General features: G+C 58.5%; 89 protein-coding genes and 9 pseudogenes (2 of these 98 only partly in view). 40 read left to right on the top strand and 58 right to left on the bottom strand.

All coding sequences use genetic code 11. The features are described 5' to 3' along the window. The 3 genes in view from sctR to XH92_RS35070 are tightly spaced (each overlapping or abutting the next) and all read right to left on the bottom strand, a layout consistent with a single transcriptional unit that may run on beyond the window. On the bottom strand, positions 1 to 512 hold the 5' portion of the coding sequence (sctR, locus tag XH92_RS35060) for a type III secretion system export apparatus subunit SctR (protein WP_194456201.1). The gene continues 151 nt to the left of window position 1, outside the view; 512 of the gene's 663 nt are visible here — the first part of the coding sequence; its start codon is at positions 510 to 512; its stop codon lies off the left edge, out of view. Continuing rightward, on the bottom strand, positions 509 to 1,495 hold the full coding sequence (gene sctQ, locus XH92_RS35065) for a type III secretion system cytoplasmic ring protein SctQ (protein WP_194456202.1): 987 nt from the start codon (positions 1,493 to 1,495) through the stop codon (positions 509 to 511). Before sctQ ends, sctR begins: the two co-directional genes overlap by 4 nt. Beyond that, entirely contained in the window at positions 1,492 to 2,148 is a 657-nt protein-coding gene (locus XH92_RS35070; RefSeq protein ID WP_194456203.1) for a hypothetical protein, read from the bottom strand. Before XH92_RS35070 ends, sctQ begins: the two co-directional genes overlap by 4 nt. 1,374 nt (positions 2,149 to 3,522) lie before the next feature. On the opposite strand from XH92_RS35070, the gene XH92_RS35075 reads away from it, so the two are divergent. Beyond that, entirely contained in the window at positions 3,523 to 5,550 is a 2,028-nt protein-coding gene (locus tag XH92_RS35075) for a secretin N-terminal domain-containing protein (protein WP_194456204.1), read from the top strand. A gap of 44 nt (positions 5,551 to 5,594) precedes the next feature. Here XH92_RS35075 and XH92_RS35080 read toward each other — a convergent pair whose 3' ends face one another. From XH92_RS35080 to XH92_RS35140, 13 genes are all read right to left on the bottom strand, one after another. Next, complete coding sequence (locus tag XH92_RS35080; protein WP_194456205.1) at positions 5,595 to 5,819, bottom strand: hypothetical protein; 225 nt, start codon at positions 5,817 to 5,819, stop codon at positions 5,595 to 5,597. Between the two features lie 198 nt (positions 5,820 to 6,017). Further along, positions 6,018 to 6,956 (bottom strand): LysR substrate-binding domain-containing protein, encoded by a 939-nt coding sequence (locus XH92_RS35085; RefSeq protein ID WP_194456206.1) that lies wholly within the window; start codon positions 6,954 to 6,956, stop codon positions 6,018 to 6,020. Between the two features lie 110 nt (positions 6,957 to 7,066). After that, positions 7,067 to 7,285, bottom strand: a complete 219-nt coding sequence (locus XH92_RS35090) for an EscF/YscF/HrpA family type III secretion system needle major subunit (RefSeq protein WP_194456207.1) — start codon at positions 7,283 to 7,285, stop codon at positions 7,067 to 7,069. A gap of 1 nt (position 7,286) precedes the next feature. Next, positions 7,287 to 7,553: an EscE/YscE/SsaE family type III secretion system needle protein co-chaperone gene (locus XH92_RS35095; protein ID WP_194456208.1), complete on the bottom strand. Its 267-nt coding sequence runs from the start codon at positions 7,551 to 7,553 to the stop codon at positions 7,287 to 7,289. Next, positions 7,540 to 8,910: an FHA domain-containing protein gene (locus XH92_RS35100; RefSeq protein ID WP_194456209.1), complete on the bottom strand. Its 1,371-nt coding sequence runs from the start codon at positions 8,908 to 8,910 to the stop codon at positions 7,540 to 7,542. Before XH92_RS35100 ends, XH92_RS35095 begins: the two co-directional genes overlap by 14 nt. 5 nt (positions 8,911 to 8,915) lie before the next feature. Beyond that, positions 8,916 to 11,015: a type III secretion system export apparatus subunit SctV gene (sctV, locus tag XH92_RS35105; RefSeq protein WP_194456210.1), complete on the bottom strand. Its 2,100-nt coding sequence runs from the start codon at positions 11,013 to 11,015 to the stop codon at positions 8,916 to 8,918. A 434-nt stretch (positions 11,016 to 11,449) separates the two neighbouring features. Then, a complete protein-coding gene (locus XH92_RS35110) occupies positions 11,450 to 11,947 on the bottom strand; it encodes a YscO family type III secretion system apparatus protein (protein ID WP_194456211.1) in 498 nt (165 codons plus the stop codon). Continuing rightward, a complete protein-coding gene (gene sctN / locus XH92_RS35115; RefSeq protein ID WP_305825859.1) occupies positions 11,935 to 13,311 on the bottom strand; it encodes a type III secretion system ATPase SctN in 1,377 nt (458 codons plus the stop codon). Before sctN ends, XH92_RS35110 begins: the two co-directional genes overlap by 13 nt. Continuing rightward, on the bottom strand, positions 13,308 to 13,931 hold the full coding sequence (locus XH92_RS35120; RefSeq protein ID WP_194456212.1) for a FliH/SctL family protein: 624 nt from the start codon (positions 13,929 to 13,931) through the stop codon (positions 13,308 to 13,310). Before XH92_RS35120 ends, sctN begins: the two co-directional genes overlap by 4 nt. After that, entirely contained in the window at positions 13,910 to 14,605 is a 696-nt protein-coding gene (locus XH92_RS35125) for a hypothetical protein (protein ID WP_194456213.1), read from the bottom strand. The genes XH92_RS35120 and XH92_RS35125 overlap by 22 nt, the downstream gene beginning before the upstream one ends. A gap of 25 nt (positions 14,606 to 14,630) precedes the next feature. Next, a complete protein-coding gene (gene sctJ / locus XH92_RS35130) occupies positions 14,631 to 15,416 on the bottom strand; it encodes a type III secretion system inner membrane ring lipoprotein SctJ (RefSeq protein WP_194456214.1) in 786 nt (261 codons plus the stop codon). Then, on the bottom strand, positions 15,413 to 15,844 hold the full coding sequence (gene sctI / locus XH92_RS35135; protein WP_194456215.1) for a type III secretion system inner rod subunit SctI: 432 nt from the start codon (positions 15,842 to 15,844) through the stop codon (positions 15,413 to 15,415). Before sctI ends, sctJ begins: the two co-directional genes overlap by 4 nt. Next, on the bottom strand, positions 15,810 to 16,088 hold the full coding sequence (locus tag XH92_RS35140; RefSeq protein ID WP_194456216.1) for a hypothetical protein: 279 nt from the start codon (positions 16,086 to 16,088) through the stop codon (positions 15,810 to 15,812). The genes sctI and XH92_RS35140 overlap by 35 nt, the downstream gene beginning before the upstream one ends. Before the next feature lie 2,039 nt (positions 16,089 to 18,127). Here XH92_RS35140 and XH92_RS44010 point away from each other — a divergent pair. Next, a pseudogene (locus XH92_RS44010) lies at positions 18,128 to 18,244 on the top strand (hypothetical protein); the annotation flags it as partial. Positions 18,245 to 18,717: 473 nt separating this feature from the next. Continuing rightward, entirely contained in the window at positions 18,718 to 20,145 is a 1,428-nt protein-coding gene (locus XH92_RS35150) for an NEL-type E3 ubiquitin ligase domain-containing protein (RefSeq protein ID WP_246787876.1), read from the top strand. Between the two features lie 455 nt (positions 20,146 to 20,600). Here XH92_RS35150 and XH92_RS44015 read toward each other — a convergent pair. Next, a pseudogene (locus XH92_RS44015) lies at positions 20,601 to 20,726 on the bottom strand (IS6 family transposase); the annotation flags it as partial. A gap of 1,166 nt (positions 20,727 to 21,892) precedes the next feature. Here XH92_RS44015 and XH92_RS35155 point away from each other — a divergent pair. Both XH92_RS35155 and XH92_RS35160 read left to right on the top strand, forming a co-directional pair. Then, the gene (locus XH92_RS35155; RefSeq protein ID WP_194456217.1) at positions 21,893 to 22,420 is read left to right on the top strand and encodes a GNAT family N-acetyltransferase; all 528 of its coding nucleotides are present in this window, start codon (positions 21,893 to 21,895) and stop codon (positions 22,418 to 22,420) included. 1,863 nt (positions 22,421 to 24,283) lie between these two features. Beyond that, positions 24,284 to 24,646: pseudogene (locus XH92_RS35160) on the top strand (XRE family transcriptional regulator). 382 nt (positions 24,647 to 25,028) lie between these two features. Here the strand turns inward: XH92_RS35160 and XH92_RS35165 are convergent. The 15 genes and pseudogenes from XH92_RS35165 to XH92_RS35230 all read right to left on the bottom strand — a co-directional run bounded on the left by XH92_RS35165 (position 25,029) and on the right by XH92_RS35230 (position 40,100). Continuing rightward, a complete protein-coding gene (locus XH92_RS35165) occupies positions 25,029 to 25,193 on the bottom strand; it encodes a TetR/AcrR family transcriptional regulator C-terminal domain-containing protein (RefSeq protein WP_194456218.1) in 165 nt (54 codons plus the stop codon). Positions 25,194 to 25,702: 509 nt separating this feature from the next. Further along, a pseudogene (locus tag XH92_RS44020) lies at positions 25,703 to 25,828 on the bottom strand (helix-turn-helix domain-containing protein); the annotation flags it as partial. Between the two features lie 26 nt (positions 25,829 to 25,854). Then, complete coding sequence (nifA, locus tag XH92_RS35170) at positions 25,855 to 27,531, bottom strand: nif-specific transcriptional activator NifA (RefSeq protein WP_371817857.1); 1,677 nt, start codon at positions 27,529 to 27,531, stop codon at positions 25,855 to 25,857. Positions 27,532 to 27,712: 181 nt separating this feature from the next. Next, the gene (locus tag XH92_RS35175; protein ID WP_194456219.1) at positions 27,713 to 28,549 is read right to left on the bottom strand and encodes an SDR family NAD(P)-dependent oxidoreductase; all 837 of its coding nucleotides are present in this window, start codon (positions 28,547 to 28,549) and stop codon (positions 27,713 to 27,715) included. A 601-nt stretch (positions 28,550 to 29,150) separates the two neighbouring features. Then, positions 29,151 to 29,357 carry a hypothetical protein gene (locus XH92_RS35180; protein WP_194456220.1) on the bottom strand — a complete coding sequence of 69 codons (207 nt, stop codon included), beginning with the start codon at positions 29,355 to 29,357 and terminating at the stop codon, positions 29,151 to 29,153. Next, a complete protein-coding gene (locus XH92_RS35185; RefSeq protein WP_305825860.1) occupies positions 29,357 to 30,466 on the bottom strand; it encodes a nodulation protein NodZ in 1,110 nt (369 codons plus the stop codon). The genes XH92_RS35180 and XH92_RS35185 overlap by 1 nt, the downstream gene beginning before the upstream one ends. Before the next feature lie 168 nt (positions 30,467 to 30,634). Further along, entirely contained in the window at positions 30,635 to 32,662 is a 2,028-nt protein-coding gene (locus tag XH92_RS35190; RefSeq protein WP_194456222.1) for a carbamoyltransferase, read from the bottom strand. A 275-nt stretch (positions 32,663 to 32,937) separates the two neighbouring features. Further along, complete coding sequence (locus XH92_RS35195; protein ID WP_194456223.1) at positions 32,938 to 33,729, bottom strand: ABC transporter permease; 792 nt, start codon at positions 33,727 to 33,729, stop codon at positions 32,938 to 32,940. A 3-nt stretch (positions 33,730 to 33,732) separates the two neighbouring features. After that, complete coding sequence (gene nodI, locus XH92_RS35200) at positions 33,733 to 34,650, bottom strand: nodulation factor ABC transporter ATP-binding protein NodI (protein ID WP_194456224.1); 918 nt, start codon at positions 34,648 to 34,650, stop codon at positions 33,733 to 33,735. Position 34,651: 1 nt separating this feature from the next. Continuing rightward, on the bottom strand, positions 34,652 to 36,361 hold the full coding sequence (gene nodU, locus XH92_RS35205) for a nodulation protein NodU (protein ID WP_194456225.1): 1,710 nt from the start codon (positions 36,359 to 36,361) through the stop codon (positions 34,652 to 34,654). Between the two features lie 14 nt (positions 36,362 to 36,375). Then, positions 36,376 to 37,005, bottom strand: a complete 630-nt coding sequence (gene nodS / locus XH92_RS35210) for a nodulation methyltransferase NodS (protein WP_194456226.1) — start codon at positions 37,003 to 37,005, stop codon at positions 36,376 to 36,378. A gap of 12 nt (positions 37,006 to 37,017) precedes the next feature. Beyond that, the gene (nodC, locus tag XH92_RS35215; protein WP_194456227.1) at positions 37,018 to 38,391 is read right to left on the bottom strand and encodes a chitooligosaccharide synthase NodC; all 1,374 of its coding nucleotides are present in this window, start codon (positions 38,389 to 38,391) and stop codon (positions 37,018 to 37,020) included. Positions 38,392 to 38,407: 16 nt separating this feature from the next. Then, a complete protein-coding gene (gene nodB / locus XH92_RS35220) occupies positions 38,408 to 39,067 on the bottom strand; it encodes a chitooligosaccharide deacetylase NodB (protein ID WP_194456228.1) in 660 nt (219 codons plus the stop codon). Continuing rightward, positions 39,064 to 39,696, bottom strand: coding sequence for a NodA family N-acyltransferase (locus XH92_RS35225; protein WP_194456229.1), 633 nt, complete (start codon positions 39,694 to 39,696; stop codon positions 39,064 to 39,066). The genes nodB and XH92_RS35225 overlap by 4 nt, the downstream gene beginning before the upstream one ends. A 41-nt stretch (positions 39,697 to 39,737) precedes the next feature. Then, positions 39,738 to 40,100, bottom strand: coding sequence for a hypothetical protein (locus XH92_RS35230; RefSeq protein ID WP_194456230.1), 363 nt, complete (start codon positions 40,098 to 40,100; stop codon positions 39,738 to 39,740). Positions 40,101 to 40,546: 446 nt separating this feature from the next. Between XH92_RS35230 and nodD1 the strand changes: the two genes are divergently transcribed. The 10 genes and pseudogenes from nodD1 to XH92_RS35285 all read left to right on the top strand — a co-directional run bounded on the left by nodD1 (position 40,547) and on the right by XH92_RS35285 (position 52,843). Beyond that, positions 40,547 to 41,491: a transcriptional regulator NodD1 gene (gene nodD1 / locus XH92_RS35235; RefSeq protein ID WP_194456231.1), complete on the top strand. Its 945-nt coding sequence runs from the start codon at positions 40,547 to 40,549 to the stop codon at positions 41,489 to 41,491. A gap of 627 nt (positions 41,492 to 42,118) precedes the next feature. Beyond that, complete coding sequence (nodD2, locus tag XH92_RS35240) at positions 42,119 to 43,114, top strand: transcriptional regulator NodD2 (RefSeq protein ID WP_194456232.1); 996 nt, start codon at positions 42,119 to 42,121, stop codon at positions 43,112 to 43,114. A gap of 962 nt (positions 43,115 to 44,076) precedes the next feature. After that, on the top strand, positions 44,077 to 44,286 hold the full coding sequence (locus XH92_RS35245) for a hypothetical protein (protein WP_194456233.1): 210 nt from the start codon (positions 44,077 to 44,079) through the stop codon (positions 44,284 to 44,286). A gap of 122 nt (positions 44,287 to 44,408) precedes the next feature. Continuing rightward, positions 44,409 to 45,122, top strand: a complete 714-nt coding sequence (locus XH92_RS35250) for a MerR family transcriptional regulator (RefSeq protein WP_194461568.1) — start codon at positions 44,409 to 44,411, stop codon at positions 45,120 to 45,122. A 347-nt stretch (positions 45,123 to 45,469) separates the two neighbouring features. Next, positions 45,470 to 46,477, top strand: a complete 1,008-nt coding sequence (locus XH92_RS35255; protein ID WP_246787877.1) for a branched-chain amino acid ABC transporter substrate-binding protein — start codon at positions 45,470 to 45,472, stop codon at positions 46,475 to 46,477. A gap of 919 nt (positions 46,478 to 47,396) precedes the next feature. Further along, a pseudogene (locus XH92_RS35265) lies at positions 47,397 to 47,654 on the top strand (transposase); the annotation flags it as partial. Positions 47,655 to 47,822: 168 nt separating this feature from the next. Next, entirely contained in the window at positions 47,823 to 48,848 is a 1,026-nt protein-coding gene (locus XH92_RS35270) for an LLM class flavin-dependent oxidoreductase (protein WP_194456235.1), read from the top strand. Positions 48,849 to 49,794: 946 nt separating this feature from the next. After that, a complete protein-coding gene (locus tag XH92_RS35275) occupies positions 49,795 to 50,169 on the top strand; it encodes a NolY (protein WP_194456236.1) in 375 nt (124 codons plus the stop codon). A 1,067-nt stretch (positions 50,170 to 51,236) separates the two neighbouring features. Next, on the top strand, positions 51,237 to 51,542 hold the full coding sequence (locus XH92_RS35280; protein ID WP_246787879.1) for a hypothetical protein: 306 nt from the start codon (positions 51,237 to 51,239) through the stop codon (positions 51,540 to 51,542). 578 nt (positions 51,543 to 52,120) lie between these two features. Continuing rightward, a complete protein-coding gene (locus tag XH92_RS35285) occupies positions 52,121 to 52,843 on the top strand; it encodes an outer membrane protein (RefSeq protein ID WP_194461569.1) in 723 nt (240 codons plus the stop codon). A 272-nt stretch (positions 52,844 to 53,115) separates the two neighbouring features. On the opposite strand, the gene XH92_RS35290 is transcribed toward XH92_RS35285, so the two are convergent. The 3 genes from XH92_RS35290 to XH92_RS35300 form a co-directional block, all read right to left on the bottom strand. Continuing rightward, complete coding sequence (locus XH92_RS35290) at positions 53,116 to 53,841, bottom strand: LuxR family transcriptional regulator (protein ID WP_194461570.1); 726 nt, start codon at positions 53,839 to 53,841, stop codon at positions 53,116 to 53,118. A 461-nt stretch (positions 53,842 to 54,302) separates the two neighbouring features. Beyond that, positions 54,303 to 54,542, bottom strand: a complete 240-nt coding sequence (locus XH92_RS43320) for a hypothetical protein (protein ID WP_246787881.1) — start codon at positions 54,540 to 54,542, stop codon at positions 54,303 to 54,305. 274 nt (positions 54,543 to 54,816) lie between these two features. After that, positions 54,817 to 55,080, bottom strand: coding sequence for a hypothetical protein (locus XH92_RS35300; RefSeq protein WP_194456237.1), 264 nt, complete (start codon positions 55,078 to 55,080; stop codon positions 54,817 to 54,819). A 344-nt stretch (positions 55,081 to 55,424) separates the two neighbouring features. Here XH92_RS35300 and XH92_RS35305 point away from each other — a divergent pair, with 344 nt between their 5' ends. Together XH92_RS35305 and hemN are read left to right on the top strand one after the other, a co-directional pair. Then, a complete protein-coding gene (locus XH92_RS35305) occupies positions 55,425 to 56,141 on the top strand; it encodes a sulfite exporter TauE/SafE family protein (RefSeq protein WP_194456238.1) in 717 nt (238 codons plus the stop codon). 805 nt (positions 56,142 to 56,946) lie between these two features. After that, positions 56,947 to 58,281 carry an oxygen-independent coproporphyrinogen III oxidase gene (hemN, locus tag XH92_RS35310; protein ID WP_194456239.1) on the top strand — a complete coding sequence of 445 codons (1,335 nt, stop codon included), beginning with the start codon at positions 56,947 to 56,949 and terminating at the stop codon, positions 58,279 to 58,281. A gap of 240 nt (positions 58,282 to 58,521) precedes the next feature. Here the strand turns inward: hemN and XH92_RS35315 are convergent, their stop codons facing one another. Then, on the bottom strand, positions 58,522 to 59,043 hold the full coding sequence (locus XH92_RS35315; RefSeq protein ID WP_246787882.1) for a hypothetical protein: 522 nt from the start codon (positions 59,041 to 59,043) through the stop codon (positions 58,522 to 58,524). Positions 59,044 to 60,428: 1,385 nt separating this feature from the next. Here XH92_RS35315 and XH92_RS35320 point away from each other — a divergent pair. After that, a complete protein-coding gene (locus XH92_RS35320; RefSeq protein WP_246787884.1) occupies positions 60,429 to 61,772 on the top strand; it encodes a carbohydrate porin in 1,344 nt (447 codons plus the stop codon). 161 nt (positions 61,773 to 61,933) lie between these two features. Here the strand turns inward: XH92_RS35320 and nolL are convergent. The 4 genes and pseudogenes from nolL to XH92_RS35340 form a co-directional block, all read right to left on the bottom strand. Continuing rightward, a pseudogene (nolL, locus tag XH92_RS35325) lies at positions 61,934 to 63,048 on the bottom strand (nodulation factor fucose acetyltransferase NolL). Positions 63,049 to 64,171: 1,123 nt separating this feature from the next. Then, the gene (locus tag XH92_RS35330) at positions 64,172 to 66,451 is read right to left on the bottom strand and encodes a hypothetical protein (protein WP_194456241.1); all 2,280 of its coding nucleotides are present in this window, start codon (positions 66,449 to 66,451) and stop codon (positions 64,172 to 64,174) included. A gap of 209 nt (positions 66,452 to 66,660) precedes the next feature. Continuing rightward, positions 66,661 to 67,653 (bottom strand): pectinesterase family protein, encoded by a 993-nt coding sequence (locus XH92_RS35335; protein WP_194456242.1) that lies wholly within the window; start codon positions 67,651 to 67,653, stop codon positions 66,661 to 66,663. A gap of 267 nt (positions 67,654 to 67,920) precedes the next feature. Next, positions 67,921 to 69,219: a glycoside hydrolase family 28 protein gene (locus tag XH92_RS35340; protein ID WP_194456243.1), complete on the bottom strand. Its 1,299-nt coding sequence runs from the start codon at positions 69,217 to 69,219 to the stop codon at positions 67,921 to 67,923. A 517-nt stretch (positions 69,220 to 69,736) separates the two neighbouring features. Between XH92_RS35340 and XH92_RS35345 the strand changes: the two genes are divergently transcribed. After that, positions 69,737 to 70,660: an NAD(P)-binding domain-containing protein gene (locus XH92_RS35345; RefSeq protein WP_194456244.1), complete on the top strand. Its 924-nt coding sequence runs from the start codon at positions 69,737 to 69,739 to the stop codon at positions 70,658 to 70,660. 538 nt (positions 70,661 to 71,198) lie between these two features. Here XH92_RS35345 and XH92_RS35350 read toward each other — a convergent pair. Next, positions 71,199 to 71,978, bottom strand: coding sequence for a hypothetical protein (locus tag XH92_RS35350; RefSeq protein ID WP_246787886.1), 780 nt, complete (start codon positions 71,976 to 71,978; stop codon positions 71,199 to 71,201). 1,144 nt (positions 71,979 to 73,122) lie between these two features. On the opposite strand from XH92_RS35350, the gene XH92_RS35355 reads away from it, so the two are divergent. Beyond that, positions 73,123 to 73,347 (top strand): hypothetical protein, encoded by a 225-nt coding sequence (locus XH92_RS35355; RefSeq protein ID WP_194456245.1) that lies wholly within the window; start codon positions 73,123 to 73,125, stop codon positions 73,345 to 73,347. Between the two features lie 147 nt (positions 73,348 to 73,494). Here XH92_RS35355 and XH92_RS35360 read toward each other — a convergent pair. The 5 genes and pseudogenes from XH92_RS35360 to XH92_RS35380 all read right to left on the bottom strand — a co-directional run bounded on the left by XH92_RS35360 (position 73,495) and on the right by XH92_RS35380 (position 77,495). Continuing rightward, a pseudogene (locus XH92_RS35360) lies at positions 73,495 to 75,067 on the bottom strand (IS66 family transposase). A gap of 52 nt (positions 75,068 to 75,119) precedes the next feature. Then, complete coding sequence (tnpB, locus tag XH92_RS35365) at positions 75,120 to 75,473, bottom strand: IS66 family insertion sequence element accessory protein TnpB (RefSeq protein WP_194456246.1); 354 nt, start codon at positions 75,471 to 75,473, stop codon at positions 75,120 to 75,122. Beyond that, positions 75,454 to 75,927 carry a transposase gene (locus tag XH92_RS35370; RefSeq protein WP_194461573.1) on the bottom strand — a complete coding sequence of 158 codons (474 nt, stop codon included), beginning with the start codon at positions 75,925 to 75,927 and terminating at the stop codon, positions 75,454 to 75,456. Before XH92_RS35370 ends, tnpB (XH92_RS35365) begins: the two co-directional genes overlap by 20 nt. A 244-nt stretch (positions 75,928 to 76,171) precedes the next feature. After that, entirely contained in the window at positions 76,172 to 76,420 is a 249-nt protein-coding gene (locus XH92_RS35375) for a hypothetical protein (protein WP_194456247.1), read from the bottom strand. Between the two features lie 166 nt (positions 76,421 to 76,586). Continuing rightward, entirely contained in the window at positions 76,587 to 77,495 is a 909-nt protein-coding gene (locus XH92_RS35380; RefSeq protein ID WP_194456248.1) for a hypothetical protein, read from the bottom strand. A gap of 1,166 nt (positions 77,496 to 78,661) precedes the next feature. Here XH92_RS35380 and XH92_RS43775 point away from each other — a divergent pair. The 9 genes from XH92_RS43775 to XH92_RS35425 all read left to right on the top strand — a co-directional run bounded on the left by XH92_RS43775 (position 78,662) and on the right by XH92_RS35425 (position 87,568). Beyond that, positions 78,662 to 79,150 (top strand): calcium-binding protein, encoded by a 489-nt coding sequence (locus XH92_RS43775; protein WP_194456249.1) that lies wholly within the window; start codon positions 78,662 to 78,664, stop codon positions 79,148 to 79,150. A gap of 1,479 nt (positions 79,151 to 80,629) precedes the next feature. Then, entirely contained in the window at positions 80,630 to 81,406 is a 777-nt protein-coding gene (locus tag XH92_RS35390) for a glycosyl hydrolase (protein ID WP_246788610.1), read from the top strand. 1,045 nt (positions 81,407 to 82,451) lie between these two features. Beyond that, a complete protein-coding gene (locus tag XH92_RS35395) occupies positions 82,452 to 83,465 on the top strand; it encodes a hypothetical protein (protein ID WP_194456251.1) in 1,014 nt (337 codons plus the stop codon). Between the two features lie 201 nt (positions 83,466 to 83,666). After that, a complete protein-coding gene (locus XH92_RS35400) occupies positions 83,667 to 83,915 on the top strand; it encodes a hypothetical protein (RefSeq protein ID WP_194456252.1) in 249 nt (82 codons plus the stop codon). 245 nt (positions 83,916 to 84,160) lie between these two features. Continuing rightward, on the top strand, positions 84,161 to 84,583 hold the full coding sequence (locus tag XH92_RS35405) for a transposase (protein WP_194456253.1): 423 nt from the start codon (positions 84,161 to 84,163) through the stop codon (positions 84,581 to 84,583). Further along, complete coding sequence (gene tnpB / locus XH92_RS35410; RefSeq protein ID WP_194456254.1) at positions 84,577 to 84,930, top strand: IS66 family insertion sequence element accessory protein TnpB; 354 nt, start codon at positions 84,577 to 84,579, stop codon at positions 84,928 to 84,930. Before XH92_RS35405 ends, tnpB (XH92_RS35410) begins: the two co-directional genes overlap by 7 nt. Before the next feature lie 51 nt (positions 84,931 to 84,981). Further along, complete coding sequence (locus XH92_RS35415) at positions 84,982 to 86,547, top strand: IS66 family transposase (protein ID WP_194456255.1); 1,566 nt, start codon at positions 84,982 to 84,984, stop codon at positions 86,545 to 86,547. Beyond that, positions 86,544 to 87,146 carry a plasmid pRiA4b ORF-3 family protein gene (locus XH92_RS35420; RefSeq protein WP_194456256.1) on the top strand — a complete coding sequence of 201 codons (603 nt, stop codon included), beginning with the start codon at positions 86,544 to 86,546 and terminating at the stop codon, positions 87,144 to 87,146. The genes XH92_RS35415 and XH92_RS35420 overlap by 4 nt, the downstream gene beginning before the upstream one ends. Positions 87,147 to 87,358: 212 nt before the next feature. Beyond that, positions 87,359 to 87,568, top strand: a complete 210-nt coding sequence (locus XH92_RS35425; protein ID WP_240536968.1) for a hypothetical protein — start codon at positions 87,359 to 87,361, stop codon at positions 87,566 to 87,568. Positions 87,569 to 87,820: 252 nt separating this feature from the next. Here XH92_RS35425 and XH92_RS35430 read toward each other — a convergent pair whose 3' ends face one another. Both XH92_RS35430 and XH92_RS44025 read right to left on the bottom strand, forming a co-directional pair. Beyond that, entirely contained in the window at positions 87,821 to 88,030 is a 210-nt protein-coding gene (locus tag XH92_RS35430; RefSeq protein WP_194456257.1) for a hypothetical protein, read from the bottom strand. A 74-nt stretch (positions 88,031 to 88,104) separates the two neighbouring features. Then, positions 88,105 to 88,518: a zinc ribbon domain-containing protein gene (locus XH92_RS44025; protein ID WP_080586180.1), complete on the bottom strand. Its 414-nt coding sequence runs from the start codon at positions 88,516 to 88,518 to the stop codon at positions 88,105 to 88,107. 291 nt (positions 88,519 to 88,809) lie between these two features. Between XH92_RS44025 and XH92_RS35440 the strand changes: the two genes are divergently transcribed. Both XH92_RS35440 and XH92_RS35445 read left to right on the top strand, forming a co-directional pair. Next, positions 88,810 to 89,919 (top strand): Fic family protein, encoded by a 1,110-nt coding sequence (locus XH92_RS35440; RefSeq protein WP_038379309.1) that lies wholly within the window; start codon positions 88,810 to 88,812, stop codon positions 89,917 to 89,919. A gap of 169 nt (positions 89,920 to 90,088) precedes the next feature. Further along, positions 90,089 to 90,352 (top strand): hypothetical protein, encoded by a 264-nt coding sequence (locus XH92_RS35445; protein ID WP_194456258.1) that lies wholly within the window; start codon positions 90,089 to 90,091, stop codon positions 90,350 to 90,352. Between the two features lie 878 nt (positions 90,353 to 91,230). On the opposite strand, the gene XH92_RS35450 is transcribed toward XH92_RS35445, so the two are convergent. Beyond that, entirely contained in the window at positions 91,231 to 92,508 is a 1,278-nt protein-coding gene (locus tag XH92_RS35450) for a type II toxin-antitoxin system HipA family toxin (RefSeq protein ID WP_194456259.1), read from the bottom strand. Then, positions 92,483 to 92,803 (bottom strand): helix-turn-helix domain-containing protein, encoded by a 321-nt coding sequence (locus XH92_RS35455; RefSeq protein WP_016840789.1) that lies wholly within the window; start codon positions 92,801 to 92,803, stop codon positions 92,483 to 92,485. The genes XH92_RS35450 and XH92_RS35455 overlap by 26 nt, the downstream gene beginning before the upstream one ends. A 349-nt stretch (positions 92,804 to 93,152) precedes the next feature. Here XH92_RS35455 and XH92_RS35460 point away from each other — a divergent pair, with 349 nt between their 5' ends. From XH92_RS35460 to XH92_RS35470, 3 genes and pseudogenes are all read left to right on the top strand, one after another. After that, positions 93,153 to 93,701 carry a hypothetical protein gene (locus XH92_RS35460; protein WP_194456260.1) on the top strand — a complete coding sequence of 183 codons (549 nt, stop codon included), beginning with the start codon at positions 93,153 to 93,155 and terminating at the stop codon, positions 93,699 to 93,701. A 54-nt stretch (positions 93,702 to 93,755) separates the two neighbouring features. Then, positions 93,756 to 94,595 (top strand): type IV toxin-antitoxin system AbiEi family antitoxin domain-containing protein, encoded by an 840-nt coding sequence (locus XH92_RS35465; RefSeq protein WP_194456261.1) that lies wholly within the window; start codon positions 93,756 to 93,758, stop codon positions 94,593 to 94,595. Further along, positions 94,585 to 95,495 (top strand): annotated as a pseudogene (locus XH92_RS35470) (nucleotidyl transferase AbiEii/AbiGii toxin family protein). The gene XH92_RS35465 and the pseudogene XH92_RS35470 overlap by 11 nt, the downstream one beginning before the upstream one ends. A 27-nt stretch (positions 95,496 to 95,522) precedes the next feature. On the opposite strand, the gene XH92_RS35475 reads toward XH92_RS35470, so the two are convergent. Together XH92_RS35475 and XH92_RS35480 are read right to left on the bottom strand one after the other, a co-directional pair. After that, a complete protein-coding gene (locus XH92_RS35475) occupies positions 95,523 to 96,584 on the bottom strand; it encodes an HNH endonuclease family protein (RefSeq protein ID WP_210345502.1) in 1,062 nt (353 codons plus the stop codon). Positions 96,585 to 96,741: 157 nt separating this feature from the next. After that, on the bottom strand, positions 96,742 to 99,210 hold the full coding sequence (locus tag XH92_RS35480) for an NEL-type E3 ubiquitin ligase domain-containing protein (protein WP_246787888.1): 2,469 nt from the start codon (positions 99,208 to 99,210) through the stop codon (positions 96,742 to 96,744). Between the two features lie 692 nt (positions 99,211 to 99,902). Between XH92_RS35480 and XH92_RS35485 the strand changes: the two genes are divergently transcribed. The 3 genes and pseudogenes from XH92_RS35485 to XH92_RS43710 all read left to right on the top strand — a co-directional run bounded on the left by XH92_RS35485 (position 99,903) and on the right by XH92_RS43710 (position 101,598). Beyond that, complete coding sequence (locus XH92_RS35485; RefSeq protein ID WP_194456262.1) at positions 99,903 to 100,724, top strand: type IV toxin-antitoxin system AbiEi family antitoxin; 822 nt, start codon at positions 99,903 to 99,905, stop codon at positions 100,722 to 100,724. Positions 100,725 to 100,732: 8 nt separating this feature from the next. Then, a pseudogene (locus tag XH92_RS43705) lies at positions 100,733 to 101,080 on the top strand (nucleotidyl transferase AbiEii/AbiGii toxin family protein); the annotation flags it as partial. A gap of 134 nt (positions 101,081 to 101,214) precedes the next feature. Further along, a complete protein-coding gene (locus XH92_RS43710) occupies positions 101,215 to 101,598 on the top strand; it encodes a nucleotidyl transferase AbiEii/AbiGii toxin family protein (protein ID WP_256437679.1) in 384 nt (127 codons plus the stop codon). Between the two features lie 460 nt (positions 101,599 to 102,058). On the opposite strand, the gene XH92_RS35495 is transcribed toward XH92_RS43710, so the two are convergent. The 3 genes from XH92_RS35495 to XH92_RS35505 form a co-directional block, all read right to left on the bottom strand. Beyond that, on the bottom strand, positions 102,059 to 102,472 hold the full coding sequence (locus XH92_RS35495) for a hypothetical protein (protein ID WP_194456263.1): 414 nt from the start codon (positions 102,470 to 102,472) through the stop codon (positions 102,059 to 102,061). 652 nt (positions 102,473 to 103,124) lie between these two features. Continuing rightward, on the bottom strand, positions 103,125 to 103,295 hold the full coding sequence (locus XH92_RS35500; protein ID WP_210345503.1) for a cold-shock protein: 171 nt from the start codon (positions 103,293 to 103,295) through the stop codon (positions 103,125 to 103,127). A gap of 214 nt (positions 103,296 to 103,509) precedes the next feature. After that, a complete protein-coding gene (locus XH92_RS35505; RefSeq protein WP_194456264.1) occupies positions 103,510 to 105,135 on the bottom strand; it encodes an acyltransferase family protein in 1,626 nt (541 codons plus the stop codon). Between the two features lie 827 nt (positions 105,136 to 105,962). On the opposite strand from XH92_RS35505, the gene XH92_RS35510 reads away from it, so the two are divergent. From XH92_RS35510 to XH92_RS35520, 3 genes are all read left to right on the top strand, one after another. Then, positions 105,963 to 108,203: a tetratricopeptide repeat protein gene (locus XH92_RS35510; RefSeq protein ID WP_194456265.1), complete on the top strand. Its 2,241-nt coding sequence runs from the start codon at positions 105,963 to 105,965 to the stop codon at positions 108,201 to 108,203. 239 nt (positions 108,204 to 108,442) lie between these two features. After that, positions 108,443 to 109,621: an MFS transporter gene (locus XH92_RS35515; protein WP_194456266.1), complete on the top strand. Its 1,179-nt coding sequence runs from the start codon at positions 108,443 to 108,445 to the stop codon at positions 109,619 to 109,621. A gap of 16 nt (positions 109,622 to 109,637) precedes the next feature. Continuing rightward, complete coding sequence (locus XH92_RS35520; protein ID WP_194456267.1) at positions 109,638 to 110,006, top strand: DUF3088 domain-containing protein; 369 nt, start codon at positions 109,638 to 109,640, stop codon at positions 110,004 to 110,006. A 31-nt stretch (positions 110,007 to 110,037) separates the two neighbouring features. Here the strand turns inward: XH92_RS35520 and XH92_RS35525 are convergent, their stop codons facing one another. From XH92_RS35525 to XH92_RS35535, 3 genes are all read right to left on the bottom strand, one after another. Further along, on the bottom strand, positions 110,038 to 110,982 hold the full coding sequence (locus tag XH92_RS35525) for a LysR substrate-binding domain-containing protein (protein ID WP_194456268.1): 945 nt from the start codon (positions 110,980 to 110,982) through the stop codon (positions 110,038 to 110,040). A gap of 619 nt (positions 110,983 to 111,601) precedes the next feature. Then, positions 111,602 to 113,638, bottom strand: a complete 2,037-nt coding sequence (locus XH92_RS35530; protein WP_194456269.1) for a prolyl oligopeptidase family protein — start codon at positions 113,636 to 113,638, stop codon at positions 111,602 to 111,604. 716 nt (positions 113,639 to 114,354) lie between these two features. Continuing rightward, positions 114,355 to 115,343, bottom strand: partial view of a trehalose-6-phosphate synthase gene (locus XH92_RS35535; RefSeq protein WP_194456270.1) — the 3' portion only. It continues 829 nt past the right edge of the window; the window shows 989 of its 1,818 coding nt (coding positions 830-1,818); its start codon lies off the right edge, out of view; its stop codon occupies positions 114,355 to 114,357.

Below are 115,343 nucleotides of genomic sequence, written 5' to 3' on the forward strand. Positions count from 1 at the left end.
ACGAGATCGATAACGATGAAGGGGAGGAACAGCAAGCATCCGACCTTGAATGCCTCTTCCAGTTCGGACGTGATGAAGGCCGGGATCAAGATCAAAAATGCATTGTCGACCACGTCAGCCGCGTCTTCCTTGCTCCACGACTTGTGCGTGGCATTGACGAAGAAATGACGTGTTGTCGTGGACGTGTTTTTGATGAGGAAGTCACGAACCGGCTCGGCACCTATGGCTATGGTGTCGACCAATTCTCCGAACGTTTGGTACGCGATTGGCCTATCACGCACAGCCTGATACGCGCTCTTCGCCACTGGCTGCATGATGTAGGCCGAAAGTAAGATAGCGATCGCGTTCAAGGCCATGTTCGGTGGGATATTCTGAACGCCGAGTGCGTTGCGCAGCAGCCCAAAGACAACGACAAGCTTTACGTAGGACGTTACCGTAATCGCAACGAAGGGGAGGACCGCGATGGATCCCATCAGGACGACAAGCGTCGCCGGATCGGGAAACTTATTCATCGCTCAGCCCGGGGCAAGCGCAGATCCAGCAGGCGCACCCCGGTCTGCTCAGCAATGCGCACCAGCTCACCCGTCGCGACGACTTGGCCATTGACGCGCAGAGAAACGTTAGTGGTTGCATCAAAGCCAAGATCGATGACCTGGCCCACCGCGAGTTCACGAAGCTGTCCGAGCGGCATGGTCAAACGTCCGACATCCACATCGACGGTCAGATTAAGGCTGTCGAGGCTTTCAGGCGGGAGGAACTCCGGCTTATCCATCAAACGATCCACTACTGATTGGACAGAGAGGCGGCAATCCCGGATCGAAGCACGAAACCAGGGATTGTTAGAGAGGTGCGCGACCACGCTCATCGCGCCATCCCTGCCCACCGATTGGTTGTCGAGCATGATGACGTCACCTTGCGCAAGTCGCTGTAGTTCCGCCAGGGCAAGAGTGATGGGAGCAATGCGAACATCCAGAAGAAGCGGAAGCTCATCGAGCGCTGCGGCGAGGACCGGCAGGTCGGAGCAACAGTCGGCGACCCACTGCAGCCCCTCATCATCGAGTTCCACCGAGCCGACCGGATCGTTCGGTTGCTCCAGCCGAACGATCTTGAACGCGTGGGGTCGCGGGGCCGCAACGTCGGAGCAGGACCAGGTCGGCCGCTGACCGCACCATTGCTCCACTTCGATCGCCAGATCCTGCAGAACGATATCGAACAATATCTCGCCCAGGCCGTGGCCCGGAGGCAATGTGGTGATCTCCGGCCATCGTTCGACGGCCAGCTGCGGAAGGAGCATTGCCCCCAATGCGAGGCGGATTTTGTGGCCTTGCACATTCATTACCACGGTGTAACTTGGCACCGGGATGTGCCGATGCGTTGAATCGGCCATGACTGCCTGCACCTCGATGCCGGCGAGACTGAAAGCAAGCGGAAGACGACTCGCAATTCGCGATATTGCGACAACATCGCGTCCCTCATAGCGGGGAAGATCGATCATGAGCGCTTCTCAGCGCTGTAGTGGAATGTCGTCTCCGAACCGGAAGAGTGCCAATGACAGCCCTCTTCCAGCCAGCCTCGGCCAACGACCGCAATCATGACGCGCATGCCGAGCCGATCAGACAAGTGGCGCGCAAACGCTTGGCCTCGCAATTGCAAGATGGACCTAAGGTGGTCGGAGACGATGGAGAGAGATAGCGTATCGTCGCGGCATCTGACGAACACACATGCGCTTCCAAACACGACGCGATTCAACGTGATGTACGCCGTCGCGCCCCCCCTGCGGTCCGGACATATCAAAACGCGCTCAACGATCGCCTCCGCCAGCTCAGCGAGCTCTGTGGAACGTGAAGGCTCTCCGTCCACTCCCGGATCCTGTGCATAATCCAGCATGACGGGTTCGTGCGAGACGACGGGCACGCAGGAGGGCACAACGCTCCCCATCGCCACCGGATCATGCTGATCGTTGCCGAGCTTCGTGCAGCCGGAACCATCCGCAGGCGACTCGCGGTCATCCAGAGCGGCCCCTTCGAGTCGTCGCCGAAAGCGCTCGTAATCCGCACCAGGCACAGGCTTCCGGGCCGCGAGCACGCGCGGGGGCGGGCGGTCACATGGCGCGATTGCCGACATCGAAGCGCTGTCACGAACCTTCATCAAGGCAGCTCCATCGCAGCTTCTCCAGATGTCAAACGCGCAGCGCTGAAATGTCATGCAGACAGCTCATTTCGCGCATTGCAGCACTGCGGCTCATCGCTCCAGCCACCAATCACGACCTTGTACTCCGGAGACAAGAGGAAGGTACGCGCCGCTCAGCACAAGGCACTTCCTTCCACCCCTTTGATCTGCTTAGGGCCGCTCAGAAGCAAATACATTTTCGATATCGGTCCAGCTGATCGCGCTATGGCGCAGCCCAACGATCGGGCCAGGCCCGATCCATATGGTTGTTGAACGGCCGCCTGATCTCCTTCATGAACGAGGGCGGATTCTCAAGGACTTGGCGCCGCTTTATATTCCCGTCAGCTTGGTCAGCCCAACCCGGGAAAAGCGCCTAGTCGATCCCGCAAGGCCTGTCGATCTGCGCCGATGTTGTTAAGGTGCAGCTGCTCTGGCTGCTGACCTTCCGCCAAACGTCTAACCAGCGTCCGCGTCGCGTCGAGCACGAAGACGCCACAATCATAGCGGTTCTGCTGCCGGGCCATGTCAGCTATGCTGCGAGGACAGCTACGCCGCCGCTAAGCAGATCGATGATTTCTGACATGATGCCTCATCATCTGAAGCGCGGCACGATCTTACGTACGTCAAATTCCGGCGCATCAAGGGAGTGTGTCGCGAGAGCAGCCCGCTTGTACTAGTCATGTGGGAGCGGCCGACGGCACTTGGGTGGTCATGGCTTGACGAGATCGATGATCATCGCGCTCGTTCAGCCGACGACGGCATACAACGCGCCGTTTTGGAGCCAATGGCAGCGGAGTTTGACTGCCTGGCAAGGGTTGGTCCGGTTTGCGTCCGCGATCTCGCCTCACCCGTAACAGCCGAGATTGGCAACAACTCATCGAAACGTGCCGCGTGGTGAATACCGCTCCTGCTTATCCAGGCGACACATCAATGTGTGGTCAAAGCGCGGAGCACTCGCAGCTCCATCACTTCCCGTTATGGCCCCATATCGATGAATTAATTTGCAGCTTGGCGGGTCTCCGGTACTGACACTCGGAAGAATCATCAAGCTGCTATTTGTCTTATCCTCGGGAAAGTTTCGCCGCTGAGCGCCAGGCCCAATACCGCTCGCGCTGCCAAAGCTCCAGAGGATGGCTTTGCGCCGGCACATGGAAACATTGAATGAATGCACATCTTCCACAAGTGTGCCCCCCTTCGCGCTCCACGGTACTCACGTTTCTTTGTCTACTCCTCACCGGATGCGCAGACTCGACGGCTGAGCGCAGCGTTCTACTGAACCCGCCGAGCGGCATTCGGAAGGTGTCCGAACCTACATACTCGGAGAGCGCATCGCTCGCGGGGGGCTTTGAAGTGTTGACCCAGCCATCCGCCCCGCCTGCCGAAACCTCGGAGCGTCGGCTACCGGTCACCACCAACAGCACGCGCGTCAGTCTGGACTACGTCAATGCTGATATTCGGCGGGTCGTGAATGACGTCGTCGGCAACATCTTGGCCATGCCCGTTGTGATCGATTCAGGCGTAGAGGGAAAGATAACGCTCCGGACTTCCGGCAAGGTTCCGGCGAGTGATGTTCCGCGGCTTCTGGACGAAGTGCTGGGAAAGTCTGGTTACGGACTGGCGGCAGGTGACCGGGGAGTCAGGGTGGCGCGCCTGGCTGATCTCGCCGACGGAGGGCGCGGCGATGTTAAGGTAATTCCCGTTCGTTATGTCGACCCAGTCGAGGTCATCAAGGTCATCCGACCAAACGTCGAGGAAAACGTTCATTTGGCGCCCGCCCCCGGACAACGAGGCATTGCGATCAGCGGCCCGCCCGGTGGCGTCAGTTCCGCGCGTGAACTCATAGCCTTGTTGGACATCGATAGCATGCTCCACAAGTCCTTTGCACTGTATACCCTGGCTCAGGCAAGTCCCGCCGCAGTCGAGAAAGACCTCAATTTTCTATTCAATCAGAATGCTCAGGGTCCGACGCGAGTCCGGTTTGCATCACTGGAGCGGTTGAACGGCATTCTTGTAGTTGCCGACGACCCTGCGGCACTCCAGCACGCGCGTGAGACAATCGAGAAGCTGGACAGAACGTCGAAGGCAGCAGCAAACGTTCAAGTGCGGCCCCTGAAGTACCGAAGGGCGACGGAAGTGGCTCAGGTGCTGGCGCAAATCCTCGGCGCTGACCCGAGCGTTGCAGCAGCGCCCGCACAGTCCGATGGAGAGTCCGACAAGGTGCGGGTGGCAAGCCTGGCCAGTCGATCAGACCTTCTTCCGAACCGGTCCAGCCCGCCGAACGCAGACTCCGCCTCGAACACGCAGACGGTGCAAGCAAAGCACGAAGCGGTGGTGGTCCCGGCCAGTCTCGGTTTATCGGCGCCGGTGCGGATCCAGGCGGATCGCAGCCAGAACGCGCTTGTTATTCTGGCGGCACCGCACGATGCCAAGATCATCGATGCCGCGATCCGTCGTCTTGACGTCAAGCCTCGTCAGGTTCTCATCCAGGCAATTGTCGCGGAGGTCCGGCTAAACGACGGCCTGGGGTACGGGGTGGACTATCTTTTGTCCTCTCGTGGCCTGGGTGCCGTTCCAAAAGGTGGCTTGTCCTATGTGTTTCCCGGGACAAGTGCCAACGTTGTGCTGCATGCGCTGAGCGAGGTGGCGGACGTCAAGGTTGTATCCGCGCCACGCATTCTCGCGGTCGACAATCAGCCGGCGACGATTCAGGTCGGCGAGCAGGTCCCAATCTTGTCCCGATCATCCCAATCCCCGGCAAGCGAGAACTCGCCGATCATCAGCAACGTCGAACTGCGTGACACAGGAGTAATTTTGGCTGTTACGCCGAGAATAGGCGCCGGCGGTAGTGTCACACTCGACACCTTTCAGGAGGTTAGTACCGCCAACAAGAACAAGCTCACCAGCATCCAGTCTCCTGTGATTTCGCTACGCCGCCTGCAGAGCACCGTATCCACACGAAACGGGGATACGATAGCGATTGGTGGGTTGATGCAGGATAGTACCTCTCGGGCCGATTCTGGGCTGCCTTTGCTGATGAACATTCCGCTTCTGGGAGCGGCATTCCGGCGTACTGAACAAACCAAAGAGCGAACTGAGCTCCTGGTGTTACTCAATCCTATGGTGCTTCAAGGTGACGCAGAGGCACGAGCCCTAACCGACGAGTTGCGGGCGAAGTTCGAATCGCTGGCGCCCGAGCTCGGCCGCCAGCTCACGCCCGGACCGCGACGAGAGGCTGCCTCACCAAAGCGCGAACAAGCTGCGAGGGTTCGGCGAGAGCTGGCAATCCCGGCCGTCACCGGCTCAATTTCGGTACCCAGAACCTTTCCTGAGCCCCTGGTATCTCCCCTGCTCGATGGCAATATGCGAGGCGCACTCGATTGATAGTTGGCGCGAAGCGAGTCCCCCGATCGGAACGCTGTGCTTGATCAGAGTACGTATCCAGTGACGACTGGAAGGCTGCTGTCGATCGGCGCAAGACCGTCATCGGCGTAGCCGGTCAGACAGTCCCATCGATTGCCGGCACCGGCGATGACTCGCCGCTCGGCTCCGGGCAGCAGGTCGGATGGCTGCTCGTCGGGCTTTTCCTTGAACGCGGGCCGCCGCAGGCGAGCTACACTGTCGTCGCAATCGCAACTTGTATCGACGAACATTTCGCCCCTCGGCGATCGGGCGCCAGTGAAACCTCAGTCCAACCAGCAAGATCCCAGGTTGCAGCTAGGCTTCGACTATTTGCTGGCCGGATCGTGGGGCGATCGCCGTTCGGCAACACGCTGGCGTTTGAAAGTCTCAGAGTTAGTCGATGATGGACGAATTCCACTTCGGGCCGGGGTTCACACTGGTTGTACCCTCTATTGCAATGAGCCTTCGTTCTCTTTGCTGTCCTTTCGAAGCGCAAGGTCCACATGGGTTGCCAGGAGGTCAGCTACCGCCTGTGCGGCGAACGGCAGCGGAGTATTGCCGGAAGAGATCAGGCATGCCGTCACATGGATCGGCGGATCTATCGTGATCAGCCTCAGACGGCCATGTCCCGGTATATCAGAGAAGACGACCCTCGGAACGATCACATTGCCGATGCCTGCATTGACCAGGGAGAGCGCACTGGCGAACGTGTCGACTTCCGCGATGCAATTGGGAGTCAAGCCGACCCCTTGGAACGCGCGGTCCAGCGCGCTGCGAACTGTGTTGGGCCGTGTCGGCAGCACAAGAGGAAGGTGAGCCAGCCGCTCGAGCGAAATGGTATGCGTGACGTCTTCGGCAAACAGAGGTCCAACCAGCGATAGTGGCTGATGAAAAAGCGGCTGCCGGGATAGACCCTGGATAGGCTCATCTTCCAAAAGGAAGCAGAGATCGAGCGCACGGGATGCAATAAGCGATCTCATGCGCAGAATGTCACCTGCAACCAGACGGAGATGCACTTTCGGCAGAATTACCCGGCAGGCTTCCAAAAAGTCGTAAGCCCAGCACACCGCAAATCCCGATGACATACCAAGCCTCACCAGCCCTTCCGGTTCTCCCGCCACCGACCGGACGACGCGGCCCAGCTGCTCCACCTGCCCAATGATCGATGCCGCCTCACGATAGAAGATTTCGCCTGCGGCAGTTGGACGAATGCCGCGTTGACTGCGCTGGAGCAGTTCGACGCCAAGCTCAGCTTCAAGGGCGGTCATCTGCTGGCTGAGGGCAGGCTGCGCCACGTGTAGCATGCCTGCCGCCCCCGTAAAGCTACCAGCATCCACGATGCCCAGGAAATAACGGAGATGACGAAGTTGCAGGAAGTTAGGTGACATCAGTCGCGTTCGATTTCGCTCGGTCGATTCAAGCTTGATCAGGATATCCGGACTCGCCTATCAGCCCGGATATCGTGCCGGCACCGAACGACCAAACCTACCGATGAAGATCAGGCAATATTCCGGATGATACCATTGAGTGCGTCGTGAACCGCCTTGATGATGGTGGAGTTCAAGTTCAACAGCGTCGTGTGCTTGCTCATTGAGAGCTGAAACCGGAGCTGATCCATTGTGTCGTCCGGGTTCATGGTTGCGATACGTTCTCTCACATTGCGTTCCGATTGGGCAACGGATTGCCCAATCGAGCCGGTTATGCTGCCGAAATCCATTTCACCTCTCCTTACTCAACGGACCATTTTCGCGGTGATGCCCCATCCATGTAGCATCAACGACTTCTGTCGCGCAATCTATTGCCTCGAGCAGCGCCTGCAGTGCTCCGAACTGCCGCGTCGTGACGCCGCTATCGATGTCACGTTTCAGAGACCGCCTCCAGTTCTGGAGGTCTTCATTGATGGCAGCTCTGCTGGAGCCATCAACGTCATTTAGCAGCTTCTTTTCCAGCTCAAGCACGATGGAATCCTCTTCACCGTTGATCATCCTCGGTTAACCACTCAGGGGCGCCTCGATAGAGCATGCGAAGGTTCGATTCTCCGACACGCACGATAAGTCCGTCGTGGTCGATGGCAGCAATCTTGCCGATGTGATCGATGCTGTCGCCCACTTTCAACTGCGCTCCGCTCTCAACCACAACGAAAGGTGCGCGGCCCAGGTGCACCCCTCGCACCGCGGGCAATACCATCAGCTCGCACCTCGACTCGAGTCGGATATAGGGCCTGAATCTTTCCTCGAACCGAGCGGCAACGTCCTTCCACTCATCGTATGTCGCCGAGGCCAGCGCTCCGGATACGGATACGACAGCGGGCCTTACGGTGATGCGGATGGACCGGCGGAGTTCTGCCGACGCCGCCCCCAGCAAAAAAGCGCGTGCGCGATCTGGTGTTGCCACTTCATCATTGGTCTTGTAGATGCCCGGGATGTCCTGCTGCAGACGACGAAGGGCCGCGTCTACTTTGGCATCGCTCCGACCGTACCCTATCACTGTGAGTTCGCCAGCACCTTCTACGCGAACGTGACCGTCGATATCAAACGCGTGTAAGATCGTAGCTGCGAGATCGATGAGCCTTGCGTCAGATAATTTGGCAGTGGCCGGTCGCTTTGCTGCAAGCTCAGCCGCACGCCTGGGGTCTTGCCAGCCAGACTGGCTCTTGTTGTTATTCTCTCCGGGCTCCAGGTCGATCGCCAGCTTGCCGGCAGTCGACGGTGTATTGACGTCGGGTGCAATATCCAGCCCACGAAGATCAGCCGTCTGGGTCTCGATCGGTTGAATCCCCGGAGCGGCAGAAAACGCCCGGGAGTGGAGCCGGTCCATCGCTGCCCAAGCGCCACCTACTATCACAAGGAGGCCACAAACCACTGCCCCAAGCCGCAATCGCCACGATATCCAACCCACCGCGAGACGTGTTCGCCGGCTGCCCACACCCAATGACTCTGTCGCATCTGAAGCGGCCCTTCTCGCATCCACCCCCTGGCGCTCGAGCACGGAGTCCCCCTCAGGAAGGCCGAGCCCGGCAGGGCTGAGGCTAAAGATTGTGCGGCCAACACGAACCTGGGTAAACGGATCAATGATAGTCGGATTGTTGGTAGTGCACTCCCTACCGTTGATCAGCACGCCCGGTGCGAACGCAGTGATCTGGATTTTCCCCGACTCGTTAACGACACGAATATGCGACCCGACGAGTTCCGGATCGCCGAAGGTAAGGTCATCCGTATCATGGCTACCGATGAGCCACGTTCCCTCGCCCAGCCAAGTCTCCGCGCCCAGGTTCGGCCCGGACAGGACGCGCAAAGTGAGCTTGGCCTGTTCACCGGTCAGAACATTCTTTTCCGTTGGCATGTACATCACTGCAGCGCAATTCGCGCCAAGGGCTGGACGGAGATGTCGGGAGTAAGCTCCTGATAGGAGAGCACCGGGAGCTCGTACAAATCGGCCTCGACAAGCTTGCGGACGTATCGACGGATATCGATCGAGGTGAGTAGCACGGGCTTGTATGGCAGCGATTCAAGGATGCCGGCGGCATCTTTTATCCTGCCAACGATCTGTTGCGTGGTCTGCGGATCGAGAGCGAGATAGCTCCCCGCAGACGTCTGTCGAATTGACTTGCGCACAGTATCTTCCACCTCCGCCGTCAAAATGTAGGCCGGCAACAGATTCGTACCGGCACAATGTTGAAAGCAGATCTGCCTCTTGAGCGCACCACGCACATACTCGGTCAGCAGGACTGTATCCTTCTCATTTTGTCCCCATTGGACCAATGTGTTGAGGATAGCGCGCATGTTTCGCAGGGAAACCTGCTCCGAAACGAGCCGCTTCAGCACCTCCGCAATTTTTTGCAGAGGGACCAGGCGCAACGCCTCCTTCACGAGTTCCGGAAAGGATCCCTCCGCCTGTTTCAAAAGCGCTTTCGTTTCCTGGATACCGATGAACTCATCGGCGTGCCGACGTACGATTAGACCAACATGGCAGGAGAGAATCTGGGCTGATTCCAGATACGGGATGCCTGCCGCTCCCAGCGACTCGAGATGTGCGACATCAACCCAGACGGTCTCGATCTGAGGCAGAAATGACGGCTCTTCCGCGACACATGGAATGTCCACCATTTCGAGGCCCTCGGGAGTATCACGCGCCAGGACGTGTTGAGGTCGCAATCGTCCCGATCCGTATGGAACTTCATTTAGCCTGATAATATATTCGCCCTTGTGACAATCCTGGTTTATTCGGACATTGATCGCTGGAACCGGAACGCCAAGATCGAGCATCAGCGCCTGCCGCGTGGCCACCAACGCTTTATCAAGCACGTCCGGCTGGATCATCGTGTCGACGATATCCCGGTCAACGTCGATCATCAGGGGCACAGTAAGCATGATGCCATTGCCGCCTGCCTTGTTTGCCTCAGAGGCCTCAGTCGGACTCGTCGACAGCGCGCCCCCACTGAGTGGATGGCCGTGCGAGTCAGTGCGCAATAGCTGGCCACGACGCTGCAGCAGCCAGCCAGCCCCACCCACCGCTGCTGCCAAAACCATAAAAATCAATGTCGGGAAGCCGGGCACAAGGGAGAACAGGACGAGCATGAATGCGCCAACCATGAGTGCACGTGGTTGCGCACTCAGTTCATCGCCGATTGCATTGCCGAGGTCTGTGCTGTTGTCTTCGGAGCTTACTCTCGTGACGATAAATCCTGCCGTGATCGAGGTGAACAACGCCGGAATCTGACCGACGAGACCATCGCCAATGGTCAAGGTCGTATAGACTTCAAGCGCCTCCGAGAGTCCCATTCCCTTTTGGAGTGAACCAATCGCGATCCCGCCAATGATGTTCACGATAATGCTGATCAGGCCTGCGATCGCGTCCCCTTTGAGGAACTTCATGGCGCCGTCCATGGCACCGTACAACTGACTTTCGCGCTCGATGGCAACACGGCGCCTGTGTGCCTCTCGCATATCGATGCTGCCGGCCCGCAAGTCGCCATCGACGCTCATCTGCTTTCCCGGCATGGAATCCAGAGAAAAACGTGCAGCGACTTCAGCAACGCGCTCTGATCCTTTGGTGATGACGACAAATTGTACAATTGTCATGATCAAGAAGGTAACGGCGCCTACGACGAGATTACCGGCTACGACAAAGTTACCGAAGGTCTTGATGATCTGGCCAGCTTCCGCATGAAGCAGGATGGTGCGAGTTGCCGCAATACCGAGCGCCAGACGAAACAGCGTTGCCAGCAAAAGCACCGATGGAAATGAGACGAATGCGAGTGGCGACCTGATGTAGACCGCCACCATCAGCAGAAGGGCTGCAATTCCCAGATTGACCGCTTGCAGCACATCCATAAGCACTGACGGAAGCGGAATAATCATCATGAAAACGATCGTGATCAGCAACGTCACCAGAACAATGTCGTTACGGCCGGTCGCGATGGTCAGCAGTTTGTCGAGTGGCTTCATCTGATCAACTTAGCGCGAGTTGCCCCGTGAAATGCCAGTCCATAGCCAGAGGCGCAACACGCTGCTGACGATGGCTCGCTCCGGCCCCGGGGCAGACTGCCGGCCCGCCTTCAAACCCAGAGTAGCAAATTTGAACCCTCCGCGCCGATTAGCCGCGTTCAAAGCCAACTCGCCCGGATCGCAACAGTGACTCTGATGTTTTTTCGATCGTCTGTCGGAAACCCGCAGTCTTTGGCCTAGATGACAGGTACACGCGATCGTGCCAGCGGGACGGTCGGTCGAGCGTATCGCCATCAGCCTACCCGCACGATCTGCATCGACGTAAACCGCAGGATCCGATGCACCATGGATGAGATCGACCTACTAGACCCGCCATATCCAACGCCTTATCGACGCTCGCCTGATCTCCTCCCCTAGCCTTCGCATCCCTGCAATTATTCGAACTCCAAGGCCGCCCCTGCTCGCGGCGTGTCCACGGCGGCCCTGTTATCGCAAACCTGCTCCGGCCTTCCCATCGCGGCATCGCGCAACGCGCGCGCCAGATGATCGCACTTGTCGAATTGCTTGCCTGTTTGACGCATGATGTTGCATGCCTCGTCGCGAGCCTGCCGGGCAAGATCGGCTGCCGCGACCGCCTTCTCAATGTCCTTTTCGAGCAGCTGGTCGTGATCATGCAGAGAGGTCATCTTTGCCTTCAGACCGACAAGAGCGCCGAGAGTGACGGTTTCTCCGATGACGGAATCATAAAGGGCAGCCTCAAGCCGAACTCGCTTTTGCCGCCAGGCGCGGTGATTTTTGGCGGCGGTCTCGACAGCAGTGGCAGCGTCCTCCAGGGCCAGCTGCCGCGCCCGGAGAATATCTTGTTGGCGATGATGCCGCAATTTGCGCAGCTCCAGGAGACGGGGCACGGCGTCCGAGATCATCCCACGCATGTTTCAAGCTCCTGGAGCGTGGCCTCGAAGTCCATCTGCTCGCTTGTCGATTGGCGCAGGAAACTCTGTATTTCGTCCCTTCTGGCGATCGCCTCATCCGCAAGTGCGTCGGTACCGTTCTTGTATTCACCCACACGAATCAAGAGTTCGACCTCCTGGTATTTCGCCATCAACTCCCGCAGTCTCCGTGCCGCGCTTTCATGCTGCGGAGCCACGATCATGCTCATGACGCGGCTGACGCTCGCAAGAATGTCGATGGCAGGATAGTGGTTCGACATAGCCAGGGCACGCGAGAGGACAATGTGGCCATCAAGGATCGAGCGCGTTTCGTCGGCGATGGGTTCAGTCATGTCATCTCCCTCGACAAGCACGGTATAGAAGGCCGTGATCGACCCGCGCGCATTGTTGCCCGCACGTTCCAACAGTTGCGGCAGTGTCGCGAACACGGATGGCGGGAAACCATGCCGGGTCGGTGGCTCACCCGCTGCGAGGCCGATCTCCCTGTGTGCTCGCGCAAAACGCGTTAGCGAATCCATGAGAAGCAGCACGCGTTTGCCTTGATCGCGAAACCATTCAGCTATTGCCGTGGCCACATAGGCCGCCTTGGCGCGCTCCATGGCGGGTCGGTCGGACGTCGCGACAACGAAAACCGCTTTGGTTCGTGATTGCGAGCCGAGCTGCGTGATGAACTCTTGCACCTCCCGTCCGCGCTCGCCGATAAGTGCTATCACCGCGACGTCAACGTCAGCGCCCCGTATGAGCATCGACAGCAGTGTACTTTTGCCGGCTCCTGCAGCGGCAAAGATACCGACGCGTTGCCCTTCCCCGCACGTCAGCAGGGCATCGATCGCCCGTATACCGACCGGAAGAACCTGATCTATGCTACGCCGGATTAGCGGATCTGGTGCGCTGCCATGAACCGGCACGTGGAATTCTGCGATCATGGGCCCATGAGTGGTTGCATCCAGCGGGCGGCCAAGGCCGTCAAGCACCCGACCTAGCAAGTTCCAGCCCGCCGGCACCAGCAGGGCCTTGCTCGTCGGAATCACCTCCGTGAGGGTAGAAAGTCCCCGCATGTCCCCGAGCGGCGTCAGAACGGCAACATCGCGCTGAACACCGACGACCTCAGCGGTCAGTTCACGGTCATTCTTGGGATCGTGGAGTTCGCACAAATCCCCGATACGCACGCCAGGAGCCGTCGCACGGATGATTGTTCCAACGACTTGAAGGACGCGACCACGGACATTCATCGTCGGCGTTTGCTCAACCGCCCTGTTCGCGAGCCGGAAGAACCGATCGATGCTTTCATGCGAACAACCTACGGGATCTACCGCCGTCGACGGCTCGGCTGTCTCCGAGATCACTTCGACGCCTCCAGGCTTTTGCGAAGGCCGCTTTCGATCAATGTCAGCTGGCTTTCGATCGTCGCGTCGACCAGTCCGGCATCGGTCTCGAGAATACACCCGGCATCATTGATCCGCGGATCAGAAATCACTTCGACGACTGCGCGTGACGTGACCGCCGGGACTATCTCGTCGACCCGCCCGCGAACCGTCTCGACCAGCGACGGTGCCACTCGCAGCCGAACGACAGGGCTATGGCCCGCGACGCGCAGGCTTCGCAGTGCGATCTGCACCGCGGTCTCGTCTGGCGCCGTCGTGTCGATGATCCGGCGGGCGATCTGCAGGCCGAGGTCCACGATCCTTTCCTTGTTTTGCTCCATGACCCGCAGCGACTCTACGGCGATTGCGGCCAAGCGCTGTTGAATTGTCACTTGCGCTTCCTTGAGCCCGGCTTCTCTGGCGGCCGCTTCAATCCTGCTTGCGGACATGCGCGCTTCCTCAACAAGCGCCTCTGCATCGCGCTGCGCCTGGGTCAGCAGTTGCTCGGCGTGCAGGAGTGCCTGCGCGCTTGCCGCCGGCAAGATTTGCCCTGGTCCGAGAACACTGATCGTCTCGGACGTCAATCGAACCAGTGCGACCATGGAGCCATCCTTTTGCGGACCAACCGCCGCATCGCATGAAAGGCGTCCTCTCCAGCACTGTCGTTGCGACAGGCATTAGCCGCCACCGTCCAGATCGACGCAGGGCTGCGTAATCTCAGTCGTACCTGCAGTGCATGCGGGATGCAGCCCATTGCGAGGCCGAACATCGCAGCTGCGCAGTGGAGCAGTTCAGCAGGCCCGGTCGGCAGCTTGGAAGCGCCGATAGCCGACATCAGTCCGGCGGTCGGTCGTGGCAGCAGCGCGGCATCGAAAGCGAACGCGAAGGCGCCTTCTCCGAGGACGGAACGCGCTGCAACGACATCGGCGTTGCGAAGTTGCCCGACAAGACTGGGCGCCCCGGTCCACGCCGCGGCAAGGCACATGAGGCGCACGGCGTCCGATACCGGCAAAAATGCGAGCCGGGTCCGCGGCGCCTGGCCAGCGGAGATGATGGCCGACGCCCCCCTATCTTGATCGCGAAGCAGCCGACTTCCAAGTCTCATTCGGATGAACGAATCTGTCCGTGCAGGCTGCCGCGGCAGCCATTCGGGCCAATCCTTGACTATAGCGTCATCGAAGTCGGCCGCGGGATCGGCGATGCAGCGCATCATCGCCCCCGCCCACGGCCTGTGAAGCCAGTTGTCCGAAATTGCCGCCGATTCTGTCGCGATCATCGCGGGATTGCTCGCTTGCATCGATCTATGGCGCCGCAGGATTTGTTGTGTGGCTCACACGTTTTCGCCACACGAGAAAGGCAAGAGCTGCATTGCAGATTAGCGATATCACCAGCCCAGCCACGAGTCCGACCAGGAGATAGAGCCGAGCGCTGGCCTCGGCGGCGACGGGAGGCGCCTCAAGTGGCGGCAAGTCGCTATCGCTTTGACTTGCCTCGACGAGCGTAACCGAGACGCCGTCGTACGATACGCCCTTCAAGCTATTTGCGACCAACTCCTTGATCTTCGGTACGATCTGATCAACGGCAGTACCAGCCTTATAGCGGACCAATACAGCAGCAGTTGAGGGAGCAGGTGGGACGCGATCGTCGATCGTATTTTCGGGCAGGACGGCATGGACGCGGGCACTGAACACGCCATCGATCCTGGAGAGCGTCTCCGACAATTCCTGCGTCGTGCCATGGATAAATCGCACACGCTCCTCCGTTGGCGATGACAACATCCCCTCTTTCCTGAAGAGGGTGCCCAAGTCGGCAAGCCGATCGCGAGGCAATCCGGCGCCATCCAGTATACTCATGGCACGCGGCACGTCTTTCGTCGAAACAATCAGGGAGGCTGCCCCGTTATGCTCGGCCACCCGCTCGGCATCAATGCCGTGCCGCATCAGCAACGCGAGCATCTCGTTGGCGTCATGCGCCGGAAGATTGCGATAAAGCTCGATCTTTGCTCCGCACCCCGCCAACGCGAACGTCGCCAAAAGTATCAACGCACGCTTCCACACCAACGTCACGCTCACATAACGGTTGTTCACTGGCTCTTCAGGAGAGTATCAAGGCTTTGCACGGCCTTCCCAACCACTTTCGACGCGATATCGTATTGCAGCGTCAGGGCTGACAGGGTGGATTGCGCGTTCAGCCACTCAATCGAACTGAACTCCCCGGAAGCATAGCTTTCCGCGACCCCGGCCGCGACGTTCGCAGCGTCGCCGAAAGAGGCGCTCAGCTTGTCCATTCCACTGAGGATATCGTCAGTCACCCGGACGCGACCAATCGGCCCCTCGTCGGTCGGGGCAAGACTAGCGCCCCCTGCAAGATCATTATTCGGTGATGACAGCAGCGGGCGATCGAGCGCCGCGCGAAAGGCCTCAACCGAGTCACTCGGCGCCCTTGATGCCGCCGGCCTCCCGCTGGCCGGCGACACGGCCTCAAGTAGCGCCACGATTCCATTCACACCGCTCATTGACTGAACCTCCTGTACGCACCTTCGCTGCACCACCTAACGCCGCAAAAAGCCCATCGAGCGCCTGATCGTCGCGAGGAAGACGCCGAAGCACAGCGTCCCGCTCGCTTAAGCGTCCAACAACCCCAAGCGCCAGCGCCTGAAATGCCATTCCATAGGGATCACTCGCGCGGGCAAGAGGATCGAGGCGCTCCAGCGCCGCCTCAACGTCGTTTGCCGCCAAGTCGACGAGCACGCGAGCCATGACGGCCTCCCGACCGCCCGGGGCGATAACATCGATTCCCTTGGCAATCCGCCGCGCTCGCTCCACGTCGCTTTTAACACAAGCCAGAAACGCAACCTCGGTCAGGCACCGCAGGAGGCGACGCCGACTTTCCGGGGTGGCAAACGAGACCAAATCAGACATAACGACGAATAGTCCTTATACCGCTTTGAACCCGCCTGGTCCGCCAGAATGCAATGAGACCCTCACCGGAGGGTTGTCTTGCTGCGGGCTGCGCCTCACTTCTGATACCGCTGAGCCCGTCATAAGCATTCGGATGAAGCTTTGCTTTCCAGCATGCCGTCGCCCACGACTAACTATTTGAGCAGTTCTAGTCCGCGGCACGATCGAGGGGAAATACCGTTCGCAGATGGAAGCATAGTGAATGCATATGGACGGCAACTCCGGACCAACGGAAGACCGCGCACGATAAGGAGTAAGGCGATGGATACGGCAGACAACGCCGACGCGGCGACCATTTGCTCGCAGAGGTCGCAACAGAGCGTCTCGTCATAGACGGATATCAAGAGGAGCAGTCAGTTTCCAACTAACAAACCGGTTCAAGGGACCGTCAGATAAAGGACTGAACCAGTTGGGGGCTAGGCGACGGGCCGCGACGCTCTTATGGTCGCCATCGCTTCCTACCCCAAGTGATCAGCTATCTCGTTTGGTGGCACTGACGTGAGCTATGAAGCTGTGCGCCGGAGGAGACGGAGGTTCGGCGGGGCGTTCTTGGCTCAGATCCGCCAACGCGCTCCCGCTGGTGGCGAGAATGGCATCCAGATCTACAAATTGGGCCCTCTCGATGCGAATCTACATTCACGTGAGATTCAAGCCATTCTTTGAGTTGCGCCCTTGGTCAACGACCTTTTCAGATGCAGCCCTCAAGCGGTTCCGGCGGAGTCTAGCGGATCGAGCGAGCGCCGACTAACAGGACACGCGCTCTGGACGACATTGGCACGTTCGCAGTTCTGATTCATGCAGTCGTGGCTGGCGCAATCTTGCGTTCGCTCGATGCACACCGTCTGTTCATCCAAGATCGAGGCGAGGAATGACCTTGAACTGTAGCCTTGCTTGCAAGCTTGAAGATTGCGAATTTCTTGCGTACGGCTCGCGAACAAACAGAGAACCGACGTTCGGCCTAACCGAGTTCAAAGCGATCGAGATGCCCCGGGGTGCAGGTTCAGACGACACGACTCACGGATATTCTGGGATCTAGATATTAGGCATCGATGCTGGATCCCGTTCCTGCTATTGCAGAAAGACTTTAATGTCGTTCTGCTTGCCTGATGCCCCCAAGTGTGGCCGTGGAGAGCACCCATGGATACTGATGTTGATCTGGGGTCGGGTCGCGCTCGGCAGCGCGTTATGCCAATGCATTCCGCGCATGAGACGTCCGTTGATTACTGTGTTGGCAGTTCGGCGGGACAAATGCTCCCATTCTTGCGGATACGGCATGTACTGTGATGCACCGAAGATCGATGTCCCGAGGCTTTCCTCAAAGGATGGTGGATGGCTTTCCACTGGCGAATAGGCTGGTCACGGCGAGAATTCGCCATATTCCAGCTATCGGCGGTAGGCTGACCTGCTTGATCCCCTTCATGCCAAAACGGCGTCGGCAGATCTCGCACCCTGCTCGAATCCCACGACCCCGGGTCGACAAATTGTGTTGAGGGCCCGGGTCGATCCGCCACAACCGTCCTTGCCCACTGCTCAGACGTATTTGAAGTTGCTCCCGATCGGCGACAAGGTCGTCGGGGGAAGCACGTCCGGCGATTGGCGCGCGCTAGCCTTGAAATGGCGGATAACCTGACGCTCGTCAGCTTATCGACAGCTGAGCTTTTTAGCGTACGCTTTCGTTGACGGCCGCATTGTTTGACGGAGGCGAGCGCTGCAGGTCCTACGGGTCATCCTAGGAGAAGTGCTATGACGATTTCGCGGGCAAAGGTGACAGATCGGTCGAGCGGCGGCGTCGGTGGTCGCGAGATGAGAGGGAACGGCTAGTTGCAGCATCGCTCGAGCCCGGAGCACTGTTTCTGGTTCGCATGGCCGGCCTTCATGTGAGCCAGCTGTTCAGGTGGCGCAAAGAGCTTGAGCCGCCTAATCGGCTGAGACCAACATGTCATGGAGTTCAATGAATACAGAACGGGCCCAGCCTCGCGCTGGCTTACCTTCCGAATCCGAAAGCACCGAGCCAACCTCTGGGGCCGCCGGGCAATCCCCTTCATGCCTGACGCAGTGGGCGTCAGCCCTGACGCGGTGGGCAACAGGAGCGGCCGCCGCCGACCTCGTCTCGTCGCAGGACCGCGTCCTGGCGACCTGGGCAGCGGAAGAGGGGCAGGGCGAAGACGAGAATCGGCAAGAGGGCGTCAACCGGACGAGGGCATGGCGGGACGAAGCTGATGTCGGAGACGAGCTGAATTTGTCGTCATTGTCCCTGACCGCCTTGCCAGCCTCACTCTTGCCCAGGCTCCGGACCCTCAATGTCATCGGTAACCAGTTGAGTAGCCTGCCGGCCCGGCTTCCGGGCGGACTCCGGGACCTCTACGCCTCTGACAACCGGCTGACCAGTCTGCCCGCCCTTCCGGGCAGGCTGCGGCACCTCCACCTCATGGCCAACGAGCTGGCCAGCCTGCCGGCAGAGCTGCCATCCAGGCTCCGCAGCTTGACTGTCGATAGCAACCAGCTCACCGATCTGCCCGCCCTTCCGGCAACGGTCGAGGAGTTCTCCGCCAGCAATAACCAGCTGACCAGCCTGCCCGATCTTCCGGCTAGGCTCCGCCGCCTGGATGTCAGCGAAAATCAGCTGACCAGCCTGCCTGATCTTCCAGCCAGACTGCGCTACCTGGACGCAAGCGACAATCAGCTGACAAGCCTGCCCGATATTCCGGCCAGACTTGGATACCTGAACGTCAGCGAAAATCAGCTGACCAATCTGCCCGAGACACTCCCGGTCGGCCTTGAAATGCTCGGCGCCAGTAACAATCAGCTGACCGGCCTGCCGGAGAGCCTGCTGACGCAACTCGGCAGCGCGTCCAGCATCGACCTGCGGTCTAATCCGATACCGGCCCCGGTGCTGGCCGATTTGGCGTCAGCCACGCGTGGCGCGGATTATGCCGGCCCGCAGGTCTTGCTGTCGATGCCGCTACAACCGGTGGAACATCAGCCGCGGCACCTGCACGAGGTTGTCGCGGACTGGCTCGCGGACGAGCCCGGCGCAATGGCCGCCTGGCAGGGCTTCGCCGCAGAGCCGGGTGCGCAGGACTTCGCACTCTTTCTCGAAAGGCTCGCGGGCACCGTGAACTATGGTCATCAGGCGTTCCGCGACCAGGTGGCCGAGAATCTGCTACAGGCCGCGATGAGGCCGCGGCTGCGCGAGCAGTATTTCGAGCTGGCCAATGGAGCGACTGCGTCCTGCGAGGACCGCATCACTTTGACTTGGAACGGTATGCAGACCGCACGCCTGAACTCGGATGTCAAGGATGGGCTTTATGACAATCAGCTCGACCAACTGCTCCAACACGGCCGTGTCATGTTTCGTTTGGGGGCGCTTGACGATATCGCACGCGAGACGGTCAGCTCGCTCCGTCGTGCCGACCCGGAGGCCAATGTCGACGAGATCGAGGTCTATCTTGCCTATCAGACCCAGCTACGGGACCGGCTGGAACTGCGCCACATCGCCCCTGATATGCGCTTCTTGAATCTCTCTGACGTCACGGCGAACGACGTTGCCAGGGCTGAGACGTCGGTGCGGGAACAGGAAGCGGCGGGTTTCGCGGATTTTCTGGCAACGCGCTGGGAGCCTTGGGATACGGTGGTGAGGCGGATCGCCCCCGATGATCATGCCGCGATGCGGGACCGGCTTGCCGATGCGATGGAAGATGAGTTTCCGACGCGCCTGAACGAACGACTCGCGGAGCCTGGCCTGACGGATGATGTCGATGCCCGGCGGGTGGTCGGAGCCCAGATCCTCAACGAAATCGCCCGCGAGATCAAAGGCGAGTTGATGCATAAGGTTCTCCGGGAGCACGGCCTTTAGCCCTGATCGATGCGATAGCCGCTCCATACAGTCTCGTTTGGTCGTTACGGGACGAGCGATTGTTCAGGTTGAATGGATGCGGGCAGTTGCCGTCTGATGACCACCTCCGGCCACTTCAGCGTGTTGTTCGCTCGCCGGCCGTACCTAGCAAACCCGCAATTCTAAACTTGTAAGCGATACCAGAGTTCAAGGTCATTGCTCGCCTGGATTTCGGCGAACAGATCATGTTCGTCGGTGCAAGGCTGTGTCAGGTCACGACTGGCATAACCGGGGTTGAACTTGATCACGCGCAGGACAGCGCGGCCAATGCCGCTTCATGATTCGCTCATGTCGTAACCGATGTCGCTGCCTCGAGCGGAGTGCGCCGGCAGATCGGGAGCGGAGAACGTCTTGCTGAATCTCCGTTCCTATCGGCGCAAGATCCATAGCTCACTCAACGCCCAGCGCCGCCGGCATTCGTCGAGAACGCGCAAGCTTAAGGGAAACCGGAAATACAACCAAACGCTATATCCGATCATTTCCAGTAGGAAGTAATGGCGACGATAAACTAGGGCGCTCGCCGCAGGGCTACAGGGCCGCAAGGCCGCCACTGCTGACCATCCGATAGGGCCTCGCGCGGCTCGCCTTCAGAATGTTGACGATCCAAAGTCACTTCAGCGCTCGCGGCTCGGCACCATGCCCGAAGGGAGGCTGATGACGTAAGCGTGACGGAAGAGATCGGAACCAATTTCGCCCCAACCCGAGCGCGAGCAGCTACGCAGCGGCTTCGTCAGCTTTTCGAAAGCTTGCTCGGGTAGAACGTCTGCTCAGGTGATCTTGGACGTGAGGCTAGGTGGACCCGCACAATTCTGATCCATCCAATGTAACAGGTTGGTCGCAGGTTCAGCATGCCACCTCGGAAGAGCAGCAAGAGGGCCGGCGAGCCAATAGGCGTTTGAGCCGTCCTTGGCGACGGCGCTCCCAGCCAGTACCGGTACCTGTCCTCATCAGTCTGAAGAGGGCCGACCCTGAATTGATGACGCGACCAGTAATGCTGCGGCTCGGAATCTTAAAAAGGGGCACATTAGAGCAGTACCACCGAACTTCGCCGATTGCTCGATGTTCTCCGCTTTCGACGTCAAGCGTTTGATCTGCGCAAATCAGCAATCCTATCGCTCACGTCAACGAATTCTACTAATCGAAGGATGAAGGCGCCGTTGAGCAATCTTCGCGTTTGCTGCGAGCCAGCTGCTCGCATTGCGATTCCGCCCAGCCCCCCTCAGAGGATGAGGAGAGTTTCATTGAAATGATGACTCGTGCCGATGGGCGCAGCGAGGCCGCCCTTGACCAGTATCACCCTGCTCTTCGCAGATTCTCCGAGGCACTTATCCTCGAGAGCCAGACGATATCTGGACTGGACCACGACTCGCGGGTCAAGTCCGCTCGGAGGCTGTTCCCGCGCGACAAGAATCTCATCTCCGCGTTAAATTTGTTTCGTGCTGCGGAGCTCTGCGCTAAATTTGGTTCGTAACACGGAGCCTACCTTCCGGTCCGGGCGCTTCGAGCGGGCAGCTGAGCATTGCAGCCTTCGGAGTAGTCTTCTATAGTCATTTGCCAGCTTCGGTTGGGTTGGGCGACACGGAACGTGACCACTTATGGCATTCAAGAGCATGTCGCTCTGATGGAAACTCGCTATTTCCGTGGCGTTGGCAATTGACCCGTCGTCCGAGCTAGCCGGGGGCGATTGGCTCGCTCCGTCCGAAATCAGATGACGGACGATATTCAGGTACGGCGCATTGGCGCCGACGAAGTGGATAAGCGTTTGGAGCGTCTCGCCGACATCCTCATTGACTGCGTCGCCCACGGCGACTCGGTCAGCTTTCTGCCACCGCTAACTCGACGACGTGCGCTGGTGTACTGGCGTAGCGTCGCGGACGCGGTCATTTGCAATGGATGCGTGTTACTAGCTGCGGAAGATGGCGCAGGTCAGATCGTTGGCACAACCCAGATGGTACCTGCCGCGTCTGAGAACCAATTGCATAGCGCTCGAGTCGACAAAGTCCTGGTTGAAAGAAGTGCACGCCGTCGCGGCGTCGGGCGCCGGATGCTCTCGGCCGTCAGCGAGTTAGCACGAAAAGAGGGAAAGACGTTGCTGACGCTTAGCACTGCCACAGGTTCTGCTGCCGAGCGTCTTTACGCCAGCGAGGGATGGCAGCGGGTGGGCATCATCCCCGGGTGCGTGCTCGCCCCTGACGGAACATATCGCTCGGCGACCTTCTTCTACAAGCATCTCTGATACTGCAAAACTGGCTTCACGCTTGCTATCACAGACAAGATCTGTCCGGTCCCGTCCTGATAAATCATCATCGTCGGGGGCATCACTGACATTACCGCTATATTTTATGACTTTGTGAACAACGACGACGACTTGGGCTCTCGAGATAAGAAATCAAACGGATCAGACGGTGGATCACTCAGCCGCCGCACGGCCTGTCATCACAATGGCGAGCCGACTATCGGCAAAGTAACGTCGATTTGCCGCTCTGGTTCTCAATCAACGTCCATAGCGCAGGGGTCGCGGAGCTTGAAGCAATCCCGACCATTGCGCTTGACATACTCACCCAGCTCCTAACGATTTCGTCTTGAGTCCTCAAGATAGTGGGCATGTCGCCGCAATCTCAATATGGCGGGCGCCGGCGATTAGCGAATCGTGAACGAGCTCCACGAAGCGGTCGGATTGTTTTTCTGCTCGGGCAGCCGTTGGATGAAGTGTGCGAGCCAAGCGAACGACGGCCATAAACTTTCGTATCGTTACGTGCCTCCTTGAGGCACCCAATTTTTACCAAGGTTCAATTGAGCCCCTGATCACGATGCTCTTAGCTGCATGTGCGGCCGGCCACAGCGACATCTCATTCGTCTTCGCCGGCTTCGTCAACTGATAGCGCATCAGGAGGCCACAAATTCTATTTTTGGTCGGAATGGCAGCCTATGCCGAGACGTGGATAGAGATACTGATGGAACCATTCGAGCTTGCGTGGTGCGAGTTCGAATACCAACGGGCTCTCAGATGCCTCGAAGCGAGGGAGAACAGGGCGGACGACGTCTGGTCCCGGAGCGTGGAGATTCAACCGTTCTGACCGGCCATGCGGAAGAACTCGTGGGCCAAACACTCTATGACAGCGCACGGCCACGCACGCCACGAGCGGCGACACAGCGATCGAAAGCTCGCTAAGAATTAAAGAATTCGTCCCAATCAGAAGACCATCACCAAGCAGCGTAAGGGCGGCGTCGTGCGCGATGCACCGATGGGCTGCAAGACCGTCCGCGCGAGGAAAAGGCAATCGTCGTTGCCTTTCGCAAAAAGCACCTTGTGAGCCACAACTTTATCGAGAATTGGACGCCCTTCCTGCGATGAACACAGTACGCAATGAAGACCAGTCTGGTTTCTTACCTGAGCGTGTCGTCTCGGTCCGATCGGAGCGCTTCATGCAAAAGATCCCGCGATCTCGCTTTGACGCTCTACGTTGCCGGAACGGCGGATCGACGTTCCGGGATCCGCTGAGGGATACTATGCGTCCGATGTGCGGTGTACGATCGTGTGATCGCCTTACCAACTAGCGAGATTGAAATCTTGATTGATGCAATGAGCCGCGTGTGCACGCTTAAATCCTGCATTTGGTCGCCGTCTTCGTCGGGTTTCGACGCCTCCGAGGTGCGTGGAACGGTACCTGCCTGGCGATATCGTCAACTACGAAGGCAATCTGATCGTCGCTTGTCGCTACGCAAGCGTGCCCTCCAGCATCTTGGTCAGCGCGGTTTCGTACGGCCCTCGAACTTCTCAGGCTCGAAAAGCCCTGTCCTATCGAATGCCTCGACTTCGATCATCTGCCTTACGAACAGGCTACCCTGATCATCTCGCAATGAACACTAACCACGGTTGTACGGAGGACGGCCCCCTTGACGTGTTGTAGCTCCGGTAGAGATACAGGAATAAAGCTGCGTCGGTGGTAAGCATGCTGACAATTGAACTCGCGCTAGTTGCGGTTCGGTCGATATTCTGCCAAGCGTACTGTCGGAATGACGGATCCATGACCTAGAAGGCAGGGACTCTCGATCGTAAGAACGGCTCGCCAGAATGAATAGGTAAGCAGCAAAGAAGATCAAGAAGCGCAGTGCCGGCAAACCCCCGACATTGAGTTGGGCAAGCGGATTCGCCTGCGGCATGTGGAGCAGACGATTTCGCAGGCCGAACTCGGCGATAAGCTCGGCGTCAGCTTCCAGCAGGTCCAGAAGTAACAGAAGGGCGTCAACCGTGTCGGCGCTGCCCGTCTTAGCAGGTCGCCACGTCCCCGTCACATTCTTCTACGACGATGACAACAATGCGCGCGAGGTTGAGAGCCTCCTGTTCCTGGACACCGCCTTCAGCCTGCGGCTGTTGCGCGCCTACAGCAAGGTCGAGGATCAGACCGTCCAGCGTCTGTTGGTGTCGTTGATGGAATCGATCGCCGCCGACGAGGATTGACCGGCACTCGACGTCAGATCGCGGCACATGGACGCGATCTCGTCTCAGGACCCACTCGCGCGGCGAGAACGGTCGATTGGCTTGTACACGCCTCACTTTCAGCCGGTAATCTCAGGGCTACTCTCCTCGATCACCGGCACCGCGTCCCCGATGTCGATACGCATCTGGTTGACGGATCGAGCGACAATCTGATCTCCGAGCTCGCCAACTCCGCCATTGACATCTCCCTCATGGTGAGGGGCGCCGCCTTGCGGCCGGTCTCCGGACGAAGCCTTGCCTCGCCGAACAAGCCATGAGGTCGAGCACGCGCACCACGTGCGGTCGTTCCCGCCGCTAACGGCCGTCTCGAACCCACGCACGAAAGGCGAAGCCGCGCGACTTGCTATGGAGTGGCGTCGTTGCGGCAGGCCGCCAGGAAAAACGGCACGTTCTCCGCCACGTGCGTGCGGGTGTGCGCTCGCACTGCCTTTGGATCTTCGCCGAACACCGCCCGCATCAACAGCGGCGCGATTACGAGTTCGAGGAAGTACTGGGCCGTCTTGGTCACGCGCTCCGAGGTGGAGGCGGCGGAGGCTATGCCGTGCTTCGAGCCTAACGTCCTTTAGGACGCCGGCCGCGCGATGCGTGCCGCGTTTGCGCATCATACGCCGACTTTGGCCAGATCGGGAAAGCGGCGCTTCGGTGATTGCCATACGGAAGCAATTTGTCTTCTGGGAAAGAGAAGGTGGCTTAGACGCCATGATCTAGCGACGAACTGGCGGGAAGAGCGGTGAACTTGATCGATGTCGGAGCTGTTGGCTGCCGTTGGTCGGCGACGCGACGGCGTCGGTCAGGGGCGGCACAAGTTTTCAACCCCGTAGCGCGCCGACGGGTTCACCACCGCGCCGCTCAGTCCAGTTCTCGCTGCGCTCCAAGCGAACTCGCCCGGCTACGGCGGCAGACGGCCGGCTCCTTGCACGCGTGGTCAATCCGCCGCCGAGGGGGGCCGCCCTTTTTCAGATTTTGGTGGGATTGGATGCGCCTCCGAAACCCATTGTCCTCTCATGGTCCGCGCGTTCAGAACCGCTTGATCTCGATTCCGTACTTCCTCAGCGCGTAGCCAATCTGGCGCGGCGTTAGTCCGAGCAAGCGCGCGGCTTTTGCCTGTACCCAACCAGATTTTTCCATGGCCGCAATGACCCGCTCGCGATCGGCGATCTTCGCGCCACTTACGAGGACTGTGCCGGGGGGGGGGGGGCCAGTGAGGCCAGTTCGCTGCCGACAAGTGGGAACGGCGCGGTCGCTTCTGACAGCGAAGTGATCGGCTTGGCGGGCACTGGGACGAGCGGTGCCGATTGGACTGTCGCCTCCTCCGACGTACTTTTCCACAGCATCGCGGAAAGGCACTGGCCGTGGCAGCATGCAAAATCATTTCTCTCGATCGATGGCCCAGCCGCCAGGGTCGCTGTGCGCTCGATGCAGTTTTCGAGCTCGCGGACATTGCCCGGAAAGCCGCAGTTCATCAGCACATCGATCGCGCTCGCCTCCAAGGTCAGCATACGGCCGTTCACGCCGTTGAAATTCCTCAAGAACTCGCGGGCAAGCAGCGGAATATCGCTGCGTCTTTCGCGCAGCGGCGGCAGCAGCAGGGGAACAACGCTGATGCGATAGTAGAGGTCTGCGCGAAACTCGCTTCTTGCCACAGCTTCTTCAAGATTCTTGTTGGTCGCGGCTATGACTCGAACATCGACCTTTATGGTCTGGTTGCTGCCGACCCGCTCGAACTCCTGCTCCTGCAAGACTCGCAGCAACTTCGCCTGGAACGGGGCCGAAATCTCGCCGATCTCGTCGAGGAACAGCGTGCCTTTGTCAGCAAGCTCGAAGCGCCCCTTGCGCGAGCTGAAAGCGCCAGTGAAGGCACCTTTCTCATGACCGAACAATTCGGACTCCAGCACTGTCTCAGGCAGTGCCGCGCAATTCAGCTTAATGAAGGGCCGCTTGGCGCGGGACGATGATTCGTGAATAGCCTTGGCTACAAGTTCCTTTCCGGTACCGGATTCGCCGCGCAGCAGAACCGTGCTGTTCGATTTGGCCACGACCGCGATCTTTTCGAGCAACCCGCGCAGCGCCGGGCTGTCGCCAATGATCCCATGAACAGGTAGCTTCTTACGCTCTCGTACAGGCTGCCTAAACTCGAATAATTGCTTTTGCAGACGGTCCTTCTCCGCCATCAGCCGCTCGCGATCGCAGGCGAACAAGCGATGAAGCCTCACTGTCTGTCCCACCAGGTTGGCGATCATGGTGAGCAGCCGCGCATCATAATCGAGCCGGAGACTCGACCTTTCGTCACGGACACGGTCGAGCGTCAGTGTACCGACGACTTTCGGATCGATGCGGATCGGAACTCCGATGAACGACACCGGGATATTATCCGAGGCACCGAGCACTTCAAGGTCAGCTGCACTGAACGCCGGCTCTGTTGCCACGTTCTCGGCGACAAGAGGCCTGTCGGTCGCAACGATCTGGTCGATTGCCTTCCGTGGCAGGCGCATCCGGAAGCGGTCGTCGCTGCCTTCGCTCCAGCCAGCGCCCACGGTAATGTCCGGCATCCCCTCATCGTCGAACAGTGAGACGATACCGTGTCGCATCTGCACAAACGATTGCAGAAGGTCCACGACGTTGGCCAGCGTGACCTCAAGCCGGCAGGGAGCGGTGAGTATTTTCGATATTTCGAAGATTCCGGTCAGCGCGCTCTCGCGCAGCGGCTCGCCCGAGAGCTCGCGCTCCGTCTCTGGATGAGAGGTAGGTATCTCGCGTGCGGAAGCGATATGCAGCATGAGGCGGTCTCCGTTATTTTGATCATCCTCCCTAGTACCTTGTTCGGATTTGCGAGCTTCGTTTTGCATGTCATGCTCGATCTAGCGTCACGAGTTAACGAGATGACATAGAAGGGTAACACCTTTTCATGGCACGACGGTAACCTTACAGTGGCTTGATTTAATTTTTTTCGGGATAGATGCGCGACGTCAGCGTAGAACACGAGCTCCAGCGCTGACGCTCAGGCTAGCTGTTTGCCAGGCTTGCTCATCACAGATGTTGCCCACCATTGATCGGCACCTCGGCCCCCGTAACATAGCTTGCGGCATCCGAGCATAGGAAAAAGATGACCTTGGCCACTTCGTCGGGTGTTCCCACTCTGCGCAACGGGATGTTTGGCACGAGACGCGCTTCCGTGTCGGGCGACAACATGTCCGTCCTGATCTCGCCGGGCGCGATCGCGTTCACGCGAACGCCATGCGGCGCATAATCGTGGGCCATTTCGCGTGTGAGACTCGCAAGCGCAGCCTTCGACGTCGCATAGGCGCTGCCGGCAAACGGGTGCACCCGCGAACCAGCGATCGACGTCACGTTGACAATCGATCCTGACGCGGCCCTTAGCTCCTCAAATAAACCCTTCGCCAGCAGGATCGGGGCCACGAGATTCAGATGGAACACTCTCATCCAGATTTCGGTTGACGTCGTCAACGACGTCAGCCGGTCGCCATCGGACGTCTTCGGCGAGACGCCGGCATTGTTCACTAGTGCGTGCAAGGGTGCGCCCGCCAAGCGTTCCTTAACCTGCGCGATCAAGCGTGGCAGCATTTGATAATCGCTAAGGTCGACCTGGACATGATCCTCGCGCCCGGAGTCCCACGGGCACCGCTCGCCATCGAACGGCTGGCGCGCGCAAGAAATGATGCGCCAACCGGCCTCCGAAAACAGCTTGGCAGTGGCATGCCCAATTCCGCGCGATGCCCCAGTGAGCAACATCGCCTTCTGCTCTCCCTGGTGGAGGCGGGCTTTATCGGCGCGAAAGGGACAGCCCAAATGTGTCTCGGGCAGCGGACCTGCGACCAGATCGTCATTTGGCAGATCGAGACCCACGCCCGCCTCCTCTCCTGTAGCGCCGCTGGCGAACGCGTAGCAGGATTTGGGCCACTACGATGCACGCAAAGACGCTCCGGTTTTGCGTCCTAATGTCGCGCACGCCAAAGGCTTGGCGGATTCGCGACATGGTGCGTGTGCTTTGCGACATCGACGGTGCATCATCCACACAATGCCTGGAGCACTCTCGGTCACTGCTAGGACCAGACACCAAGCTGCGCTCTCGTGATCGAGATCCGAAGGAGCGAGGGATAAAGAACGCTCCTCGTCGAGGCAACGATCGGTCAGGACGGTGGAGACACCCAGTAGCCGTGTCGATATGAAACGAAACCTGACGCTCCAACTCCATACGTTAGGTTTTCTCGCAACTGATACCGAGCTCATCGCTGCGCTGATTGGTTGCTCGATCACGAGCTGGGACACTGAATGTCCAACTCAATACTCGAGCCCGAAGGGTCAGTCTGCGCGAGCGAGTGGCGGCCGCTACAACGGAACTCACCGGCTCAACGTAACCTCCTTCGACAACTTAACCCGCGATTGGCCATCGAGAAGCTTCACTTGCGGGTCCTCGCGAGGCCGGCCGAGGACGATATCCACCTCCTTAGCGCGGTGGCAGTCCGCTAATGCCGCTCTTGTCAAGATCGAGCTTCAGCGGACGGCATTCGGCCACCGCATCTTGCTTTTCTCCAGGGCAAGGGCACGTTGGAGAGTCGGTTTGGGCAATCAATTGCCGCCCCGAAACATAGTGGTAGTACTGCTCGATGCAAAAAGTGGCCATCAGATCGATGAGGCGGGTCACGACCTTCATCAAGCCACCAGCTCTTGTGAGGCTTCTTCAATCAAGATCAATCGGCTCGGATCGTTTAAATCGAATTCTATAACGCGTGGCGCAAAGAGGCGCGCGTAGCGCGTGAAAGCGCTGGTCGGAGGGAAACGGATCACGGTGTCGCATCGTGCAAGGAGATACATCTCGATGAGAGCGGAAAAGCCGCCCTCGGCTCCGAGCGCCGCGCTGTGCAAAGGTCCGGCCTGGGGCGCCTGGAAGCGCTTTGGAATCGTGAAAACATCGGGAAAAATCGCTGACACCTTCTCAAGGACGAGCGCGCTGTCCGTGCACAGGAAAGCCCTGATAGGTTTTTCATGCGATAACGCCTCGGCCTTGTCGATCGCATTACAGACCTGTCGCAAGGCGCGCTCGGGATCAGCCCAGTAGGGCGCATGCCCCATAATATCCTCGCCGTTGCCGTGCCGAACATGAATGCCGATCACGCTGTACGGCTCAAAGTGCTCACGGAAGATGGCGTCAATCCGCCCCTGCACTTCGGGTCGCGGCTTGATGCTCCGAAAAATCTCTCGTTCAGCCTCCTCATCGCAGCGCCACATCAGGCAGGCATCACACACAACCGTATTTGCATCGCTATCCTGCTTGCTTTGGAACAGTTGATCCAGTTCATCGCGTTCTTGAAAAATCTGCTCGTCTGGCCGATAGGTGCAATCAAGAGTTGGCCTATTCCACCATTGCGGGAAGAAAGGTCCCGGAAATGAGCGCTGATTGATCTGGTCGTCGCAGATCACCCGTACGCCGGCAATCTCTTGAACCGGCTCGAAGAAGACCGGAAAGGCGTTGGTGAATGGTTGATCGAGATAACAGGACCCCCGCCAATCGATGACCAGCTTCCGTCCGGTCCGCTGCGCAAAACGCCACGCTGCAGCCAGCGACCACAGGCAGTCGCCCAAGCCCGTACGTCGTCGGGAAACAACGAACCGATCATTTTTCCAACCGCCAGGCATTTGCATTGCTTCCTTCCCGACTCCTGGTTGAACAAGAGACGTCATTGGAGACACCCCACATATGGTCCTGGCCGATGTTATGGTCGGCGCTTGTGCTGCTCGCGCGTTGCGTCGGTAGAACTTCATAGCAGCGCTATCCTCGTAGCGGGTTCCCTCAACGCTTGCCTCTTCTCTTCTATTAGAGCTGTTGCGCCGATATACCCGATTTCAACCGGATGCCTATTGTGCCCTATTCCACTCGACCTAGCCTCCTGTACATGGAGGCGCAGCCTTGGCCATATACATGATCGCCGGTTATGCTTCGCCTAGCGCTTTAATGTGGACGCAAGCGGCGCGTGGCGGATGCAGCCGAACGCCCCGCTGTTCCCACAAGAGCCGCAGTTCCTTGACGAGATCTTCGCGCCGGGGCTGGTCCAGCATAGTTGTGTCGAGAAGCCAGCCGAGCGAGGCCTCCCCCTCGATCCGCACCAGCAGGTCGAAGAGCTCATGCGAGATACGCATGCTCTCGGGCCCCGAATGTCCGATACGGATCTCGCAAACCGTTTCCTGCCGATCTTCCGCTGTGTAGGCGCGAATACGATGAAGGGATGCATACGGAGGCAATGAAACGCCCAGTGTACACCAATCGCGCAGTGTTGCCGGCCGCTTCTTGACGAGGAATGACCCAACTACAAGTCCGTCCAGGTCGGTCGTCAAGAAGGTGACGATGGCGTCTGAAACGGAATCGACGATCGGCTCGGCATTGTTGTTAAAGGACGTGTTTAGAAGAACCGGGATGCCGGTTCGCTTCTTGAATGCATTAATGACATCCCAATAGGCAGGATTTGTGTTGCGCGAGACCGTTTGCAGCCGAGCAGTTCCATCAACGTGCGTGACCGCACCGAGCACGCCATGGTGGGCCGCACGCACACGAACCACGAAGTTCATGAAGGGAAACTCCCGCTTGCCGCCTGGGAGCTCAAAGAACTCGCTTGCATCCTCCTCCAGCACTGACGGCGCAAACGGACGATAGCCCTCGCGCTTTTTGACCATCGCGTTTATCCGGTTCTTGTTTTCCGCCGGCCGCGGGTCGGCGAGAATGCTGCGGTTGCCAAGCGCACGCGGCCCGAACTCAGAACGGCCCTGAACCCAGCCGATGACAGCGCCATTTGCCATCCAGTCCGCTGCACTGGCTGCGATGTCATCACTACGTTGAAAATCGAGGTGGCCGGACCATGCAATGAGCTCGCGTTCTATGGCATGCTCGGTCCCGAGATCGGGTCCCCAATAGACGTCCGACAATCGCTCGCGCGGCGCGGGCCGACCCAGCTCGTTTGACATCATCAATGCAGCGCCGAGTGCGCAACCGGCGTCGTGCGCCGCGGGCTGGACGAAGATGTCGTCGAAAAGCCCCGAATAGAGCAGCTTACCGTTCATCGTGCAATTGTGGGCTACGCCTCCCGCCAGGCACAAGCGCTTCATGCCCGTCGCTTCGCGATGATGCCGCAGGATATGAAAGATGATCCGCTCCAGCGCTTCCTGCAGCGAAGCGCTGATGTCTCGATGCTGCTGCGTGAATGCCATCCCCTTTCGCCGGACCTGGATACTGCGGATCAAGGCCGGGCCGATTCGATCCAGATGTACCCGATAACCACCATTGTCCAACAATTCGTAGAGCTGCGCGAAGAGCTCGCGATAGGGAGCAGGGTCACCATAGGGGGCAAGCCCCATCACTTTGTACTCGTCGAACAACCCGTAGCCGAGATAACGGATCGTCTCGAGATAGAACAGCCCCAGAGAGTTATGTTCTGGAAAGCTTACGAGTTGCGAAATTTCGGTGCCAGACCCCACCGCCAGCAGACCTGAGAGAAAGTCCCCGCCGCCGTCGACCGCAAAGATCAGGCTTTGCTCAAATCCAGACATGGCAAATGCGCTCGCGGCATGCGCTTCATGGTGATTTACGAAGGACACGCGCGACGCATCGACGTCGGTGCCGAATTCCCTTGCCAACAAGTGGCGTAGCAACAGTTTGGCGTCCAACGGCACTGGCTGAGAAACAAACAGCCGCTCCAGCATGGTATTGCAGTAGGCTTCAGTCGCGTAGAACGCGATGCGGTCGATCTCGCCTAGCTCAACTCCTGCAGTCGAAAGGCAGTATCGGATCGAGTTGCTTGGGAACTTGTTGGAGTGCTTGACTCGATTGAGGCGCTCCTCTTCGACAGCAGCAAGCACACGGCCATCCCGCACGAGCACCGCAGCGCCATCGTGCAGAAATGTATTGGGCAGCTCGGGCGAGTTCTGATAGATTCTGTCCAGACCGCCACTCACTCCGAGACACAACATTCCGCTCTCCATTTAATCATGACAGGAAGGCCAATCGCCCTCCCAACTAAATCGTCTGTACCGTCACGCTCCTCGGCCACGCGGGCCAGGCAGAACAACCAATGCTCTTGCGAAGTCCGCCCCGGCGCCGAGCCGGCTCCGCCTGTTTAGGTGCTCGGCGTTCCCGCACCGTTCGACCGATCCGGCGGCGTACGCCCGGCTTGTTATAAAGCCATTGCGACTGCTCCTGTCGCAGCTCACGCTGCCTCAACCAAGACAGAGCATTGCGAACTCCGTCAACGCAGCAGACGGCGCCGAAACAATGCCGTCGACACAAAGAAAGGTAATACCGCGTACATGCAGAGCGCACCGACGTGGAAGGCAGCGCCGGCGCTGGCCGGGCGCTCCAGCATCACCGGACGAATGAGATCGACCGAATGCGCCAACGGCAACAAGCCGGCGACCTGCTGAAAAGAGCTCGGCAGTTGGCTCATCGGAAAGACTGCGCCACACAGAAACACCATCGGTGTCAGGATTAGCGTCTGGTAAAACACGAAGTAGTCGTAACTTGGAGCAAGAGATATGACGACCATCGCCAGACTTGCGAAGACAAGGCCGGTCAAGGCCACCATCGGCATCGCATACAAAATGGACGCCCAGGATGCATAACCCAGCGTCGCAGCGACAATTCCGATTGCGGTTCCGGCCAGAACGGACTTACTGGCCGCCCACACCAATTCGCCCAGAACGACGTCGCCAAGCGTGAGTTGTGTGGACAGGATTGCTTCCCAGGTACGCTTGGCATCCATCCGAGCAAAGGTTGCATACATGGTTTCAAAGGTCGCGGACGTCATGGCGCTGGTCGCGACCATGCCAGCCGCCAGAAACGCGATGTACGAAGTCCCGTCAACGCGGCCCACGATTAGCCCAAGACCAAAGCCAAGGCCGAACAGGTTGGTTATGGGATCTGCGAGGTTGCCGAGAACAGATGCGAGTGCGACTTTCCTCCATGCCAGAAAGTTTCGACGCCATACCGCGATCCAGTTGTACGCGTTAGCCGGCATCAACGCCGCATAACTTTCACCCATCGCTCATTTCTCCATCTCGCGCCCGGTCAGCCGCAAGAACACGTCCTCGAGATTCGGCGGCCGCTGCAGAATGCGAAGGCCCGCTCGGCCGCGCAGCTGCACACGTACCTGCTCCGGATAGGGCGCAAAGCAAAACAGCGTCTCTCCACTCACTTCGATGTGCCGAGCATAAGGCCTGAGTGGTTCAACGAACTCATGTGGATCACAGCCATAGATCTCGACCACGTCGCATCCGATATGCTCGGCGATCAAGGCGTCCGGCTTTCCTTCGGCGATCTTGCGTCCACTCTCGAGCACGCAAAGCCGATCACATAGGCGTTCGGCTTCTTCCATGAAGTGCGTGGTGAGCAGGATTGTCTTGCCACGCGCAAGCAGAACGCGCAAACGTTCCCAGATCAGGTGGCGCGCGTGCGGATCCAGGCCGGTCGTGGGCTCGTCCATCACGAGAAGATGCGGATCATTGATCAGGGCACGCGCCAGTGTCAGCCGACGCTTCATGCCGCCCGACAGAAGCGCGACGCGCACGTCCGCCTTGCTTTCGAGCCGCGCAAACGCGAGCAACGAGGGTACGATCGTCTCGATCTTGCGAGCACTCATGCCGAAGTAGCGGCCAAATACCAGCAGGTTCTCGCGTACGGTGAATTCGAGCTCGAGATTATCGAACTGCGGCACAACGCCAATCCGCACACGTGCCACACGAGCGCGTGACGGCACAGGCTCATTGAGGACTGTAATCTTGCCCGCGTCCGGCGAGATCATCCCGAGCAGCATGCGGGCGATCGTACTCTTGCCGGCCCCATTCGGCCCGAGCAGGCCGAAGCATTCTCCGCGCGCGACCGAGAACGAAAGCTCATCGACGATGATCTTATCGCCAAATGACTTTCTTACGCCGGCAAGGTCGATTGCGGTGGACATGTTCATCTTAGGCCGACAGAAGCCGTTCAGCGGACGTTGGCTTGCTTACGACCGTTTTGGTCCAGAGCAGACCGTCGCACCACACATGCTCTACGCGCCCCCATTCGCAGGCGGCGGCCGCGTCCGGGAAGAATCCTCGTCCGTGGAGGTTGGCACTCGTGTTGCAAAGCAACGGAATGCCCGTGAGCTGTTCGAACTCGACGAGCAGCTCGGCGATTTTGTGGGGAGAGTTGCGGGCGACTGTCTGCAACCGCGCAGAGCCGTCCAGATGGACGATAGCAGGGACCTTGTCGCGCCACTCCGCCCGGGTCTGGTGATCGAACAGCATATAGGGATCTGGCGTCCCGGGGCTGAAGATCTCCGGCGCCCGATCCTCCAGGCAAATCGGCGCCACCGGCCGGAAATGCTCGCGGCGCTTGATGTCGTTGAGATGATCCTTCATTGCCGGCGAGGTCGCCGCTGCGAGAATGCTTCTGCCACCCAACGCCCGCGGCCCAAGCTCGGCGCGTCCCGAAAGGAAGATTACGGGCGTGTTGTCGGCGAGAATGGCCGCAAGCTCACGGAGAGTGCATGGCGCAGCCTCCCATTCTGACGGACTTTCGCTGGCCTGCAGCGCCGGACCACTGTAGACTGACCATTCCAGCGGCCCGAACCCCTTTTGTGCCGCCATCGCGCTGCAAGCAGCGCCAATTGCCGAGCCGCTGTCATTTGGAAACGGCGGCACCCAGACATCATCGAACAATCCCGTCGCGCGAAGCGCACTGTTCCACTTGATATTGAGCCCGCACCCCCCGGCTACGCATAGGTTTCTCGCGCCCGGCAGCGACGAGTGCCGCAGCAGAACCATCGCGATTTCCCGGACAAGAAGACGCTCCAGGAATACATGAAACGACGCCAGTACGTCTTCGGCTCGCTTGGCAGTCAGGCGCAGCGCGCTCGCCTCGAAGAACTCGTGCACAGCGGCAAGCGAGGCTTCCGCATTGTTGATGTCCGCGCGGTAGCGACGGGCCTGCTCCGTATCCGCAGCGAAGCGCTTTTCGTAAAGCTCCTGAAACACTGCCACGATGGTTTCGTCGACAGAGCCAAGGGCGATATAAGCCATCAGCTTGCCGGCGATGCCCAAGTCCCAATTAGTGCGATTCGGCTGCCTGTAAGGCCCGAAATGAAGGCCCGCGGCAGCATAGGCATGACCGATCATTGGAAACAGACTGGCAATGAGTCGCGCGCCTCGAGGTTCGACATAGTAGAGACGTGGAAAGATGCAGCCATCCCATACCAGACAGAACGCGGGTTTTCCGGCGCTGGCAAACGGGCTGGTGCTGTATGCCGAGGCGACGTGGCCCGTGACGTGCGGGTAACTCTTATAGGGAAACACCTTGCCGCCGAGGATCAGGCCATAGCCATCGACCGAATCCAGAAGGCCCTCGGCATGGCGCTCGACATATGGCGCCCCCTTCAACGCGATCGGAACCGCACCACTGAGAACCTGGAACTGCGACTCGATCTCTCCATCCCAGCCGTCGATGACGAACTGATCAATATCTCGTGGATCCAGGCCATGCTCAGCCAATGCGAGCACGACTGCATCGAGGTTATCGACGGATTGATACCGTGGATTGTTGCCGCGCTTCTCTTGCTCGGTGCAAAAGACAAGCTGCCCGTCCTCGACGACAGCGATTGCCCCGTCATGTGTTAACTTGATGCCACAGATGCGCATATGACCCCCTGGCCCTAATGACCGTAATTTGAATGTTCTGACGAGTTAGTCGGCTTCCGGAACAGCACGAGCAAACAGTCTTCGTTGACCGACTCTGTATGGCAATGAAGACGCTCGATCTCGGATAGGCTTTCATTGAGGAGAGAAATCACTGTTTCAGCACCGGCAGCATGCCCCCAGCGTCGACATGGGGCATCACGCGCAGATCCGAACACCAGAGCGCCGTTTGGTGCAAGCATACCCACCAGGTTGAGGATGGCTGCGTGCATCTCGGAGATGTCCTTGAGGTAGTAAAGAACCTCGGCCACGACGATCAGATCAAACTGCTCGGCGCTCGAGAACCGCTGAATGTCGCAAGTTACCCACGCGATATTTGACCAGCTTCTGGTCCGCTGGCGAGCACGCTCGATCGCCTGCGGCATGACATCGACCACAGTGACCCTTTGGCAGTGCGGCGCCAGCATTTCGGTGAATGCGCCGGCTGCACATCCGACTTCAAGGGCATGCACAATGTCACCGTTGCAACACGACAGCCGGAGCATCTGCGCGTATCGCTCCTGCTCGAACGAGTTGCTGTCAAGCCGCCATGGATCATCGACAGCCAATTCTCGCTCCAATAGCTGATAGTTGTTGTCCGATGTCACGGGTCATTCAACCTATTTGTAGGCGCTCGATCGATCGCGACCGCAAACACTCTCGGTCGCCGCTACGCTCGATGCACGGTGCGAATGGCCAGGCTTTCGAATTGCAGCAGAGCTCACACCATTTATCGCGGCGCTTATTCCGGCGGCCGTGCGCGGGATGGCAGCCTGATTTTCTCCATCGCTTGACACCACTACTTTACGCGACAGCCAATCGCTATTGCTCAATGTACAAAGCGCGTAGGCTTTCAACGGCAGCAAGAGAAAGATATTGACTGGTGTGTGACACGAGAAGCCGAGAAACCGCATATCGCGAGCACGGAACGATGCCACACTGCACCGAACCATCGTCATGGCCGCAATCGTCAGCACCGTCCACCAGGCCACCGACCCGTCGATGACGAACTGTGCGAGCGCAGCCAGCGATGACAAGGCGAGGAGCAAGGGGCTGAGATTTTGTCCGATAACGTCGAGCGTCAGATAGCGATCCAGCTCGGGCAGCAAGCGCAACGCAAGAAACGTGTCCCGAAAGGTACTGCGCGCCCAGCGAAGTTGCTGTCGCAGATATGGTCCAAGGCTGTCCGGCACCACTGTTGCTGCGATCGCGTCGGGGACATACTCGGTTCGAAACCCCGCCTTGAGCATGAGGATAGTTAGATGACGATCCTCGCCGAAATCACTTGGCTTTCCACGGAAGAACTGCGTTTCGTATTGATCAAGAAGCAAGGCGAGCGCAGAGCGACGATACATGGCACATGGCCCGCAGCAACACATCACCGCGCCGAAGCGTGCCTGCGCCGCGCGCTCTTCGTTGCAGGCCAACCAGTATTCCATATCGATCAGCTTGGTCAGCCAGGTTTCGTTGCGATTGCTCGCTACCAACTGCCCCATGGCCGCGCCGACGTCAGGGTCCTGCATTTTAGATACAAGCTTTGTGACCACGTCGACGGCAATTATCGTATCCGAGTCTACGTTTAGGACCAGATCGCCGGAAGAGCTGCGTATCGCAGCAATCTGCGCCTTGCGCTTCCCGACGTTCTTGGCCATCAAGATGACGCGAAACCTCGGATCGCTCGCATAGATTTTGTGTACGGGTCCCACAAGATCGCGATTTGCGGATCCATCGTCGATCACAATGACCCGCAGTTTTCCGGCGTAGTCTTGACTTGCAATCGACGCGAGGCATTCGGAGAGTGTGTTTGGATCCTCATTGAAACAGGGCACGATGACATCCACGCTGGGCAGACCCACCCCGGCTTGTTCGAGATCGTTCTGCCGCGATGAGGGACTCGTCGGCTGAGCGTAAAGCGCCTGCGCACTCTTGTAGATGGTCGAGAGCAGCGCATAAGACGAAACGGCGACAGCGCTGGTTGTAGCGAGCAGATTCATGGGGTGCCAGTTTTGTTCAGTGAAGTTGAGGAAGCGGATGGATTTCGAACCCGCGCAGTTGCAGTGCCGGAACCAGATATGCCAGCGCCCTCACCGTCTGCTCACGCGAGGTGGCATTGATGCACGAACTCTCCTCGCCTGGCGGATATCCGTCGTGCAGGAGCACAATCGCGCCCGGGCGAACAGCCGCCAGCACTGAATTCACGATGCTATCGACCCCAGGACGCGACCAATCTCTCGGATCGACCGACCAGTGCACCGCTGCGAGGCCAGCCTTGGCTGACGTAGCAAGCACGTCTTCGGTCCATATGCCGTAGGGTGCCCGCATGTGCCGGGGCAACGCTTGCGGGCATGCCAATCGGATCGCCCTGCTCGCCGTTAGCACCTCATCATGTATCTCCGCTGCTTCGCATCTGGACAGATCGGGATGCGTCATCGTGTGGTTTGCAACCTCGTGCCCCTCGGCGATCATTCGTCGAATGAGTTCAGGATGGTCGGCCGCATACGTACCGATAACGAAGAAGGTCGCGGGGACCCGATGTTGCGTCAGCACATCGAGGACGCGCGGCGTGCAAAATGGATTGGGCCCATCATCGAAGGTCAAGTAGACTGAGCGACTTCCGCTAACGTCACCGTAGTTGCGTCGCACCGCAGATAAAGGGATGAGTTCGTTCACAGCTCGGGCCCGTTCCGATCGATAATCGTTCCCGGCGGCCACTCGCCCATTGAGCGTCCAACCGGGAACACCACTACGAGCACGTCTTCGATGCGGATCGGCGACAGATTGGGATAGACATCTGCCTGGGTGGAGCGGACGCGAATGCCTGGCATGAGGGTTGCCAACCCTCGCCTTCCGACCAGTCTGGTCAGATGCTTCTCAAGTGCAGGCCGGACCGTACCGAAGCCGAACGGCACCCCAAGCTCCTGCAGCGCAGGATACATGACGCGCATTGAGTGGCTGATTCCAAGCCCCTCAAGATCTGGACGGACGGCATACAATCCCAGTTCGGCCACGAGAAGATCAACGCCATCAATCTTGATGAAGCGGCGTAGTAGGCCGATATGAGCAGCGACCCCGTGCGCGTCGTAACCGATTACGCGCATTTCAGGCCTTGCGCCGGCCCAACTTCGAATACCCTCGAAAGGCTGCGCATTGAATGCACCTGTCGGGCCATAGCTCTTACGGAAGAAATCGGCGAGTTCGGCATGATCGGCGAGCTGTAGCTGGTTTTCCCAGCGAAGGCTCCACTGGACCTGAGTGCGCGCGGAAGGCTCTTCCGCAGATGGGGACACGGCAATATTCATGGCGGACTTCCCTGCGCCAGTGGGGATGAGAGCGGATATAGTCACGTAAGACACTCGCTATTCGCCGAACCGTTGATCAATCTGGAATGTGTTGGCATGCGGCATGCGCACTCGGCTTTTCTCGCCAGGCCGCGCGAGAACAGACTGAATCGGAATGGCGCCATCGTTGGCGGCGCGGCAATGGCGCAGCTCGCGCGTGTCGTTCCAGCAATGCCATGGTCGAGATATGCCCGGACATCCCAATGAGGCGATTGGGTTGTGCAGCCTCTGTCTGCATCCTGGGCGAGCTCCGCCGCGCCCAAGATCACGATCGGCATTACCGTCTCTGAGGGCCGGCCATCGACGCGTGAAAGCTCATCGAGGGCACACGCGCCGATCACCAGATCAACTTCGGTCTTATGCATCTTCGACCCGCCTTGTATTGCGATGGACAGGCGTGCCATTTGGCCAGTCGCCGGAAATATTCGGCATCCGCGATCTGCGCACGCCGCTTGGTCGCGACACTAAGGTGAGGCTGAGCACGCCCTCAATTGTACACGGGTAAGCCGCCGATATGGAAAGGGATGGAACACGCATACGAAGGTTTATCGGCGCCTGCCTAGCGTCGCATCGCGTGAGCGGCGCACCTACAAGAGGCGCAACTCGCGTGCGGCAGAGATAGCCACTTCGCACACGGATACGGCACGTGCTCGCACGTCCAGGATTTCTTCTCGGAGCCCGCGTGCGACCAAAAGCCATCGTGGCATACCTAATTCATTTTCCAAACTGATGTTTGCTATCCAACATTCCGCAGTTTGGTAAAATCGATTGTTTCGATAGAACACATCCACACGATGGATAGACTCACGACATGCGGTTCAAGGGACTTGATCTAAACCTTCTCGTTGCGCTCGATGCTCTGATGACGGAGCGCAACCTCACAGCGGCGGCGCGCAAAATTAACCTGAGCCAGCCCGCCATGAGCGCTGCGATCGCGCGGCTGCGCAGCTACTTTCGCGATGAATTGTTTACGATGAGAGGTCGCGAACTCGTCCCGACACCCGGCGCGGAGGCGCTTGCGGGTCCAGTTCGCGAGGCCCTGCTGCACATCCAACTCTCGATCATTTCTCGGGATGCGTTCGACCCGACCCAGTCGAGCCGACGCTTCAGGGTCATTCTCTCCGATTTCATGACAATCGTGTTTTTTCGGAGAATTGTCGATCGTATCGCACAGGAGGCGCCTGCAGTGCGCTTCGAATTGCTGCCATTTTCCGATGAACCCGGTGAGCTGCTTCGCCGCGGCGAAGTCGATTTTCTCATTTTGCCGGAATTGTTCATGTCGAGCGCGCATCCTAAGGCGACGCTATTCGATGAGACCCTCGTATGCGTGGGATGCCGCACAAACAAGCAGCTATTGCGACCACTTACATTCGAGAAATACAATTCGACGGGGCACGTCACCGCCAAGTTCGGACGGGCGCTGAGGCCCAACCTCGAGGAGTGGTTCTTGCTCGAGCACGGCTTGAAAAGGCGCATCGAGGTCGTTGTGCAGGGCTTTAGCCTGATTCCGCCCATGTTGTTGGACACAGGCCGCATAGGAACAATGCCCTTACGTCTCGCCAGACACTTCGAAAAGCGGATGCCCCTGCGGATCGTCGAGCCGCCACTCCCACTGCCCACATTCACCGAGGCCGTGCAGTGGCCTGCGTTCCACAATACTGATCCGGCGAGCATTTGGATGCGACGGATATTGTTGGAGGAGGCAACCAACATGGGATCTGCACATCGGGAGATTCCAACGCGTAGGCGCTGCTAGGTTCACCACAAGCCGCCCCGGCAGGTGCAAATATCCCACTCATCATTCGACGTGTCTGCCTTGTCATTTTAACTTCCCGAACGGCCATGCTGCAAAACGCACGCGCGAGCCGGCCCGGGATTGTGAAAGATTGCCCGGCCCGTTCGCCTAACGATCCCGCAAAGCGGGTAGTGCGCTTGTATTGCAAGCAAGGTCCAACGACATCGAGGAAGGACGAGAGCTTCCGAGTACGATGGTATTTGGCGAAGCCAATGAAATCGCTTGAACCCGACACTGCGTCAGGTTGTAATTTGGCTCCTGACCAACGCTGCGCAGGCGGGCGTCGATGGGGCACATCGGGTGAATTTTGGCTATGGCGGGATAGGCACTAAGGCTGGTTTGCCAATGGCGACTCGACGAAGTCGAGTTGCGAGAGTGCCGGAAATCGACGAGATCGATCAGGTTGGCTTTCCCGACGGGCTCGAGCCGTAGGCCGTCATCCCCGAGCGCACTGAGCGCCATTCTGCGATGCTCCGCGAGCTTTTTTGCAATCGCACGAGAGGGACGGAGCTGATTCGGGCGAGCCAATGACCAGCCGTTGTCGCTCATTGTATGCAATGTAAAGACGATCGCGTCGGATAATAAGATATGCGTTTCAACGGCCTGGATCTGAATCTTCTCGTCGCCCTTGATGCTCTAATGACTGAGCGCAGCCTTACCGCAGCAGCTCGCAAGATTAACCTCAGTCAGCCGGCCATGAGCGCAGCCGTTGCCCGGCTGCGTTCCTATTTCCATGATGAACTGTTTGCGATGAGAGGCCGGGAACTTGTCCCGACGTCACGCGCAGAGGGGCTGGCGGCACCCGTTCGTGAGGCTCTGATGCACATCGAGCTCTCTATTATCGCGCGGGACGCATTCGACCCGGCGCGATCGAATCGGCGGTTCAGGATCGGCCTTTCCGATTTTATAACGGTCGTATTCTTCCGACATGTCGCCGAGCGTGTCGCGCGGGAAGCACCCGCCGTCAGTTTCGAACTGGTGACGCTCGCCGATGAGCACGATGAGCTTCTCCGGCGCGGCGAGCTTGATTTTGTTATCCTCCCGGAACTATTCATGTCCAGCGCGCACCCGCGGATAGCCCTGTTCGAGGAGAGGCTTGTGTGCGTAGGCTGCAGCTCGAACGCCGAGCTACGGCGGCGGCTTACATTTGATCGATACATGTCAATGGGCCATGTCGCGGTTAAGCTCGGAGTTGCGCGCAAGCCTTCCATCGAGGAGACGTTTCTGCTCCATCGTGGCCTCAACCGACGCATCGATATTCTCGTGCAGAGCTACGGCATGATCCCACCCATGCTGATGGGTACGCGCCGGATCGGGACCATGCCATCAAGGCTCGTTCAGCATTTCGAAAAGACGATGCCCCTTCGGATTGCCGAGCTTCCGCAGCCGTTCCCCAGCTTTACCGAAGCGGTCCAATGGCCTGCCCTTCACAACAGCGATCCGGAAAGCATCTGGATACGAGAGATATTGTTGCAGGAGGCAGCTCGCATGACATCTACGAGTGCTGATTGCTCCATGATCTGCGCTTCAGAACAAGCGGATGCTGAAGGAAGCTTGACGAGAGTTGCCTCGCGGCTATCGTGAGGACTCTTGAAAACGTGTGCGAACCTTGTAAGCGGCTGCATGTCTGGACAGCCGCACTTCAACCTTCTCCTGCTTTAACTCATTCTTGGTTCAGGAACGTGCGGCGGCCTCGCTACCCAAGCCGCTATCACGACGTTGTTGCGAGACGCGCGCATTGGTATCACGCCCGACGTTCATCGCGCTCTTGGACCAAACGCTCAACGGCCTTGTAGAGGAGACGCGGCCGCACGCGGCCGTCGAAAAGCAGCCGCGGGAGTCGGTCCTGCAGTTATCTCGTGGCTCCTCAATCAAGGTCGTTCGCGATGGACGGCCGGAAGCTCCTTATTCTTCCGACGCGCCGCGTCAGGACGGCATCGTGCGCGAGCCTGCGCCAAGCAGAGATGAATTGAAAATGCGCAGCAGCTTTCGGCGGAGGTCAATGCCTTCTCCGTTGGCGCATTGCGAAGCCTTTTGACGCTCGTCAGCTTCTCGAAAGCTAACTCTCTTAGCATGAGAGAGCGGATGTCTGGAGGGCGATGCCGTGCGGGCGTCGGCTCAAGTCGCCTATTGCTTGTTTTAAGGGGCCACACATCAAAAACCGAGCACGGCGTGCTCGAGGCCTCGCTCAGGCCAAGCCCTCATCTTTGTAGCGCGGCCTCCCGTAGCAGCGTCGTATGCATGACCAAGATCGGCTCACGGCGCGCCGTCCACGCTCAGAACCAGTAGTGCTGCTAATGCACCGAGCCGATTCGTTTTCGGCGAGCCGCACATGACACGCAGCCGGCGTGCCTACCTATTGTACAGATGACGAAAACCGCTCGTGCGATTTTGCAAAACACCGCACACCTGTGTTGCCTTGTCGCATCACCTTAAGGGGCACTGCACCTTCTGCGCCGCCGGTCTGACTTCTTTTAGCCCTACCGCGGCCAAACGTCTTGACGACGTGCGCTGCCTTGACGCAATGACAAACAAGGAGCCGAACGTTGGAACAATACAGCGGCGTATTCGATCCGGAAGAACTCTCTGTCTTAGGAAGCCTCTTTGATGGCGCAATCAACGCGTTACCGCCGTCGATGCGAACGCCTGAAAATCGAACGGCTGTCGCCAAACTCATCTTGGATAGTACCGAGATCGGCGCGTCCAGGCTGGCATGCCTGATGAACCTGTTGATCACCATTTCACCTAAGGGTTGATCGCCAACCATTCTAAGGATAGTCACCATCTCTTGCGCTGGAATGGAAGACGATCCAGCTAGGGCTTTGAAATAGCTTGAATCATACGTGACGTCAGGTTGTAGGCTTTGAAATTGAACAACATGAGCAAAGCTACACCACGAAGGCGTCGATGGCGCATTGGCGAACTTGCAGAGGCGACCGGAGTGACGGTACGCACGCTGCATCATTATGAACATACGGGGCTCTTGGCCGCATCAGAGCGTACAGACGGCGGTCACCGGATGTACGATCGTGAAAGCGTTCAACGGGTTCATCAGATTCGCGCGCTACGTGAGCTTGGCTTCTCCCTTCACGAGATCCGTAAGGCTATGGAGGGCACGACTTCACTCATTGATCTGCTGCGCAAACATTTGGAGCGAATCGAACTTCAAGTCGCTCGAGCGACCCTGTTGCGGGATCGTTTACGCGACATGACGACGGGCAGTGAGATCCAGGTAAGTGTAGATGAGTTACCTGCCACCCTGGATGCGATGTCTCGGGTCGAGACACGTAGTCAGACGTCTCGATGTACGTGCAAATTGGCTGCGGAGCGCGAGGAGCGGTGGCGGCGGATCCGCGACGAACTGCGTGACTGCATGGATCGGGGCGAACATCCTTGCGGTGAGCGAGCAAAAGCTGTCGCGGTTGCAGCGCGATTGCTGATCAGAGAAATCGCCGGAGCTGATTCACGCGTTTCGACGATCCTGAAAGTCCTTGCGCGGTTGAGTGCCCCCCGCAGTCTGGCTGGTTGGGATCCTACTCTCATGCAGTATCTCGACCTAGCCCTTGCCGGGCTGGAGGATCAGCCATACTGACGGCTTGGGCGCAGGGACGCGCGCAGCATCTCGCCGATCTATCCGCCGAGGCCATGGTTGGATAGTTTCTCACAAAGGGGCTTGAACCGCACGTAACGTCAAATTGTAGGCTCTACCGTGGTCGCGGCGTGGCCAAGCTGATGCACATGACTTCGCTTGGCAGAAGACCCACATCAAGGCCTGGACGCAAGTCGTACCGCGAGCGCTGGCGGTTCACTTCAGCTGAGCATTGGAGCTCTACAATGTTGGGTCGGTGTTACGCTTTAGCTGCCAGTGCAGCACTACTCTTCTGCGCCGTCGGCTCGACTACGCGCGCCTCCGACGTCAATATTGCCGTGGCTGGTCCCATGAGCGGAAGCAGCGCAGCGTTTGGCGCACAAATGCGCGATGGAGCGGCCGCCGCCGTCGAGGCTTTGAACGCCTCGGGGATACTTCCCGATACCAAGCTGATATTGACCGTCGTCGATGACGCTTGCGACCCAAAGCAGGCCGTCGCAGTTGCGAATAAGCTCGCAACCGAGCGTATCCGGCTGGTCGTTGGTCATTTTTGTTCCTCTTCGTCGATTCCTGCCTCCGACGTCTACGACGAGGCAGGCATCCTTCAAATGTCACCTGGCTCGACAAATCCTCGGCTGACAGAGCGTGGCCTTGGGACGGTGTTTCGGATCTGCGGTCGTGACGACCAACAGGGTCTCGTTGCAGCTGAATACATTCACGCAAATCACCATAACGAAACGATCGCAGTGCTCGATGACAAGAGCACGGCGGGTAAGGGCATTGCCGACGTGATCGCGGCACAACTTCAGAGATCCGGTGAGCACGTCATTCGAAAAAGCTATGTAGCCGGCGAAAAGGATTACGCGGCGCTAGTCTCAAGAATGAAGAAGGATGGGGTGCGGGTTGCCTATATCGGCGGCTATCATACCGAAGTTGGACTGATCGTACGTCAGGCGTCGGAAGCAGGTGCTGGCCTCATCGTCATGGCAAACGATCCACTGATGACATCTGAATTCTGGGCAATTACCAGCAGTGCGGGAAATGGCACATTGTTCACCTTCATGCCCGACCCCGTCAAGAATGCCAACGCGGCCGGCATCGCGGCCAGACTCAACGCCGCCAACCTGTCGGCCGATGGCTACACGCTTTACGCCTATGCAGCAGTCCAAGCATGGGCAGAGGCGGTCAAACGGGCCGGCTCTTTCGACGCTCGACGAGTGGCCGACGCACTTCGTTCGCGGCCGATCGATACCGTGATCGGCCCAGTCCTGTTTGATTCCAAGGGTGACAACGCGGCTCCTGGCTTTCTCGTTTACCGCTGGCGCGACGGGCATGTCGAAGCCGTCGAGCAAAACTGATCGGGCCGACGCGTAACCTTCCGCAATTCAACCAGTGACACAGATGATGAAACGCCCTCACGACCTTGGTGCAGCCCTACTCGCGTGCATTCTTATACTCGCGGTTTTCGGAGCATTTCTGGCGTTCGCTGCAGCGCTCGCAGAGCTGCCTGACGTCGATCCACTGGGGGATGAGTTGCGTCCGACGACAGACAAATAGTGTTGTGCAAACTCTCTGTGTTGCAAAACCACCTCGGCAGGCATGTCTTGATCAGCCCGACGGTCGCTCGCTTTGGCTCACCGGCTCTCCTCAAGTAGGTCTCTATGCCGCCTGCAGTGGCTCGACATCGCGAAGTGCCGGCGGTTCTTTCCCACAACGTAGCCATGGAACTCAATTTGCAACGGCAATTTGCACCATCGAGCCGGCATGCTGACAGATGCACATGCGCGCTGCACTCTATGAGCGGTTCCGCACCGTGCGCGGTCCTGCGAACAGCACACGGCAAAACGGCCAATTGGCGCTGCGGCCGAATCGCTCTCCGCGTGACTTGCGTTGCTAACAATGGGGCCCGATTTCCGCTGTCCGCTGCTCTAATGAAAGGTTCGTTACTGTCCTCGCACAGCAATGCCGATGGAGAGCCGGCGTCAGGCCGGCAGCTGCGACATACCAATCGGCTAGCTTCACGCGAACCAGAATATTCTCGACATCAATGTGATCGGCCATGTCATCGGCGTACGCATTTTCGGGCGCCGTTATGCCTTCGCGGACAACCTTCGGCCTACCCGGCTTGAAAGGCAGGACGTTGCAGCAGACTTCGCTGAACTTGAACCTTCTGGAACACCCTCCGACCCACGCTTCGTGCTGGCGGGAGGCAGACGACCCCATATTGGCCATTTGCTCCGGCCGCAGTGCAAGTCCTGTCCCAAGAAGGGCGGACAGATGAAGCGATCGAGATTCACGGAAGAGCACATTATCGCGATATTGAGGGAGCATGAGGCTGGCGCGAAAGCGGCCGATCTAGCTCGTAGGCACAGGACCTCTGAAGCGGCGATCTACAATTGGAAAGCCAAGTATGGCGGCATGGACATTCCTGCGGCCAAGCGATTGAGGGCCCTGGAAGATGAGAACGTGAAGCTAAAAATGCTTCTGGTGGAGCACATGCTCGGTGTGGCGGCGCTTCGCGAGCTCCTGTCAAAGTAGTGATCAGAGCGCCATTTGCTGATTCTCATGACCCAATCGCATCTGCAAGCTCAGGACCTGCACCCAACGAGAAGAGTCAAAAGCAATCAAATAGCGAACGAGCCGTCTTCGAGACCGACGGCATCAGGCAACCGGGACTTCTGTTCCACAAACGGAGATGATCAAGTGAAGAGCAGCCCTCCTCCAAGACTAACGTGCGGCATTTTCGATCATTTGGACGACGACGGTCACGATGTCGCGCGACAATATGAAGATCGCCTCAAGTTGGCGGAAGTGTGTGACTCTCTGGGATTTTACGCCTATCACCTAGCCGAGCACCACTGCACACCACATGGCAGAGGACCGTCGCCGAATCTGTTTTTATCAAGCGTCGCGCAGCGTACCCAGAGACTGCGCGTTGGTCCGCTGGTCCTGTTGCTCAACCTCTATCATCCTTTGCGCGCGTTCGAAGAGATCTGTATGCTTGACCAATTGAGCGGCGGCAGGCTCGAGCTCGGTATCGGACGTGGCTCCCTGCCGACCGAATGGGGCTATTTCGGCGTCAGCGCGGATGCGGCGCCGGAGCGTTATGAGGAAGCCAGCGAAATCCTAAATGCAGCGCTTAAGGGGCATACGCTGTCCTATCACGGACGATTTTTTGAACTGAGCGAGATACCTTTGACAATGAAGCCTCATCAGCATCCATGTCCGCCGACCTGGATCACGAGCAGTCGGACCGAGTCGGCGGAATGGGCCGCTGCAAATGGCGCCAATCTGGCGTGCCAAGGCCGCTCCTCTGCTGTCCGAAACATTACGAATGCGTTCCGTTCGCATCGGGCGCGCATGACAGACGCCGACGATCGGGACCCGTTTCTTGGTCTGCTCCGCATGGTCGTGATTGCGCAGTCTGACCGAGACGCCCATCTAGCAGCACAAACCGCATATCAGCGATGGCTCGAGAGCTTTAGATTTGTTTACGAGCTGAACGCCATGCCGACACCACCTACCCTGCCGCTGACCTTCGACGCAGCGCTCGAGAACGAATTGTGCGTCGTCGGAACGCCAGCTTCCGTCCGACAGCCCCTTCTTAATCAGATGGAGGAAGCAGGCGCCAACTACCTACTTTGCCAGCTTGCGTTCGGGAACCTCCCGCTGGAAACTTCTCTATACACCGCAACCGCAATCAGATCCGAGATCATCGCCAGGCAATGACTATCCGAGTTTGGCACCTCAGAGAGGTAGCGCGTCGCGACCTCCATCTATGATTGGATGTCCCGAAGTCGCTTATCTAGGACCTCCTGCCTTATTCAGCAGGAGGTCCAAAGACCGATGAGAACTGAATCGCCTCGATCACTATCGTGGCGGCCTCTCGGCCGATGTCGTAGCCGGTGAGGTGAACTGATTTGGAGAGCGGCGGCATGTCAAGCCATCGTTATTCTTATGCTGCTGGCCTCATGCATCTTCCAGAGCGGATCCCCCCGATCGCGCGCGCTATCCGCGAGCTGGATGCATCCCATCAAAACTTTCGATTTTACCGTTCTTAACCAAATGCCCCATAGTCAATCGCCGATTTTCGGAAAACAACCCTTCACGAACCACGTGTGACAATGAACCCAGTTTGCTTTGAGCATAGTCACCGGGCATCTCCAGCCGCGCGCGCCTGCATCGCCAATGACACTTCCCCATCCTACAAACTGCGGCACGTGCCCCCCACTCATAGTCGGATGGCGCATCGCAACGTCCCACGCACAATCTGCTGCGTAGTCGCCGACCTAATTGTCGTCATGCTAAAGGCGCTCCAGGAGATTGGCTCTCGCGTACTCTTATCGGCTGGGGTCCATGCGTGCGCCGGCTAGATCTCTGACAAGCGAACTGGGCATCGGCCAAGGCGAACCGGACCCTTACATCATCGTGGTCGGCGATTCTCACTCCGCTCACGCCCTCAGTGCTACTCGGCGCTGGCCGCCTTCACCTGCTTTCTGCAAACTTGCACCGCGGTCATCTCAATCTATGCGCTGTTCGCGACTGACTGCGCGCGTGCACAGCCTTCTGCAGCGGCAATTCGTTCTCGTCACGCGCTTGCAGCCCCACGAACGCGACAAACGACGCACCTCTTTACTTAGCCTAGCCCTGCTTTTAATTACTCTGGAGAAACACCGTGGAACTCGATCCTTCCAATTCGCGTATACATGACCTGAAGCACCGCATCGAACTGCAACTGGGCATCGTTGCCGCCCTCATCGGCGAAGAAGGCAACGAACTCGAAGCGGTCCGGCTGCTTAACGCACTCACAAACGAAATGATAAATGCGGAGCTTGCGCTCGGTCAGCTCGGCGATGCGAAGACCAATGGCCACACTGGCGACGGGCAAACAGCGCGAATGTCAGCGGACCGCGGCATCTATCATCCAGAAGACCTTCAGGTCTTGGGCCGGCTATTCGATCAAACAGTGGCAGCTTTGCCTGAGGCTCTGCGTACGCCTGCCAACCGAATTAAGATCGCCAAACTGATTTTGTCGCGTGCAGCGGAGTGACGTTCGATTCGGTGTACTCCGGCCGTTGAGGACGCGATGAAACGCGCCATTCATAGCTGGGCCGACGCCGCGCCGCGGTTTTGCGCCCCCGATTACCGCAGCAAGGCTTAAGATTCAGTGGGCTTATGTCTCGCGAGCGAGCCATTCCGTGCCCTGTCATATTGCAACCGTCCGGCATCACAGCGGGGTCCGAAAGGACGCCATCGCGCCGCGGAGGTCATCATCGACTCTCATCTCAGTTGGACTTTCTTGTATCAAGGACTTCGTATCTATAATCTCTTATATATTCCGCAGCTAACTTCACAACCATAGCGAATGAATGCGAAGCAACTATGTGGCGACGCACAGGCATGGTTGTCTCGTTCGGCACGTTTTCCTCGATGGTTCGGCGCCTGTGTTGCGGCAGCACCTCTTACATCCCGCAACGCACTACATTCCACAGCTCCTTGCAGGACAACAACAACCAGATCATCGCAATTGCCCCGCATCTCGTCACCGCCTTCTCTACTGCACTCCCACTTGACGTAAAACGTCACACCACGCGGCCATGCGAACGGGTCAAACAACAGAAAGGACGGGCGCGCCGTCGATCATGTTAGATCGCCGACAAACACCGTCCAGACTGCGTCACGCGCTTAGACGGCGAATCGTACAAAGCGGACAATACTGGGGTTCACACGCTTCGTATTTCGAGGGTGCGAATGTGGTGAAAGGTCAGCTCGTCCGCTACCACCGTAGCGTCGACCCAATCTGGCCCGCTCTTCTAGTTTCTGGGGTTAGCCACCACCACCGACCGCAAGCAAATTTGGGCAATTCGGCATGAAAGCGCGCGATAACGCATGCCTGCCTTCAAGTGATACGGAATCATTCGAATTGAATTTGGTGCTGCCACGTTCGGTCATCCGCGCTTCAATAAGCGTCTGTATAAATCTGATTGTAGCGTCGACAGTGGCTCGATGCGCGAGCGCGCCTGCGGACCCGATCTCTTGCTTGCTTGATAGGCCACCGGCACTCGATGCTTCGACAACGCGACTTCTTCGTATTCGAGATATCGATTGGAGTTTGAGATGGATCAGATCTCATCCGAGCAGATGCAGGCGCCAGAGGTTCTCGTGAGCGTCGCATTTGACAAGGCGTGGCGCTTTGTCGAGAAGGATCCGCTGCTGGCACATAATCACAAGACGTTACTTCATAGCCGATTGCGAGCTTCCCTGGAATGTTCGATAAGGAACGGCGAACGGAATACCTTGCATCTGGCGAACGAGGCGATACGAAAATTACGCGCAGAATTGACAGCCTCGGCCAAGCAGCAAGATTGCTCTCACTTCCGCGGCAATAACGATCAGCTATGTCACGGCTCTCCGCAATCTTAGGTCGCAGGTTAGCATCCTCGATATATCGTTGTCGCATTATTTCTCCACGACTATTATGCCCGAACCGCTTCTCAACTAATGCAGCGGGTACAACGCTCCAAGCGCTGGGCACTTCAGCTAAGGGTCAGAGTAAGCGACGACGAGGCAGGACAAGCTTCCTTGGCATGACGCTGTGCATACGAAGATTCTACTCCTGCCCTAAACTCGGGACGCGCTTGTACAACTTCAGCGTAATGCCTCGTTAGGCGCTGCCGCATCCGCAAGGACGAGGCCAATTAGCTACTAGAAGCAGGCCAGCCGCATCGAGCTTTTGGGCTCCTCCTCGGGCGCACAGAGACCGTTGAGAATCGTGCATGAGTTGCGATCAGCGGTATTGACCTTCGCTCACGGTGCGTGCCTATCGGCTAAGAGCATCTTGGTCGGGCTGTGCATGGCGATGAATGCGCGCCCAACAATCTGACGCAGCGTTCGATTCGACCCGTTTCTTGCAAAGCAATGTTGTGCTGCAGTTACAGCAATTCGCGGCGATGTTGTTAAGACGCACAGCGCCGGGGGGCATCGAAAGGAACATCACTCGAATGAAGAATTTGCTGATTCTGGCTGCATGCATCGGCGCACTCGGTGCGGCGGCTCCCGCATTTGGCGCGGACTTCGCCGCGCAGCCCGTCAACGTCAAAGCGCCTCCGCTGCCGGCTGCCCCCTCAGTTACCGACTGGACCGGCTACTATATCGGCATCAATGGGGGCTGGGGATCGAGCCACAATTGCTGGGATTTCAACGGCGTCACTCCCGAGGGCTGCCATAAATCGGCTGGAGCCACCATCGGTGGGCAGATTGGCTATCGTTGGCAGATCTTCAATACAGTCTATGGCATCGAAGGTCAGGGCAACTGGGCCGATTTCAACGGCTCCAATGTTAGCACAACCTTCCCGGCAGACGTCATTGGCACCAAGACGGATGCGTTCGGCTTGCTCACCGGTCACATCGGCTACGCGTTCAATGCTGTTCTGTTGTACGCTAAGGGCGGTGCTGCGGTGACAAGCAACACCTATCACATCAATTCAGTGACTACCGGAGCCGGGATTGCCAGGAACGCCGATGTGCGTTGGGGTGGTGCTCTAGGCGCAGGGCTCGAAGTCAGCCTCACACCGAGCTGGTCGGCTGGCGTTGAGTATGACCACTTGTTTATGCAGGGCAGCAGCGTGCTCTTCCCAGGATCCGGCGGCGATCGCGTCAACCAGGACGTCGATCTCATCACGGCACGGCTCAATTACAAGTTCAGCCCGGCGCTTGGCAAATAGCGATATCCGGACGCTTGCGGCGTCGACTCGAGATCCCCGACCGTCGGTCGGGGTTCTTCTTCAAGTTTCCTTTAATCAACAAGCACCCTGCTGGCTTTTTCGAAACACCAGTCGTCCAAGCTGGCTCATAGGCTGGATGAAACCGATCGCCTGCTCCAACACTCGTTGAGGAGCTCCGATCCGACGGGACCAGGGGGTTGCAACCGCTGGCCTCAACGGAAGCGCGAGCAACAATTAGCCGCTGGCGCCTGCTCCCCATTCGAGTGAGCAATTCAAAGAGCGTTGAGGCGGATCGCAATAGCGACTGCCTGGATCCGGTTGATCGCACCCAACTTTCGCATCGCATTTTTGATATGAAAATTGACGGTATTTAAGCTGATTTCCAATATCACCCCAATTTCCCATGACGATTTTCCGTCCGCCACCCACCGCATGCAAGCGATCTCCCGCTGCGACAGGGCCGCCTTCCTCTCTCCGTCGCTACTGCAGGGACGTGCGATCTCGCCATGGGCGGTATGAAAGAGCGAAGCCAATGCGTTGAGATGGCCGATGCGGTCCTGAGGATCAACATCGTCGGATGGAGATGCAAACGACACCACCGATACTCGGCCCAGCGGCCCAAACAACGGCACGCTCATACCGTGCTTCAAGCCGGCTTCTCTGGCCTCGTCCAGTACGCGTCTCTCGTCTGGTTGAAGTTGATAGTGGTTGGCGAGTTGATCCCACAAAAACGGCCGCGACAGCATCGGCGTCCGCCGCACCACCGGATCGATGGTGTGATACTTGCGTTTGAAGTATCGCTCGCACCAATCTGGTGGCCACTTCACGGCCACGGTTGGGGGTGGATATTCCGCCAGGCGAAGTGGCTCAACGAAGTTGAGGGCGCCATAAGCAACTTCACCGAACCCCTCTTCGGTGGCGCAGTTTACAAGGAGCTCGAACAGCGCTCTGAGCGAATGCGTCTGCTTTGCGCATTCTGTGAAGCTAAAACGATCCATGATCGGCGGCTGAGGACGCCGATCAAGGTCGGTGTCGCTGCGTTCGATTGCGCTTGTTTCAGGCGGAGCCAAGTTGGATTCCATGGCCTGAACTCCCGGGTTTGCTCTACGAGAAGTCTGGAGCACCCGCATGCTGCCCAGACGCCATTTCTGAATTCGGTGTCCTGCCGCGCACTGCTTGCTGCGTGATCGTCTCCGTCAAACAGCCGAGGCGTCGCTGCCATCCTGTGTCTGAATCCGAACAACGCGCCGTAACCGTAGCGCCGATGCTCATTCAATGTGGTCTACCCGGCTCGCCAGTGACGTGCTGGCAATCTCGGAGTCGCCGCAGGGTCGACCACTTTGATTGGGCCGCGCTCTCAATCTCTGACGCACATGCGTGGCTCGCGGATTTGAGGAAATCCGACTGTCCTAACGGTTCAGCCGGCGATACGAACCAAACCGTACGACCGGTTGCAGCGTCAGCATAGGTCAGATTGGGACGCGCGAAACCCAGGTCCGGCGCGAATGAAGCTTGGCTGCATGTCAAGGCCGAGCACGAGCAGACTATAGGCACTGAGCTTCCTGAACGAGGTAAGCCAGGGCACGCCGACCCGCTCGCGGGCGCCGGCTTCCAACTGGGTGATGTCAGCGTCAATGCTCTGCTTGCCGGCGACGGTGCCAGGGGTGTCATTCTTCTTGCCCCTCTTGCGAATTCGCATCGCCAGCCCCTAGCCGATCCTGCACCCCTCCGCGGCGTCGAGGACGCGATCGATAAGCAACATGCAGCAGAAGCCCAAAGAGCTGATGACCTGGCATCAATGCGTGGTCTCTGAGAGGCGTGCAGGTCCGGCGCGAATAAATCGAAGGGGCGAATAGAAGTGGCGTCAACGTTGCAACGAACGACACGCGATGTCGCGGGAGCTCCTTGACGCAGAGGACACGTTGCATGTGCATCTCCAGAAGGGAGAGGACTTGGGATCGGACCAGCAAGTGTCATACCAGTTTTTCTGCTTGCACAATCACTCGTGGAAGCAAGGGCTTGGCAAACGGGCGGTTCCAGTACGTGGCGTATTGAAGCAATCGTGACATCAGGAGGAAACGCGACAGCACCATTTGCGCGAGCCACGGCACAAATTGATCCAGATCAAAAAGAACGCCGTTTTCGCGACGGCAGCCCCTCCAACGCGTCGATGTCCCAAGCGCAGCGAACGTCTGGCCTGAAAGCACAGAGGCCGGCCGATCAGAAATCAACGACAAACGCAGGTCCGATCACCGGCACCCGACCTTGCATGTGTACGGTTCGGAATGCAACCGTGGGTCAGGCGAGGCCGGGAGTACCGTCTACCCGACATGCATTGTCCATCCACCTGCAAGAGTCTTGCGCAGTCCAGTCAACTACCAAACTTGACAATTGATGGAGACGATCGACACATGGCAATCATCATGCAATTTGGATTGACTATCGGTCCGGCCGCGCATTCTGACTAAACGCGGCATTCAAAGCAACAGCCCCGCGGGAAAGACAATTGCATCTCGCCTCGAGAGCGCGTCCTTGATGCGGTTCGCAACCAAGGCGAAGAGCATCGCAAAACCGGTGAAGTATGTTTTCTCTGGTCCTGGCGATCATCTCACTGCTCTATACGACCGTTGGCCAGGCAGGTGGTACTGCATTCCTCGCGCTAATGGCCTTTGCTGCTCTGCCGTCGACAGAGATGCGCCCGACGGCGCTTGGTTTCAACATTGTTGTCGCGACATATGCTACATGGGTCTTCAACCGCAACAAAGTTGTCGACTGGATAATGCTGCGTCCGCTTCTGCTCTCATCGGTGCCGGCGGCGTTTGCCGGTGGCCTTATGGTGCTCGGAGAAGACATTTACAAGACGCTGACCGGGGTCGTCCTTCTACTGGCAGGAGCCGTGATGATCGTGCGGCGCGGAGGCGCCGCCGATCGCATTTGCGAAAATCCGATCTGGGGAACGGTGAGCATTGGAGCGGCGATTGGCCTGGTTTCCGGCCTGACCGGCGTCGGCGGCGGAGTGTTCCTCGCCCCGACGCTCATCGCCCTGAACTGGGCGTCTCCGAAGCAGAGCGCCGCGCTGTCGCCCCCATTTATTCTGGCTAATTCCACAATCGGCTTCGTTGGAGCTCTTCTCGCTGGTCAATTTCCGTCTTCGTATTTCTGGCTTTACGCAGTCGCCGCGCTGGGGGGTGCCGTCGCAGGCACGATGATCGGCCTGAAATGGATGAGCCAGACAACCGCCAGGTTCATCCTCGTGGCGGTTCTATTCGTTGCCGGTATCCAATTGGTTTGCGCATGATCGCGCAGCTGAAGCGCGACCAATGAAGGCCTGAACTGCATAATCCTGCGACGATTGATAAGTGTAAAAGCAAGCGCAAAAACAAGCGACATAAAGCGCTGAGACGGACAGCAACGCATCGTCAGATAGCGATCGCGTGTGAGCAGTTGGTCGGACTCGCATCCGGGATTAGCAAAACCTGACACTTGGTTGTGAATTGGTGAGCTGCTTGTATTGGCGATGGCACGTCGCCGAGCCAAGGCGCCCCGACGCACTTTGCCGGGGTTGGAAGTGCGCCGGGTCCGCCCCAACATCATCAGTACATCCGTGACGATGCTTGCGGCAATGAGACAAGCAGCGTGGCGGAAATGAGGCCTGTGCTTTTTTTAGGCGTGGCGTCAGAAATTCTTTCTGCGCGGCTCCAAGGGCCTTGAATCTCACGTAGCGTCAAGTTGTATGATCTCGCGCTTGCCGGCCTCATCTACTTCTTGTCCATGGTATCTCCGGCCGGACGCGTCCTGCTCATGGCATTTATCCGAGAGGTGCCGCCTATAGCGACGGAAGGTGAGCGACGAGAAGCCACTCCACCCGGACCTGCGCGGGATGTCGCTTGCCTCGCGGTGATGGGTCGAGATGGTGGATCACATCCACGCTCGCAGCGCAGCCTTCGGCCCTGGATATCTCTCACGCCACGTCAGTCACCTAGGCCGTGATATCGAGAACGGAATTCCGATTTCGACTAAGTTCGGACCAGTTGACATAACTCAAAGACACAGGAGGGCGCATCGGCCAGCTTACGCGGCTGTATGAGCATGGGAAGCCAGCCTTGCAGACCGCACTCCTGAACAAATATTGCGATGCTCGCCTGCCTTGGTACACCATCTACCCAACTGTACCGGATTTCTCTACGACAATCGGCGCCAGGACTTGTCAGACTTGGTTGAACCGGCTGCCGCCCGACGAACCCGTATCGCTCTATCTCCACGTTCCGTTCTGCCGGTCGATCTGCTGGTACTGCGGGTTTCCTACAAGCCTCGCGCGCAGCGAACGGCCGGTTCGCAACTACTTGACGTCGCTGCGGGAGGAGATTCGTTTGGTTGCGGAGCGACTGCCGCGCGCCTTGCCCGTCAACGACGTGCATTTCGGCGGCGGAACGCCAACCAGCATTGCGGCGGTCGATTTCCTGGCTCTGATGGAGCTATTACGCCGCAATTTTGCCTTCAGCACGTCCGCTAGCGTCGCCATCGAGATCGACCCGCGCGCGCTCACGACCGAGATGGCGCGAAGCTTGGGGGCAGCCGGGGTCAGCCGCGCGAGCATTGGTGTGCAAAGCTTCGACCCCAATGTTCAAAGGGCGGTCAACCGCCTTCAGAGCGAAACGCAGACGGCTTCTGCTGTCGAAAGTCTTCGCCAGCAGGGAATAAGCCGCATCAACTTTGACCTGCTCTTCGGACTGCCGCACCAGACGGTGCAGTCCTGTGTGAACTCGGCAAGGACGGCAGTGGCCATGCGACCCGACCGGCTTGCGGTTTTCGGTTATGCCCATGTGCCCTCCTATATCAAACGTCAGCGCCAGATCGATGAGACGGCACTGCCGGACAATGTTGCCCGCGTCGAGCAAGCTGCGGCCATGGCGAACACGCTGGTGTCTGCCGGCTATCGCCAAATCGGGCTCGACCATTTCGCCTTGCCGGACGACGAGCTCACGCTGGCACAAGAAGCTGGACGGCTGCGCCGCAACTCGCTGGGTTATTCGGCTGATACCTGCAAGACCGTGATCGGCCTTGGTCCGTCAGCCATCGGCCGCCTCGGTGACGGGTACGTCCAGAACGCGGCCGATACCGCTACTTATAGCCGGCACATCAGAGCTGGCCATCTGGCGACATCGAAGGGCTGCTGTCTCACCGAGGAAGATCGGCTGCGGGCCGCAATTATCGAGCGCCTGATGTGCGATCTGGAGGCCGACGTGCCGGCACTCTGTGCTGCCCACGGATTTGATCCGATTGGGTTTCTCGATTCAGTCGACCGCTTGGAAATGCTCACCGAGGACGGCATAGTGCAGATCCAGGACGGATTCATCCGCGTCAAGCACGAGCACCGTTTTGTCGTGCGCGCTGTCGCTGCCGCATTCGACGCTCATCTCGACCGCACACCCTACTAAGCCACGGATCCGAGCACGGTTTCGATGCATCACCGCTGTTTGCGGACGAATGATCGAGACAAGCGCCGGAATGCGGTCGGCTGCATTGATGCGGATCACCTCGGCGAGCGTGACCTTGGTGACGACGTTGCGTTCGTAGGCTTCGGCTATCTATCGCAACAAGCCAATTTGCGAAACGTACGGCTGACCTCAGTGGGTGCGGCTAAAGGACTCGGCCACGCCTGTAACAGCCTTAACATGTCAAGGCCTGCCCCTCTTCTGTCCTGCGATCACTGGCGCACCTCCGACGGAAACGGGGCCTTGTGCTTTGAACCGCTCTACGCGCTTCTCGGCGCGCTTCTTGGCCGGGCTCGGAGCAGCTTGTGGGGGCGACGAAGAAATAACGGAGGAAGCAGAAGGGACAACTGCTGAATTCTGCAAGGAATCAATCCGCGAAGCCAGCACCGTTATCTGATCTAAAATCGCTTTGAGGTCCTTCCGCTGAGCATCGATGTACCGGTTAAGCTCTGCGATATCCTCGCTCGCCTTCTCCTGCGCCCAACGTATCTCGGTTAGGGATATCCTGTCCTGCGCTGACAGGCCCGCCGCCGCATCTGCGAGCCCGGCTGCCGGCGTCTCGACAAGCCCTGCGAGGCCGCCGCCAAAATGGGCTGCTGCCGCACACAAGCCGACGAGGACGAGAAACACCAAACCGCAGCGAATTCTCCCTGACGAGCCGTATAAAAGCGGCCGCAAGTCTGAAGCGGCCGCCTGATCAACCATCTCCATCGTTCCTTGCCCGACTTCACCGTTTCGATAGACTTCTTGGTTGACGCGAGAGCTCGCGATGCTCACGCATCCCAGCGAGCCTCGGCCGCCCCAACAATATTCTTCTACTCGCCGACCATTTGCCTCCTTGGCTCCAATGAAGCGGGCCGTCTTGACCAAGGCAAAGCGGACACCCTACGGGGAACTCCTGCATTACAGGGCTGGCGGAGCATTTTCGCATCATTCAGGATAACGTTGCAGATTTTGTACCCTGCCGACGCCTGATGCGAGCCGGCCGCTATTTTCCTCAAAGTCGGACTCTCGGCTTTCCGTGCTGCCGAGGCCGGCAACTTCGCGGCCAGGCGCTACGGAAAAGGCGCCATAGCTGGCGCTCGAGCCACCATACCATTGGAGCGGCAAGTGTTGAGCATGGCCAACTACCAATCCTGGCAGGTTGATCGAGACGACGGACACATGGCAAGCGTGGCCCACGAACGTTACGGGATCACAGCCAGGCACTCGGAATGCACCACATATTTGTCCGTGCCAATGCAGCGGATGGAATTAGCAACTTCTCGCTCACAGCCACTAAAGCAGCTCGAAACCTGCTTCCCCCGCTCTTGTGGGCCACCATCGTGGACGTTGTGACGCGATCGCTGCGCGAACAAATTCCAAGGCTCTGTGGAAATCGCGGTCGTCGACGATCGCTTCGTCCTTGGCGGACCACGATACCAGGACAGCTTCACGAAGCTACGGCTCCGCTTTGGCTGGCATTGCATTCCGGTGGCTGCCACTTCGTCGAGAAAGGCACTTCAAGCAAGATGCTCGGCAAGGCTGCAATCCTCCACCTCATAGTGGATCAAAGTCGAAGTTCGAATTGTTTTGGCGGCGAGGACAGCTGCGGCGCCGCGCGCTCGCGGCCAACGGTTCTCGCTCAGCCAGCAAGCGTTGCTCACTCTCGGCAAATCCGGCCTGATGCACACGCGACCAAGTCGCCAGGTCTAGTGAATCTCGCTGGGATAGACGTCCTGCCCATGAGGCGTCGTCCTCTTGCCCTCAGACGCCAAAGCTCGGGAGGTCCGTTCTGAGCCAGAGAGGCCGACTTTCAATCCATTCATGGCTCGCAAAACAAGGATGCGAAGTAGACTGTGCGTGATTGCTTTGTTGCTGCGACGACGCCTCGGACATCTTCGGCTATCGCAGCATTTGCCTGCATTTTGCGATCAAGCGAGCCGCAACGGCGACCTGCCGTTGCGCTTTCGCTCGCGGCTTGTTTGGTCGGCGCCCCCGTTTCGGCACAAACTGCTGACGAGCCGGTCCCCAAGAGCAACGCTGCGGACCAAGCCACCAAGAGAAGAACGTTAACGCCCCCGGATATGGCTACAAAGCTCCGGACCGGCGTGGTCAATCAGCCGATTCGACTTCATGCCTCGGCGTTGGCGTCAGCTCCCAACCTGCCTCTCATAAAGCGCGGCAGCGCCGGTCGGGCTGCTCAGACGCAAACGCGAAAGACGATCGACCCCTTCGCACGCTTTGATGCTTTCCGAGAAAAAGGGATCTGGCTCAACATACCCGGCCCTGCTGATACAATTGATCAGGACAAGCATGGCGTTAGATCCGTACTGGCCGACGTCGGCATTGGCTATATCGGCTGGACGCACAACACCTTTGCAAACAACCAGCTACCGAATGCGGCCAGAAGCAGCATCGCCAACCAGCTCTATATGGGGCAGAATCCGACGTTTGCTACGACGAACTTCGTGATCGTCACTTATGATCTGCGCCGGTTTGGTATTCCCGATGGACAGATTGTCGTTGGAGCCGAGCAGCAATACTGGACATGGAAACGACCGGGACCGGACCGAGTAGGATTGAATACATTCGCCTACTATCAAACGTTCCTCGACAGAAAATTCGAACTCAAACTAGGCTATCTCAGAAATGCGAATGAGTTCACCGGCACATTATTCGGAGGAATTTCAGGATCAAACATGTTTGCCCTGTTCCAAGCAGGGATGAGCACCAACGCCGCGCCAACGCCCGCCGCCAACCTGAAGTACAATTTTGATGATCACTGGTACAACAAAGTCTCCGTGCAGCGGTCAATCAGTCCAGATGGTCCCTATGCGCAGATAACCGAAAATCCTTCGGGTTTGAATTGGAGCACAACCAATGCCGGCATTCTGTTCATTGATGAACTTGGCTACAAGAGCAAGGCCGCTCCTGGCGTTCCCGACACCTGGCTGCGGGCCGGCATTGGTTTGAACAGCAGCCGCTACAGGAATTTGGCAGATCCGGATCAACAAAGAGAGAGCGGGAATAACTTTCATTACATCGCTGCTGACAGGCAGCTCTGGCAGAGTGATGTTGAGGGGACGCCATCTCGCGGCATCTATGGCGGATTCTCCATCATGGGAGCTCCGCCTGACGTAAACAGGATCAGCCAGTATTACGAGCTTCGTCTTTATGCGAAGGGACTGTTTGACAGTCGGCCCAGTGATTTGATCGCTCTGGTTGCCAACAACACGACCTGGAGCAGGTTTGCGGTGGATGCTGCCTTGGCCAAAGGCCAGCTTGCGCATCACGATACCACAGCAATCACGGGGACCTATACCGCGCATATCGCCCCGGGGATATATGGAAGCCTCGGACTGTCCTACATTCATAACCCGACAAGCATCACACACATGCCCCAAACGGAGCACGCCCTCAATCTGTTGGTGTCTACGCTGATATTTTTCTAGATCAGTGAGGATGTCACCAATTCTGCTACCAAACTCTCGGTTCGAAACAACTGCGCGCAAAGTTCTGCCGGCGCGCCGGCGAGACGCTGTGAGGAGACGAACCATGGGGCCTGCTATCCCATGATCTAAGAGCTTCCAGACCGGATTTCGGCTACAGCTACTTATCCGCAGGCTGCCCCGGTGGACATAGAGCGCGGGGGTGAAGTTCCAAGAATGAGCTGAGACAGACAGGGAATGTCGCGCACGGTTCGGCGCACCATTAGCGCGACGAGAACAATCGCAGCCCCTAGAATTCCCGCCACGGCCGACTTGGATGTGAGATCCGATGGCTCTGCGTACTGTATCGAATCCATGAGACGAAATGCCGTGCCCTGAATCAGGTACAGCACCAGCGTGCTCTGTCCTATTTCCACGGCGATAAAGCGGACCACTCGATTTGAGCGGCCAACTCTCCAGCATTGCTGAAGAGCTCACTCATGATGGCTGAGGCCGCTGCTGAGCCAAAAAACCTCAGAAGCACGTCTTTTGCCGACTGCATATCTTTGACCAGGACGAGATTGTTGTAGACGTAAGTGTCTTTGCGCCAGGCCAGAAAGCACACCAGTGCGGCTATTGAGGCAGACATGATCAAGAGCGGCTTGTAAGCGCGCGTTATGCTCGTCCACCAGTCTCTTGACTGCGCAAATGAGAAACCCAAGCAAAAAAACGGGTAAGTGTACTTTATGAGAGGAAATATGGAGAATGTCAGAGGTGCAAGTGCAACCAGGATGACCGATAAGAATAGGATCCAGGGGGACCAATGATTGGAGATCGAAAGAATTTTGACGAGAAGAAAACAAACGAGCGCGGCCCAGATGAACCAGTATGTGCCGGCGACATCGTTTAGAAGCTGTAAAATGTTGCCTGATGCGTCAGGGGCGCGGGGAAGCACGGCTAACTTTGCCGTCTCCAGGAGAGCGCCCCAAAACAGCATGGGCACCAAGAGCTGCATCGCCCGATCACCGACGGCTTGCATCAACGACTTTCGCAACAGCGCTCGGCAAGAAAGATATCCGCTTATCGCCATGAAGAGAGGCATGTGGAACATGTAGATCCATTTGAATAGTGGCGAATCCCAGAATCCCTCATCTCGGTAGAGGATATATTGGATCAGGTGACCGACGATCACCAAAATGATGAGCACTCCTTTGTCGAAATCGAAAGCTAGATCGCGATCGTTATCCTCTGGCGTACCAGGCACAGTCGACCCAGTTACATTTCGCAATGTATCAACCATCTCGACATCCCTTCATCCAATGAGCTGGAGATCCGTCTGACGTTGGGTAGCTGCCGCGACCAAGTGCTGGCCGGAAGTTGCATCATCAGGTCGTCGGTCTATCATGCTCATCAATTTGGAGTTCTGAGCCGGCATCAAAGACATCCCTGCCGAATGTCGCAGGGCCACTCTCCGGAACGCTGCTTTGAAGTTAGCCGTTCAGGTCAACTGGAATATCGGGTGCCGGTGAACTAGGCGTGCGAAGGTCGGCCGTGGTCTGGCGGCGTCCGAGAAGACACCACATCATGGCGACTGTTCTTAGGGTCAAGTTTCATGAGATGCCGCATTAGACCGGAGCACGGGATACCCGATCCAAGAGAGAAATAGGCTGAACGGCCGAACGTCGGTATCCGGCTGCCAACCACTTAGTATGAAAAGCAACTGCTGCAGCTTTTGCTCCATGGAACGATCCGACCGATGATCGTGGAGGTAATTGCCATCGCAACTCTACGCTCCGATAGCTGACAGGACGCAAATAGCCAATTATATCGAGGTGGGAGATCGTTATAAGGAAAGGGGGAACGAGCTATACGACGGTTTACCGATTTAAGGTGGTGCTGCCTCACTTCGATCCGCTGCCAGACCGAGCGGTCACCTTGCTGGGTGTCCCGTCCGGAAAAAGTGTTTGCAACGCACTACGAGAATTTTGGATAGCGGCAATACCCTACTCGAGCATGAAGGCCTAAATATATGTAGGTTGCGCAGCAGGGCCTCCTTCCGAAAGTATTCGACCTTGCCTTCACGAGTAGCCGGCGTCAGCAAACCGAGTTGTTGGCGAGCGTTCCCACATCCACCAGACGCTCGCGTCGTCCGCACTCCGGACTGTGGCGGTCGAAGTGGTTCGAACAGTTGCGCTTACTGAGCAACGGCTTCTAAGGCAAGATGATCGGCGGAAGATTTGTGAAAGCCTGAGGGATAGAGAAGGCCGCGTTCAAGCTGCACCAACAAACGGGAGGCTGGACCGCTCAGGCGGTGCCCATCTCAGTACTTCGAATGGATACATCGGCTGTCAAGGGCCGGGCTGTAGAACGTCTCGCGCGAGCTGCCCCGCCGAGCGCCTGAGATTGCCGTCCACCTGCGCTCTTCAGCCACGTTCAGGATAGATGCGAACGCGCTGGCGCCCCTCGCTTTCATCCAACTCGCCCCTGTAGGACACGCCGCGGATCTGGAAATAGGTTGGACGCCCAGCCTGCGGCATGATGCGTTCCCCCTGCAGGACGCGGACAAGGTAAGGCGGAAGGAACCGCTCGCGGTGCTCCCATCCGCCGCGGATCAAGTACCCAAGGTCCCGTAGGCCCTCACGGGGTTGCTCGGCTTGGACGATCTGCGGTGGATGATGAAGCGGCCGGGATGGCCCAGCTTCATCAAGGTAGCTCGGGCGCGGATGATGGATCAGGCGGACATCCGTGCGCCCGCCTGGTCCGAATGTAGCCGAGTAGCGCTCGCCGTTGATCATAAACTGACTTGGCCCGAACTGGTTTGGCAGCAGATTGATGTTGCCGAGGACGTCAACCAACACGTCCGAGGCCGCTTGGGAGCCGTGACGCCAATCCGAGCCAACGACGGCCCCAATATCCCGCAGTTCCTGGGCGCCCCCGGACGGTCCAGCGAATGACGGCGCTCTGCGAAATTCAGGTACGGGCGCGGAGCGTGCATCATCGTGCAAGTCGTGCGGCGTGGACGGATCCAAATCAACCAAGGGATCCAGACCGCTGTAGATGTTTGATGAGCGAGGCCTCACCGACGATGGTGAGGCGGGTTCCTGCATCTGTTGTCCGAACCAATCCCAGGCTCCTTGGCTTAGACTGGCCGGAGTCGCAGGAAGCCCGTGCGGCAGATTGGACTGCGGGATCCAATAGGGCGCTTGCACAGGTGCGGCGGGTTGGAGGATCTGCTCGCTGGACCGATCCCAAGCCCCGGCGCTCGGGCTGGCCGATGTTGCGGGAAGCTGCTGCGACGAACTGGCCTGCCAACCGTGATGCGGCACTGGCAGTGACGAGCTGGGTCCGTGGATCTGCTCACCAAGCCAATCCCACGCTCCCGCACTGGGCGTGGCTGGCGTTGCCGGGACCTCCTGCGGCGAGTACGCCCGTCGGGCGCCTTCGGCGACAGGCTGCCCCGCATCCTCGGCAGGGTGCAAGCCGAGGGCCCTGTTCGCCTCGAGGATTTGCTGGTAGCGACCAAGCCTGAGCAAATCAGCTTTGATTTTGCCGTCGTCGGTTTCTTGCCTATACTCCGCGACATCCTGATCCAGCCCGGAGGTGAAGAGCCGGCCGGCGATGGCCTGCTTATCGTGCGTTCGCAGCCATTCACTCAGCCTCGACATTCGGCGGGCCTGCCTGTCGATCGTCTCCGGCTCAACCCTGCGTGTCGCCTTTTCCGCCGCGGCCCACCTGCCGATGAGGGTCGCGTCAGTGCCATGGGGAGCCAGGCGACGGAGATCGGCTGACAAGGTGTTTCCGGCCCAGACCTCACGGAGCTTTTTCAAGGCTGCTTTGATACGCCTTGCGCGGTCCGCTGCATAAGTGTCGACATCCTGGTCGAGCTCAGCTTCCAGTTGGCGGTTTTCCACCTCTGGATCTTCCAGTTGCGCATTTTCCATCTCGAGGCGAATGCGATCCGCAATTGAGGGCCTATCGTTGTCATTGAGGCGCGCGCTCAAAATGCGCAGGTCGGCTGCCGCATTTCTGATGGTGCCGTCGGTGAGGTTGCTGGCTGCGGTGCCGTCGGTGCGGTTGCGGACTGCTCTTTGTCTAAACTCTTTGATGAGCGCCTCGTCCTCCGGATCGACCCCGCGCGTCCGGCCCGGCTGTCTGGCGTAATCGACGCGAAAACTCGTCGAGGAAGCATCCGGCTGCGCGGCCTCCCGCGAGGACTTGCTACTCCCTCCAAAGGCTTTGCCGATTTCCGACTTGAAGCGCGACCACAGTCCGCGGCTTTTAGCGCTCCTGGCCTGAACCACAGGCTCCGCGTCCGGCAAGCTGTAGCGCGCGCTGCTGAACAGATCATCGCGCAAACCGGACTGCGGCACTTGGGCCGGAGCATCAAGCTGAAAGCGGGGAATGTCTAAGCTCCGCCGCGCATCGCCCCGCGCGCTGTCCCTAAAATCCGAGCGTGGCGGCACCCGCATCGAACCGCCGAGCTCGTCCCGTCGAACTGCCCGTCCCGCTCCTGCGGGAGTCTGGTCCGGCGAACTCGACTTTGCGGAACTCTCATCAGGCGAATCGAGCTGCAAATCTTCCATCCGCCGCTCAAAATCGCCTTGCTGGCTTGCGCTGCCCCCTTGCTGCCCCGCTCGCCCCTGTCGGGCGGCATAGGCCTCCATCCAAGCGCCTGAATCGAAGAATGGGTCGACTGGATCCATCCTGCTCTCCTTGTGGTGTATAGGCCCTGCGCAATCCACACGCTTGCACGGCCGCTAAGCGGCAGCTGTGAAGCGAGGTCAGATTCCGAATCTTTATGGGAGCCAGCTTTCGAAAAGCTGACGAGAACGAGAATTCACAGCCGGCAATGCCGATTGCGTTGGCTTCTTCGGAGGGGCCGTAAGAAGCTGGCGCGGCCGTGCCCCGTCCTTTATTCCGATCTGGAAGGTCCGGCCGACAGCCAATCTGTGGCACCTCCGAAGAACGTGTCCAGGGACCATTTCGCGGCTTCGCCATCGGTCAATTGGTGCGAATAAGGCTCGCGACCTGCGGGATTGGCCCGGACACCTGTGGATTTGTATTCAGCATAGTAGGCCGTCCTCAGCGAATTGGTCTTGCCCGGAGCCCATTCGCGCCAGCCTTCCGCGACCACCGGTGCATCCATCTTCGTCGATAGGAACACGACTGTTGCATAGGGGCGCCAAGGCCGGCCAAGTGCAACATCCCGCGCGGCGGAGTCGGCAGTCAGTCTGCAATGATCGAACACATAAGCACTGTCCTCGTCCGGCGCTGCCTTGCTCTGCGCGGTATAGACGACCGCCTGATTGGCGATACCGTGCAACTCACAGTGTCGGAAATAGGCCTTGGCATTGCCGAATATGAAATCGACATGTCCCTCGATGTAGCAATCTAAGAAGTACTGTCGCGACATCCGGCCGTTCGGCCCCTTGGCGGCGAACAAGGTGTCTTGTGCGCCGAGCAGGCGGACGCGGCTGATGATGTCCCTGTCTCCAGTAACGGACAGTGCGACGGCCTGCGAAGCTGGATTGGCCGAATTGAGCGAGTAATCGTTTTGGATCGTCAGGTTGTCGAGCCGGAAGTCATCGCCTGAGGCGTCCAGCGTCGCAGAACGGACGGTTCCTCCAACGTTGATCGCGCCGTCACCGTACACAATGACCGTATCATCCGGCTTCCTGCCGGAGCCTTTGATATGAACACCGGATTTGAAGACTTTGACCTTCTCGCGATAGATGCCCGGTGCGATCTGGATATCACCACCTTGGGCCGGCAATGCGTCGATGGCTGCCTGCACGGAGTGATAGGCTGCCCTCTCGGCATGCGAGACCAAAAGGGGTTGAGCATGGGCGGCCGAGATGCAGAAACATCCGGCCAGAACCGCAGCGAATAGCGCGAAAATCCGCATGTGATCTCACCTGTTATCGGGGCCGCTGCACGCTTGATACAATTGCTACACCTCGTCGCCGCGACCTGGCAGCCGAGTATGGTCAAACAACGTTTCTTCCCGAACCGGAAATCTCGCGCGACAGCCGAAACATCCGACCGGGGTCACGCCTGTCGGACTCCTGCAATAAGGCGCCGGCGCTATGCTCGCCATTGGCAAGACCAGCGAGTCAAAGCCCTATCAAGGCAGACCTAACCGGTCTTAAGGCTCGGCACCGAGTTGTTTCGCTTACTCGTTACCGTCTCGGAATGCCCTGGCGCACCGCTGCCAATCGCGTGGCACCGGTTCTCTGGCCCGCCCGGGCAGCGGCGGCGACACGTCAGAATGATCGGCTGTCAGATTCGCATGTTCGAGCTGCCAAGTCGCGGAATCGGCAAATCGAACATCCTCTAGCGTCACGTCAAGCGCATGGCCCTCATCAAACCCGCGCATCAGTAGCGCACCATTGTCGCCGCGTACATGGCGCAGAACGATCTGGCGATAGACTGGAATCCTGCTGCCTTGGGCATGTGGATCGTACTTTGTATCGAACGCGACCGGCCATCGGTTGCCACGCAGACACACATTCTCATAAGTCACGCGCTCGACCAGGCCACCCCGGCTGACATCGCTCTTGATGCGCAGGCCGGACGTCGTGCCGTCCAGCGTCAGGTTGCGCACGAGTATGTCGCTGGCGCCAGAGTTCACCTCGCTGCCGATCGACATCCCGTGTCCCCACCCGAAATAATTATCGGTGATGGAGATATGGCGAGTTGAACCATTATCGCCGGCTTTGATCGCTACGTTATCGTCTCCAGTGCGGATGAAGCTGTGGGTAATGGTCACATCCTGGCTGGCGCCTGGGTCGATGCCGTCGGTATTGCGGGCATCGGCCGGTGTATCGATCGTCAGACCCCAGACCGTGGCACCTTCGACCCGGTTCATCGCGACATGGAAATTGGGTGCATTGCGCAAGGTGACACCAGAAAGCGTGATGTCCTGCGCATGATCGATCTGGATCAAACGCGGAGCGTTCTGACTACCGCCCTCGGCTTGCGCGCGGCGGGCCAGCTGCCACCAGCTTTCGGCACTGCCGACCATCGGCGCACCGCCCTGGCCATCGATGATGCCGTCGCCATAAATGCCGCCGCCGCGCGTTTTGGAGAAGCTGATCAACGGCCGGCAACCGTCGCCCTTACCTGCGATGCGGCCACACTGTCCGCGGCCCTTGTCGTACGCAGCTGGCTCGGGAACAGCCAAAAGCGTTGCACCGCGTCCAATCCACAAGGTCACGCCTGATTTCATCTCGAGTGGATCCGACCGGAACTCGCCACGCCCGAGATAGACCGCAGCACCGGCGGGGCAATGGTCGATGGCATCCTGTAGCCTGGCCGTATCGTTGCTGCCAGACGGCAGTGGGCGGTCGCAGACCGTATGAGGTGCAACGGGCTCGGCGACAATGCGCCGATCTTGCGCTTTTGCGCTGGGGCAGACAACCATGGTGGCAACGATGGACATCAGCGTCCATTCGCGAAAATGCTTTGTCATTAACCTCATCTCTTTGCCGCGAGCATCCTCGCCGCTTCGTTGTCCTGAGCTGAGCGCTGACCAACCAGCCGCAGCTCGCCTCACAGGCCAACCCAAGATGACATTTATAAGACGCAAAAAAGACCTAGGTCTTGCGAGTTCACGCGATGAAGAATGAGCGTTCCGCAAAAGATCACACCTTGTGGCGGCACGCACTTGAGCGGCAGGTACAGCTATTGCTGCGAAGGTGCGTCTTCAATTGGCGTGCGACACTCGGTTCGAGGCGGCCCACCCTTGCACGGCCTGCACACCGACGGCATAGAGATGGTGAACGGCTCTGATTATCTTAATCCACGCCGGTTCCGGATTTATTGTTTTCTGTTCCCTCTAGGCGGTGGTTGCCCGCCGGGGCGGCAATTCAGGTGTGGCATGCATTGTGATTGATCTTGCGAGTGAGCGCGCGGTCCACAATCGATGGCTGAGCGCGCGAGAACGGTGACGCAACACAAACACTCTAATAACGATCAGGCGGGAACAGATGACACAGGGTTCACAAGCGACGATCATTGGCGCCGGACGCGTGGGGTTAAAGCTCGCTGAACTTCTCACAACGTCTGGCGGACGAGTACGCTTCGTGGATCACAGGCCGGTGGCCGAAATAGATCCGAACCTGATCGTGAGCGATGCGATCCACCTGACGCGGGAGGCCAAATCCGCTATTGCGCAGTCCGATATTGTCGTTCTTTCTTTGCCGTTCACGGTAGCAGGAGCCGCGTTCGGATCCGCCTGTCGGTGGCTCAAAGGCGACGCATTGTTGATCGAGACGCTTTCAGTCAAGACGAGACCGGCCTCATGGGGGGTCAACTTACCTCGCGAGGTGGAATATCTTGGCCTCAATCCACTGTTTAGCCCGGAGCTCGGTTGGGCAAATCGTCCGGTCGCGGTGATCGCGTATCGATCAGGGCCGCGGCTCGAAGTCTTTCTGCAGCTTTTACGACGCACGAATGCGAGCCTTGTCGCGCTCGATGCTGAAGCTCACGATAGACTTCTTGCGCAGCGTCAGCTGGCTGCGCATGCGCTGCTCCTGTCGCTCGCGAGCATCCTTCGCGACGAGAACACTGAATTTCCGCTTGAGGTCGGTCCGCCTCCTTATCACCTTCTTCTGGCGGGAGTCGGGCGCATGTTGAGCGGCGCCCCCGAGACGTTTGCTGAGATCCAGACGGAGAATCCTTTTGGGGCGACAGTCCGCTTGCGTCTGATCGCGGCACTCGAGAGGCTAGGCGGGGGCGGCCAGGAGGTCCTAGATCACCTTCGCTGTGAGTGGAGCGATCTCGCGCCACGTCTCAAACCGGCCGCCGAGACCTGCGAGCGCCTGTTTGCGTGCCCGATTTTCCCTCTTGAGATGAGCGAATATGAGTATCGCTCCGGCGAATGCCGCCTTGCGCGGTGTGATCGAGATTGAAGACGTAGGCCTATGACCGTCGTTCCGACAGCGCAAGAAATCTCGATTCGCGGGCAACTCGGCCGCGTAGCCTCCTCTTTTCGTTTCCCGAGCGCTTCCCGGCCAGGTCGATCTCTAAGCGATCAGCAAAGTTCGCCGGCAGGATACAGCTGGCGGCGGCCTGCGCGGCGAATTTACGTGCACGGTCCCCCGTGGCGCACCACTGCTGACCGTGATTTCGGTTGGGTGTCTTACGCCGCGCGAACTTTCACAGGAGATTTCTGCACCCTATTGCCTTACGTTTATCAAGTCGCGAAGCATTGGTTGTGCGATGTCTCCACGTGTCTAGCGTGTAGCCGATCCCTTAGCGTCGCGTCCAACCCATAGAGATACGCCCGATTTCATCTTGGGTGAATTCGACCGGAACGCGCCACGCCCGCGATTGACCGCAGTAGTCGTACCAACATCGTACTTCTCGATTGAAGTAGCACTCAGATAAACTTCCGCCTACCCACGGACCGCCTTTGGTGGTGCCTCGCTAAATCGTTCGGCTGTGCCGCTACATTTCCCGACCGGAGTCCCGCCTCCCCCTCTCCATGTGCAAGGCGCTCCAAACCCTGAGGGCTCGCGGTGTGAGGCTGGCACCGGCAAGTTGTTTCCAGGACTTCCGCACCTCGATCCAGCGGCTTTTTCGACCGGGCAAGGCATCAAGCATTTTTTTGGCAATCGGAGCCAGGTGCGCAGTTTCGGAGTTCGGCTCCCGCTTGGCATCTTCAAGAATTTTAAGAGCGGCCCTTTCGGACCGCGTCCAACCCGACTCGGTGAACCTGCTCTCCGCGAAATACTCAAAACACGTGCGGAACGTCAAAGCGCGGCCAATGACCGTATGGTTTGGTAGTCCCGCTTGGCTCAGCCACCGCCAGAGATGCCCACACCGCTCCTGGCCGCCATTTTCGGGAGGACCGCGAAATTCCAAGACCAAAAGCATCGCCATGCCAGCGATTTCGCGTCGTATCTCTTCATCCTGCTTTTCGAACCAATCCCGGATTACCTGTAATGGCGTCGCCGGCGGCTTCACAGCCGGTGCCGCAGCGGTGCGGTGGAACGAGACCACGTTTTCCAGCGGGGGCATGCGCGGCCATGGCCTTCCATCTGCGTCCCACAAGACCCACCGCGCTGCAATCTTTTTTGCCTCTTCAGGAGACCTGGTTCGCCAAAGCTCCTTGAGCGCCTCATTGACGTAATATGAGACGTCAGCTTTCAGGCCGCATGTACGTGCTATTGCTGCGCGGCGTCCGGCGTCAATGAGCCGCGCCGCGAAGTTATTCTCTGCGTTCATTTGCCGAGGCCCTTCCTGTCCTTCCTAGCGCGCCCCGCTATCGGCTCTTCGGCGGCGTGATACGGGCCCGCCGGGATCTACACCAGCAGGCGCCGTCTTCCGCCTAAGTCCCAGGGATCACCAACTTCAGTGGTCAGCCATGGCCTCAACTTGCGATCGTGGCCGTGCCCACGTGAGGGCGCCTGTGCATTCCGAGGGTCTGCATTCTTCGTGCCACAGTAACAGTCCGCGATTGGTATTCGTTGGGTATGTTTTTGTTTGCTTTGCGACTTGGGCCCGTCTTGTTTCATTCTACTCATAGATCATCCGTGGCAACTTCATGTGCTGCCGAGAGGTCATCGATTGCGCAAGCGTTTTTCAGCACGTTCAGACCCGGATGAAGGGATCCGTGCCGGCGTCATCGACGCCGTTCGAGTCGACGTCATTGCGACGAGTGCGCCGTCAGATCCCGGCTCCGCTTCGGGGGGACATGCAACCAAGGCGTCGTGTTGCGTGAGGCAGCATGCTTTCTCCCGGTTCGCTCTGCCGGAGGATGCCGCAGATAGCCCAGCATCCTCAGGCAGAGTAATCCGTTCTTTCGGGGCAGAGCCCTCTCCTGGCACGCCGATGGCGATCATTTCATAGTGCTTTCCTCGCTCATTGAGAAATAGGAGGACGGACATTTCTCCACCGCACACGGCGATCCGGTGGACGTCCTCCATTTTGCGATTGAGTCTATGGACAACTCCCAAGCCGCACTCGGCAATCCTGTCGGGTGCAATCGCGCGTCTGATCTACTGAACCGAAGGCGACCTCTAACGCTGGAACTGATTCGCACCATTAGCAAGGAGTGGAACATTCCAATTGACGCCCTGATGGCTCAATACGAACTGGCGGGTACACGCCTAAATTCTGAAGGCCCGCCTACGCGGGGCCTTCATCATTCCCGTACGCCTTCGAAATATACGTGAGGTCACGCGCGACATGCCACCGGCTCAACCTGGTTCGCCGACAACGCCACCGCTCAGCTTCGCATGGTCCCAGAATACCGCAATCATTCCCAAAACGAAGGGCCCCCGCCGGATACGAGGGCCCTTACAGAACTTGGAGGAGGAGAAGTCTCCAAGCTCTATGTTGGCGACTGCAAACCTGAAGACGATACCCATTGATCGATGTCAGCTGCGATCTCCGCCCTCCGCGCACGCTTCAGCAGCTGGTCGCGCTCGACGCCTGGCGGAAGCCGCGCTGCCTTGTGAAAGATATCGCCGGCAAACGCATTGAGCCGATCCTGCAGCGATGGGGCTTGCTTCGCCCCATTTCTGCTTTTCTTCATAACGCGCTCCGTATTTTCTCGGGAGCGTTGAAGCTAACCTTTGCGATGAGCGTATGAAGTTATAATGATCGTTTCCGCAACCTGGGTTACGACCGCGATAATCCTTTGGGCGAACTCGCGCGAAGAAGGTAAGCGCGATTTTCTCCGCACCTTGACGCCGGCGGTTTTGAAGGATTGCCCTAGTATCGGGCGATACCGGGCCGTTCAGGCAGTGGCGGCTTTGTGGAAGTTGAAGGGCAGCAGGTCGGTAATATCGGCGTCGCCGGCGCGCTGAGGCAATTCGGTGAGGACGTGGCGCAACCACGCTAACGGCTCGACACGTGAGGCGCGGCAGGTCAGCATCAGGCTGTAGACGACGGCACTGGCCTTGGCTCCGTCCACGGTATCGCTGAACAACCAACTCTTCCTGCCAGTTGCAAAAACCCTGATGTCGCGCTCCAGAAGATTGTTGTCGATCGGCATGCAGCCGTCCCCGGTGTAGCGCGTCAGATATTCCCATTGGTTTCGGGTGTAGGATACGGCGTCGCCGAGCTTGCTGTCAGGCAAGACCTTCGGGGCCATGTCATCGAGCCATACCTTGAGAGCATTTGAGGACGGGAACACTATGTTGCTGGCGGAAGCGGCGAATGCAGTCGGCCTGTGTTTCACCCTTCTCCGGTGATCCGTCCCGCGCCTGCCTTTCAACCCGGTAGAGCTGGTCGAAGAACCGCAGCGCCTGCTCGGGCGGACCGCCGCCCCTCTTCCTCGCCCTGAGGGCATCGACAAAGCGCCGCCGGGAGTGGGCCATGCAGCCGATGTGGGTGGCCCGTTCCAGCGTGCGCCATGCGGTATAGCCGTCACTCATCACGATGCCGCGGTAATCGCCGAGGAAGGCCTGCGGGTGGATTTGGCCGCGGCCCGGCTGATAATCCAGAAGAACGATGGGCTCGTGACTGCCCTTGCCGCTGCGATAAGCCCACATATACGATGTGCTGGTGGCCTTTCTGTCCTTCTCCTTGAGGACCTGAACCGTCGTCTCGTCGCCATGGATGAGAGGCTGCGATCTGAGCCGCAGCTTCAGGGCGTCATAGATGCGGGAGAGATGTTTCTCGCTCGAGCCGATCACCCAGCGACCCAAAGCGCCGCGGCTGACCGGAACGCCGGCGCGTTCGAAGGCCTGCGCCAGGCGGTAGAGCGGCATGCCATCGACATATTTATGAACCAGCGCGAACGCCAGCGTTGAGGCCGTGGCAACGCTGCCCGGCAGCGGCTGCGTCGGCATCGGCGCGGTCACGACAGGGGCGTTGATTCCGGTGCGATCGCAATGGCGGCACGCATATTTGAAGCGTACGTTCTGTAAAACCTTCGCCTTCACCTCGATATGAAGTTGCTCGGTGACAGCCTCGCCCATGCGATGCATCTGGCCACGGCAGCAAGGACACGCCTTCTGATCGTCGGGCAGGTCATACTCGACGCGCTCACGCGGCAGGTTCGCCGGCAGCGGCCTGCGGCCGCGCTTCTTTCCCGTTGTGTTTTCGACGGGTGGCAAGCCCGTGTCCGGAAGTTCGGCGATATTGTTCGTTTCACTGCCGGCGTCATCCTCATCGGCGGCCTGCTCGGCTTCATTGAAGAGACGATCGACGTGCTTTTCGCTGCGTGGCGCAAAACGATGCAGGCGTGCCAGCGCCAGTTCTTCCTCGAGTTTGACGACGCGGTCGGCGAGTTGATGGTTCTCCGCCTGCAGCGCAGCAATGCGCGCCAACAGCACTTCAACACTCGGATCGCCGGTTCGATTCATCGGATTCTTGAATCTGAACCGTACCGACGCGTCAACCGCTCAACTCGAGAGCTCAGCCGGCAACCTGATAGTGCCGCACCGGATGGCGGACCATCGCATCGATATCGATGCCATCAAGGATCCAGTGCAATTGCTCGGTCGTAAGCCGGACGACCGCCTCCTGGCCGCGCGGCCATCGGAACTTGTCCTCGGTCAGCCGCTTCAGGACCAGCACAAAGCCGGACCGGTCGAAGAACAGCAACTTCATCCGGTCGCAACGGCGATTGCAGAACGCAAAAACCGCCGGCGTGAATGGATCGAGCGCCATCGTCTCCTGGACCAGGACCGCAAGGCTGTTGATGCCAGCCCGGAAGTCGATCGGCTCACGGTGCAGATAGACCTGCAGGTCACCGCCCAGTCTGAACATGGCCCAGTGCTCCGATGATCGCCGTCAATGCATCCACATCGCCGCATTCCAGCGCGAGCTTCACGCCGTTCGGCAGCGACACGCTCACTTTGGCCGGAGAACAAAAAGCTGGAGTCCCTTTGGGTTCCGAACCACGCACTTCATCGCAAGTCGCCGGCAGATCCACCGTCGCCACGCTGTCTTGCCGCGACAGGGCTCGATCGGCGGCCCCCTCAAGCTGAACCGGGATGAACGCCGGGCGTGAGGACGGCGGCAGCGACCTAGTCGCGGTGTGCTTCTTGATCCACTTCCGAAGCAGGTTCGCGTTGACCCCATGTTCGAGTGCAAGCCTCGATACCGAAACCCCAGGCTCAAGGCAGGCCGTGACAAGACGCTCTTTCGATGCCGCCTCGTAGCGCCGGCGACCGTTCCGGCCAACAAGCCTGACCCGCAGTTTCTGATCATCGTCTGCCATCATGAGGTGTCCACCTATTTTGGTGGACACCTCATGCATCAGAGCACTCAAAAGCAAAAGGTGCGGAGAAATTCGCGCTTACCGAAGAAGACTGCGGAGGTCATGTCCGCGGCATTCGATTTCCGCCTGTAACAACAAGCTCAACCCAGGTCGCTTTGGGTTTCTTGAGCGGCTTACTCAATTTACTTTTTGGACTAATTACGCTGTCCAGCGCCTCGCGGATCTTGCTCGACGTCGTCCGATTTCAAACGGAACCGACTTTGCCCATGTGGACCAGTTCATTGCCCTCCTGTTTTCCAAAATTCGGCGCGGCGACACTCGTGGGGCCTTCGATAAATCCGATAACCGGAAACTCGCCCCGCCGGGCGGTCTTCACCTGCAGCCAGGCTTCGTTGCGGTCGGACCGGTACGGCGCGTCGATCTTCTTCGAGATAATGCTCTCGTATTGAACTTCGCCACGTGTTCGAACAGCTTCTGTCCATACCCTCGACATCCCGCGACGGCGACGACTATCGCGTCAACGCCGAGAAGTCGTTCACCACGAACTCGGGCCAGGCCGACTATTACATCGTGCAGACGCGCTCACCGCGCGAAGGACCAGTCCGACATCTACTCTTTCGAGATCGGCAGGACAGACGTTCCCTCCGGATCCTCCCCACTCATCCTTCCGTCTCCAGCTTCCTGTATGGATTCGGTTTGCTAGCGGTCCGATAGTCATCCAGATTGCCGCCCAGGAACAGTACCTCGCGCTCCTCTGTTGGCGTATCGCTCACCCATGCCAGATCGGGTTCATCATTCTCAGTCCCATCCTCAAGTATCTCGACGATCTGTTCGGACGTCCAGGTAGCGGCCCTTGGCACCGTGTAGGTGTGCAACTCGTTTGCATTTTCCGCGATCGCTTTCGCGCCATACTCGTTGGCATCGTCCGGCGAAAGCAGCAGTCGCGATGCGTCCTCGGACAGTGACACAAAGGGTGAAAAACTAGTGTCTCCCCTCATGTGCTCTGCCGCCGAGCGCCCCAGATCAAGTCGTTGCCCTCCCCAAATGTTCCAGGGGGCGTGTTCGTAACGCAAAGACGCCATGAAACGCAAATGGTCCATCGCGCTCTGATGCTCCAACACATCCGGCTTGCAATGGGCGGCATCGTCTTGAAAACGTTGCAGCTGTGCATACGACGATGCCACCACGTCATCGAAAATGCGGCTGCGATCGACACTGCCGGCTGAGGACCCAGTCCCAGTTGGCCACTTTGCCGCTTGTTGCGCAGCCAGTTCGATCTCCCGTCCGAGCGCCCCGACGTTTGCACAGGTCAGCGTTGCGGCTAGTTGAGCGCGCGCTCTGACAAAGGATTCGGCCGCACACCTTTCGCTACCCTGGATAGCCCGCGCTCTCTTATTGCCGTCCGTCACAATCCCGGATGATCCAGCCTCCGGTGGAGCTGATGTTCGGTGGATTGGCTCAATCTGTCCAAGCTGCTGCTCAAAGTTTGCTTGCCCTGCCTCTTCGTGTTGTGGCTCGACGAAGCACGTGCAGGCGGCGGATGGGTTGATATTGTTAGATGGATCCATTTCATTCTCCCTTGACAGCCTTACCGTCAAATACGCAAACTGTCCCTACGCTATAATTGCGGGAACACCCGGCTTAGGTGCTCAGATCTGATCGCGCAGGGCGCGATTGAGCAGAGAACATCGCGGCAAGTTACGAATGTTTGTGTTCTCTTTCTGCCAATTCTCTTCAGCTGCACCATCACGCTGTGGAGTTTCGGTCGGTTTGCATCGGTATGGTCGAAAGTTAAACCCACTCCCGCTGGCCGGGCGGAGTTAGGGTAGCAGAAAACGTGCTGTTTCTGGGAAGGTGCGCGCTGTCGTAAATGCAGCCGCCGAGATATAATGCCGACCGGACGCACCTGGAATTCGCTCTCAAGGCTACTTTCATAATCATGGCCGCGCGCGATCGAGCAAGGCGTGTCTGCGGTCCGACGGCGCGGCATTCTCGCCACGTGCGGTTGCAATCCATCAAGCCCTGCTCGAAGCTCGAATGCTCCCGGGTGCATAGCGTAGTGCGTCCGCGAGGCGTTCGGACCACCCAACGGTTTTGTCTTCAGGTCGGACCATCCCAATCCGTCAGTTTCACGTCGCTTTGCAGAGACAGAATACTTCTACGTTTCCAGTCTAGCCGATTTAGCTGTCGAGAAGCTGACGCGCCCCCTCACTGCTAGGTGCGACTCATGGAAGCGTGCGCCGCATGGCGAACGGCATTACAAAAGCGAACAATCAAAGCACCAGAACTTCTCGATCTTTGATAGTCTGGAATTGCAGCACTTCCGGTGCCGCCGCTAGAATGATTTGGTGCGCTGGACCGTCAACAGAAGCCATCCTCGCAAAAGTCCGGTCTGCCACGTGGAGAGAACAGCGCCCAAGCACGAACTTGCCTGTTTGCCAATAGTGCCGGTCTACGTGATCAAGCCTTCGCCGCTTACCCAGATACGACCGGTATTGTCCTGTACACCTGCCTGGACCGACCTCGCTACTTCGCGTACCAATTTGTTCATGCGGCATTAGAAGTGTGAGCCGCTAGGCTATCGAAACCACTTGCACAACGGCTCGCCATTGCATGACGTGTTGCAACGGCATAGCCAAGTCAGGTTTCCGTCAGATCCGACGTGTATGTCCATCAGCGCGAGCCTGATCATTCCGCGACGGCTCCCCTGGCAAACACGACGAAGGAATATGACATGGCATTCCGCGGTACGAACACCAACGATCACATCGTTGGGACTGCTGATAGCGACTTTATTCAGGGTCTAGGCGGGAACGATTTGATCTCCGGCGGTGGGGGCGATGATGAGCTGGAAGGCAATCAGGGAGCCGACACAATCCATGGTGGTGCAGGCGACGATTTTCTGTACGGCGGTCAGGGCAACGATGTTCTGTTCGGCAATCAGGGCAACGACAACTTCATGTTCACGAGTGGGAACGGCAAGGATTTCGTGATGGACTTCACGGTGGGAGATAAACTGAATATTGAGGACGGGATCAATCACACCGGCATTCATACGCTTGCCGATCTTGCCAGTCACATCAAGGCGGCTGGCCCTGATACCACGGTCGTTGATCTCGGAGAGGGCAATTCGATCACGCTCTCACATGTGAATGCCGACGATGTTCTGCATCACCCGGACAATTATTTCTCAATCATGCATATCACCGATCAGCCTACCTGATCCTCGCGGTTGTCCTTGTCGGCCGAACATGGCGCAGGGGCACGGCGATCCGCGTTGGCACGCCATCCTGCCGGCGGGCAACGGCCATCGCCCTCGGCCGACGGTCAAACATTTTCCCAATGAGCAGAAACATGGTGACCCGGGCGGATCGCCGTGAATCCGCAAATTAGCATGTAGCCAGTAGACATCGAGGGCACCGATGGCGTTCCGGCATCGGATCAATGCAGTGGCGCCGCTCCGCAAAGCCGCGGCGCAGGGCTGGATCTCTTTCGTTGTTGCCATGATCGCCATGCCCTTCAGGCCGCGCGGAATTGCGCGGTGTCGAAAACGCGAAGGGCGAATCGTGCGAACCGACTGGTCACAGCTTGCGCCATGGCAGAACCGCGAGAGCGGCACACCAGCGGGCTTGATCTGGACTGCCCGCTTCGCACCTCACTGTGAATGTCGATCACGAACGCATTGATAGCGGACGAGAGTGGCGGTGACAATGCAAAGCACTTCAACAGTAGCGCGCGTGCACAGCATACGCCTAATGTCTTCACTTTACATCACAGCCTGCAAGGCCCGGAAGCGACATCGATAATCTGTTCGAGGCACCAGATTATCGCCAGATCATCGAGCGCATGAACGGAGCGAGGGCTTCTACTTTACCGGATGTGTGATCCACACCAAAATTGCGGTGTCGCGTATCGTAGGTGGCGTGGCCGAACACTCGCTTCTAAAACGACATGTTCGAGCTGTTTTGGCTCGCGCGGGTTCATCTCATTGGGCGAGCGGCATCTCGGGCTGATCGCCGGCGGCGAGCCAATCACGATTTGCCAGCTCGGCGACGAGAGTGGAGCGGATAGATTGCGCTTCTGGGAGACATTGAGCGGGCATCCTGTTCCTTGCTCTTTTCTCAGAACGTGTTCGGCTGATTGCCGAAAAGGCGCGGCTAACTCAGGATTCTCTCATGCGGCCCGACCAATTCTCATCACGTTCCGTTCGATAATTGTTTCTGCGTCGCGTTCTTTCCACCTTCGGTTGATCGTTACGTTTGCGCCGGTAGCTACCCCACCTCGATTAATCCCTTTCAGTCGAATGAAGACCGACGAACGATAGGGGTGTCGCCGCTATTGAAAGTGGAAGCAGCCACCAAATTTGCAAACTCCGGCAAATGAAATACGAGCTCCTACTCCTTGTTGGACGTCTCTAAGTGTGTTCGAACAAGGCTGGTCATCCAGTGGAGCGTTCTTTCTGTCTCAGCCTGGCGGCTGGTATCCGAGACGGATAACCGGGACGGAGTTCACTTTTTCGTCTCAAGCTCGTCAGCTTCTCGAAAGCCAACCTTCCTAGCATCCGAGCCTAGTCTCTAGCTATCGACGCCGCCTGCGACTGAACCGGCCACGAATCCTGCGGGTACGTGCTCGGCGGGGTATGCAGGAAACTTTGTTCTCAAAACAGATAGGAGACGCTTTGGAGATCAATCGGATAAGCGGTATGGGCTCGCCAGGGTCCCCAACGGGAAACGTCCAAACACAGGAGGATCATGACCGATTTCGGCAGGTCGTGAATGAAGCCAAGTCGTCATCAGCTGTCGCACCAGGGTCGGCGAAAGCTCCGATTTGGAGGTCGAGCGCTCCATACGGGAGCTTTTCACGCGGTAACTACTCTTGGAACAACGACGTATGGGGGGCGGGCGCTGGGCCTCAGACGATTTCAGTGAGCGCCGTCAACCAGTGGGACGTGTGGTCGAACCAGCCTAACACTCCTGGCATCAAAAGCTATCCGCACGAGACTTTCAACGTCGGAAAGCCGCTCAGCTCCATCAAGAGTTTGACCTCGAGCTTCAACCAGCAAGTGCCTGGCGGCGGTGCTTGGGACACCGCCTATGATATTTGGGATGCCTCAAACGAGCACGAGATAATGCTCTGGACAAACTACACCGGAAATCCCGACGGTGGCGGCAACGTTAAGCCAATCTCGTATCATTACGCCCCTTCCGGGGCCGCTATTCCAGTCTACAGAAATGCCAACATAGGTGGAGCGACTTGGAACGTGTTTGAAGGCTTCAATGGTCACAAGGTCATCTCACTGCTACCCATCTCGAAGACCAACAACGGCATGGTGGACATCAAGAGTGCCCTGGAGTGGATCAAGTCGAAGGGCTACTTTGGCGACATAAAGGTTGGTAGCGTCCAATACGGTGTCGAGATTACTTCTTCACCAGGAGGAATGAACTTCAATTTCAACAACTGGGCGGTGACCTCGAAGTGAATATCCACAGGGCGAGCTGGCCTGCAGTCACGCCATTGAGCCGCGCCGACTGACGGGCTCAGCTTGCCGCTTACTGTTGAAAGGTCCGACTCCAGTGACACAGCGACCAGAGACCGCACCGCTTGACGGCAGTTACAAAAGAAGAGCCGCTTGCGTTGCCGCAAGCGACCCAAGTCTAGGGAGGAACGCCCAAGGAGGGCAGCGATAGCGGGGCGCTACCGCGCATCCTCAAAATAAGACCATCGTATCGGCGGCTCAATTGAACGTAGGGAAAGGTCGGGCATCTAAAGGGGGCATGGAATGATACGAAGGTATATGGTGCACGCTGGTGAAGCCGACCACTTCAGCACTAGGCGTGGGCTGTCATTGCCGATGCATCACATCGAGCAATGGCAAGAACTTGGTCACCGAGCTGTGGCTGACTTGCCTTGCATTATTCAAACTACATCGGTGAAAAATTCGCGATGAACTTGCCCCTGGACTTAATCCCGTTGCCTCCCGCAGGACAGCCAAGCCCGAGACTATGCTTATCCTCGTCGGTCAAAGAGCTTGCTGGACGACTGGCGTGGAATGATGCCATCGGGAGGTGACGACCAACCGATTCCTAACCGGGGCCGTCTCCTTCACCTGGACCATAGCAACATGGACCCATAGTCCCCGAGCCCGCCGCCAGATCGGGCCCTCGTCGAGATCAAGCCGATTGTACATCCATCGGAGGTCAACTCGCTTCAGGCCCCAGCGCGACCGCAAGGTGTTTCTTGCCAAGCCGGGCGGCCCAAGCAGCAGCACGTTTCGTCGTCGGCGGCGGTCAATTGGCTGTCGTTTGATTGACAGAGCTTGACAATAGCGAGAGTGCCCTCCTCCCGAGCGTCGACCGCAATTACGTCATCGTGTTCAACGGAGGCAAATTTCTTGACGCTGGTTCGATCTGTAAATCGACGTCACACCGATGACAATCGGGAGGGGGAAAGCGGTATAGAAATGCGCACGGCGAGTCATTGCCCCGAAAATGGGACATCTGATACGGAACGACGAGAGACGACAAGTGAATGATCACGTAGGTTTCCAGAGTTTCTTGCATAGTGACGCCGCCGACCTGTTGCCCGATGAGGGCGCTCGGCATCGTTTTGAGGCGATCGTGGATCGTGCCGCGGATGCGCGCTCAACGTGGTTGCCGGTTGAGGAGCAGATGCGCGCAACTCGTGCAGAGCTTCATCGCGTCGAGACCCACCGCCAACGGCTGATATTGGCCCGCAGCGCCGACCGTCGCAGCGCGGACAAGGAGGACAAGCAAATCCGTGACCTCGACAAGCAAGCCAGCGAACTGACCGAAAAGTTGCGTCGCCTCATCGCTCGAGAGGCGACCGCTGCTGCCCGCATGCGAAACTGCGAGATCCTGGCATCTCGCTGCCGGGCCTTTCTGGCTCACGGTGGCCAGCCGTCGCGCGCGCGCCTTGCCTCCGTCTCTCCAATCGCGCTGTCGGAGATTCTAGAGCGAGGCGAACGGATCATTGACGCGCTCGAGCGTCTGCGCCTGCACATCCGGGAGCTCGAAGCCGACGCCCACCAGATCCGCAGTGCGCCATTTCCCAGTGAGGCGAAGAAACGAGACGCCGCGGCGCTGATCGCAGGCCTGGCGGAACGTGGGGCGCCATCTATCTCGGCCATGATTAATGACAACACCAGCGAGATCGGATGGCCTTACACCCTCCAGGAACACAATCTGATTGCTGTCGTCCCCGATGCGAACACGCGGGTTGTGGGCACCGCATCTGGGCAGGTTCCCGATGTGATTGGGCTGCTTTGTTGGGCCCTTCGTGACACTCTGACCGAAAAGGTGAACGAGCTGATCGACATGAACAGCGACGATGCCGCCGCGCTCTCCGCGGATGAGCGTGAAAAGCAGCTGGCCCAAATCGAAACCGACAAACTGATGACCGAACGCAAAGAGGCCGCCCTAGTACAGGCCGCGCAGGCTGCGGGCGAGGCCATCGAACACCGCCACGACATCAGCGCTCTGGCCGCGCTCCAGCTCGGGCTGGTCACGCAGTCACGATGAGGTCTGCGACTGCTCTCGGCAGGCATCCCGGCTGCTCGCGGCAGTCCCTCTCGGCGCAATCGTCTCCACGACCAACATCCCGACCACCAGCTTTCATTCCGAAAGTGACGGTAGAAATGGCGCTCTGCTGCGCCAGGAGAACGCTGCGCATGGAGCGAGACATTTTAAGAAGTTGATTGCGATTTTTACCGGAAGCCGGACATGAGCTTCGGTTCATCGAGGACCATCGCGACGCCTATCGATCTCAGCCTGGCGCCCTTCGTCGGCGTTGACGACCGTGCCTTTGGCGATCCCGGCCTTGATGAAAGCGGCGGCCTGCCTCTCGGAACCGAACACGGGCGGGACCGAATTGCCGCCGCGCCCGCGGATGGCGACGTTGCCCTTGCCGTTCTGGTTACGGGTAAAGCAGCGGTCAATGCGATCCTCTTGAGGTTGGCGGGCTTCACGTAGCCGAAATAGCGAGCCGCCTGCTGGGATGGCCTGCATGAACGCTCCGACATGCGCCGGATCAATCATCAGGAGGCGTACAGCCTCGACGGCGCTTGCACAATCAGGCTGAGGAGTATTTCAGCCGCCGCCGTTCACCTCAGCAAACCGCGCGTTTATCGTAAGCGTAGCGCCGAGGCCCCTTGGATTGTTTGTGCGGAGTCTTGAGAGCACCGCTAGAAGAGTCATCTTCTGCAAGGGTGCTCATAATGGACGACCATTCTGACGACATAAGACGACGGTTGTCACCACGTATCGAAGTGTATGCTGGTGCAGGTCGCAAGCGCTGGCCGGACGATTTGAAGGCGCAGATTGCCGCCGAAAGCCTCGAGCCGGGTGCGGTTGTCACGGATGTCGCCCGTCGTCATGGCTGCCGGCCCCAGCAGGTGCATGACTGGCGGCGCCGTGCGCGGTTGGGCCAGTTGGTGCTGCCGGCGTCGGCGGACACGCTGTCGTTCGTGCCGGTGGTATCGGAATCGGCGTTGCCGGCGACCGCGGAACCCTCCGGGTCGCCGGAAGTCGCCGTTGTGACGGTCGAGTTCCAAGGGGCGCGCGTAGAGGTGCGCGGGACGCCTGGCCTTGCTGTGCTGAGTGATGTGTTCCTAGCGCTCCGACGGACACGTTCATGCTGACAATGCCCGCGAGCCTCACGATTTACGTGGCGACGCAACCCGTGGACTTCAGGAAGGGTGCGGAGGGCTTGGCCCTGCTGGCGAAAGAGACGCTGGGCCATGACCCGATGAAGGGCGTAGCGGTGGTCTTCCGTGCGAAGCGCCCCGATCGAGTGAAGATTGTCGTCTGGGATGGCACCGGCCTTGCGATGTACTGGAAGCGGCTCGATGGCAGCGGCTTCAAATGGCCACCCATCGTGGCCGGCGTGATGCGGATGAATGCCGCCCAGTTGTCAGCGCTTCTGGCCGGCATGGATTGGACACGCATGCACGCGCCTCGAATCCCGCAGCCGAAAGCGCTTGCGTAAGAATACAAATCTTCGCTGCATCACGGCGCGAAGCATGGCAAGCTCGGGCCAATGAGTGATTTGCCCGATGAGCTGCCGAGCGATCCAGCCGAGTTGCGTGTCTTTGCCGCGGCTCTGCTGGATCGCTGCGCCAGGCTCGAGCGGTTACTCAAGCTTGCGAAAGATGCGCAGTTCGGTCGATCCTCGGAAAAGCTCGATGCTGATCAGCTACAGCTTGTTCTGGAGGACATCGAAGGAGCCGTCGCAGCTCTCGAAGCCACCGAAGATCGCGCCAATCCCAGAGTTTGCGAGAAGAGGACGGCCGAGCGCAGAGCCAACCGTGGTCAGCTGCCGGAGCATTTACCGCGCATCGTGGAAACCCTGATGCCGGCCGAGACCTGTTGCCCGTCTTGTGCGGGCGACCTCTTTGAGATTGGTCGGGATGAGAGCCAGAGGCTTGACGTCGTTCCGGCGCAGTATCGCGTCATCGTCACCCGCCGGCCCAAGCTCGCCTGCCGCGCCTGTCATGGCGTCGTCCTCCAGCATGCTGCTCCCGAGCGACTGATCAGGGGAGGATTGCCCACCGAGCGGCTGGTCGCGCATGTGATCGACGCGAAGTATCATTGGCATTTGCCGCTTTACCGCCAGGCGCAGATGCTGGCGACGCACGGAATAGCGCTGGACCGTTCCACGCTGGCCTTCTGGGTCGGCTATGCCGCCCAGGAACTGAAGCCGTTGTGGCATCGGCTGCGCCAGCTTCTGCTCGCCTCCTCGAAGCTCTGCGTCGATGAGACCCCGGCGCCGGTGTTGGACCCGGGTCGCGGCAGAACGAAAACCGGCTACTTCTGGGCGCTGTCGCGCGACGACAGGCCCTGGGCCGGGCCTGATCCACCTGGAGTGGTTTATGCCTATGCACCGGGCCGCGGCGCCGTTCATGGCTTGCGGCTGCTTGAGGGCTATCGCGGTATCATCCATTGCGACGGCTATCAGGCTTACAAGACCATGACCCGAGAGACGCGTGCGGACGCCCTGTCCGGGACGCTCGCCTTCTGCTGGTCGCATCTGCGGCGCCAGTTTGTGAAGATCGAGCGCGAGGCGGCACCAGCGCCAGCTCCGGTTGCCCGCGAGGCCCTCGAGCGCATCGCTCAGCTATATGCGGTCGAGAAGGCTCTCCGCGGCCGATCTGCGGACGAGCGCCGCGCCGGCAGGCACGCGCATGCCCGGCCTCTGGCTGCAGCCTTGAAGCAGTGGTTCGAGGCCAAGCTTGATCACCTTGCGCAGAAGAGCGACACGGCGAAGGCTTTGCGCTATGCGCTGCGGCATTGGGATGGCCTGACACTGTACCTTGATGACGGGCGCATCGAGATGGACACCAATGCTGTCGAGCGAGCGATGCGGCCGATCAAGCTCAACGCCAAGAACGCCCTTTTTGCCGGCTGCGACGAGGGCGCTGAGAATTGGGCATTGCTCGCTTCGCTCATTGAGACCTGCAAGCTCAATGGCGTCAGCGCCGAGCACTGGCTTGCTGACGTTCTCGCCAAGCTCGTCAATGGCTGGGCTGCGGCACGACTGGACGAACTGCTTCCCTGGGCGTCGACCTATACGATGTATACACACGATCCGAGGCTGGCGGCATGAGCCTGAACACGACCGCGGTCCGGATCAAGGTGACCCTCAAGGACGTGAAACCGGAGGTGATGCGATGCCTTGTCGTGCCGCTCACGCTGCGCCTTGATCGGCTGCATCTGACGCTTCAGGCGGCGTTTGGCTGGACGAATAGCCATCTCTTCGAGTTCCTGGCTGGCGAAGGACGTTGGGGCATCCCTGATCCCGATGGTGATTTTGGCCCCCAGCCCGTCGATGCCCGCAAGACGCGGCTCTCCAATATCGTTCAAAAGACCGGTGCGAAGACGATCCATTATCTCTATGACTTCGGCGACAGCTGGGACCATGTGATCAAGCTCGAAAAATGGTTCGAGAACACCACAACGGAGGGCCTGCCCTTCTTGCTCGAGGCCGCCGGTCGTTGTCCTCCGGAAGACGTCGGCGGTGCGCCAGGCTATGCCGAATATCTTGAGGCCATCAGCGACCCCACCCACCCGGAGCACGAACATATGCGCCTCTGGGGCCCGGAACGGTTCGATCCCAACGTCATCGACCGCAAGGCGCTTGAGGCGGCGGTCAACGCATTGTCCGACATATGGAAGCCGCGACGACGCGCTACGCGGACAAAGTAGGCGTCAAGCGTCAATCAAAAGGGCCGCAGAGCTACGCTTACCGTTTATCTCACGTGGATCGTCTTGAACGGCTAGGAAGTCAGACGTCCTGCGTTGAGGAGTCAGAAATCGCAAGGATTTGCCAACCATGGATGCTTTCAGGGCCGGCCGCTAACCAATCGAAAATCGATCCGCCTCATGTTCGCGTTTGTAAGCTGAATGGGAAATCAAACATGACAGGATCGGCAATTCTGGAAAACGTGCGTCGCTACCGCGCAATAGCTTCGCTGTGCCGTCAAGCCGCAGCATTCCGCCCACTCCAGCGAGTCTCATTGCTGACGCAGGCCGACGAATGGGAGCAGAGAGCGGTTGGTGAGATCGAAGAATACTTTGATGCCCAAGACTCTCCGATACCCGCTCAACCCTCAGGCAACGTCAATTGAGCGAGAGCTTGGTTAGAAAGCGCTTGCGCTTGGCCCACCCCTGCCCTTCAAGACAAGGCCGGACCGCTGAGGGATTTCCAGCGGTCCCATGTCTCGTTACGCCTCTTGTCTCGTTACGCCTCAAGGATCCAACGCCGAACCACTCCCGTCGATCTCCACGGCGCATACGAGCCTTCGCATTCGTTCCGGCAGTTGACTGCGGTCTCATCTTCCACGACCACCCTCGCCAAGTGCCGCGGTATCTGGCCATGCCTACATATCCGTGATGAACTCGGAGTCCTGCAAAAGACAACGAACCATATTGGCTTCGCCGGCGAGCTTCTTTTCAGCGTCGAAGAGGCCGACTGCGGTCTGCAAATTGATCCAAAACTTCGCCGAGGCGCCTTGCTCAACAGAACGGCTGTCTCGACCGTGATCGCCCCGCTTGCCGTTGATGATCTCGTTGATGCGAAACCGCGGCACGCCCATCGCCTTTGCGAGTTCGCCCTGGGGGATTTCGTACTGGGTGAGAAACTCCTCGCGGAGTTATCGCGTTGTCAATCCGCCCGTCGAGCTTGTCGGCATACGAGGCGCGTAGGCGCTGCGTCAGACGGTCGTATTCGGCCTGAAGTCGCGCCACTGCCTCGTCGTCCTCTTCTTTCGACAGCATGGTTTTGATGAAGCCCCGCAACGATCCACTGATGGACCTTCTCCGAAAAATGCGGCCGGCCCATCAGTTCGGGGAATTTCGCGGCGATGACCTCCGTGCGAACATAGGACTCGCTGCATTTACCCTTGTAGCCGGTGCAGTGATAATAGATGTAGCGCCCCTTGTGGAGCTCACCGACCAAGGCACAGCCGCAGTGTCCGCAATTCATAAGCCCTGAGAAGGGAAAGTCTCTTGGACCACGCCGAAGCTTGGTGGCATTACGCTTGTCCAGGACAGCCCGAACCCGCTCGCGAGGTTTCATCGTTCATGAAAATCCCGTGGATTTTATTGCGGCGCCTCGTTGACGACGGGAATGTCTCAACTCAACCTAAGACTGCCTGATAAGACCTCCATCCACTAACGTGGAATAAACTCGTTCCATTTCAGTGTTTGTGGAACGATGACTTGCCAAGGATCATCTCATAGGTTCACGCGTAAGCCGTTGATTTTATTGATATTGCCGAGAATATCACCATATTCTCCGCACCTTATGCGTAGAATATCATTGCGTTTGCTAGGAATAAGGTGCATATTCTCCGCATGAGTGCGGTGAATGGCGACTTATATCCACGAACTGAAAGACTGGCCGAAATTTACCTGGAACAGCTCAAAGCTGGCCCAGAAGCTGGGAGCTGTCCGTAACCGGCAGGGTCGTATCACTGGTCGCATGGAAGAGCTCGGCTTTCGGCTGCGAACCGAAGCCAATCTTGAGGCCCTTACCGAGGAAATCACCAAGTCGAGCGAGATCGAGGGCGAGGTTCTGAGCCGCGATCAGGTGCGATCATCGCTTGCGCGCCGTCTGGGTGTCGATATCGGCGCCTTGACGCCGGTCGAGCGCAATGTCGAGGGCATCGTTGAGATGATGCTGGACGCCACCGGCAGATATGACGCTCCCCTCACCTCTGACCGTCTCTTTGGCTGGCATGCCGCCTTGTTTCCGACGGGCCGCAGCGGCATGACGAAGATCGCCGTCGGGAACTGGCGCACGGACGATACGGGGCCGATGCAGGTTGTCTCGGGGCCAATCGGACGCGAGCGCGTTCACTATGAAGCTCCCAAAGCTGGTTTGCTTCCTGACGAGATGAAAGCCTTCATCGGCTGGTTCAACGGTACACAGGACATCGATCCAGTTATCAAGGCTGCCATGGCTCATCTGTGGTTCGTTACCATCCATCCGTTCGAAGATGGCAATGGTCGTATCGCTCGCGCGATTTCCGACATGGCGCTGGCGCGGTCAGAGAACAGTTCACAGCGCTTCTACAGCATGTCAGCGCAGATCCGGCAGGAGCGGAACGCCTATTACGATATGCTCGAAGCCACGCAGAAAGGCGATCTCGACATCACGGTATGGCTGGAGTGGTTTCTGGACTGTCTTGACCGGGCCTTTGATCGCGCCGACACCATCCTCGCCTCGGTTCTACGGAAAGCCCACTTCTGGAAGAAGCAAGCGAACCAGAAATTTAACGACCGACAGCGGGCGATGATTGAGCGTTTGTTCGAGGGCTTTGAAGGCAAGCTCACATCTTCGAAATGGGCACAGCTTACCAAATCATCGCAGGATACAGCCCTGCGGGACATCGATGATCTCGTTGCCAGGGGCGTTTTGGTGAAAGACGCGCCCGGCGGGCGTAGCACGAGCTATTCATTGATTGACGAAGTCTGAACACATCAGCGACCTAAGAGGATGTTCATGGCGGCCTGAAAAGCGGAAACGTGGCGCGCCAGCATCCGAGCCGAGATGGCCGAGCTCTGTCCGCTAGCAAGAGGTTCCAATGAACGTATACGCGAAACCCTCGCAGTCCGCGCTTTAAAGCCCCGGTTTGGTCAACCGAATGGCTTTCAGAACTTTCGACGCAAAGATGACAGCGATACATCATGCACTGGATTTTCAGCTAAACGCGGAGAATGCAGACGTTTACATTTGCGGCTATCTCCGAGAAGTTCATTTGATTGTCGCGGAGAAATTGACCGACCAGGAGCGGGGTAGCGGCGCGATCAAAGCTGATTTCAGTCGCGTTGCAAAAGAAAAATCAGCAATCTTCAAGAGCTTCGAAGAATACATTCTGTTCCAAAACAAATACGCCCGCGATAGCTGACGTCTGTGCCGATCTTCATGCGAGCATTTCGGATGCCCCGGCCCAGTAGACGTAATTTATCCGAGCAAAGCCGAAGCGAGTTTGGAAGAGACATAGAAATTGGCCGACGAACGATTCAAGCGGATCGAAAAGCTTTTTGGCGATTATCTGAAGATGCGGCTCCTGATGCCGATTATGGCCGGAGACCGCAACGATTAAATGCGTTTGAAATGGAATGAGCTGGGCTAGCGGTCAAGAAGGCCTTTTGCGCGTTGGCAATCGGTGACGAAATCGCAATCGCTTCAACATTCGTGGAACATGCTTGTCCCGCAACCGTTGTTCGCGTGCCGGCGCAACTGCCCCGACGGGGCACTTTTCTCCTCGAGCTCGTCAGCTTCTCGAAAGCCAACCGTCCTAGCATTCGAGCCTAGCCTCTTGGTCTCGATGCCGCCTGCGACTGAATTCGGCCAGAAGCTAGGCTACTTCGCGGCGAGTATGCAGGAGACTTTGTTCTCAAAACAGATAGGAGACGCTGTGGAGGCCAATCGGATAAGCGGTGCGGGTTCGCCAGGGTCCCGAACGGGAAACGTCCAAACACAGGAGGATCATGACCGATTTAGGCAGGCCGTGAAGGATTAGCTTGTACAAGCGGACTTTGCCTCAGCACGCTCACAACTGACACCGCACGAGCCAATCCCAACCCGGCATTACTGCTGGAACGAGGCTAGCCACATTTGTTGAACTTCTTAGGACGGAAGCCAGATTTCAATCGAGATTGGACTGGCGCGGACCGAGCGGCTGCTCGTCGGTGTGACCGACCACCTCGATGACATCCACATCGTAATCTCCAGCTCATGAAGTTCTGGCAGGAGTGGACCTCCGATCACCGCGGCAAAAGCTCAGGGGGTAGCCAGGGACGACTTCGGAACGTAGCCGGGATCCAGAACCGGGCTCATCTCCTCGATCTTGGCATCGATCTTACTGAGAACAGCGGCCGGCACGACATCCCGTTCGGGGAGCTGCCACCAATGGTCGTTCACCAACGATACAACCTCCACGACAGCCGAGATGACCGCCGGTTCGGGTAGCCGCGCGCGGTTGGCGAACTTTCGCCAGCGGTCCGGAGTAAGCGCTTTGAAGGATTTCTCTCCTCCCAAAGAGAGTGCCATATCGTCCTTCGGAAAATAAGCGGTGGTCGATAGGACGTCGTACATGGGGGCGATGGCCGGAGTGCACCCCTCACCTGGGTATATTGTCGACCAATTCTTCAAGTGCATGTCGCCGTTGCCCACGAGCGCGGCAAGTGCCAGTCGACGAACGAATTCGAGCGCGGCGTCGGTCGAAACCGCTACGTTCAGCGCGGAGGCTATGTCGTGGTATGATGCGTCATCGTACTTTTTAGATGGCTGGCGGCCAAAGATCTGAGCGAAATCTTCGATGTGAATTCGGGTACCTTTGGGTCCACGGTCGAAACGCTTCACTAGCAAGACCTTGCCGGTCGACAATGTGTTGAATTCTTCGGGAATTCCTTCGAAATCCGATTTTTCGACAAGCTCGCGTTCCGGCACATCCATTCCCAGGATTTCGGACAGCGCCAGAACGGCGAACTCGTTTTCCGACAATCCGACAAGATTGGCCGAGGGGAATTTTGCGATGTACTTACCTTGCTCGTCGCCGCTGGGCAAAGTCAGTCCGACACCCTTTCCCGTATTTTTCATCACGGAGAGCTTCATCTGAACTCCCGCCAAGGAAAACCGCGCTTTGATGTCACGAGGATTATCTTGAATGGCTATCACGGTGCTGCCGTCGCTTGGCACCACGCGCACTGCACCTGGCAGATCTTCGCCAAGCGCCGCCAGGAGGTCGAAATCGTTTCCTTGCCTCACTGCTCCGGCGTGGTGCTTTTCCATCGCCTCGCGAAGCTTGTCCTCGGGCAACAGATTCGCGAAGAACGCGGGCAGCACGTGTGCCGCGGGCTTCGGATCCTTGCGAAGCCCACCATCGGCGGAGCGGAACGAGAGGCTCAATATCGGGGGCCGCGACATGGCGCGATAGGCCGGATCAAGGCTGAAGGCGTTGAAATCGCCTGGCGTACGCACGAGCGTTCCGACCCTGAGGTCTTGAAGGAACACCTCCAGCGACTGAACGGTATTAGGGGCGCGGACCCGGGTGCTCATCATCATCCATATCGGTGGTGAACGCTGGTCGATCCTCGCCTTCGGAGGGCCGAAGGAGTGCGTTGACGCCGGCTACCATGGCCTGTGGGATCAGCATTAGCTCCATGCCGAGAGCGCGCGCGACGTTAATCAGCGTTGTCGCCCGCGCGGCGGCGTTGCCCTGCTCGATATCGCGGTAACGCGGCCGGGAAATGCCCGCGCGTTCGGCCACCTGCTCTTGAGTCAGGCCCGCTTGCTTTCTTGCATCCCGGAGGAGGCGTCCTAGCTGTTGGGTTGCTTCTGAGTTCCGCTCCATGATCCGTTTACGTATCTTTTTCTTCTAAATGATGCGCGAACATACCATTGCTTATCGCTTCTGCCAAGGCCCATAGATCCGTTTACGTATCATTGGCTAATAAAATGATCCGCGAACGTATCTTACTGGCCAGGGGCGGTTCCAATGCCTAAGGCAATCTGGACCAGCGCGGGGCGAACTACCGCGTGCGCATGGATTCCATCAAGGCCGACATCGTCATCATCGGCGTCACGCCCGGCAAGCAGCAGGCTCTGGAAGCCCTACTCAGCTTCCACATGGCGCTTACCGGCGCGCCTCGCTCGATGAGGCGGCGCAGCGCGCCAAGAATGCGGCCTCGTTCAAGGGGGGCATGCGCCTCGACGCGTGGTTGATGGACCACTTCGGCTTGCATCGGCTTTTCGGACTTACGTCCACGCTTGATCTCTTCGGATCCGCCGCGCACCGCGCGCATTACACGTCCGTCCTGCGCTATCCGGTCCTGAAGAGGTTCGGTAACTATGCCGGAGACAGCCGCGTGATCGAGGAGACCCTAGCGGATGAACTCGCCGTGCTGTCCAAGGCTTGGCTTGTGCCGTTCGGGCCGAATGCGGTGCGCGCGCTCGAATATCTCGCGGCGGCCGGGCGCATCGATGACGCGCGTATTCTAGACGGCATCTTGCATCCCGGCGGCCAGCAATGGAACCGCTACAACGTGCAGCTCGGTCTCGTGTTCGCGATGCCGCGCTTGCGGTCCCAGGCGGGCCTGAAGTTCTGCGGCGAAGCGCTGTGTGCGCTCGAAGGTCGCCGCCCTGTGTGGCGAAGGCGCGCGGCCTTAGACCGTAGCCTAATTTTCTGTCTCCAGCGGGCGGGCCGACGATCGGTTTACAAGGTGTCAATTTTACGTACTACTGCTACTTAAATCGAGCAAAACTTAAACTAGCGCTTGGTTTGAAGGCATGCTATTTTGCGTAGCATGACGACGCAATTGCCAGGAAAACTAAACCAGCTCCGCAGGGATCTTCCGGAGGGGCTGCTCGTTGACGCTGCCTGGCTGAGCAAGCACGGCTACGCCACCAGCCTCGTCAGCAAGTATGTCGCGGCCGGCTACCTCGAACGACCGGCCGGCCGCGTGTACCGAAAGCCGCGCGGCGCCCTAAGCTGGGAGCAGGCCGTCATATCCCTTCAGACGCTTCTTTACCGCACGCCGCTGGCCATCGGCGGCCGAACAGCGCTCGCGCTTCAAGGCTACGAGCATTACCTGCCTCGCGCCACGCAGCAAGTTCATCTCTACGGACCTTCCGCGCCGCCCGGTTGGCTCTCGAAGCTTCCCCTCTCCATCCGTTTCGTCTTCCACAACAGCGCTGCGCTCTTCTCGCCGGAAGCGGGCCTGCCGCCCAAAGGCGATCTCGACCGCGCCAACGCCGCGGCCGAGAAGGAAGCGGCCGAAAAGGGCTTCGTCATCCAGTCATGGGGGCAATGGCGCTGGCCGCTGGTGGTTTCATCGCCGGAGCGGGCGCTGCTCGAAGTACTCGACGAGCTTCCCGATCACGAGAGCTTCGAGACCGTGGACAAACTGGTCGAGAGCCTTTCGACCCTAAGCCCCAGGCGCATGCAGACATTGTTACAAGCCTGCCAAAGCGTGAAAGCCAAGCGGCTGCTCTTCTTCTTTGCCGATCGCCATTCGCATGCCTGGAAAAACAAGATAAATAAGGATCACGTCGATCTCGGAAGCGGCAAGCGCATGCTGGTCAAAGGCGGCGTGCTCGACCGTACCTATCAAATCACCGTGCCGAAAGGGCTCGATGCCGTTTAGCGACCAATACCGCAGACAGGTTACCCTGCTGATCCGCGTCGTCCCCCTGGTCGCGCAGGAAGACTGCTTTGCGCTCAAGGGCGGGACCGCGATCAATCTCTTCGTTCGCGACCTGCCCCGCCTGTCGGTCGATATCGACCTCACCTATCTGCCGGTGCAGCCGCGCGACCAATCGCTCAAGGAGATCGAGACCGCGCTCACGCGCATCGCCGGCCGCATCAAGGCACAAATCGGCGGGTGCCAAGTCACAGAGGGATTGACCGAAGGGCGCGTCAACAAGCTATTCGTCCAGCTCGGCGCCGCAACCGTCAAAATCGAGGTGACGCCGGTCCTTCGCGGCTGCGTCTATCCCGCCAAAAAGCAATCCGTGACCGATACCGTCGAGGACGAATTCGGCTTCGCCGAGATCCAGGTTGTCTCGCACGCGGACCTCTATGCTGGAAAGCTGGTCGCCGCGCTGGACCGCCAGCATCCGCGCGACTTTTCGACCTGCGTGATTTGCTCGCCAACGAGGGCATCACCGACGATCTGCGAAAGGCCTTCGTCGTGTACATGCTCAGCCACCACAGGCCGATGGCGGAAGTCCTCGATCCGCCGCGCCGAGCTATGAAGGAGGATTATGAACACGGTTTCGTCGGGATGACAGAAGAGCCCGTCCCGCTTACCGAACTGGAAGCAACGCGTGAGGAGATGATCAAGGCGATCGTGGCCGACATGCCGGACGCGCACCGGAAATTTCTGGTCAGCTTCGAACAAGGCGCGCCGGAGTGGGATCTGCTGGGGCTGCCCGGGGTGCCCGATCTTCCGGCCGTCAAATGGCGCCAGCTCAATCTCGACAAGCTGCCCAAAGAAAAACGCGCGGCGCTGACGGCCGCACTGAAGAAAGCGCTCGGCGTCTAGGCGGCTCGCAGCCGCCCCTGACGCTTTTTAGCTGACGTCGATCGGCGACGTGCGCCATACGTCTTTGCCAAGCGCGATCAGCATGTCCTGCCGTTGTTCGATATCGTTCGCCGACCAGTTCTCAAAGGCTTGCAACTTTTCGTTGATGCGCGTGATCGACGAATTCCTCCCGACCGGGCTCAAGGCCACGATGCTGCGCGTGAGATAATGACCCGACTTCGCGTATTCGGGCTGCTTCTCGAAGAATCCGTTGCTCGCCACGATGTTGATCGGCTTTTCCAGGAGCGTCACGTTCCCAAACTCTACTTTGTAGTCATCGTAGCGCTTACCGGGATTGGCGGCGGTGAAGGACGGGCGGAGATCGGCCTCCGGCGTGTCGGGCAGAATGTGCTCGATCTCGAGCGCGGTGAATTCGCCAAGGCCGCCGGGCCCCCTCATGCCCTTGAAGGCAATTTCAACATGCTGCGCCAGCTTGGCCAGCAAATAGCGTGCGGTACTGCTGCATCGAACCAAGTGTGTATCGTTTGAGCGTATCGCCCAGCTCGGGATCCTTACCGACCATGTTCTTTTGTAGCCGTTCTGCCACGAACTCGTTGAGCTTGGCTTTTTGCGCCTTCGCATCGGCGATTTCCGCGATCTCGCGCAGTTCGTCCGCCTATATCGAGAAATTGCGCTCAAGATCCTTTGTCGGAGTCTTGGTGAAGATGTAATAGAATAGGAAACTTTCAAGCTGCCGCACGAAGTGATCGAACAGCGCTTTGGGAAAGTTCGCGGCTGCCAGCAGCACATAGTGCAAGCTGAATGCCGCGCCGCAAAGCTGCTGAAGCGTGTCCATGGCGGTGCTGACGCGCCGTCATTACCACGGCCTTCGGTGAAGCCAATGTAGCGCTCGACGCTGCGAATGATCTTACGGACGAAGCCGAACGAATCGCTGCGGTAGCCGCACAGCTCGGCATTGTCTTTGTCGATCAGCCAGTGGTAAATCTCGTCTTCGCGCACCACACCGTCCCGGCGCTCGTTCTTCACCTTGTAATTCGCCATGATGAAATAGCGCAGGAAGCGCAGCGGCTTTTCCTTGTTGCGCTCCAATGGCCCCGTGATCTTCTTCCACTCGTCCTTAAGGTGTGTGAAACCACACTGTCTCTCTCGGGAGCCGCGCCGTCGGTGCGACGGCATCCGAAAACAACATGACCTAGCGAGAGGCGGGTGGAAACAAGATCGACGCCCCTCGCAATCGGATGGCCGCTCACAGTTCAAGCCCGCGGTCCCCAAGCACCTGGCGCATCAGCGCGCCCTTAATTTCGCGGGCGATCTCCTCGCGGATCTGGGCTCCGAAGTGCACCTCGGCCTCGCTGTCTCCGGTTAGGTGATGATCTGCGAGCCGTTGCTCAAGGCGGCTCGGAAACTCCTCGTCCATCGCCTCCCTGAGCCGGACCTGCATCTGTGCATGGGCTTCGGGGGCGATCCGGCTCACCACCGTCTCCCAAGGTTGCCAGTGAGTTGCCAGATAGTCGGCGAACCCCGCCTCCTCTTGATTGCGCACCTGCGTCTCGGCTGCGGTGAGATCGTGCTCAGTGACGTAGGAGACTTCATAGAACCGCATGTCCGGCGCGATGAGCTGCAGGTCCAGCCGATCACGTAGCTTGACCTGATAGGCGAGATAGACCTCGATCTCGTCGACGAACCGGAGTGAGTTGACCTTCTGACGGGCGATCGGATCGAGCGCGTTCAGGCGGAACAGGACCCGCGCCTGCTGGATGAGTTCACCGAGCCGATCGTCATAGGCCCCATCCTCGACATCAGCCTTCAGACGTGCGGTCTGCATGCCGTTCCAGGTCAGGGTGATGCGATCCTGGCAGGTCTCGCTCGCCCCGAAAGCCAGCTGAAAAAACTGCTGGCGCAATGGCGGCCTGGTCGCTGCCTGCCGCAGGTCCTCGGCCACCGCCTGTCTGAACTCGGGATTATCATAATTCACAGTCTTCTGCAGCTTGTCGAGGAAGAGCGCGTATGCCGGGGCACCCGCCTCGTCGGCGAAGTTCTGCCAGGCGGCGATCGCCTCCGGCTCGCCCTTCAACCAGTCCGCTACCGCCTCGGCTAGTGGCCGTTCCTGATCCACCGCCGTTCCCCCGCCCATCGAGAAGAAGACCCGCGGGCCAGCATAGTTCGGGGCATTCAGAGCTCCCGCCAAATTCGTCCGCACCTGCTCGGGCAGCGGATTGTCATCCACATAAACCATGCACCCAGAACCTAGCTGGGTTAGTAGGGTCTCCGGCAAGCCGATCAACCGGTTGTCGCGTGCCTCAAGCACCTGGAGCTCGGCCGGGAGGGTCTCGGCCAGGCTCGTCAGCCTGTTGCCGCTGACGTGGAGTCTCTGGAGCTCGGGCGGGAGTGTCTCGGGCAGACTATTCAGGTGGTTATCGCGGGCGAAGAGCAACTGGAGCTCGGCGGGGAGAGCATCGGGCAGGCTGGTCAGCCTGTTGCCATCGGCTTCGAGCTCTTGGAGGTCGGGCGGGAGGGTATCAGGCAGGCTGGTCAGCCGGTTGCCGCCGACGGCAAGCAACTGAAGTCCGCTCGGGAGGGCGTCGGGCAGGCTGGTCAGCAGGTTGCCGCGGACATCGAGGTCCTGGAGCCCGACCGGCAGGGTGTCGGGCAGGCTGGTCAGCCGGTTGCTGCTGACGGCGAGTGTCGAAAGCCCCTCCGGGAGGGTGTCGGGCAGCCCGGTCAGTTGGTTGCTGCCGATGACGAGTGACTGGAGTCCCGTCGGGAGGGCGTCGGGCAGGCGAGTCAATCGGTTGTTGCTGGCGCCGAGCGTCCGAAGTCCAGACGGGAGAGTGTCAGGCAAGTGCACCAGCTCGTTGTCGCTCACGTTGAGCGATTGGAGCCCAGGCGGAAGGGTGTCGGGCAATGTCGTCAGGCCTAAGTATTGCAGCTCCAGCCCTGCATAGACGTCGCCAGTTTCGCCCCAGGCTATTATTCGTCTTACCGCCTCTTGCCGATCCTCGCCTTCCGCCTGCCGCTCATCGCAGGCCCATTTGTCCAAGATCTGGTCGAGCCGCGATTCCCTGAGGACGGAGCCTTCGAAGTCCGCCGCACCGCCTGCAGGGCCAGAGGCCCGTGTGTCATGCAATGCTTCGGTCCACTGCGCGGCGGCCGGGGTGAGCCGGCCGCCTCCTGTTGAGGTGTTGCCATCACCTCGCAGGGGCCGTCGGCCGAGAATTGCTGCCCCGAGATTTTGCTGCCAAGGATTTGCTGGGGTCGTTGCCCACTCCGGCGCCACGTCACTGGCCTCCGCCCACGAATGCTCCTCCTGACCGGCACTATGCGTCGGCCAATCGGCAGCCGCATCCATGCAGTGCCAATAATCCGGCAAACTGAAACTGCCGGCTGGCAACTGGCCACCGCGATCCGCGGCCGTAAAAAGCACATGTTGATGGATCCCTTGTCCAGAGAAGGCTGGCGGATCCGATGGCAACCGCGAGGTGCCCTGTCCGACGCGACCCTCATGCGGCGTTCCCAAAGGATCCGCATCTCTGTTCGACACAACGTCCGCGTCGCCGAGCCTATTTGAACTGGAGGGCGGGCGCACGTGCGGATGCAACTCGTTCAGGTGCTGCGGAAACCCCGCTTCGTCCGCCTGCTGCTCTTCCAGCCCATGATAGTACGCCCGATCGACATCTGGGGCCTCGAAAGGGTTGAGCTTGTTGAACGGATCCATCCCATCTCCTTTGACAGATACGATTAGCTAATGCCGGAGCTGGATAAACACGTTATCGCTACAAGGCTTGGCTTTCGAGAAGCTGACGAGAAATCAGAATGAGCGTAACTGTCCTGCGGGACGCTTAGCGCTTGATTGCCCGCGCTGGAGTTCAACATGCCGATGCCGGACCATGTCGGAACTTCGAGAAACAGATTTCTGAGGCTCTCTCAAGAACGTCCGCGCTTGCCTTTTGAAGCCCGTCGGCGCGGCTACAAGGCATTGATCACGCGCTGAGCGTTTTCTTCTTGTCGCAAATACGGGTAGGCGATAGCTTCAACAGCTTGGCACGGCTTTTCTTGTTAATCGACCATTCAGAAAAATTGCATTCGGTAGCACTGGACGGCTTTAGCGAAAGCGGCATTCCAAATCGTTTCCGAAACTAATATTTTCCTTCTCAATCTAAGCGTGCACTGTAACGAAGTCACCAGTTATAATTCTCGTTGCGGTCTCCCGGTGGCCCCAACTCGGGGCACGCGGATAACAGGCCTTCCGGGAGATTTTTGTTGGGCCGGGACAGGCTTGGTCCTGCGAAGGAACGACTGTAAGGCACCGGAATCGGTACAGTCCCATGTATGAAAAACACCACTTTCTATGGATTTTATAACATAGCTTTGTGTTGAAAAATACCTACGTTCTGGGTATATTTATACATGATGCTTCGAGGACGCCGAACTCTCGCTTCCTATCTAACGGATCTGCTCGCCGGTGGACGGATCTCGTTTACGCGGGACGAAGCGATCGCCGAACTGGAGGTAACTTCGCGGGGCTTCCTGGCCGCCGCCAAACGCCTGCAGAAGAAAGGGCAGCTTCTTAATCCGCGGCACGGCTTTTACGTCGTCGTCCCTCCACAGTACCTGGTGCGCGGTGCTCCACCGCCGCAGTGGTATATCGACGATCTTATGGAACACGAGGGGCACCCATATTATGTCGGATTGCTCAAGGCGGCTGAGATACACGGCGCGTCCCACCAGGCGGTCATGCAATTCCAAATCGTAACCGACAAACGGATGCCCAAAATCCGCGCCGGCCGCTCGATCCTTTCCTTCTTCTATCGAAAAGAAATAGGCGCTCTTTCGGGAGCGATCGTTGACCACAAGACCGATACTGGCCGCTTCAAGCTATCGTCGCCCGAACTCACTGGGCTCGACCTGCTGCGCTATATGCATGTGACCGGAACGATAGACAGCATTGCCACTGTCCTTTCTGATCTCGGGGCTAAAATGAAGGCGCACGAACTCCAGAAATTGGCACCCGCCTTTGAGCGGTCCGTTATCCAGCGCCTCGGATACCTGCTCGACTACGTCAAACACAGCCAGGCAGCTGAGTCACTTCACGCCTACCTGCAAAACGAAAAACTGCTGCCCTGGGTCGAACTCGATCCTTCCAAGCGTAGTAGCAAGACCCGCAAGCCGCCGGAACGTGACACACGCTGGAACGTGCTGGTCCATCGCCGTCCGGAGCTCGATCAATGATTCCAGCCATGAACATCATTGCATGGAGTCAAAAAGCTCCATGGCCCGAAGATCGACAGGTCGAGCAAGACCTCATCATATCCAGGGCACTCGTTGAAATCTTCAAGGATGATTATCTGAAGAAAGAGCTGCGGTTCCGCGGAGGCACCGCTCTAAACAAGCTGCACTTCCCAAGCGCCTATCGGTACTCGGAAGACATAGATCTCACGCGCACGACGGAAGGCCCCGTGGGCCCAATTCTGGACCATCTCCGGGCTGTCCTGGAGCCATGGATGGGGCGGGCGCATTACGACCTCGGAGAGATAGGGCCTCGGCTTACTTTCACTATCAAGCCCGAAGATGAAAACGCCTCTCAGCCGATCCGCGTCAAAGTCGAGATCGCCACACGAGAGCGCATCGCTTATGACGGGCAAAGTCGTTTCCGTTCGAGGTCAAGAATCCCTGGTTCAATGACAAGGCGGACATTGCATCATTCAGCCGGGAGGAAATCCTGGCAACGAAGCTCCGCGCGCTTCTCCAACGTGACAAGGGCCGGGACCTCGTCGACCTTGCCAAAGCTGTTGCGTTGTTCGACGGACTGGGCTCCGCACGCATCGTGGAGCTGTTCGGCAAATATCTAGGTGCTTCCGGCCAAGCTATTTCTCGCGCCGAGGCCGAGGAACGCATGTGGGCGAAGCTGGAAGATCCATCGTTTTTGGCCGACGTGCGTCCGCTACTTACCGCGGACGACGCCGAGGATTTTGATGCCGAAGCCGAGCGCGCCGCGTTCGTTACGGTCTTTACGGAGTTTGTAAAACGTATCCCCGGCCACGCCTGGGCGGAGACGTCCGCCATGGCGAAGAAGTTCGAAATGCCTGAGCTGGCCAGCACCTGACCCTATGACTCGTCCCAGCGTCCCAGTGCACCGACCGCCTTTGCTGCTCCGGCCACATACGAACTTCATTCGTTAGGCTCGAAGGCGTTTCAGCAGTTGTGCGTTAAGCCGCTCTGGATAGGCGCCCTACATGCCAGCAGGTCAGCGCGATCTCGGTTTCTGGCTGACCAACGCGCCGTTCGTAATTGGCGGCCAACTGCAACAAGCGCTTTTTGATGAACGGGTCAGCTTGCTCAGCAAGCTCCCGGACGGTTCGCGCCCTCTCTCTACAAAACTCGTCGTCCATAGTACCCCACCGAAACTGCCTTTCGGATAATACCCGTGAAGAAGTGGGGCTGCATATGACCCAGGTTACACTGCAAGATATTTTCCGCAGTTTTGATCGATGCCGCGCGAGATCGATAGCACTTTTGCCAAGGTCAGCTGCTGTGCGCGCCTCGCACCTGGTCGGGCTCCCGCTTCATGCTGTGCGTCGATTGAATCCACCTTTCCTGCGGCGTCGCCGCGGCCTCTGACGGCGACTGCGGGGAGTAAGTGATTTTTCCGCATCTGTGACCGCTTGCGCAGCGACTTCGCTGCGCGAGGGGGCGATCGTTGATCGAGGTGTCTCTCTTTGATCGGCGACGGCCCTTTCGAGCGCAGAGAGGAATTGCCGGCCGTCTTCCGTAATTTCCCAGCCGAACGCATCGCGAACGACAAACTTCGCCGAAAAGATATTCAGGTCCGGCGCATGTTCGGCCAACCGCTTCATGCGATCGGTCCAGTCACGGCCGCTGTTCATCAGTATCTCCACGGCGCGTCGGACTTCGGCAACAGAAGCTCGCCCGCCAGGCTGGCCGGCCAATACTTTCAGGACGGTCAGCTGGAAGGACACTTGCCGTGTCTCCGATGGCTGTGGGTGTGCAGTTCCCCTGCAATGGATCAATGTCAGGGGCGGATCGTCAACAGCACGACGCCGTTAACCTCAACTATATTGGCTAATCCCGCGGGGCCAGCTCCTGGGATTTGACCTCGCCCTCGCTCAAGCTAATGCACGACTTTTCATCGAGGGCCGGTCCGTCAGCGTAGCAGGACACACCCGCAGCCGGAGCGTCGCGCGCCCATTGTCCATAACGGACAGAACTCCACTGTGGGAGCTCCTCCATACGCTACAGCATCGCTCTTCGATCGTGAGCGCCGGTCGGCGCATCGTGACTTCGGGTGATACATGCACCTCTCGACCTGTCGAGCACGAGCGTACGGTTCGGACCAATCATGGCTACCGACGATTTCACCCCGCGCTCACACCTGCACGAGGAGGGAAAAAATCTGGAACTGCTCCGGCATTGGCGATCGACGGCTTAAATCAAGCCTTCAGGCGGTATTGCGGCATAGCCTTGGTTGGAGACGACAGTCGCACGACAAGCGTCCGGTGCACCGGTGACGAGACATCGCCAGACGGGGGTACGAGAATCCGCCTAGCAGGCAGACGCTTCCGGAGGCGAACTGGATCAGCCAACCCTTAGATCCTCGGCTGACATTTTGCCCTAACGGCCTGCCTTGAGCTCGTAACTTACCCGGGCTCCCTCTTCGAGGGTGGTGTAACCGGCCTTTTCGACGGCGCTGATGTGCACGAAGACATCGGCACTTCCGTCCTCCGGCCGAATAAAGCCATAACCTTTGGTCGAATTGAACCACTTCACAATACCCATTGCCACGGCGGCATCTCCATAAGTGAACCGTTGTGATCTAGCGAAGAGTATCGCAGCCATCAAGGTGGACAAAGAGACGCTGGTTCAGCGGCGCAGGTCACGTCCGCGACCTATTTGTCTTATAGCCCACGCGGACGCTCAGCACGGGCGGGCAGCATGACCTGATGCCGAAGCCAGTTCGCTTCAGGGCTTAGATCCACACGATGCCTGAAACTGCGGCTCATTCATCGCGCGTGACCGCGTTACAGGAGAGTTGTAGAGCGGAGATCATGGCACGCTCATCCGCAGCCGAGCTGGAGCGAATGGTCGGGTCGCCTTTACAGACCCAGGCGGCCGTAAACTCCTTCGCACAGCCCGGAGCAGGATCACCTATTCGCGCCATGCTTGCGAAAGTGCATGCGTCCTTGCCGTTACAGGCTGCTGCAAGCGCACTCGTGGCGTTGCCGCGCGCGGAGATCCAGCGGCAATTACCGCCATACGTTGCAGAAACGACCGAAATACCCGATTGCGTGACGGCATCCCCGGCCGCATCCCGCAGCGCATACGTTGCGGCCGCACCGACGAGAGTGGCAAGGCCAACGCTTCCAAATCGAACCAGACGCTTGCGCTGTTCCGGCGAGGCCATCTGATGCCAGCTGCGAATTCGCCTTCGGGCCGGCATCTCCAAGCCAAAATGCAGCATGATCGCGACGCAGGTGGCCAGAGTGAAAGCAAGCGCGAGCGCGCCGAGATGGCCAAGCAGTTGGCCTGCGGTTTCCCAACGTGCCAGCGGAAAACGCTGGTAGATGATGATGTGTGTAAGATAAAAGGCAAAGCTGGCCTCTCCGAGGAAGACAAGCCACCTTGCCGACAACAGCCGTCCTGCACGGCTGACGGGCTGGGCCGCCGCGACAAGGATGAGCGCAACCGGTGCCGCCAGAGCGATATTGTTGCGTGCAATATCGAACAGGCTCATGGTCGCCCCAAATGGCGTCTTGTGGGCGGTAAACCAGAACACCCAGCCTATCGCGCCGACACCAACAATTGCGGCGATATCGAGCAGAGCTCGAGGCGGCCTGAAATCCTGGGCCGACCACACGTCATGGAGCTTCGCCAAGCAACAGCCGAGCACGAATTCCCATATCCTGCAAAAGGGCGAAAAGTAGACGATCCAGAGGAGAAGCGTGTTCTTCCAGTTCGGCAGAGCCGCACCCGTCCCGTAGGCATGAAGCGCAAACAGATTGATGCGGTCCTGAAGCATGAGCACCGCAAGGTCGATGCCAAGCTCTATTGTGACCGCTCCAATCGCGCACAGGATCGCCGCAGGCACAGTTCTGATCCGCGCAAGTAACGGGCAAACGAGCGGAAAAACCAGATAGAAGAACCATTCGGTACTGACTGACCAGGAGACGATGCCGATCTCTTCGTACTGCCAGACGGGGGCAACACCGGCTACATTTGCGAAGAACCAGGTTTGAATCATCCCGAGTTGAAACGGGACAATGTGCCACGAAAATCCCTCGGCCGGAGCGTCAGTTCCGAGAAGCCAGGGCCAGACTATCGGTCCGGTCAAGAGTTCAACGAGAAAGAGAACAACAAACAGAGGATAGATTCGCGCTATGCGCGCCACGAGAAATTCCGGGATCGCCTTGCGTGGACTGCCGGCAATCGAACCGCCATAGTTATATTGAATGACAAAGCCACTCAGCGTGAAGAAGACGGACATTCCGAACAGGCCCAGCGTCCCGATGCTGATATCGAGTGCAAGACTGGTACCCTCCAGGAACTGGCTTCCACCGTGAGACAATGCCACTGCTGCTGCCGCGACAAACCGGATGCCGGTCAGCGCGGGTATCGGCTTAGCCATCGGTGTCGCTCGTCATTTGCGCGGTGGGTACAAAACCTGGCGATCGATGGCACAAGCGCAGTCTGCTGGAGAGGAATGCATAGAAACAAGGAGGGCCGATCGCATCGCGCGAGCGTGCCACGCGATCAGCGAAGCTCCTTCGGTAGCTCAAACCCAATCAGAGCGACCGCCGCACCTTATTGGCAAGCCCGCTAACGCTGAAACTCTACCTTCTGGTAGGGGGCCGGATTCGAAGCTCATGTTCCGCGCTCGACCGGCTCTGGCGCTGAGCATTTTTCTTGACCAGACACCGACGTAGAGCTGAGCCCGTGCATTCTCCCGGAGCGTTTCCGAAAACGACGGCCCATTGCAGCCAATTTGCATCGCTGCGCGATGCGGAGGTTTGGCCGCCGAAGGTGCCCGGTGCAAGTCCAGCTCAGAGCAGAGCAAGGAACCGCGTTGGCGACGCACGACCAAGCCCACCTCCAGGCACGGCGAATCCAAGCGCCAGATCGGGTCCTTGTGCCAGTTTGAGCCGCGCTTTCAATTTCTTTGATAGCGACGGTCAAGGAATCTCGCTGCGGATTGGCGCAGCAACTAAGTATTCTTTCCCCGCACGACTGGCCGCGCTTTCGCGTGGTCTGGCGTGCCAGAGAAGGAAAGGAAACGTGATGACAAAGAAGATCGCTGAGATCAAGACCACCATCCGCACCACCACCCCGTACACGGGTACGCTCTAGGGTTGGTTCGACGGGTGCCTTGAATGCATCCAGCTGATGAGAGCATAGCGGCATCGGAGGGTGGTCCTTGCGACCCCCCTCCTTTGTGAGACGTCTCGGGAGAGTAAAATGGTTGATTTGATCCAGCAGCGCATCGCTCCGGCCATATTGTCATCCGTCGAGATCAATCCGATCACGATCTTGAAGACGGAGCCTGGCATGGCACCGGTGCCGACGATCAAATCGGCACTCGCGAGCTCTAGTTCCGACCTTTCCGTCGTTGACGGCGACTGGCGGATCGGCGGCTATCTTGCCGGCATGCAAGAGCTGATCGACGCCGAACTGCGGTGGGCCGATGAGAATAGGCCAAAACTGGTTGAGACGGCACAGCAATCCTTGAAGCGGCTGTTTCCTCTCTTGGTCAGCGATGCCTTTATCGTGCCGAAGGATCTCACCAATACCTCAAGTAGGGAAGAGCGCACACGCTTCTATCATCATGAGTACCAAAATAAGCTCCTGGTTGGATTAGCCGAATTCCTGATCCGGTGCGCCCAAGAGCGCAACGAGCGTCACATCATCGTCATCGACCGGGCGGCCGCCCTGTCCGCCCCGGCGAAGAACCTGATCAAGCTGCTCGTCAGGCTGGACGACAATGCGCGCTTGTTTCGCTTTGTCCTGATCGACTACGAACAACGCCTCTATTTCCAGGGCGCCAGCGAAGTTCAATTCGGCAGATATAGCTTGCAGGAACTGGGGCCAATCCTCGATCGGAATCTCACTACGGAGAAACAGCGGCAGATCCATGAGGCAAGTGGCGGAAATCCGCTGATTGCGGAGGCTTTAAGCAAATGCCTAGCAGGCGGATTGCCGATCATCGGCTATCTCGACCCCGTCGCGATCGTGGACCTTTATCTCGCCAGCCTCAACACCGGGGAACGGCACAGCCTTCTCAAATCGTACATTGAATCCGACTGCTCGACGCCTGATCTCATCGCACAGCGAAACTATGCAACCTTCGATCAGACGACTGCAGATCATCTGCATGAGCAATCGCACCGCGCTTGCCTCGACCTCTATCTGGCGGGCGAGGCGCCGCTCGTCATGCTTCATGCGCTATCGATACGGGACAAATACAAGCGCTTGGAGTTGCTTGCAGAACCGAGTCAGATCCTGCAAAGCATCGGCCTGTATGATCTCTGGTTTGGCTACTTCGGTGAAATTTTCGCCGATCCCTCGCTTCGCACCTACGGCCCGGGAGATGCTCCGGTAAACGCTGCCTTCATCAACGCGGCCTTTGTGCTGTATTCGCTCGGCTGCGGCCGGGTGTCGGTTCCATATCTCGATGAATTCTACAAGGCATTCCCGAAGAGCCGATACACGCCAACGGTTCTGTATGCCCAATCAATGACGTATGGACGCTATCAGCAGCCGGTCAACCTCACGGTGGCCGAAGAGTACGCGTTGCGGAATCTGGAGACCATCGAGCGGGATTTCAAGGATCACGACAAGTACGATTATATCAAGGTGTTTGCAGAGAACGCATATGCCTATATCAAGGCCAAGCAAGAGAAATATGACGAAGCCCTCACCCTTTGTGCAGAAGGCCATGGCAAGATGCTTAAGGCCTATGGCGGGGAGCGTTTCAAGCTTCACCAGTCGATTCTGATCTACAACACGAGTCAGGTCTATGAACTCGTCGACGATCTTCCTCGAGCAGAAAAGCAGCTGCGTGAGGCGATTGCCTACGATCCCTATTACGGCGAGTATCACAATGACCTGGGCAACCTGCTTTCGAAAGTACCCGGAAGGGAAGCTGAGGCTCTACAGGCATATGCGCGCGCCATTGAGCTGTGTCCCCCCTATTACGAAGCGCACCTGAACAGGGCTGCACTTCGCAACAGAATGGGATATGCCGCGGGCGCCCTGGCCGATCTCGACAGAACGCTTGCCATCAAGCCAAACGAATGGCGAGCTCACTTCCAGAAGGGTAACATCTTGATGCGACAAGATAGTCCGGAAGCTGCTCTGGAGTCCTACTTAGCGGCAGCCGATATCGATCCCAAGAACCCCGATTTACAGAGCAACCTCGGCCTTGCCTATTCCGAGCTTGGCAAGGCGAGCGAGAGCATCGAGCACTATCTTCGAGCCCTTGAACTCAATCCCCGGCATGCGCTCACGCACAACAATCTCGCCATCGAGTACTTCAACGAGGGTCGGCCGGGCATATCACTGAACCACGCCACAGTCGCTGTCGAGATTGGGGGAGATCCAGACTACCACCTCACTCGTGAGCACATCCAGGCAAGTCTGCAAGCTGACCTGACTTCGCGGCGGGATCGAGCTTCTACGTCTTCCGCCAAGCCCTCATGAGATTGCGGCTCATGGCATTGCTTGCCGTCGAAGCCGAGCGGCGTACAGCAGGGTCGGCAGGTAATAGTAGCTACGCCTGAACAGCTCTGCGCAGGGTCTTGCGGAATTTGTTGCGCGACAAGCGATGCAAATTCGACATATCTGACCAGACAAGGTGAACTGCGTTGGCCGGCCATTCATCTTCGCTTCCGCATCGTGCGATATCCACTCGATCAAGAGTTCGATGAGCTAGGTCACAGATGACTGGTTCGAGCACACGGCAGTTCGTTTATCTGTCACATTTGATCATTCAGATCGGTGGCTGGGCGTTTCGAATCGGCATTTTGATTGGCCTTCTTCAATCCGGCATGAGCGCCGCGGGTCTCGGCGTCGCTGTCAGTTTTGCGCCTATCATGCTTGGGAGCCTCTTCTTGTCGCCGTTGGTCGACAGACGTGATCCGATCTCCGCTATGATGATCGTCAATGTGATTCGCCTCTGCGCGCTGCTCGCCATCTTCGGCACCGACGGCGCCGATACCGTCTTGAGCTATGCCTCAATCGCCGTCCTGAGCCTGGTCCAGCCTGTCTACTTGTCTGCAGAAGTTTCCTTCTTCCGTCGTATCACACCGGAAGACGGCATGATCTCTGTGTTGCGCAACATTGCCAATATTGACTGGCTCACCTATCTGCTCGGAATGTTTGCAGGGGCCATGCTCTCCGACCGATTGCATTTGCCTGGGGTTTTGGCATTCAACATGTTGGCGATCATCCTGTCCTTGATCGTGCTCCTAGGCATCAAGCAGCAGTTCAAAAGGACACCAGCAGTCCTTGAGGCGCAGCCTTCCGGGACCGTCCTTGACCTAGCATTTCTTTATCCCGCATTCTTGGCCGTCTTTTTGCTCAACCTCGGCGCCGGCATCATCAATGTCTATCCAGCAATACGCGCAACGGCTGACGGGGTTCTCGACAAAAGCGTTCTATTGACGATCATCGTGACAAATGGCGTTGTGGCTTTGCTGGGAGCGCTCGCCGTCAAGCCGATTTTCAACCTGCTCGGCGCCTTGCCAACCATCGCCGGGGCCGCAGTGCTGCTTGCGGCGTGCCTTGCCATCATGTCGCTCGATGCTGGCCTGCCCGTAGTCATCGCATCAAGCAGCGCAATGCTCGGCCTTGGCCAAATATTTGCGGCTGCCGCTCACAGCCACATGGTCTCTTCAGTGCCTCCTGATCGAGCCGGCCGCCTTTCCGGACTATTTCAATGCTGTACCTATGGCGGCGTCGCGGGAAATGGCATTGCTCTGTCGCTTTTGAGTGATCGGCTCCCCTTCGGCATGAACGTGTTGCTATGCGCGGCGAGCGCATTTGTTGCTTTCGTCGTCGCGAGCCTTGCCGTAATCAGATCAAAACATTCTCACGCTTCAGGTCCTGTCGCTCGCTAGATCAGGGATGCACACGATGCCATGGGATCAGCTATTTCTTTTAGAGCGCCCCTTTTCAGATCCGGCCTTGCCGGGACGAGAATTCTATTGCTGGCAATGCTTGCTGTTGGACGGGATATTGTCCGCATTTCCAAGCCGCGCTGCGAGGCTCGACGTTCGTCGGATTGCCTGGGCCAAGCCACGAACCGCACTCATCGAGAGGCTTGGGCAGTATCATCAGTCCGCGCCCGTTCTCATCTTCGAGAAGAGTGGCCCCGCACCTGAGAATGCGAAGTACGCGAACGGTCTCGCCTATGTCGACGATTCATTTGCAATCCTTCATCTCTTAGCTCAACGCCACGGGTTTCCGGCCCCTTATCCGGGAAGAGTGATGCTTTGCCCATGATGGTCATCAACGCTTTGACGCCAGCATCGACCTAACGGGAAGCTTTAATTGAGTGGCCCGCTCGATCTCTCCAGTTGCAACTTGAAAAAGACGATAGCGGATCCTGACTGAATATTTCTGACAGGACCCACCGTTCAAACTCTTTAACAGCCGCCATATTTCGCGCGTGCCCATTGACGAACATGTAGATTGAGCGATCGACCGGTGCAAAGCCAAACGGAGCCACAAGCTCTCCCTTCTCAAGGCTGCTTCGAACCAGAATTTGCGAAGATATTGCGGCCCCAAGCCCACTTTTTGCCGCCTCGACAGCCAAGGAAAATGTATCGAACACGACATGGCGCGACCCCTGCAAGCATATTTCAGCTGCGCTTGCCCATTCGTTCCAGCCGTCCAACCTGGCGGCCTCGTGCAGCAGGGGAACAGATAGAATGTCTTCCGGGCTTTTGATCGCCTCGAGCGTAGCAGGCGCACCAACAGGACCAATCATCTCGTTCGATACGTGCACTTCACGGACGGGAAGCGGTCGTTTCAACAAACCGGAAACGAATAATACGTCCAAGGCCCCAACAGCCAGCGCGTCCAGATCGGCATCGGTCTCAAAGACAAAATCAATATCCTGATAGAGTTGGCGGAACCGACCGATCCGGGGCAACAGGCCGTGCGACAAAAATGTGGTTGAGCACCCCACCACCACTGAACGTCCTCCATCGCTCCTTCGCAGCTCGTAGCATCCTTTCTCCAGCATAGTGAACGCGCTCGCACAGCTGCGCTTGAGCTGTTCGCCGTCGGATGTCAGCCGCACGCCCGAGCTACGGCGAACGAATAGCCGCCTGCCGAACCAATCCTCAAGAAGCCGCATCTGGTAGCTTACCGCGCCGGTCGTCATGTTTAACTGCTCGGCCGCCCTTGAGAAGCTTGGAAACTCGCTGACCGCCTCAAACAGATGAAGGCTTTTCAGAATAGGTAGCTTGCGCATCTGACTTACTTCATGGCCGTCGCTAACCGCGATGAGTTATTGTTACTGGACTTTCATGCGCCCGGTTTTTCTTAGGCACCAACGACCGCTATGGCTGACTGACCGGACGCGCCTGCCCACTGAGGCCTCTTCGGCGCCTGGCCTGTCAACGAGAGTTCACCGACCAAGCTCGCTGCCCCAGCTTCGATCTGGTCTCGATCGAGGCACACGGACGCTTCGAGTCTGGTGGTGCTTGATGCACGGTCGCGTGAGAAATCTCGCTTGGCGGCATGACATTGCTGCGCATTCTCCCCGAAAAGATGGATCGAGTTTGAGACCTGGAACAGCGAGTCCTGGGCCAATCATGTTATGCAACACTTTGCCCGTCGACGGGGATACCGCCGGGCTAGCCACGCTGCAAGACGAGCTGCTGGTTGACGGGGTTGCGTTCGAGCGCATCTCGCGCTCATGGATTTTCTCCGATCACTCTCAATACTCGGCAGAGCACCTTGCCCGCCGATTGGATGGTTCGCTGCTATCGCCTCGCGTCCGCCTCGATCAATTCAACCACGGAACGTGGTAACGTCGAGACAAGCAATGGTCCGGATTCATCATCTTCGATCAGTCACTTTCGCCGAATTCACTCAGAACAAAGCCGCTTCGATGCATAAGTGTATTCAAGCGCAAGTCGACGCGCATATTCGAGGAGATTGGCTGCGGCGCCGTGTCCCCCATCGATGTTCTCGTAGTAGAAGTATGACTGGCCGAGCGCAGCTAGTCTCGCGGCAGCCTTGCGGCCGTGCGCCGGATGCACCCGGTCGTCCTTGGTGGAGGTGAGAATGAAAGGAGCGGGGTAGGTCTTGCCCGATACTAGCTTCTGATAGGGCGAGTAGGCTTCGATCCACGCGCGCTGCTCGGCGATGGCAGGATCACCGTACTCGGCAATCCAGGAGGCGCCCGCGCCCAGGCTGGTGTATCGAAGCATGTCGAACAGCGGCACCTGGATGATCGCCGCGTTGAAGAGCTCCGGACGTTGCGTGATTGCGGCGCCAACGAGCAAGCCGCCCTGGCTGCCGCCGATTACTCCCAGCCGGCGCGGGCTTGTGATCTTGCGGCGGATCAGGTCCTCGGCAACGGCAATGAAATCATCCCATGTCGTCTGCTTCGTTGCCCCCTGGGCTGCCTGATGCCATTGAGGACCAAACTCGCCGCCGCCGCGCAGATTCGCAACGACATAGGCGTTGCCCTGCTCGAGCCAGAGCCGCCCCACGGGTCCGAGATAGGAAGGCAGAAGCGAAGCCTGGAATCCGCCATAGCCATAAAGAAGCGTCGGGATGGCGCCGTCAAACCTCGCGTCCTTCGGCCGCACCAGAAAATAGGGAATTGACGTGCCATCACGCGAAGTCGCTTCGAACTGGTCTACGACGTGATTGGACGCGTCAAAGGCAGTAGGTGTCGTCTTCAATTCCTCAAGTTTTTCTGTTTCGGCATCAAAATACCAGATTGACGTTGGCCTGAGATAGTTCGAGATGGCGAACATCGCCTGGTCCGCTTGGTCGGACGTGGCTGACACGCTGACATTTGTATGTTGCGGCAGCTGGATCGGCGTCACCGACCAGGCTCCCTGATCGTACTTGTAAACGAACGCTTTGCTCTGAACGTTTTCAAGGATCGTCAGGATCAACAAATTCTTTGTGCGACTGACCCCGCTCAGGGCCTGGCGGGGCCCAGGCTGGAAGACAAGCGAGGCTTTGGCGCGCAGCGGATCCTGTTTCCATTCGGCCAGATCATACGAAATCAGCGAGCCGGTCCCAAACCTGACGTCACCGGGCTCCCATTCTTCGTCAAGTTCCACAAGCAGGCGGCCGCTCGCGAGCCCGACTATTGCGGCCTTCTTCGGGAGATTGAGCCTGATGGGCCCATCGTGGCGGAAGACCACATAATCACGCTCGACAGAGCTGATGAAACGGATGGCGCCGGTCGCATGGACTTGACCTTCGCTGTCTCGAAGTACCAGGGGCACCGTCTGAACGTCGGTAGGCTCGCCGCGAAAGATCTCGCGAGCCCTACTGAGCGGCTGAGCGCGTTTGAGCTGCTTCACTACAAAGGGATAGCCCGCCTGCGTCAATGACCCCTCGCCCCAGTCCCGTGCAACAAGGAGTGTGTCACCATCGACCCAGCTGACGTTCTGCTTGCCCTCTGGAAGATAAAAGCCGCCCGCAACGAAGGAGTTGGCCTCGCGGTCGAACTCGCGTATGGACGCGGCATCCTTGCCGCCGTCGGAAAGATGAATCAGGCAGAGGCGCTCTTCAGGCCGAAGAGAGCTGCCACCTCGAAAGACCCAGTTCCTGTTCTCGGCGACGGCCAACGCGTCCACGTCCAGGATGGTCTCCCACTGTGGATCCTCGCTACAATAGCTCTCCATAGTGGTGCGCCGCCATATGCCACGCACATGATTCTCGTCTTGCCAAAAATTCTCTAAGCCGCGCCGTCCCAACGAAACGTATGCAATCCGATCCTTGGCCTGCAGGATAGAGAGCGCCTGTTCGTAGAATCGCCGATACCGCGGATCTGACTGGAGCACCCCAAGTGTCTTCTCGTTCTCGGCGCGAGCCCATGCCAACGCGTCTTGTCCTTCGATGTCCTCGAGCCAAAGCGATGGATCATTCGTCGTCATAGTCGTTCGCTCCTGTGAAATCGCCGTGGATGTGGCGCGGCCAGGAAGGCGGCGCGGCGGAGAGGCTCGATGTGTTCATGGACTTCCTCCCGATGAAACCGGCGAGCCACGCTCGCACGCCTGGCGCGTCAAGCAGACGCGCGGCGGAAAGCACGCAACGCATGACATAATGCAGCGATATCTTGCGGATCCGTTCATTGCAAACTGCGTGCCGGCTAAAGAATCGCAAGTTTCAGCAGCTCGGGGCTGCACGACCATGTTCGGTTGACGACATCGGTTGCCAAGCAGACGCGGGCTTCGTGTCGGCGGGATCGCCCTCGGGCTGGCCGGAAGCGAGCGCAAGCCTCGCTGCAAGCCCTTCCGCAATGGTGGCTGTTGCGCCCCTGGGCAAGCGCCCATTTTCGCCACGAAAGGACAACGGGCAGCATCGCGCCAACTGGTGCTGCGGCCACGCGCATCAGCGTCGTTTATGGGCAGCGACAATAAGTTGGCCGTATCGTTCCAGTTCTGGTCATGGACCCCTCGCATGATGTGCTTGACGGAGCTCATTAACATACCCGTCATCATCTGGGCCCGCTCGGTCCGCAAGAACCGCGTCAGCTCCCCGGATGTGGACTGTTCCATAGTGGTCCTGCTACAGAAGCGTATAGTCCGCGGTACCATACTTCCCGCCCGATCACTCCTCGCCGGCTCCGGACTCTTGTTCGGGACGACGACTAGGCGAAACTGTCCGGTGCCGGCAGGACCCAGAGTCTGTCCTGTGTATGCATCAGTGGAGCCGCTAGCGCCTCAAAACTTGACTTAACATCTGCATAGGCAGCCTCTTTCAAGGCGGCATCCGCGGGGTCGATCTTGTTGTAGGCGGTCAGGGCCTCGGCATGATCCCGGTACAGCGGCATTTGAGCCTCGTTGGTCCAGCCAAGACCGAGATGGTGGAACTGATCAGCGGGAACAGTGACTCGGCTTTTGTCCAGCTCTCGAACATAATCCGCCGACCAGTCGTGGATGGTATAGGATTCGATCTTGTCCATCATCGAGCGCCAGCGGGTGACACGCTCCTGAAGCGGCATGTGGGTCGCCTTCGAAATAGCGGCTGCGATCTCTTCAGGGTGGCTCGGATCCACCAGAAGCGCTTCGTTCTCGTTGAAATCTTCGGCCGCGCCCGCAAACCTGGATAGGACCAGCACGCCGGGATCCTTCGGATCCTGTGCGGCAACATATTCTTTCGCCACCAGATTCATGCCGTCGCGCAACGGGGTCACGACGCCAACATGGGCTGCGCGGTAAAGCCGCGCGAGCGCAGCCTGACTGAACGGCTCATTCCTGAAGTGGATCGGCCTCCACTCGCTTGTGCCATGCTCGGCATTGACCTGGTCGATAGCGCTCACCACGTCGGCTCTGTAGTTTTGATACTCCAGGACGTCGTCACGTGAGGGCGGCGCGATCTGCAACAGCGAGATGCTGTGCGGCTCCGTCCTTAGAAGCTGATTTAGCCCTTCGACCCGCTTGTCGATACCCTTCGTATAGTCGAGCCGGTCCACGCCGATCGCAAACTTGGATCCCTCGAAGTTTTGCAATAATGAAGAGACTTTCTCTTGCTCTGCGGGAGAGAGGTCTGCAGCGAGATATTCTGCGAACTGCCTCGGATCGATCCCGATCGGAAACTTTTGAAGTCGCGTCTGGCCTCGCGCCGTAATCACGACAC

It is taken from the genome of Bradyrhizobium sp. CCBAU 53421 (genome assembly GCF_015291625.1).
GTDB lineage: Bacteria > Pseudomonadota > Alphaproteobacteria > Rhizobiales > Xanthobacteraceae > Bradyrhizobium.

Excerpts from the sequence above, each read along its gene's own strand:
- sctQ (WP_194456202.1), bottom strand. The coding sequence starts at position 1,495 with ATGATCGATCTTCCCCGCTATGAGGGACGCGATGTTGTCGCAATATCG.
- XH92_RS35070 (WP_194456203.1), bottom strand. The coding sequence starts at position 2,148 with ATGAAGGTTCGTGACAGCGCTTCGATGTCGGCAATCGCGCCATGTGAC.
- XH92_RS35080 (WP_194456205.1), bottom strand. The coding sequence starts at position 5,819 with ATGTTCGTCGATACAAGTTGCGATTGCGACGACAGTGTAGCTCGCCTG.
- XH92_RS35085 (WP_194456206.1), bottom strand. The coding sequence starts at position 6,956 with ATGTCACCTAACTTCCTGCAACTTCGTCATCTCCGTTATTTCCTGGGC.
- XH92_RS35090 (WP_194456207.1), bottom strand. The coding sequence starts at position 7,285 with ATGGATTTCGGCAGCATAACCGGCTCGATTGGGCAATCCGTTGCCCAA.
- XH92_RS35095 (WP_194456208.1), bottom strand. The coding sequence starts at position 7,553 with ATGATCAACGGTGAAGAGGATTCCATCGTGCTTGAGCTGGAAAAGAAG.
- XH92_RS35100 (WP_194456209.1), bottom strand. The coding sequence starts at position 8,910 with ATGCCAACGGAAAAGAATGTTCTGACCGGTGAACAGGCCAAGCTCACT.
- sctV (WP_194456210.1), bottom strand. The coding sequence starts at position 11,015 with ATGAAGCCACTCGACAAACTGCTGACCATCGCGACCGGCCGTAACGAC.
- XH92_RS35110 (WP_194456211.1), bottom strand. The coding sequence starts at position 11,947 with ATGCGTGGGATGATCTCGGACGCCGTGCCCCGTCTCCTGGAGCTGCGC.
- XH92_RS35120 (WP_194456212.1), bottom strand. The coding sequence starts at position 13,931 with ATGGTCGCACTGGTTCGATTGACGTCCGAGACGATCAGTGTTCTCGGA.
- XH92_RS35125 (WP_194456213.1), bottom strand. The coding sequence starts at position 14,605 with ATGATCGCGACAGAATCGGCGGCAATTTCGGACAACTGGCTTCACAGG.
- sctI (WP_194456215.1), bottom strand. The coding sequence starts at position 15,844 with ATGAGCGGTGTGAATGGAATCGTGGCGCTACTTGAGGCCGTGTCGCCG.
- XH92_RS35140 (WP_194456216.1), bottom strand. The coding sequence starts at position 16,088 with ATGGCTCGCGTGCTCGTCGACTTGGCGGCAAACGACGTTGAGGCGGCG.
- XH92_RS35150 (WP_246787876.1), top strand. The coding sequence starts at position 18,718 with ATGGCCAACGAGCTGGCCAGCCTGCCGGCAGAGCTGCCATCCAGGCTC.
- XH92_RS35155 (WP_194456217.1), top strand. The coding sequence starts at position 21,893 with ATGACGGACGATATTCAGGTACGGCGCATTGGCGCCGACGAAGTGGAT.
- nifA (WP_371817857.1), bottom strand. The coding sequence starts at position 27,531 with ATGCAAAACGAAGCTCGCAAATCCGAACAAGGTACTAGGGAGGATGAT.
- XH92_RS35180 (WP_194456220.1), bottom strand. The coding sequence starts at position 29,357 with ATGAAGGTCGTGACCCGCCTCATCGATCTGATGGCCACTTTTTGCATC.
- XH92_RS35185 (WP_305825860.1), bottom strand. The coding sequence starts at position 30,466 with ATGAAGTTCTACCGACGCAACGCGCGAGCAGCACAAGCGCCGACCATA.
- XH92_RS35190 (WP_194456222.1), bottom strand. The coding sequence starts at position 32,662 with ATGTTGTGTCTCGGAGTGAGTGGCGGTCTGGACAGAATCTATCAGAAC.
- XH92_RS35195 (WP_194456223.1), bottom strand. The coding sequence starts at position 33,729 with ATGGGTGAAAGTTATGCGGCGTTGATGCCGGCTAACGCGTACAACTGG.
- nodI (WP_194456224.1), bottom strand. The coding sequence starts at position 34,650 with ATGAACATGTCCACCGCAATCGACCTTGCCGGCGTAAGAAAGTCATTT.
- nodU (WP_194456225.1), bottom strand. The coding sequence starts at position 36,361 with ATGCGCATCTGTGGCATCAAGTTAACACATGACGGGGCAATCGCTGTC.
- nodC (WP_194456227.1), bottom strand. The coding sequence starts at position 38,391 with ATGAATCTGCTCGCTACAACCAGCGCTGTCGCCGTTTCGTCTTATGCG.
- XH92_RS35225 (WP_194456229.1), bottom strand. The coding sequence starts at position 39,696 with ATGAATATTGCCGTGTCCCCATCTGCGGAAGAGCCTTCCGCGCGCACT.
- XH92_RS35230 (WP_194456230.1), bottom strand. The coding sequence starts at position 40,100 with ATGCATAAGACCGAAGTTGATCTGGTGATCGGCGCGTGTGCCCTCGAT.
- nodD1 (WP_194456231.1), top strand. The coding sequence starts at position 40,547 with ATGCGGTTCAAGGGACTTGATCTAAACCTTCTCGTTGCGCTCGATGCT.
- nodD2 (WP_194456232.1), top strand. The coding sequence starts at position 42,119 with ATGCGTTTCAACGGCCTGGATCTGAATCTTCTCGTCGCCCTTGATGCT.
- XH92_RS35250 (WP_194461568.1), top strand. The coding sequence starts at position 44,409 with ATGAGCAAAGCTACACCACGAAGGCGTCGATGGCGCATTGGCGAACTT.
- XH92_RS35255 (WP_246787877.1), top strand. The coding sequence starts at position 45,470 with ATGAGCGGAAGCAGCGCAGCGTTTGGCGCACAAATGCGCGATGGAGCG.
- XH92_RS35280 (WP_246787879.1), top strand. The coding sequence starts at position 51,237 with ATGGATCAGATCTCATCCGAGCAGATGCAGGCGCCAGAGGTTCTCGTG.
- XH92_RS35285 (WP_194461569.1), top strand. The coding sequence starts at position 52,121 with ATGAAGAATTTGCTGATTCTGGCTGCATGCATCGGCGCACTCGGTGCG.
- XH92_RS35290 (WP_194461570.1), bottom strand. The coding sequence starts at position 53,841 with ATGGATCGTTTTAGCTTCACAGAATGCGCAAAGCAGACGCATTCGCTC.
- XH92_RS43320 (WP_246787881.1), bottom strand. The coding sequence starts at position 54,542 with ATGCGAATTCGCAAGAGGGGCAAGAAGAATGACACCCCTGGCACCGTC.
- XH92_RS35305 (WP_194456238.1), top strand. The coding sequence starts at position 55,425 with ATGTTTTCTCTGGTCCTGGCGATCATCTCACTGCTCTATACGACCGTT.
- XH92_RS35315 (WP_246787882.1), bottom strand. The coding sequence starts at position 59,043 with ATGGTTGATCAGGCGGCCGCTTCAGACTTGCGGCCGCTTTTATACGGC.
- XH92_RS35330 (WP_194456241.1), bottom strand. The coding sequence starts at position 66,451 with ATGGATCCAGTCGACCCATTCTTCGATTCAGGCGCTTGGATGGAGGCC.
- XH92_RS35335 (WP_194456242.1), bottom strand. The coding sequence starts at position 67,653 with ATGCGGATTTTCGCGCTATTCGCTGCGGTTCTGGCCGGATGTTTCTGC.
- XH92_RS35340 (WP_194456243.1), bottom strand. The coding sequence starts at position 69,219 with ATGACAAAGCATTTTCGCGAATGGACGCTGATGTCCATCGTTGCCACC.
- XH92_RS35345 (WP_194456244.1), top strand. The coding sequence starts at position 69,737 with ATGACACAGGGTTCACAAGCGACGATCATTGGCGCCGGACGCGTGGGG.
- XH92_RS35350 (WP_246787886.1), bottom strand. The coding sequence starts at position 71,978 with ATGAACGCAGAGAATAACTTCGCGGCGCGGCTCATTGACGCCGGACGC.
- tnpB (WP_194456246.1), bottom strand. The coding sequence starts at position 75,473 with ATGTTCAGACTGGGCGGTGACCTGCAGGTCTATCTGCACCGTGAGCCG.
- XH92_RS35370 (WP_194461573.1), bottom strand. The coding sequence starts at position 75,927 with ATGGCAGACGATGATCAGAAACTGCGGGTCAGGCTTGTTGGCCGGAAC.
- XH92_RS35375 (WP_194456247.1), bottom strand. The coding sequence starts at position 76,420 with ATGTCGAGGGTATGGACAGAAGCTGTTCGAACACGTGGCGAAGTTCAA.
- XH92_RS35380 (WP_194456248.1), bottom strand. The coding sequence starts at position 77,495 with ATGGATCCATCTAACAATATCAACCCATCCGCCGCCTGCACGTGCTTC.
- XH92_RS43775 (WP_194456249.1), top strand. The coding sequence starts at position 78,662 with ATGGCATTCCGCGGTACGAACACCAACGATCACATCGTTGGGACTGCT.
- XH92_RS35390 (WP_246788610.1), top strand. The coding sequence starts at position 80,630 with ATGGGCTCGCCAGGGTCCCCAACGGGAAACGTCCAAACACAGGAGGAT.
- XH92_RS35400 (WP_194456252.1), top strand. The coding sequence starts at position 83,667 with ATGAGCTTCGGTTCATCGAGGACCATCGCGACGCCTATCGATCTCAGC.
- XH92_RS35405 (WP_194456253.1), top strand. The coding sequence starts at position 84,161 with ATGGACGACCATTCTGACGACATAAGACGACGGTTGTCACCACGTATC.
- tnpB (WP_194456254.1), top strand. The coding sequence starts at position 84,577 with ATGCTGACAATGCCCGCGAGCCTCACGATTTACGTGGCGACGCAACCC.
- XH92_RS35415 (WP_194456255.1), top strand. The coding sequence starts at position 84,982 with ATGAGTGATTTGCCCGATGAGCTGCCGAGCGATCCAGCCGAGTTGCGT.
- XH92_RS35420 (WP_194456256.1), top strand. The coding sequence starts at position 86,544 with ATGAGCCTGAACACGACCGCGGTCCGGATCAAGGTGACCCTCAAGGAC.
- XH92_RS35425 (WP_240536968.1), top strand. The coding sequence starts at position 87,359 with ATGACAGGATCGGCAATTCTGGAAAACGTGCGTCGCTACCGCGCAATA.
- XH92_RS44025 (WP_080586180.1), bottom strand. The coding sequence starts at position 88,518 with ATGAAACCTCGCGAGCGGGTTCGGGCTGTCCTGGACAAGCGTAATGCC.
- XH92_RS35440 (WP_038379309.1), top strand. The coding sequence starts at position 88,810 with ATGGCGACTTATATCCACGAACTGAAAGACTGGCCGAAATTTACCTGG.
- XH92_RS35445 (WP_194456258.1), top strand. The coding sequence starts at position 90,089 with ATGGCTTTCAGAACTTTCGACGCAAAGATGACAGCGATACATCATGCA.
- XH92_RS35450 (WP_194456259.1), bottom strand. The coding sequence starts at position 92,508 with ATGAGCACCCGGGTCCGCGCCCCTAATACCGTTCAGTCGCTGGAGGTG.
- XH92_RS35455 (WP_016840789.1), bottom strand. The coding sequence starts at position 92,803 with ATGGAGCGGAACTCAGAAGCAACCCAACAGCTAGGACGCCTCCTCCGG.
- XH92_RS35460 (WP_194456260.1), top strand. The coding sequence starts at position 93,153 with ATGCGCCTCGACGCGTGGTTGATGGACCACTTCGGCTTGCATCGGCTT.
- XH92_RS35465 (WP_194456261.1), top strand. The coding sequence starts at position 93,756 with ATGACGACGCAATTGCCAGGAAAACTAAACCAGCTCCGCAGGGATCTT.
- XH92_RS35480 (WP_246787888.1), bottom strand. The coding sequence starts at position 99,210 with ATGGATCCGTTCAACAAGCTCAACCCTTTCGAGGCCCCAGATGTCGAT.
- XH92_RS35485 (WP_194456262.1), top strand. The coding sequence starts at position 99,903 with ATGATGCTTCGAGGACGCCGAACTCTCGCTTCCTATCTAACGGATCTG.
- XH92_RS35505 (WP_194456264.1), bottom strand. The coding sequence starts at position 105,135 with ATGGCTAAGCCGATACCCGCGCTGACCGGCATCCGGTTTGTCGCGGCA.
- XH92_RS35510 (WP_194456265.1), top strand. The coding sequence starts at position 105,963 with ATGGTTGATTTGATCCAGCAGCGCATCGCTCCGGCCATATTGTCATCC.
- XH92_RS35515 (WP_194456266.1), top strand. The coding sequence starts at position 108,443 with ATGACTGGTTCGAGCACACGGCAGTTCGTTTATCTGTCACATTTGATC.
- XH92_RS35520 (WP_194456267.1), top strand. The coding sequence starts at position 109,638 with ATGCCATGGGATCAGCTATTTCTTTTAGAGCGCCCCTTTTCAGATCCG.
- XH92_RS35525 (WP_194456268.1), bottom strand. The coding sequence starts at position 110,982 with ATGCGCAAGCTACCTATTCTGAAAAGCCTTCATCTGTTTGAGGCGGTC.
- XH92_RS35530 (WP_194456269.1), bottom strand. The coding sequence starts at position 113,638 with ATGACGACGAATGATCCATCGCTTTGGCTCGAGGACATCGAAGGACAA.